Genomic DNA, 115,343 nt, shown 5'->3' with positions numbered 1-115,343 from the left:
TCGCCATAGTTATGAAAACTTTTCACTATTAAACGATGGTCTTGTTATCGATGTTAGTGAAATGAATAAAGTTACAGTTTCTCAAGATCGCTTAACAGCAACCATTGAGGCTGGTGCAAACCTTGGCACTGTTTATCAAGAACTTTGGAAATATGGTGTAACCCTTCCAGCTGGAACAAGTGCTAGTGTAGGAGTTGTTGGGTTGACACTTGGTGGTGGTATCGGTATGTTATCACGCTTATTCGGATTAACTTGCGATCAACTACTAGAGATAGAGATGATACAAGCTACCAGCAAAAGAGGTGCAAGATTAATCCGTGCCAGCGAGAATGAAAACCGAGACTTATTTTGGGCATGCTGCGGCGGGGGTGGTGGGAACTTCGGAATTGTTACATCATTAACATTTCGTGTTCATCCCATTCAAAATGTCTCTATTTTTTCAGTTACTTGGGAGTGGGAAGATTTTATTACTGCATTTCAGGCTTGGCAAAATTGGGCACCTTATGTAGATGAGCGCCTTACTTCATCTATTGAATTATTTTCTAAACAACGAAACGAAGTTGAAGTAAAAGGTGAATTTGTTGGTCATCCTTCTGAACTCCTCGATTTACTAGCTCCCCTACTACAAGCTGGAGCCCCTTCTCTGTTCATAGAGGAAGTTCCTTATATACAAGCGGTGAAATTCTTTAATAGTGGCAATATCCCCGAAAAGTTTAAACGTTCTGGCTCCTATGTGTATAAACCAATTCCACTTGCAGGAATTCAAATTTTGAAGCATTTTCTTAGTCATGCTCCCAATCCTTCAGCTAGCGTTTGGCACCAATCACTTGTAGGAGCTGTAGAAGATATCACTCCAAGCGAAACCGCTTATTTTCACCGAAAAGCAATTATCGCACAAGAATATATTTCGGCCTGGGAATGTGATAACGAGGAAGAAGAGAATATACAGTGGATTAAAAATTTACGAAAAGCTATGTCTCCGTATACATTAGGTGATTATGTAAATTGGCCTGATATTGATATTAAAGATTGGCAGCGCACTTACTACGGGACAAACTTCTCTAAATTACGAGCAGTAAAAACAAAATACGATCCACTCAATGTTTTTAAATTTCCGCAAAGCATCCCACCTTTTAAATGTATAAAATAACCCCTCAATTATCTGGAAATATCCTAATTAAGACTGGGAAGGATTGCATTTTATTCTTCCTTACATAAAGTGAAACTTCCATAAGCTGAGAATCTTACTGCCCGTTAATGCCGGATAAAACAAAAATGATTTTCAATTAGATTATTTCACTATCAAGAATCTAGTAAATACAATTCCTTTCCCCATACAAAGTCTCACTTATTAATAGTAAAAAGTACAAAAATAGTTCTCACGTAGTCTGTACCAGCACAATGTTTTTCGCAAAAAATAAAGGGTTTTGACATTTTATGACTAATAACAAAATTAAGGGGCGACATTTGTAATATACAAAATTGACTGGGGGGCTGGTATGATTCAAGTTCAAAATCTAGTAAAATCATTCGGTTCATTAGACGTTTTAAAGGGCATTAATTTAGAAGTAAAAGAAAAAGAAGTTGTTGTTTTAGTTGGCGCAAGTGGTTCAGGAAAAAGCACTTTACTTCGTTGTCTCAACTTTTTAGAAATGTATGATGAAGGTGAAATTCACTTACAAGGGGAACAAATTGATCCTAAAAGTACAAACTTAAACAAAATCCGCGAAAATGTTGGCATGGTATTTCAGCATTTTAACCTCTTTCCACATATGACCTCATTAGAAAACATCGTAGAAGCACCTATTCATGTAAAGAAAATGGATAAAACAAAAGCAAAAGAAATTGGAAATAACTTATTAAAAAAGGTTGGATTACAAGACAAAGCAAACGTAACACCTCACCTTTTATCTGGGGGGCAAAAGCAACGTGTTGCAATTGCACGCGCACTTGCGATGAATCCGAAAATCATGCTATTTGATGAACCTACATCCGCCCTTGACCCTGAACTTGTTGGGGAAGTACTTCAAGTTATGAAAGAACTTGCTGGCGAAGGAATGACTATGGTAATCGTCACCCATGAAATGAGTTTTGCACGAGATGTAGCAGATCGCGTCATTTTTATGGATGATGGACAAATTGTGGAGGATGCACCACCAGAACAATTTTTCTCAGCACCATCAAATGAAAGAGCAAAACAATTTTTACGAAACATTTTATAAAAATATTTTAATCTCATACGGGCAGCCTATCTCCCAATAGAAAAACTCTCATAGTACTTTGAAGCGTGACATGATTGTCCGTATGTAAAAGATAAATATCTAGGAGGGGTTTTGTGAGAAAGAAAATATTTACTGTTGTTGCAGCTATTACATTATGTGCATCATTCATACTTGGAGCCTGTAGTAAGGAGAGTAGTACGACTTCGGGTGGTGGCGAGAAGGAATTTCGCTATGCAATGAGTGGCTTATATAAGCCATTTAACTTTAAAGAAAATGACGGAAAACTAGTTGGTTTTGATGTCGAAATCGGTGAAGCGTTAGCAAAAAAAATGGGGATGAAACCTGTTCCAGTTACAAATCCTTGGGAAACATTAATTCAAGGCTTGAAAGCTAAAAAATATGACGTCATCTTAGGAAGTATGGCGATTACAGAAGACCGACTAAAGGCTGTTAATTTTTCAAACCCCTATTACCGTTCTGGTGCTCAAATTTTCGTCGATAAGAAGAATAATAGTATTTCTTCAGCAGAAGACTTAAAAGGAAAAAAAGTCGGTGTTGTAAAGGCAAGTACTTTTAAAGCACTAGTTGCAAAACAAACAAATCAAATTACAGAATACGATAGTGATATTACAGCACTTATGGATTTAGAACCGGGCCGAGTAGATGCAGTGATTACAGATCAAATGGTTGGTCTTCGTATGATTAAAGAAGGCAAGTCGAATATAAAAGAAGCTGGCAAACCATTGAACCTTGATGAAATGGGAATTGCAATTCGTAAAGATGATAAAGAAATGGTGAAGAAGGTAAATAAGGCATTGGATGAAATTATTAAAGATGGCACCTATGAAAAAATCAGTAAAAAATGGTTTGGAAAGAACATTCTCGGGGAAGAGGAAAAGACAAAGTAAAGTGAAACTTTAATCAGTGGGGGGTTTCTTCATCCCCCACTGGTTATCAGCCCTTACCAATCGGGCTTTTACGGGTAGCTGATCCCCCACCTACCTTCCTCGTTTCTCTCTAAATCTTGAGGTGGGGGCTTACTGCCCGCAAATAGCGGGGTAAAACGAGCTACTCTTCTAAAGAACAAATCATTTTTAACCTATAAGTAATGCCCCACCTTAGCCGCGTGGGGCATTTGCATCTATGCCTGAAAATAAATTCTATATTGAGGTGACACGAATGATTGAAATTTTTGTATCTACGTATCCTACATTTCTAAAAGCTATTGTCATGACTTTGCAATTAACATTAACTTCATTATTACTTGGTTCATTAATCGGACTTCTATTCGCCTTTTTTCGTATTTCCAATAATAAAATTTTAAATAGTATTGCACATCTATATATTGCTGTTATCCGCGGTACACCATTAATCGTCCAAATCATGATTCTTTATTTTGGCATTACGTCTATTGTCGTTCTATCTCCTTTTTGGGCTGGTGCCATTGCGTTAGCAATTCATAACGGGGCATATATTACAGAAATTTTCCGTGGCTCCATTCAATCTGTTGATCGCGGCCAATTAGAAGCAGCTCGTTCTTTAGGAATGTCCTATCCACTCGCTATGCGCCGTATCATTTTACCGCAAGCGTTACGATTATCAATCCCACCTCTTGGGAACCAATTTGTCATTGGATTAAAAGATTCCTCCCTTGTCGCATATGTGGGAATGTCTGAACTGTGGGGATCTGGTTTATCTATAGCTGCTGGAAACTTTAAACAACTTGAAACATACATTGTTGTTAGTGCTTATTACCTTGCACTTGTACTTTTATTTACCTATCTCGTAAGTCTATTAGAAAAACGGCTTCAGCGTAAACAAAATAATTCTTTACAAGTAAACAAAGAGAAAGAAAAAGCTCTCTCTCTTTAAAAAATAAAAGCAAGCTACCATTTTAGTAGCTTGCTTCTTATCGTTAAAGGGTTCTAAATGATTCAGCAAAAATTACGAATTCACCTTTTTAACCGTTTTCTGCTCTTCTATATGTTCCTCACGATATTCAATATTATCAGGATCTAATCCATTCCCTAAAGAACCATAGAAATGCTCTTTATGAGGATCAACTAATTCGCTACCTTGATAATAAACCCGAGGTGTGTTCCAAAGTGCTGCCATCGCTTTTGTCATTGGCATTTCATGATAACGCTCTGGCCACATTTCTTTAATTTTTTCTTTTACTAATGGGTAATACTTAGAACTCATAGCAGGGAACAAATGATGTTCTGTATGATATGAGAAGTTAAAATGCAAAACATCAACCCAGCGCGGCACTGTTACAGATAAACAGTTTGCCAATGGATCATTTACAGGAACAATTGGATTTAAACGATGATTTGTTGCAATGTATCCCATTACAATAAAGTTTGCAATTAATAATGGAATCACATAAGCAAACACCCACTTCGCCGGTCCCATAATAAATAGCAAGCTGATCCAAACTGTCCAAGGTAAAAGAAGTTGCAGCCATACAGACTTCTGATTCGATGACTTAAATTCTTTTATAAAATGAAAGAACATACGAGTTGAATGTATTGTAAATTGAATTGTTAGTGACAGAAAGCTGAAGAAAGAACGTACATGAAGCGGCATACGATATACCCATCTTAAAAATTTACTTTTCTTCATCTTTTCCAATGTTGGCCACGCATCTGGATCATTTTCTTCATGCTGTGTATGAACATGATGCGTTGCATTATGCCATTTTCTCCACAATTTCGGTCCTGTAGACAGTGGCATAAATGCAATTGCGCCTAAAAAATCACGAAGCCATGCTTTTCTGACAACCGTTCCGTGCAAAATTTCATGTCCTAAAAATCCAAGTGAAGCAAAACATAATCCGAGAACAATTGCGATCCCAAGATTTGCCCACACATTCAAGTCAAATAAACCAATCGTTATTAACCCAGCTACCGCCACAAGTAAATAAGCCAGTCCACCAAATAAACGAGTTGGTACTGGTTTAAATGCTTTTTTTGGCAAATGTGGCGATACACGTGCTGCATACCATCCAAACGTATGAAGCTCTTTCATCCTTTTGCCCCTTTCTTATGCCGCGCTTACGCAACTTGCATAAATCAATTCTTGTTTCCAGATTGATAACACTAGGTACTTACAAAAAAGCATTTATAAATAAGTAAATCATACTCACTCTATCGTCACTCATTTTCGCTTTTATTATCAATGAAAAACATTTCTCTTTTTACTCTTTATCAACCTTTCCACATGATGAATCATATCAATAGACTTTCTGTATTGTCAATAACTTTTATGACCTAGTAATAAAATGTGGTTATATTTTTATAATAATATTTTATTTCACCAAAGGAAAAACATAGGTTTTATAAGACTTCATCCGCTATATATATAAATATTTTCACAAATAATAAAATCACTTTCATTCAATAACAGCTTATATACAAGCAAATTTTTAAAATAGAATGAACTGTAACTAAAAATAATTTTATGACGAAATATGTAGTTTTTTATTATACTGAAATAATTTTATGTTATGTAAATATTTATATCTTCCTTCTGTTCGTTTTACCGCATTTCCTTCCCCAAAATAAAAATAATCTACATGAAATTCATACATATTGGAAAAATAAGTAAAACACATTCAAAAACAGGAGGAACATACAATGACAAACGATTCATTTCCCCAATTTCCAGAACCATACTGGCGTGATTCTACTTCACTCCCTATTTTTCCTAAATTAGCAGAAAATATAAGAACTGAAGTTGCGATTATCGGTGCTGGAATTACAGGCATTACAACCGCTTATTTACTTGCAAAAGAGGGTATGAAAGTTGTTTTAATCGATTCAGGAAATATTTTAAATGGAACGACAGGCCATACGACCGCAAAGATTACTGCACAGCACGACCTCATTTATGATGAATTGATTCAGCATTTTGGAGAGGATCAAGCCCGTCTATACTATGAAGCAAACGAGAAAGCGTTGCAATTTATGAAAGAAACAATCCAAACAAATAACATCGAATGTGACTTTACTGAAGAAGATGCCTACTTATATACAACTTGCAATGACGGGTTACGAAAACTAACAAAAGAATATGAAGCTTATAAAAAGCTAGATATTCCTTGTGACTACGTAAAGTCCCTTCCGCTTCCTATCTCAGTTCAAGCAGCACTTGTTATGAAAAATCAAGCACAATTCCATCCTCTTCAATATTTAAAGCATCTTATTGAACAGTTTATTGAGGCTGGTGGCACAATCTATGAACAGACAACTGCAATTGATATTGAAAAGAATTCCTATCCACAAGTCATTACAAAAGACGGACATCGCATCACATGTGGATATGTTGTTTCATGCTCCCATTTTCCGTTCTATGATGCAAATAGCTTTTTCTTCGCAAGAATGTATGCTGAGCGCTCCTACGTTCTAGCTATAAAGGCAAAAAAAGATTATCCCGGAGGTATGTATTTAAGCATCGATCATCCTACACGTTCCTTACGCTATACAACAATGAACGGAGAAAAACTCATTCTAGTTGGTGGTGAGAGCCACAAAACAGGGCAAGGAATAAATACAATGCTTCATTATGAAGCATTGCACTCTTTCGCAGAAGAAACATTTGGAATAGATGAAATTCCTTACAGGTGGTCAGCACAAGATTTAATTACGCTAGATAAACTACCTTACATCGGCCATATTAATGAAAACAATCCAAATATATTCATTGCAACAGGTTATCGAAAATGGGGAATGACGACAGGAACTGCTGCCGCCCATCTACTAAAAGACTCTATTACAAAAATTGATAACCCTTATAAAGAACTCTTTGCCCCATCACGATTCCATGCAGATCCAGATATAAAAACATTCTTTTCTCAAAACCTTGATGTAGCAAAACATTTAATTGAAGGCAAGTTAGAATTTGCCCTCCGTAAACCAGAAGACCTTGAAAATGGTGAAGGTTCCGTTGTAAGAGTAAACGGAAAACGGGCAGGTGCTTATAAAGATGAGAAAGGAAAATTACATATTGTTGATACAACCTGTACGCACCTCGGCTGTGAAGTAGAATGGAACAGCGGTGATTGTACGTGGGACTGTCCTTGTCATGGCTCACGCTTTTCAATTGAGGGTGATGTAATTGAAGGGCCAGCGGATAAGCCGTTAAAACGGGTTGACGGAGAATAAAGTTGAATAAAACAAATAGAGCACCAGCCTACTGGTGCTCTATTTCAAATAACATATCCCGAAACAAAACATTCAACTTCTCAATTTCAACACCCTGTCCCTTTTCAACCTCTTTCACATATTCTTGATAATAAGCAATTCGCTTCTCCAAAAATTCATTTAATACTATATTTTTTGGCCCAGCATCTAATTCAACGCCAGCTTTTTTCTTTATTAGTAAGCCTTCAATTTCATCTAAAATCTCTTGTTCTAGCGACAATTCAGCAATGAATCGTTCAAATTCTACAGGTGGCACTGTCCCTTTCTCTTCTAACCATTTACAAGCTAAAATCGGACGTAATACATAGAAATACTTTTTCAACTTCACGCTCTCTCCTTGAAGAAATCCACGATAGTTTTTTGAAGCCATATGTAAGTAGTGATAAATCGTTGATTTCGGATCAAAGTCATGTTCACTCATTTTCTGTAGACGTTCTGGAAGATTTGAGTTCTTAGAATAAAAGATTGGAGAACGTATCCATTCTAATAGTGCTGGATTTGATTTCGCAAATAACTGTAGAGCTTTTCTAATATCCCAACCGCTTATATCTAACACATCACTAATTGGATACTCAATCACATCACGTTTTTCATTAATAGATAAATACCAATCTACTGGATGAATGTACACAAACCTAACATCATAATCACTATCTTTCGATGGAAATCCCCATGCACGGCTTCCAGATTCCACTGCAAATAAAATTTTCACATTGTTCTCTTTTTCGATTTTTTCTAATTGTAATTGGATTTTCTCTTTCATATGTATCACCTTCATTTTCTGATCATTTCCCCGGAAATTCGACAAATATAATCTACTTTTTATTGGCGCGCTATCCTACTTTTAACATCAACATCTTAGTAACCCTATAACATGAAACATTGTGAAACTGAAAAGGAAGCTGCTAGGCTTTCCCTGGCAGCTCGATAAAGTGAAACTTTAATCAGCCCGCAAATAGTGGGATAAACATTTCATTTTTGTTGCTCGCTAACAAGCTTTGCAATTCGCTCAAATTCACTCTGAATTTCATTTTTATACATATCTACTTTTTTAAAATCCATCGCAGCAATATAAATCCGTTCTAATTTATCTCGAACTGCTTTTGCCTTCGCTAAAAATGACATTGCTTCACTCATTTTTTCTTTATATTGAATGGAAACATCCCGAATTTCTGTTGCATATTTTTCATCCGTTCCTGGCGTAACAATGAGATCATACATATCAATAATCTCATCACCTTCTCGTTCTGGAAAATATTCATGTGGCGCGGTGCTGTCAAAGATCGCAAAGCCTAATTCTCTTACAATAATCATATCTAGGCTATTTGGATCAAAGCCGCAATGATATACTTCAACTTCAAATCTCTTCTCTTCTGCTGCCCTTGCTAATTTTTTTAACATCGTTGATTTCCCTGAACCCGGGCGTCCTTTTATAAAATAACGATGCGGGATTCCTTCTGTTAAATTCGGAACGAAATCAACTGCCCCTTTTGGTGTTGCGGCCCCTAAGAAACGATGCTTTACAACCGCTTGTTTTCCTTTATTATCTACAAATAACTTTTGTATAAGCTGATTTGTTAATTCATTCGCTTTTTGAAAATCAATATTATCAATATAAATTCGCTCCCAATCATCATGTATAGCTAACGCTTCTTTAAAACAAGCATACGCTGATTGAAATGCACCACTTGCTTCAGAAATATACTGTGTAATTTCACCTTTATGTTTTCGTAATTTCTCTGAATCCCATGCAATCCCTAAATTTACGTATTCTTCTACAACTCCAGGTATTTGGGGTTCAATAACATGTGGTGCTGTTCCATCTACAATCCCTACTTTTAATTTTGGAATAATAACACCATCAATGGATTTATTATCAGAAGAACAATGCAACAGTTCAATATCATAGCCTTTCCCAGCCCACTCACGCCCAATTGCTTTCATCAATGAGGATTTCCCTGTCCCTGGGCCACCTTTCAAAATGAAAAGTCTTTCCAATCCCCTTACATTTTCTTCGTATAAACTATAAAAACCTCTCGCGGTATTTCCACCAGCATAATAATTTAAAATTTTCCCTGTCACTGCCCCCACTCCTTTATAGCAGTCTACTTACATAAGTCACAATATGCGTGACGCTTCAATTGGGTGAATACCTATTTTTCTTCTTGTAATAAAAAAGGAAATGAATTACAATATTCATAATATAAAATTCCGAATTTTAAAACTAAATATACTTCTTATCGAGAGAGGCAGAGGGACTGGCCCTTTGAAGCCCGGCAACCTCAGTTTATATAAACTGAATAGGTGCTAAATCCTGCAAAATGCATTGCATTTTGGAAGATAAAACATGAATTTACATGTAAGTATGTAAAGCCTATCTTTCTTGATTTGAAAGATAGGCTTTTTATATTTTAAAAAATTATTGGAGGTATCCCCGATGAAAGTAATCGATTTATCACAAACATTCGAAAATAATATGTCCCAATTTCCTGGCACACCACCTATTCATCTAGAACCCATTACAAGTGTTGAAGAGACTGGATTTCAAGTCACAGATTTTCATTCAGTTGTTCACGTTGGTACACATTGCGATGCACCTGCCCATTTTATTTCAGGCGCAACAACAATTGATCAATTACCACTTGAACAGTTTGTAGGTGAAGCTATTCTCATTGATGTAACACATGTACAAGAACGAAAATTACCGAAAGAAGTATTACATGATGCTGAAGTAAAAGAAGGAGATATCGTCATTTTCCATTCTAATCTCTCAAACAAATGGAATACAGAGGCATATGAAAAAGAAGCTTTTTATCTTTCAGAAGAACTCGCTGAAGAATTAGTTAGGTTGAAAGTAAAATCTGTTGGTTTAGATTTCATCTCTCCCGATGAAGTAACAACTGAAACATCACCAATTCATCATATTTTATTAGGGAATAATATTTACTTAATTGAAAACTTAACAAACTTAGATGCGATAGAAACAAAGCGCTTTTTCTTTTCAGCAGCACCATTAAAAATTAAAAATAGTGATGGCGCTTTTGCTAGAGCATTTGCGGTTATTTTCTAATTCAACAAAGAAGCAGAGATCATCATTGATCTCTGCTTCTATATTTTCTATTTAAATGAACGAACAATTGTTCAATACGTGGACGAACCCATACTAAATAATCTTTAGCTTTCTTTTTCGTACAAATAATTTCTTCCCCGTCAACCATCCCGACAAGCTCTAGTTCTAACAATTGCCTCGTAAATTCTAACATGTTTATTTCTTCTTTTGGATATTCTTCCTTTAATTTTTCTTCAATTTCTCCTAATAAGAAGCCGTCACGCATCATTGCAAGTGCATCAATACAAAGTGGCGGCATTTCATATTTTTCGCCTGTAATTGTATCTTTTACAATATAATTCTTTTGCTCTTTTCGAAATTGAATCGTGTGTAAACATACAGTCGAATTTAATGTTAATTCCATCATACCACCTCTTTCATAATATCTGCATAGAAAAAAGGATGCGTGTGCACCCCTCTTTTTCATTCACAAAAAAACACAAACCGCTATATGAGCCAGAAGCTACATACCGATATTTTTCTCCATTATAAACTAAGTGTTTTATAAAAAAAAGTATTCTTAAGCCTTTTTATAAAATGTTTATATTTACACAACAAGAGCACTTTTCTGAAAAGTATTCTTACGTTTATATTCTACATAGAAGGCAATGTTACTTCCACTTTTGTACCTTGACAACCATCGCTTTCAAATTTGATTTCCCCTCGATGTTCTCTAATAATTTTTTGTGTGATAATTAAGCCAAGACCAGTTCCATTCTCCTTTGTTGTATAAACAGCTTTTCCAAGTTTCTCTATTTTTTCACTATCCATACCGCATCCTTCATCCTGAATACAAATACAAACCTTTTCTTCAATCGTTTTACATGCATAAACCTTTAAATTCCCACCGCTCATCATAGATTCAATTCCGTTTTTCACAAGGTTTAATAATACTTGCTTTAATTGTTTTTCATCACCATTTATATAAGGTACGTCTTCATCTACCTGTATATAAATTTTGACAGCGTACTGCATTGCATAACTTTCCATTAATTGAACAACATATGATAAAACCTTTTGCATATCACACAATTGATAAGTTGTTGGTCTTGGCTTTCCAAGTAACATTAATTCACTAACAAATCCATTGATTCTTTCAATTTCTTGCAGCATAATATCGTAACTCGCATTATCAGCTGGATTGCGCTCTTTTTGAATTTGCGTGAACCCTTTTAAAGCTGTTAACGGATTTCGAATTTCATGTCCAATCGCTGTAGACATTTTTCCAATCAATACGAGATTTTCTGTTGTCTCCTTATCCTTGAGCACTGTCACAACCGTACGAACGTACGACTGAAACCTCTTTAATAAAGAATTGGAAATGATGAAAAAAAAGATACACAACACTAAAGGAATAACTACTTTTATATCTTTTAGCAATACAGTAAAAAACGTGTACTTACCAATTACACTGAAAGCAACTAAATAAAAATATTTTTTATTAACAAAGACTGGTGCAAAAAGTATTAAGAATATCTCTACCATATTCCCGTTTTCAAACACTCGATCTGTTTTTAAATAAATCATCATATTATTAATAATATCAATTAGCATGTAGCCTATTAAAAACAAATACTTAACAGCATATGTATGCCCAATCTTTTGAAGATACATTGAAGTTGGGAATAACAAGCTCACAAAAATGTACACCCAAAATCCTAATCCACCCTCTGGCCATCCGACTTGTGCCTCGTTTATGTTTATTGCAGGATATATGTAATAATATATAATGTCATATACAAAAAAAATAATATAAAATAGCACTAAAAATACTTTTAAAGCTTCTTTTTCTTCCTGCATTAAGCTTTGAAATTTACTCATCCAAATAACCCCTCTTAGGAAATATAACAGTATGTTGCTCTATAACTATATTTAAATGTTACTTAAAATATGAACCCTTCTTCATCTCATTATCATTTCATATAAAGTTTATAGTACTATTATCCTATCGAAAATAGTACTATAAAGTGAAACTTTAATCAGTGAGGTTTTCTTCATCCCCCACCAATCAAGTCTTTACAAACAAGTGATTCCTCTCTTTATTTCCGCTCAAATTTAAAGTCCTACTTTATATCCATCTTACCCGCTCGTGAAGTAACCCATCGGTAAATGAATTACTACCCATTACAAAGTCCTTCATATATACTTGTAAATATTCACCATACTTACTTTTTGTATGAATTAATAATTCCTCAACATAATACGCACCTGGTGAAAATACATCTAACAGTAAACTAGACAAACCAGCATAAACTCCACATCCAACTTGAAAATAAGTTGCGTTTGTCTTATATTTTCGGAAAATTTCACTACTATTCATTACATTGTACATATATGTTTCATTATCATCATAGACAAGTAACACACCTACTAAATCTGCTCCAGCAATTTCGTCCTCTGCTGGATTAAAAACCTTCCGATTCCAATTCCATAATTTATCCACATCATCTAAATTTTTCCGAATTAAATCTGTTGTATATTCATTGATACGATAAAGAAAACCGACTTCCATATCAAATGTTTTACCAAGAATAAGAACTTCTTCATGTGGCATTAGAGAGCCATAGAACTCCTTTTCTCCTAATCTCACTTTATATTCCGAAGCGTATACATCTTCATAGAAATAGATTGGTCGATGATGACTTACATACATCGGATAGCTGAATATTGCTTCATCAAGAAAACGTTCTACCGCCCACGAAGCATACAGTGTATTCGGCTTTATAAGACTTTGATCTGCAAGGAAAGAATAATCGTGTTCTACGATATAACAAGCACGTGGCTTTTTCTCTGGCTGTTCTTTCATAAGCTGTACGACCATCCATTGCACAACACCTGGATTCATTCCAGACCCTATAATAGCTCTTGTATTTGTAAAATTATTTTTTTCCTTTTCAAATCGCGTATAGCGTTCTGTAAGCTGAAATCCCTTTAAACTATCATCTAAATCCACTTGTGCATTCTCTAAAGCTGAATTGATATAAGAAATGCCTAATTCATTACAACACCTCAATATACTAAGCGTATCCGCTCCAGAAACGTCGATAACTACACCAGCATCTGTTTTTTGTAGATGATATTTAAATTGATCTATATTTTGAAGATCTATTTCATGAAGAACAAGTTTGTCCTTCAAATTTGGAAACAATTCATCATAATATTTTTTTTCCTTTTGCTTTATATCAACGAGGTGAAATTTCAAATCTTTTATCACGGAATAGATAGGATCATTTACATTCACCACAGATTGATTTAAAATTGCCAATACTGCTCTAGCTGCTCCTCCACCGCTACCAAGTAATGTAATTGAAAAAGAATTTTTAAACTGACTCACCTTGAAAACCCCTTTAATATTTAGTTAGATAATACATAATTTATTCAATCTTGAAAGGATAGCTTGGACATAACAAACATGCTCGTACACATTTTTTATTATAAAAATAGGCTCGACCTTTTCTTCTACATACATAAAAGAAAAAGCAAGCCTTCTTAACCCGCTTACGGAAAATGAACCGATTTTACATGTTGAATATTTAAATACACTTTCTCATCACGCGCCTTGATCAATTCAATATGACTATCTTCAATTTTCGTCATCTTCCCAATTTTGTTTGAAAATTCACCTAAATCGAACACCATAATTTTCCCAGCCATTTTGATTAACTGTTCTTCAAATGTTCTAGCTAATGTAATATTTAATGGATTAACTGAAAGTTCATTTTTATTGAGGGCATACGGAGTTTGATTTTCTTGATAGGGGATTAACCATTTTAGATGCTTTAAAGAAATGTATACAGTCTTATATACTGGACTATAGAAGACTATATAATCATTCATAATACTTGTAACATAACCATGAAGAGAATAACTACCCGTCACATAAACTTCTGTAAAAATCCCTTTAGATGTACTTAGCACTTTCCTTAGAGAAATTGACGGTGACTCTCTTTTAATAACAGAGTCTGTTTCTGGTTTTTGTATTTCAGCCTTAAGACTCTCCATAAATTTGTAATATTGAATATGGTATAAGGAGATATAGATATAATCTTTTCCATCATAAATAACGACGATATCATTGCCTACATCAATTAATAATCCTTTAAACCTTTTCTCGCCAATTAATTTAACATAAATATATTCTCCAATATTTTTACTTAGATCATTCATCTGTTTCCTCCTTTCTACAAAGCATGGCTTCCTCTTTTGCTTTGGTCAAAAAATAATAGAGGGCAAAAACACGCATATAGAAAGATGCTATAAGCTCTTTCCATCTGTATAAATAGCAGAGGGGACATTTAAACTATAGTAAAATAATAGAAATTGAACAAAAACATTCTCCACTACCTATTCCACGCTGCCCCCTCTTATTTATTAAACATTACTCTTCTTCATCTTTATTCAGTTTAACGATTTGATTCACGTTTTTAATATGAAAGTTAATAACATAAATTACTTCATCACGATTGACGAGTGTAACATACTCTTTATTTACCTCACTTAATAAACCCTCAACACTTTCTGGTCCACCGCGATTGATTTTAACCCATCTATACTTAAGGCTTCCTAATATCTCTTGAAAATTTGCACCTTCCGCATAGGACTGCTCAATAAAATAAGGATTTAATCCAATCTCTTTTGCCTTTTTTACAACACCCTTCACATGCTTCTGATGATAGTAAATCACTTCTCCCGTACTTCCTTGTAGAACGATATAATCACTACCTACCGCTAACAATACACCTGTACGACTTTCCGGTCCGCCAAGATTTACTTTTACCCCTTGATAAATTAAGCTTTTCATTTGATTGTCAGGCAATATATTTTCCAATTCATTCCCCCCTTTCTCCTTTATTATTATTATTTCCCTCGATTATATCGACTTGATTGTCTTGTTGCTCTTGCTCTTGAATATGGAACATATGCTGTATTTTGATTAGATTGTTGGTTATTTGACTGATTGCCTTGATACCCTTGGTAGCCTTGATAGCCATATATCTCATCTTCTTCTAGTGCCTGCAGACCATAATTCATACTTTTAATATGGAAATGCGGAATCTGTACAACTTCCTCTTTTACAATTAATGTCACATACTCAGAAGAGACATCCTGTAGGATTCCTTCAATCTTTTCTGGGCCACCGCGATTAATTTTTACCCAACGATACTTTAAGTTTTGAAGTAAACCTTGAAAATCTTCTCCTTCTGCAAATGTTGGCAAAGCTCCAAGATCTGCCGCAACGTCTTTCGCATTTTTTGTAATGCTTTTTAGATGTTGAAACTGATAATAGTAGAATGTTCTATTTTCGCTTAATAAAATGAAATGATCTGCGTATACTGCAACCACTGTACCTTTTTGGGACTCTGGTCCACCTCGATTCACTCTAACACTCTCTCCAATCAATCCATACAGTAAATCACTACTAATCGTGCTCATGAGAAAACTCCTTTCAGTGTTTTATAAGTCGTTTGCACTGATATTATATGTATCTGTACAGGTTACGTTCTCTATGATTGTCCCATTATATAAAAATATGTTTTTAACACGGGGGTACATTTGTCCAACATGTATGTCTCTTATGTACAAAAGACTAACAGGGCTCCTATCGATACCTCGCATGATATCAGCCTCCCTTTATGCACATCCTTTTACTATTTCACCATAAAAAAATACCGTTCCAAGATTCTTATCCTACAGATCTTGAAACGGTATTTATAAAAATAATGCTGTATAACTTTTCATAGAGGTGAAACTTTAATCTTCGTCTTTTACATCCATATCCTCTGGAATTGGCTCATTTAATATTTCTTCTACTAACAGCTTATATTTTTCCATTTGCTCTAAATGTGTATTGAACTGCTCTTTATTCAGCAAATATTGCTCGCCGTCATACAAAGCCCGGATTTTCTTTTGCTGAACTAATTCTTCAATATAAGATTCCGGAAGATTTAAATATTCTGCTGCTTCTTTTATCGTTATATACAATGGTTTCATTCCCTTATTCTTTTTTATCTCTACATTATTATAAAGGATTTTTGTAAATGAAATAAAAAGATTTTGTAAATGCAAATCAAAAAGCAGGTGGATGCCTACCATATCTTGTATAATAATATAGTGAGCATAAAAATACAGATGGCATTTATCCATTTACACAAAGGAGAGTTAACACATGGCTACTCGTCACATCATTTCAATGTTAGAGCAATCATTACAAGCAGAAGCAACACATACTGCTTCCCAGCTATCTAAAGACTTACCAAAAAGAATTATTGAACAATCAAAAGCTACAAATGAAGATATGCATTACAGTACAATTGGCGAATGGTATAAAAACCATTTCTTATTCCAACAAGATGATTTTCTTTGGGCTAAATATGCTTACTATAATGCATATTGTGAAGCATTACAAAATCAAGGTCATCTCACAAAACGTGTCCGTCACATACTAGAATCCGTTGCTAGAAAACACGGAAAACAATATATTGCTTCTGTGCAAAACAAACAATTTCCTGATCAGTATGCACAAGGAACGGCCTGATCTTTCTTTCATATAAAAGACCACAAGCACAATAAAGAAAATTTACAAATAAAAGGTTCACGCCTCTTCATTCCCTTCTCCCAAAATAGATGAGAAAGACGTAAACTAAAGAAACCGGTGTAATACAAATGATAAAAAACATAGTAAACCTATAAACACCCAGCCTCCTTCCTTAATAAAAATGGGAAAGTGACTGGGTGTTTATTTGTTATAACGTGAAGCTTTAATCATCCCTCACGAATCGGGCTTTTACGGGATCAAAGGTAATTGGTACGTCTCTCATATATCCCTCAACTGCTATTACAAAAAGATAATAGGATTTATACTTGTCTATTTCATCATTTGCTTAATAAGCTCCCTATTTCGCTGTTTAAATACATCGTTATGTGACGATACCATTCCATATTCACTCGCATCCGGTTGAATAAATTGCTTTGCTTTATTTACAGCATTTCCAGCATCTTGGAAAGCACCGGCAATTAAATGTAATTTCCCTTCATGCTTTAAAATATCCCCGGCAGCGTATAGCCCTTCTATTGACGATTCACTATTTGTACTCCCAGCAATAAAATAATTATCAGCGATTTCCACATTCAAATCACTATTTTCCAATAATGCCATGTCACGTTCATAACCGTGATTAATGATTACTTCATCAATTGGTAAATAGGAAATTTCTCCTGTTTCATGATTAGTCAATTCCACACGCTCAATTGCTTCATGATCTTCCCCTGCAATTAATTTCGTAATCGATGTATGAAAGATGCAGGACACTGAACTGTTCATAAGTTGAGTAACTTGTGCTTCATGACCAGATAAAGCATCTTTTCTATATGTTAAATAAACCTTTTTCGCAATTGGCTCTAATTCATTTGCCCAATCGATCGCAGAGTTCCCTCCACCTGAAACAATGACAGTTTTATCTTTGAAGTGTTTTAAAGATTTTACAGTATAATTTAAATTCGATACTTCAAATCTCTCCGCTCCTTCAATTGCTAGCTTTTGCGGCTTTAATATACCGCTTCCAGTAGCTACAATGACCGTTTTTGAAAAATGCTCTTGTCCAGAAGATGTCTTTAACACAAAGATTCCTTCTTCATTACGAGTAATAGATTCTACCTTTTCATTCAGTACAACTTCTGGATGAAAGGTTAATCCTTGCTCAACAAGCTGATCAATTAACTTTGCTCCAGTAACTGGCGGCAATCCCCCGATATCCCAAATCATTTTTTCTGGATAAACATGTATCTTTCCACCTAATTGTGGTTGAAATTCAATTATCTTCGTTTTCATTTCTCGTAGTCCACTATAAAACGCTGAATAAAGCCCTGCAGGTCCTCCACCAATTACAGTTACATCAAATAATTCTTCTTGATTCATTTGCACTCACTCCTCAGCCTTTAACTTTAATTGATTATCATTCTCAATTAAATATACATTGTTTCTACTATATTTACAATTACTATTGACAATATAAAAAGATAAAATTATATTATTAAGGAATCGAAATTGATAATCATTATCAATTTGTAAAGTATTAACAAATTTAGAGACACATCACCTTATTTTCCTATTATAAATCTCGATATCAAGATTTATAAGAATAATAAATATCTCTTCCGTTAGAAAGCTATACTATTACATATATTTTTTACAAAAAGGAGAAGAACGATGAAAAAATTATTTACTCTACTTACCGTTTTCTTTGTACTTGTTATGGGTGCTTGTAGCAACGGTTCTACAGAGAAGAACAATGATTCAAATGCAAAAGGAAACAAATCAGAAACAATTACTTACCAATCTGAAAATGGTAAAGTTGAAGTTCCAGCAAATCCACAACGTGTTGTTGTCCTATCATCATTCGCTGGTAACGTAATGTCATTAGGTGTAAATCTTGTCGGGGTAGATTCATGGTCTAAACAAAACCCACGATTTGATAGTAAACTAAAAAATGTTGCTGAAGTATCAGATGAAAATGTTGAAAAGATTGCTGAGCTAAATCCAGATTTAATCATCGGTTTATCAAACATTAAAAACGTTGATAAGTTAAAAAAAATCGCTCCTACTGTAACATACACTTACGGAAAAGTTGATTACTTAACACAACATGTTGAAATCGGTAAATTACTAAATAAAGAAAAAGAAGCAAAAGCTTGGGTGGATGATTTCAAGAATCGTGCACAAGCAGCTGGTAAAGAAATTAAAGCAAAAATCGGTGAAGATGCAACAGTTTCTGTTGTTGAAAACTTCAACAAACAGCTTTATGTATACGGCGATAACTGGGGCCGTGGAACAGAAATTCTTTACCAAGAAATGAAATTAAAAATGCCTGAAAAAGTAAAAGAAAAAGCATTAAAAGACGGTTACTATGCATTATCTACTGAGGTATTACCTGAGTTTGCTGGTGATTACTTAATCATAAGTAAAAATAAAGATACTGATAACTCATTCCAAGAGACAGAATCATATAAAAACATTCCAGCAGTAAAAAATAATCGTGTATATGAAGCAAATATGATGGAATTCTATTTCAATGATCCACTTACATTAGACTTCCAACTAGACTTCTTCAAGAAAAGCTTTCTTGGTCAATAATTCAAACATGAGGAATTCTTAATTTAAGAATTCCTCTTCCTTTATTCTATGAAAAGAAAAGATGTGAAATTGATGACAAAAGATCACGACAATCCACGTTCCACAGCTTTTACATACAAACTAATTTTAAGCATAATTGCATTCTTTCTAATTTTTATGGTGGCAATGGTATTAGGTGCTGCAGATACTTCTATAAAAGATGTATGGTTAGCACTCACTTCCTCTGCTAAAGGAGACAAGATATCCATTATTCGCGAAATACGTTTGCCACGTGAAGTTGCTGCTATTTTTGTAGGAGCCGGGCTTGCTGTTTCTGGAGCAATTATGCAAGGATTAACACGAAATCCACTTGCAGACCCTGGATTACTCGGGCTAACTGGTGGTGCGAACGCTGCTCTTGCACTGACACTAGCTATCAATCCTTCTATTAGTTATTTATACTTAACTTTAGCATGCTTTATCGGTGCTGCAATTGGCGCTATTATGGTATTTGGAATTGGTATGATAAAAAAGGGCGGACTATCTCCCCTTCGAATTGTATTAGCCGGTGCTGCTGTTTCCGCATTCCTAATCGCCATTTCAGAAGGTATTGGCATTTACTTTAAAATTTCACAAGATGTATCACTTTGGACGGCTGGAGGCGTAATTGGAACAACTTGGAGCCAATTAAAAATTATTATTCCAGTTATTTCAATAAGTATATTTATCGCTATTTTACTTGCAAAGAAATTAACAGTCCTTAGCTTCAGTGAAGAAGTTGCTATTGGACTCGGTCAAAAAATTATCGTCATTAAAACGATTTTATTTATCATTATTATCTTACTTGCTGGTGCTTCTGTAGCACTTGTTGGAAACATGGCATTCATCGGTTTAATGGTACCTCATATGGTTCGTCCAATCGTTGGGCCAGACTACCGTTTTGTCATACCGATGTCAGCGATCGGTGGTGCTTCTTTTATGCTACTCGCAGATACAATTGGGCGTACAATTAACGCTCCGTATGAAACACCGGTTGCTGCTATTGTCGCCATTGTAGGATTACCATTCTTCCTATTCATTGTTCGTAAAGGAGGAAGAACTTTCTCATGATGCAATCTATTATAAAGAAACAACGTCTAATCATACTTGCATTACTTATACTTACTATCATAACAATTGTAATCGGAATGGGACTCGGCTCTGCCTCTCTCTCCTATGACAGATTGATCCCAACACTTATGGGACAAGGTACATTTAAAGAGGAATTCGTTTTATATTCTTTAAGACTACCTAGAATTGTCATTACATTATTAGCTGGTATGGCACTCGCTTTATCAGGTGCTATCTTGCAAGGTATTACCCGAAACGATTTAGCTGAACCTGGAATTCTCGGAATCAACGCAGGTGCCGGTGTTGCAGTTGCTGTTTTCTTTCTATACTTCCCGATAGATGTTGGTTCGTTTCTTTATTTACTACCAGTCGTTGGATTTATCGGAGCTTTTCTGACAGCTTGTCTTATTTACGTATTCTCATACAGTAAAACAGAAGGGCTTCAACCAATACGATTAACATTAACCGGTATCGGTTTTTCATTTGCACTATCTGGAACGATGATTGTCCTTATTTCATCAGCAGACCGTGTGAAAGTAGACTTTATTTCAAAATGGATTGCCGGAAATATTTGGGGAGATGACTGGATCTTCGTTTTAGCAATGCTCCCATGGTTAATCGTATTGATCCCGTTTATTTTCTATAAAGCAAATCGATTAAACATTCTAGCATTAAACGAACCGGTCGCAATTGGAGTTGGAATTGAAATTGAAAAAGAACGCAGATACTTATTAATTGCAGCCGTTGCGCTTGCAGCTGCAGCTGTTTCTGTAACAGGGGGAATTAGCTTTATCGGACTGATGGCTCCTCACATCGCAAAATCTTTAGTAGGTCCAAGACACCAAATATTCATGCCTATCGCCGTTTTAATTGGCGGATGGCTCTTGCTATTAGCAGATACAATTGGACGAAATATTGTCGAACCTAGCGGCATTCCAGCAGGTATTATCGTTGCTTTAATTGGTGCACCTTACTTTATGTACTTATTGTTGAAGAAAGCATAAAAAACCCCCTTCAAGTGTAAAAAACTTGAAGGGGGTTTCATTTTATTTTACTACTGTCCATATCCTTCAAACTTCTTTGCCAAATTCTCCATCTCATCTTCTGGCAATAGCTTCGGTTCTCCAACGCTTTTCGTTTGATAATAAATTTGAGCACAAAACTCAATCTCTTCCGCAACAGTAAACGCCATTTTTATATTATTTGCACCAGCAATTAAACCGTGATTCGCAAGTAAAACTGCACGGCGGTCAATCATTCCCTCAAAAGCTGCCTCAGCTAATTCCCTTGTTCCAAATGTTTCATACGGCGCACAGCGTACATTCGGGCCTGCAAAAGCAATTAAGTATGACACAGCAGGAAGCTCCCAACCTAACGATGCAATCGTCTTCGCATAAGGAGAATGTGTATGTACAAGCGCATTGATATCTTCACGCTTTCTATAATAAATAAGGTGCATATCTAGTTCACTTGATGGTTTTCTCTCCCCTTCTACCACTTCACCATCTAAGTTTAATATAACTACATCTTCAGGTTTTGTTTCATAATAATCTAAACCACTTGGGCTAATTGCAACAAGACCTTGTTCACGATTGAAAATACTAATATTCCCCCCAGTCCCCTTTGTTAAACCACTGGAGATCATTTTCTTTCCATACGCTACAATTTCTTCTCTTTCTTTTTGTAATAACATATACATCCCCCTAAGTATGAAGCTTATGATGACTGACTATATATTTACTTACTAAAATAGCTTTTTTAAGTTCTCCGTAAACGGCGCTTTTACAATTCCTTTTTCCGTAATAATCGCTGTTACATTTTCATATGGTGTGACATCAAATGCAGGATTATATACTTTACTTTCTTTTGGAGCTGAATATTGCCCGAAACGATTAATCACTTCAGAGGCATCTCTTTCTTCAATTGGAATTTCCTTTCCTGTCGGCGTTTTCAAATCAATTGTTGGAGTCGGTGCCGCAACGTAAAATGGGATATTATAATATTTTGCTAAAATAGATACACCAAGCGTTCCAATTTTATTTGCAACATCACCATTGGCTGCTACGCGGTCACACCCAACGATTACCGCATCAATTTTCCCTTGTGACATGACCATCGCTGCCATGTTATCAGTAATAACAGTTACATCAATACCTGCCCGCTGTAATTCTAAAGCTGTTAACGTCGATCCTTGTAAACGGGGACGTGTTTCATCAGAATAAATCTTTAAGTTCCATCCCTTTTCTTTCGCTAAATACATCGGTGCAGTTGCAGTACCATATTTCGTTGTTGCTAAAGCACCAGCGTTACAGTGCGTAAGTACACCCATGCCATCTTGGAATAGTGTTAATGCATGCTCTCCAATTTGGCGGTTAATTTCTTCATCTTCTTTATGAATCTCTTTCGCTTCCTCTAGCAATCTACTTTTTAAATGAGCAATAGATAAATGAGTATGTTCTTTTGCGACACTTTCCATTCTTCCAAGTGCCCAAAATAAATTCACTGCCGTTGGTCTTGATGTTGCTAAATACTTACATACTCTTTTTACTTCTTCTATAAATGACTCCATGGAATCTTCGGCGGATTCTTTCACTCCCAAATATACACCGTAAGCTGCTGAAACACCGATTGCTGGTGCCCCGCGCACCTTCATTACTTGAATCGCATCCCACACACCTTCAGTAGTCGTAAAAGACTCATAGACAACTTCATTTGGTAATAACGTTTGGTCTAATAAAACTAGCGCATCACCTTTCCACTGAATCGGTATTAATTGCTCTGACATAATCTTTTCCTCCTACTTTGCGCTATGCATAGATTGTTCTTTTAACGTTTGTAAAAAACTAGCCCCGGTTTGATATTCACTTGCATGTAAAATAAATTTCTTCGCTGTTTGTAAACAAATACGTTCTGCTCTCGCCCGAGATTCCTGATTAGGAATCGATGTAATATCTTTCACCTTCGCTAATCCAACAATGCGACGGGTTAACTCAAGTCCCGTCACAGCAGCTGTATCCTCTAATATAGACTGTAAATACCAACGATCAAATCCAGTTTCCTTTGCCATAATTTCTGTTACATGAATGTCCCATGCTTCTAAAAACTTCTTCTTAAATAAGTCGATTACATCTATAATAGTGGACTCCAACCAACTCATATATGTATCTTTCTCTACTCCATCAACCATTACTGCATCAGCGTTCGCCCAAGCAAACATTAAATTCGCCATTACATTTCCAATGTCATACCCCATCGGACCGTAGAAAGCAAACTCTGGATCGATAACCTTAGTAGAATCCTTTCTCACAAACACAGAACCAGTGTGTAAATCACCATGAAGTAATGCCTGTGCATTCGTCATAAATGAAAATTTACGTTTTGCTACTTCTAGACGAAGTTCTTTATCACTATAAATATGCTCTCTAATCCATCCATCATTTAATGAAAATAACTCATTACGCTTATTGTGATTAGTAAATGGCTCAGAATATACAAGGTCTTCTGTAATCTCGCATAACTCAGGGTTTATATAATTCTTCACAAGTTTCTTCTTCTCTTTATGATTCATTACAACATCTGATGTTAATAGAAGTGTATTTACCATAAAAGTCGTCAAATCGTCAGCAAGTCTCGGAAATATTTGATGATTTATAAGTGCTGTACGTAATATTGTGTGATCTGATAAGTCTTCCATCACGCAACAATTCATCACACTATCAAATAAATGCACCTTTGGAACAAGTCCAGAAGCTAACTCTTGCTCTAACTGCAAAACATCTGATTCTATACGAATACGATTCGTCGACAACTTAAACTCATCTGAAATACGTGCCGTATCCCCAGCTTGCTTTACAATGACGGAAATATTCTTCTCTTCATCCCAAACGCGGAATACATAATTTAAATTACCATCACCTATTTCTTTACACTTTAACGCTTTTGCATGTTTGAACTTAGGTAATCTCTCTTGCACATATGCAATCACATCTGTAGCTTCCATTAAAAAATACTTTGTGAACTTAGACATGGTTTCCCCTCCACACTAATTGTAAGCGTTTTCTAAAAGCTATAAAAAAATAATAGATTGAATTTTTTCCTATAATATATGTTCTTCTTTTTGAAATGTATATCTAGGTTTTATTATATCTTGTTAGCACTTTGAGTCAATGTTTCTAACTATCATTGTGATATACTTCCTATGTTATATATTTGAGCTGACAAAAATTGTTCAAAAAGATTCTGATTCATTTTGTTTTATTTATCGCTCAATTCTTTGTAAAATAGAAGTAAGCAGTTCCTTTTCAATTCCACAACTTCTAAGAAATATTTCCTTCCTAAGAATTTATACTTACATCATATTTCTAGCATACACACTACTCTTTCAGACACTCATTAAAAATTTATGACATGAAAATTACCTTTTAATTCCCTAACAGTCTTAATTGAGAATAAATATTAATTAAATTGGTATAAAGTTGGTTTATTCTCTTGACAAAATAACCACTTCTATATGATAATTAATATCGAATTAGAATTATTATAGTTAATTAAAAAATATATTTTATGAGCAAACTATTTTTTGATGCTCAAAACCAACATTTAGGAGGAATTTTAATATGTTATTAATCGGCACAGAAGTACAACCGTTTAAAGCAAATGCTTATCATAATGGAGAGTTTATCCAAGTTACTGACGAAAGTTTCAAAGGAAAATGGAGCGTAGTTTGCTTCTACCCAGCAGACTTCACATTCGTTTGCCCAACTGAACTTGAAGATTTACAAAACCAATACGCTACACTAAAAGAACTAGGCGTTGAAGTATACTCTGTATCTACAGACACTCACTTCACACATAAAGCATGGCATGATAGCTCAGAAACTATCGGCAAAATCGAATACATTATGATTGGTGACCCTACTCGTACAATCACTAGCAACTTCAATGTATTAGTTGAAGAAGAAGGTCTTGCTGCTCGTGGTACATTCATCATTGACCCAGACGGCGTTATCCAGTCTATGGAAATCAATGCTGACGGTATCGGCCGTGATGCAAGTATCCTTGTTAACAAAATTAAAGCAGCACAATACGTTCGCAACAATCCAGGTGAAGTTTGCCCAGCTAAATGGCAAGAAGGTTCTGCAACACTTAAACCAAGCCTTGACCTTGTAGGCAAAATCTAAGGAGTTCGATCAAAATGATACTAGATGCAGATATAAAAACACAACTATCCCAATACCTTCAGTTAATGGAGAACGATATTTTACTTAAAGTTAGCGCAGGAAACGATAACGTATCTAAAGATATGCTATCTCTAGTAGACGAATTAGCTACTATGTCATCTAAGATTACAGTAGAAAAAGTTGAACTAGAGAGAACACCAAGCTTTAGCGTAAATCGCCCTGGTGAAGACACTGGTGTAGTATTCGCTGGTATTCCATTAGGACACGAATTTACTTCATTAGTGTTAGCTTTACTACAAGTTAGTGGACGTGCTCCAAAAGTTGAACAAAAATTAATCGATCAAATAAAAAACATTCAAGGCGAATATCATTTTGAATCTTATATCAGCCTAAGTTGTCATAACTGCCCTGATGTTGTACAAGCTCTTAACGTAATGAGCGTTCTAAACTCTGGTATTACTCATACTATGATTGACGGCGCTGCGTTCAAAGAGGAAGTAGAAAGTAAAGACATCATGGCAGTACCAACTGTTTACCTAAATGGTGAATCTTTCGGAAGCGGTCGTATGACACTTGAAGAAATTTTAGCTAAAATGGGTAACGGTCCAGATGCATCAGAGCTTTCTGATAAAGATCCGTACGATGTTCTTGTTGTTGGTGGCGGCCCAGCTGGTGCAAGTGCAGCAATTTATGCGGCACGTAAAGGCATCCGCACTGGTATCGTTGCTGAACGCTTCGGTGGTCAAGTAATGGATACGATGGGCATTGAGAACTTCATCAGCGTAAAACGCACTGAAGGTCCTAAGCTAGTAGCAAGCCTTGAAGAGCACGTAAAAGAATACGACATCGATGTAATGAACCTACAACGTGCGAAACGTTTAGAGAAAAAAGAACTTATTGAAGTGGAACTTGAAAACGGCGCTATTCTGAAAAGTAAGAGCGTAATCGTTTCAACAGGTGCTCGCTGGCGTAATGTTGGCGTACCAGGTGAAGCTGAGTTCAAAAACAAAGGTGTAGCATACTGCCCACACTGTGACGGTCCATTATTCACTGGAAAAGATGTAGCAGTTATTGGCGGCGGTAACTCTGGTATTGAAGCAGCTATCGACTTAGCAGGTATCGTTAATCACGTAACTGTTCTTGAGTTCATGCCAGAATTAAAAGCTGATGCTGTGCTGCAAGAACGTCTTAACAGCTTACCTAACGTAACTGTTCTGAAAAACGTTCAAACGAAAGAAATTACTGGTACTGACAAAGTAAACGGTATTTCTTACATCGATCGTGAAACTGAAGAAGTTCACCACGTTGAATTACAAGGTGTCTTCGTTCAAATCGGTCTTGTGCCAAACACAGACTGGTTAGGTGACACTGTTGAACGCGTTCGCGGTGAAATCGTAACAGATAAGCACGGTGCTACAAATGTACCAGGAGTGTTTGCTGCAGGTGACTGTACAAATAATCCGTACAAACAAATTATCATCTCTATGGGATCAGGTGCGAATGCAGCTTTAGGTGCATTTGATTACTTAATCCGTAACTAATATAAACGCAAAAAAGCAGGTNNACCTGCTTTTTTGCGTTTATCAAATAGTAAATGAAATTTTATTAGCGATTCGACAAGGAATATCGACTTAACGACAAATATATTCTGTTTCCAATTTCTATTTTACAACCCTAATCTATAAACTAAAAACCTCTCATTCCCATTCTTCTCATAAGCTCCTGGCAACCTAATTTCCTTCTTTAGCTCAAATGCCGTCTGATTCTCTAGGAAGAAAATATAATCTTCAGAAGGATAATATAAAATAAGATCTACATCCCTCTCCGCCGCTTCTACCGAAAGCAAAATGTTATTAACTACGTTCATAAACACTTGCACAGAAAACGGATTAAAAAAATAAAATCGATTATCACGTGGATTCATTTCATAGTCCTGTGCTAAACAACATTGAAACTCTATTTTATCCTTACTATTCTTCGACTTTCTTGCATAACGTTCACGATTTTCCATCGCTTCCTTATAAAACGCTTCATTCATTTCAACACCAACCGCTGAAGCATTACACTTATGATGAACATAAAAGTTTAATCGACCTTTCCCGCACCCAAAATCTACAATTCGATCGCTACTATTGATTTCATATTGATTCAATAGTTCTTCTAGCCCACTATATGGCGTTGGTTCATAGCGATGATAGTGCAGAGATTTATTGAATCCTTTTTGTTCTCCAACTGTTTTTATATTTAATACTGCATCATAATATTGTTCGTTCATATATTTACCCTACCCTCTACAAAAAAGTCTTCATACAATCCAGACCTTTTCGATTTTCCGTTTTTTATTTTCTACGGAAATGTTCTAATTACATGTAATCCAATTTTATCATATGAATCCATTTCATAATTTTCACTTCTACATATACCAAGGATTTTGAGAACACAAAAATGAGCCCCATTACAAATTCTCATATAATATAAATAGCGATACCTACAAAAACACGAAAAAACTCAAAGTCCTTATATGGCCCTGAGTTTTTTGTATGGAACTTATTCAATAAAGCCCCTTTAGTGAATTAATTATTTTCAGAGGAAATATTTAATACATAGTAGTTCAATAACTACGTGGCAATAATCATAGGTAAATAATTTGTACTGTGATTTATTACACTTTATATCTTAAAAAGATTTTTTTCCTGTGAATCTTAATACCGATTCTCTTGAACGTTCAATCTCTTGAATATTTTCATCATAATATTTTGATGCATATGCATAAAAGATAATGTCAATAGTCAGAAATTGTGCAAATAACGAACTAGTTGCGGCACTACGAAATTTTGCCTCTGGTGCACGAACGTGCTGCAAGGACATATCGACTTTATTAGTTAATCTATTATTACCGAATCGCGATAATCCAATCGTTTGAATACCAGATGCTTTCGCAATCTCAACAAGTTGCAATACTTCTTCCGTTTCTCCGCTATTTGATATACTGAAAAACACACAATTTTTTGTGGATGCAGCAAGTGCTGTTGCCATAATATGTGCGTCTTGATTTGCGCTCACAATCTTTCCTAAACGTAACCATTTATGAAGAATATCTTCTGCAACAAGCCATGAAGCTCCTAATCCATAAGCATAAATAACATCAGCATTTCTCATAGCTTCAACAATTTGATCAAGAATACCTTCATCTAAATAAATCGCTGTTTCTTGTATTGCTTGTACAGAATTAGAAACTATTTTTTCTTTAATTTCCGCTATTGTTTCATTTGGTTCAATATCATAAAAACCCTTCTTCTCTGGTTGTGAGATATGTGATGATAGAGATACCTTTAATTCCGAAAAACTAGCAATTTCAATAGAACGACAAAGCCTAGTGACCGCAGAACTACTTGCATTAGCATGCGTAGCTAACTCGTGTATAGTCATTCTAATCACTTCTTGAGGGTTGTCTAAAATATATTGCGCTACTTTCCTCTCAGATTTCGGTAATTGATATAATAAACTTTCAATTTTTAACAATACATTTACAACATGCATATTGAATTGCTCCCTTAACTGTTAATTAACTCATATATTTTAGAGCTAAGTAATATCCTCCTAATGTAGATGATACATCTTCTAAAATGAATTGCACTTCCGATTTTTCTTGTTTAATATTTTCAATAAAGGAAGTTTGTACAGACGATATATTAGTTAATATACCCCCTTTAATAGCAATTGTAACATTGTTATCAAAATTTAGTTGCTTCCAAACAGCAAGCGTAATTTTGGCAAGTTGATGGCCCGCTTGCTTGAGAATGTTCTCTGCAAATTCATCACCTTCGTTTGCTTGTTGAACGATTATTGGAACAAATGACGCAATCTCCGCCTTAGTTGAGGAATAAATAAATGTTTTTAATTCTAGTACACTCTGATAACCAAGTTTTGTTAGTATCAACTTAGTTAGGTTACTATAATTTCCACCCTCATCTTCCTCTTGCGTCATTTTAATAAAAATCTGCATAGCAATCCAATAGCCACTTCCTTCATCTCCAAGAATATGCCCCCAACCACCTGCTAATCTTTCAATACCATTATGAATTCCAATACTAACAGAACCGGTCCCTGAAATTGTCAAAATACCATCTTGCCCTTTTAGTAAAGCAGCGTGTGCAATCACGCCATCATTTACAATCGTAAATGGAATATGAAACGCCTCAGAAAGAGCGTCTTTTATACCTTTTGTATTTTTAACCCCTCCATACCCGGCTAACCCTAGGCATATATACTGACATTCTTCCCTTTTTAAAGGAACTAAGCATTGTTCAATCGCATCAATAATATTATGAATAGCTTGTTTTTCATCTAAAAGTAAATTTCCGTATCCTGTTTTACCTTCACTTATTTTTTCACCATTTAAATTATAAGCTATTGCTTCCGTTTTCGTACCTCCACCGTCTACCCCAATAATATAACTCATATAAGTTCCTCCTTACGTATGTCAAAGTTTAGGTAATCCTCACAGGTTGGAATTTTACAGGCTCCCTACCTCTCTACTGTCTTGGTTGAGGTGGGGGACTTACTGCCCGCAAATAGCGGGATAAATAAAAAGGAAAGGAACGTTCTGTCCCTTCCCTTTCCCTTACTTTGAGGTTTTTCTCAATAAAATCACTTAATCGAAAATTGGAATTTCTCCCAAGGATCTAGATGATCAAGAAGGAAGATTTCCTCTTCAACTATCCGGCCAACCACATTCGTTTTACCCGAATTCTCCATATCTTGGAGCGCAATCTGCAATTCACCTTTGTATTGTCCATAGAGCTCATTTTCAATTAAAATGTCTCCTCTTCTAATATTAGGCGTATAAGTCGGTTTAAACTCTTCTCGTTTATATTTTACACGTGATTGAGTCGAGCGAATAAGATATTCTGAAACATCTCCACGATAAAAATGAAATTCTTCTAGCACAATCTTTTTCTCTAAGTCTGTAATCATGTTATATAGTTCTATATTAAACGTTAGTATTTCACTATTTAATGTACTTAGGGCTTCTAATTCCCCTTCTGATGCATAGGCATTAGCAATAATCACATCATCGATTACTCCAGTTGCAAATAAATGTTTGGCTTGCGTTACAATTGGCAATTCACGATGCATTTCTAATGTACATAAACCTTCTGTTACTGGCCAAGGTCCATAAGTCGCTGCGTGCGAACTAATAAATGCTGCCGTGCGAATATTATGGTGTTTAAATTGCTCACAGCATTTTAGAAAATGAGCATAACTTAACCCTGCATAACGATGAGGGTAGAAATTATGTGAGCCTACTAAATTCTCTTTATTAGGCTTATAAGCAATGAGATTATCTAAATAACACGTTGCATTACTCATATTAATTTCAATTTTTAAATTATAGGGATTATGTGTCATGATAGACTCTTCATTTCCCGTAAAGCCCATATCTAGACGGATTCCGTACGCTCCTAAATCAGCAAAGAATGATAAATCATTATAGGAAATATCTAAATCTCCAAATACACGAGGAGAGATATCAACCATTACTTCCATACCTAATTGGTTTGCAAATGCAATTGTTTCTTTAAATTCCCTCATAATTTTTTCTTTATCACCTTCTACTGACAGCAAGCAAGTAAAGATTTTCTTAAATCCATATTTATGTGCAAGTGCAATATACTCCATATCTTTTTCTACGGTTGAATGTTCTGGATAAATGGAAATACCTAATTTTCTCATCTTCATCTCACCTTTATCTTTCTACATTTCCCATTATTGTTGTGGTGCTAGTTTTTTTATGATACGAATCATATGTTCAATCAATTTTTGTTCGCTTATCGCTGTCATTAAGTGATCTTGAGCATGAATCATTAGCAATGTTTTCTCACTTGGGACTCCGTTCAATTCAGCCTGAATTAACTTTGTTTGTGTCTTATGAGCCAGGCTAAGTTCTTCAGCAGCTTTATTAATAAGATCCGCTGCTCTTTCAAAGTCAAATTCCTCGGCAGCTGTTAATGCTTCATAGGCTAATCCTCTCGCATTTCCACCATGAGAAATAATTTCAAAAATTTCCATTTCGTTATTATTGATTTCCGTTGACATATCATAACACTCCAAATCTTAGTAAAGTATGGGCCAATATTCTCTAACTGAATTTACGTTTCAGAAAATATCATGTTTCAATTTGTCTTTCCTATTACATTTATGATTCTCCTAATCATCTAAAAAAATGAGGTAAATACTCTTTATGGGCTTCTAATAGTTTCTGTAATACAGCTTCAGCCAAATCATCACTTGGAATAAGTGGATTAATCGTTAAAGCTAATAAAGCCTTATCATAAGAACCTGTTACTGCTGCCTCAGCACCTACTCTTTCAAATGATTTGATTTGTTGAATTAATCCTTGAACTTGAACTGGCAATTTCCCCATTGTCATCGGAACCGGTCCATTTTTTGTCACAATACAACTTACTTCAACCGCTGAATCATAATCAATCTCATTAATTGAACCTTTATTTTGGATATTTAATACTTGAATGTCTCTTTTATCATTATAAATAGAAGAAATAACATTACATGCTGCATCACTGTAGTATGCACCACCACGCTTCTCTAATTGTGGAGGCTTAATGTCTAGTTTTTCATCTTTATACAAATCAAACAAATCTTCTTCTAGTTTTTTAACAATTTCAGCACGCGTTTTCCCTGATTTAAATGCTTCTAATTCTTCATCTAAAATATCTTTTGTTTTGTAATAATAACGATGATACGGGCAAGGTACTACACCTAATGATTTCAAAAATCTTTGATTCCAAGGAAGTGGGGCAATATTCTTCATTGTCATTTGTATCTCTGGATTTCCTAGCATTTCAAGCACTTTCTCTGTTACTTCTTCATCATCAATATATACGTGTATTCCGAATACCATATGGTTTAATCCAGCGAAATCAATGTGTACCCTCTCCATTTCAACACCTAACATTTTTGAAATAGACATATGCATATTAAATGGTACATTACATACACCGATTACTTTTTTATGCTTGCTGTAACGAAGAAGGGCCTCTGTTACCATTCCAGCTGGATTTGTAAAATTAATTAACCATGCATTCGGACAAAGTTCTTGCATTTCTTCTGCGATTTCTAGCAGAACGGGAATCGTTCGTAACGCTTTAAATAAGCCTCCTGCACCATTGGTTTCTTGCCCAATTAACCCTAGTTGCAAAGGAATACGTTCATCTTTAATTCGGGCGTCTAGTAAACCCACTCTCATTTGCGTTGTCACAAAATCAGCATCCTGTAAAGCTTGACGACGATCTAGCGTCAAATGAACTTCCATAGGAACCCCTGCTTTTTCTACCATTCTTCTTGCTAAGTCTCCTACAATCTCAAGCTTTTCTCTTCCTGCTTCAATATCCACTAACCAAAGTTCTCTAACTGGCAACTCATCATAACGTTTAATAAAGCCTTCAACTAATTCTGGTGTGTAACTAGATCCACCACCAATTGTGGCAATTTTTATTCCGTTTTGCTTTTCCATTTTACTAACACCTCATTTTAGGTAACTTACTTTTTTCATTTACGCATAGACAATTGGGTAACAAATCAGTGCACTCGCTACTAATAAAGACAAGAACAACATTAACGCCTGTTTCTTGTTTTTAAACTTACCTTCAACAAAAATAAGAACAAGAGTTAACCCTGCGCTAATTGCAAAGATATTATTTAGATACAGTGACAATCGTTTCTCTATTCCAACTGCATTCATTAAAGGATTAAAGATAAGATTAAAAACAAGAATAAAACTAAAAAATAGAAACGCACTTTTGTAACTAAAAAAGTGAATTCTGGATGTTGAATTCATTTTTATCTCCCTTCTCTCTTTTATATGAAAGGAAGTTTGGAGCAATTCGTCCCAAACCTCCTCTCATATATTTTTATCCCGCATTAACGGACAGTAACACTCCCACTTCAAAATTCAGCGAAAGCAAAGAAGTTAGGTGGGAGATGAACCGTCCGTAAAAGCCCGATTGGTTCAACTAATAATCAGTGGGGATGGAGAAAACCCCCACTGATTAAAGTTTCACTTTATAAGGCTACGTTTGTGCCCTCTTTTGTTTCTGTTGGATTTTCTTGTGCTAACAGCTTTTGATCATACATTTTAAAGAATGGTAGATAAACAAGAACTGAAATCGTAATATTAACTAACACAAGAATAATAGCTCTCCAGTCACCACCCGTTGAAAGGTAGGCACCTATTGGAGCTGGTAATGTCCATGGAACCATTACATATGTCGGATTTACTAACCCGATTGATGTCGCGACATACGCAATTGTTGCACCAATTAATGGTGTCACGACAAATGGAATAATTAAAACTGGGTTTAGCACAATTGGCATCCCAAAAATAACAGGTTCATTGATGTTAAATATACTTGGAACAATTGTTGCTCTCGCCATCGTCTTACTATAAGTAGATCTTGCTGTTAATAACATCGCAATTACTAATCCTAATGTTGCACCAGATCCACCAATCCAAATAAACCATTGGAAGAATGTTTCAGGAGCTACGTGAGGAATTGTCTCACCAGCGGCAACTGCCGCTGAGTTATTAGCTAAGTAAACTTCCCAAACTGGACGAGCAACAGCACCTACAACTGATACACCATGAATACCGAATGACCAGAAAAATGTGATTAAAAAGACTGGAATTAATACGCCTGGTAATGTATCCCCTGCTTTAATCAGTGGTGCAACAGCTTTATCAACAAGTGAATGTAGATCAATACCTGCAACTACTGTAATTAACGTCATAATAAAAAGTACAATTGTAACTGGTATTAACGCTTCAAATGAACGAGATACGGATGTTGGAACAGAATCTGGCATTTTTATTGTAAAGTTTTTAGTCTTACATAAACGTATAATTTCAACCGAGAATATAGAAACAATCATTGCTACAAAGAGCCCATGCCCACCAAGATTTGTCATTGGCAATACAAAACCGATATCTTTCACCATTTGTACGCCTATTGTGAATAGGAAGGCAGCTACCGATAGTAATCCTCCTGATAGAGGGTCTAACTTATAGCTTTGACACAGACTATGACCAATTCCGAAAGTAATATATAGGGTCATAATAAACATCGTTAATCGATAAGGTATTAAAATCTCTGCGATGTGTTTTGCCGCCCATTGACCTATTGTAGAATCTGCTGCTACGGGTGGGAAAGCAATGATAAGAAATATACTCCCAAAGATGATGAATGGCAAAGCAGAAACTACACCATCACGTATTGCACGTAAATGTTTCTGCTCAGACAATTTAGCCATAGGTGTCGATAAATTATTTTCTAAAAAAGCTACAAATTTGTTCATTTGTATTTTCCCCTTTAGATTGATTAGTAGTTAAGACTTCTTGCTAGATTATGTTTTTATGATTCACAAACGAATAAAGTGAAACTTCCATCATTTATTTTTTCTCATCCCCAATGATGGTTAGTTCGCACTAATTAGGATTTCACGGGCAGTTAATCTCCCACCTCTCTTCCTCGTTTCTCCCTGATTCTTGAAGTGAGAGTCTTTCTACCCATGAATAGCAGAATAAATGAAAACTTTCATTTGATTATTTTATTTCATTAATTAATTTTAATAGAGACGGTCCACCAAGAGGGCTATACGATTGAGCAGGAATCATTAAGCATGGGACTCCAGCTTCATCTGCAGAAGCTTTGAAACCATCAAATCTATGTTTTACTTGTGGGGCAACCATAGCAACATCCCAGCCGTTTCGAACCTCTGAATCAAATTCTTGCGTACCAACAGCTAATACCTCTAAATTTTGAGCATGTTTTTCTCCCTCTTTTTTCAACGCATTTACAACAATCGCACTCGACATTCCACCTGAACATACAAATAATACTTTCATTTTTACTCCCCCTCATAATATTTTATTTAGAAGCTTTAAATCGATTTTCTTACAAATCCTTCTGCTGCGTTTAAGCGTTCTACAGCTTCTTCATAAGAAATATTTGTTAAAATCATAACAATGGCAACCTTAGGTTGATTATTTGCTTTTACTAAATATTTTTCTGCTACTTCATAGCTGCATTCAGTGGCATCCATAATAATACGTTTTGCACGTTCTACCAACTTTTCATTTGTTAACTGTAAATCGACCATTAAATTCCCATAAACTTTTCCAATCCCAACCATTGAAGCTGTTGAAAGCATGTTACATACTAATTTTTGGGCTGTTCCAGCTTTTAAGCGAGTAGATCCCGTAAGTACTTCAGGTCCATTTACAACCTCAATGGCAATTGCAGCAATTTTTCCAATCTCTGATTCCTTATTGCAACTTATCGCTACTGTGCCTGCCCCAAGTTGATTTGCATAATTTAAACCTGCAATAACATAAGGCGTACGTCCACTAGCCGCAATGCCTACTACAACATCGCTACTCGTTAATTGGATTTTCTCTAGATCTTGACGACCTAACGTAAGACTATCCTCCGCTCCCTCAACTGCCTTAATAAATGCACTTTCTCCACCCGCGATTAAACCTACTACTTTACTAGGATCAGTATTAAACGTTGGTGGACATTCTACAGCATCCAACAATCCAATGCGCCCACTTGTGCCCGCACCCATATAGATTAATCTACCGCCGCTTTTCATCGCCGCAACGATCATCTCTACAGCTTTTGCAATTTGAGGAAGTTCTTTTTGAACACAGTAAGCAACTTTCATATCTTCTTCATTCATCACCTCCAATAAATTAAGCGTCTTCATTTCATCTAAAAATCTAGTCTTTTCATTACGACCTTCCGTTGTTAAATTCTCTAGCATATAAATCATCCTTCTATCATTCGTAATTTAAACGCTTTTGAAATCGCTTTCTTTAACGAAACTATAACATCACTAAAAATAAATTTCAATAACTATAAACATTTTTAAAATAAAATACCGAAAATGTACACAATTAGAAAATTAGCGAGTATAATAGTTGATTGTTAGCGCTTACAAGTTTTTATAAGAATGAACATTGTTCCTTAACAAGAATTACAAAAATCTATGTAAAGTAGGTGTTATGATCATGTACATTGTTGGGTTAATGTCTGGAACATCATTAGATGGTATTGATGCTGCACTTATACGCGTGAATAATAGTAAATTAAACACCGAGTTAGAAATGATTGATTTTATAACTCATCCTTTTCCAAAAGATGTTAAAGAAGAAATTATACAGTCATTATCTGTAGATACATCTAATGTGCAGCTAATTTGTAGTTTAAACTTTAAACTTGGAAAATTATTTGCAGATGCTACAAAGGAAGTTTGCAAAAAAGCTAGATTTCCTTTAGAACAGTTGGATCTTATAGGATCCCATGGACAAACGATTTACCATCAGCCCTTGCAAGAACATAACTTGGTTCCCTCAACTCTGCAAATTGGAGAATCTTCGGTAATTGCTTACGAAACAAATACAACCGTAATATCTAATTTCCGTACTATGGATATAGCGGCCGGTGGACAGGGCGCTCCTTTGGTACCTTATACTGAATATGTTCTTTACCGGAGTGAAACGAAGGGAAGATTGTTACAAAACATCGGAGGTATTGGAAATGTAACTGTTTTACCTAAGCAAGCCTCACTAGATGACATGTACGCTTTTGATACAGGACCTGGAAATATGATTATTGATGAAGTATGTCAACAATTGTTTAACATAGGATACGATGAAGGTGGTAATTTAGCTAAACAGGGGAAAGTAAATGAACACCTCTTATCATACTGTATAAATCACCCCTATATTATGAGCCCTCCGCCAAAAACAACAGGCAGAGAATTGTTTGGAAAGCAATATGTTGAAAAACTATTAAATAAGTTTAATAACCTTCCAAGCCACGATATAGTAGCGACTGTAACAATGTTTACAGCGCAATCTATTGTAGAGAACTATCGCAAATTTATCTTTCCACAAGTTAAAATCGATGAAGTCATTATTGGAGGCGGGGGCAGCTATAATAAAACTTTACTGAAAATGATTCAATCCCTACTTGGGGAGTCAATTCAAGTTTATACTCAAGAAGAGCTAGGATACTCTTCGGAGGCTAAAGAAGCTATAGCGTTTGCTCTCCTTGCAAATGAAACCTACCACGGTAACACAAGTAACGTACCAAATGCTACAGGTGCAAAAGGCCCTATCATTCTTGGGAACATATCCTTTCCCACATCAGACCATTGGATTAAGATAAGAAATTCTTAAGAAGAAAGTATAGGTTTCATCAGCTAGTGGCTAGCTCTCACAAAGTAGACCATCCCTAACTCGTCATTAAGATAGGGATGGTCTACTAAAGTAAAGGAAATATTCAAAGGACTTCCCACTAAAAATAACGAGAACTATTTGAATTAGACTGTATTTCTCTCTATCGGAATTCTGCCCTCTAACAAATAAAAACAATATTATTTTAAAGCATTCAACACAGTTTGCTTCATGATTTCTACTCCATCCATTATACAAGCGTGATCAAATGTCATATAAGGGTGATGTAACCCTGGCTTTAAATTTGCTCCTAAACCTAACATAACAGCTTTTAAGTGAGGCCTTTTAACCGTATAGTAATGAAAATCATCACTGCCTGTTGTATAAAGCGGCGCTGCACAACCTTCCTCCCCATATGTTTCAAGAATTCCTTTACGCATAAGCTGTTCCGCCTCTTCTGATACATTAGCACCAGGTGTAAAATCAACCCATTCATAAGAAATTTTCGTTCCCATTGATTCGGTTGATTGAATCACATGTTCTATCTTTTTCTGTAACTCTTCTAACAGTTCATTACTCTCTGCTCTTACATCTAAAGCAAATTGACCATTACCTGGAATGATATTTAAATTCTCTCCACCAGCGTGGCATTTTGTCATTTTAACAGAGTATGATTTTTGCGGCGGTAGCCATATATTTTTTAATCCGATATTAATCATAGAAATAACATCAACCGCGTTCACACCTTGATGTGGTCGTGCACCGTGCGCATCATCCCCATGTATCGTACCTTCTAAAAATCCCGCTGCTCCGTGCCGAATAGACGGCGCTGCTTTTTTTAAAGGTAATTCTTCAATTGGTCGTAAATGAACACCAAATAAAAAGTCAGCATCATCTACCGCACCCTTCTCTACCATCTTTAAAGCACCATTTCCTTTTTCTTCTGCTGGCTGAAAAATAAATCTAACTGTACCACTTTCCCATCTCATATTCTTCAATTGTAAAATAAGCCCCATCACAATTGTCATATGAGCATCGTGACCACATGAATGATTCGCTTTAAATTCTCCATCTACTTCTTGCCACAATGCATCCATATCAGCACGAATCGCAATAACTGGATTCCCACTTCCAACTTCAGCAATCACGCCTGGGCAATCATCAAATGTTTTATATGAAATTCCTTCTTCTTTTAGAAAATTAGTAATATAAGCCGTTGTTTCGTATTCCTCCCAGCTCACTTCAGGATTTTCATGTAAATGCTGAAAAATTTCTGTTACACGCTCTTGTAGTTCTAATGTTTTCAACGTTTCATTCTCCTTCCCAAATTACAAACCATTAAAGTTAATTATGTTTCTGAAAAAACAGATGTTTTTACGAACATATTGAATTTTAAGAAAAAAGTCAATTGTTTATTTTTAAATGCTAGTAATGCCCTATTTCAACTCATGTTATAAAGATATTCACAAGGTAAAACATTCTCTATTTTCTGTTTTTTGTTGACGCTTACACATATATTTAGTTATTATAACCTAATAAGCGTCTATTTTGCGACAATTCTAAAAATAAAAACAAACATCATGAGGAGGAAATTTATGAAAAAAGAAATACCTTTTTCAGTAGCGATAATCCCTATTATCATTACAGTTGCAGTTATGATGGTTACAATTGTTGTATTAGAACAAAGTCCTCACGTTCCACTTATTATCGGTACAACCGTTGCTTCTATCGTTGCTTGGCGTTACGGTTACAAATGGAACGACATTGAAGAAGCAATGTATAAAGGAATTCGCCTCGCATTACCCGCTATCGTTATCATTATCCTTGTTGGTTTAACAATCGGTGCTTGGATTGGCGGTGGAATTGTCGCAACAATGATTTATTACGGTTTAAATCTTTTAACTCCATCACTATTTTTAGTTTCAATTACAGTTATTTGTTCTATCGTTGCATTAGCGATCGGTAGCTCTTGGTCTACAATGGGAACAATCGGCGTTGCTGGAATGGGAATTGGCCTAAGTATGGGAATCCCAGCTCCAATGGTTGCTGGTGCCATTATTTCTGGTTCTTATTTTGGCGATAAAATGTCACCGCTTTCAGACACAACAAACTTAGCCGCCGGATTAACAAATACAGATTTATTCACGCATATTCGTCATATGTTATTTACTACAATCCCAGGTTTAATTATTACGCTTATCGTTTATGCGTTCTTAGGAAGAAGCTTTGGCGCTAATAATATTGATGCGAAAAGCATCGATCAAACATTACAAGTACTACAACAAAACTTTGTTATTTCGCCTTTCCTATTAATCATACCTGTAATCGTTATGGTATTAGTTGCTAAAAAGGTTCCTGCTATACCAGCTATTCTCGTAGGTATCATTTTAGGATTCTTATCACAAGTTTTTATTCAAGGTGATTCTGTCTCAGCATCTGTCGGTGCACTCCAAAATGGATTTGTCATCGACACTGGAAACAAACTAGTAGACGAACTATTTAACCGCGGTGGCTTAGATTCAATGATGAATACAGTTTCTATGACAATTGTCGCTATGACCTTCGGCGGAGTATTAGAACATACTGGTATTCTTCGTGCAATTGTAAATCAAATTTTAAAATTAGCTACATCATCAAAAGGGCTTATTGCTTCTACTATCGCTTCTTGCTTTGCGACAAACCTTACTTGCTCTGAACAATATATTTCAATTGTTGTTCCTTCAAGAATGTATGCAAATGCGTACACAGAAAAAGGATTGCATTCTAAAAACTTATCCAGAGCATTAGAAGATGGTGGAACATTAACTTCTGTTTTCGTACCTTGGAATACATGTGGTGTATTTATTCTCGCGACGCTTGGAGTAAGCGCATTTGAATATGCTCCTTATGCTATATTAAATTTCATCGTTCCTATTATCTCAATCATTTATGGTATAACTGGCTTTACGATTACGAAGCTGTCAGATATTGAAAAAGCAGAGCTACTGAAAAAACAAGCAGCTCAACTAGAAGCTTAAAATTTTTGAAACGAATACATCGGTAAATTCAGTTCATATATTGCACGAGGACGCCCTTGTTGATAGGGCATTTCCTCGCCGCAAATATTTGCATACCCATAATCAACTAATTTCTTTAACAACCTTTCTGTCGATCGTCTCGTCACTTGTAAGTACTCAGAAAGATCAGCTGCTGTAAATTTCAATGATGGATGCGATTGACTAAATTGAATGATTTTTGACAAGTTTGCTGGACTAAGCTTTGTTTCTTTCGCTATTTTAATTAGTTCAGGATTATCGTTTTTCAAGCTTTGTACTCGCTGTTCTTTCGGGAACGGACCAAATAATTCTTTATCACTTGTTAGTATATAAAAGCAGCGTTCTATCGGATTATTCTTTGCGAATCCTTGAGCGATTTTTGCATTTTGCTCCGCTTCGTTTACTGTTTTTCCATAACCAAATCCAATAGATATTGCTCCTTCTATATTCATAAATAAGCGATTTATCGTATTTGTTTTTATAATTGATTCAATATCACCACGAGTTGTATATAAAATAAATGTCTTTTCATCAACTTGTTTAAATGAACCACGTAATTCTTTTGAAATTACATTTAATTGTTCAAGCAAACTTTCTTGTAACTCTATACAGGATATAATACAAGCACCCACAGTAGCTGAATGGCTTTTTGCTAACTCAGCTTTTATTTTTGCATCTGTTAGCCCTTGTATAATCGATTTCGTCGGGTCAATCATACGCTCTGAAGGAACACCTAATCTTTGAAGTTCATCATAGACAGCGTGAATACTTGTTAAAGCTAAATCAATCGCTCCTGATTGATATTTAGCCAAATGAAAATCAATGATTTTCTTAATTTCGTCATTACTCCACAACATATTTTCATAATCCATCACTTGCGGAGTTTCTTTTATGCCGATATCATGGAACACATTTGTAATAAACGAGCGATCCACTAAATCAATTGAAATTTTATGAGGTTGAATACCTTGATGATATACTATAGAAAGGAGTGAAGATGCGACAGTTGTCTCGTCTTGTTGCAAATATACACTTGGAATTGGTAATTGTTCTCTTATTTCTTTTGCCATATAATAAGGTAGGGCACCCGAGAAAAAGATAACATCACAAGGTTTTAAACGCCTTAATAGTTCAGAAGATTCTGCCGGATGAAGGTAAATATATGGATCAATTTCTATTTCTTCTAATTTATGAGCAATAGGTAATAGATTCTCTATAAACTCCTTTGAGCCGACAACTGCAATTTTTATCATCATCTCTCTAACTCCTTATAATTAATTAACGACTATTTAACGTCAACTATATCAAATGTACAAAAGCATTGTAAACAGGAAGGGGATTATCCAATGAAAATTACAGCTATTCATCTTTACGCAATTCGTTTACCACTTCGAGATCCATTTATTATTAGCTACGGCACTTATTATGATATGCCTTCTATCATTGTCAAAATCGAAACAGATGAAGGTATTGTCGGTTACGGTGAAAGTGTAGCTGATGATCACGTTACAGGTGAATCATGGGAAAGTACTTTCCATACTTTAAAACATACACTAGCTCCTGCTCTAATCGGGGAAAACCCAATGAATATCGAGAAATTACACGATATGATGGATCATACAATTTACGGTGTTCCTACTGCAAAAGCTGCGATTGATATTGCTTGCTTTGATATCATGGGCAAAAAATTAAATCAACCTGTATACCAATTAATTGGCGGCCGTTACCATGAAGAATTTCCAATTACTCACGTTTTAAGTATCAATTCTCCGGAAGATATGGCAGAAGAAGCTGCCTCTATGATTAAGAAAGGTTACCAATCTTTCAAAATGAAAGTTGGTACGAATGTAAAAGAAGATGTAAAAAGAATTGAAGCTGTACGTGAACGAGTGGGAGATGATATCGCAATTCGTGTTGACGTCAATCAAGGTTGGAGAAACAGCGCGAATACATTAACAGCGCTACGCTCGCTTGGACATTTGAACATTGATTGGATCGAACAGCCTGTCATAGCCGATGACATTGATGCGATGGCTTATATTCGCTCTAAAACAGACCTTTCATTAATGATTGACGAAGGATTAAAAGGTTCACGTGAAATGCGCCAAATTATCGGGATGCAGGCCGCTGACAAAGTGAATATTAAATTAATGAAATGTGGTGGCATCCATCCTGCCGTTAAACTAGCGCACCAAGCAGAAATGGCTGGAATTGAATGCCAAGTTGGCTCTATGGTCGAATCATCTGTTGCATCTTCTGCGGGATTTCATGTAGCCTTTTCTAAAAAAATCATTACAAGTGTTGAACTAACAGGGCCATTAAAATTCACGAAAGATGTCGGGAACCTTTCCTATGACGTACCTTTTATTCGCCTAACAGAAAAACCTGGATTAGGCGTTGATATTAATGAAGATATACTAAATGAATTAACCGTTTTTCAAGACACGATTCGCTAAAGGAGGTCACACCATGAACATTCTTTATGAAGGAACATTAAAACAAAACGAGCAAAGCTTTCAAGTCACATTATTATCTTTAGATCACATTGAACAAATTTTATCCTTACAAAATGTTGTTATTGAAGCATTAGAAAATAAAACTAACTTGCAACCTCTTACGTTAGAAGAATATCAATATATATTAAATGGGAACGGCCTAATGATTGGCGCATTTGTAGAACAAGAACTCATTGCATTTCGTGCACTCTTAGCTCCCCCTATCGATGACGAGCATTTAGGGCTTGATATCGGTTTAACACATAAAGAGTTAGACCGTGTTATTTATCAAGAAATCTCAAATGTTCATCCGAAGTGCCGCGGAAACGGAATGCAAAAAATATTAGCAAAAGTCATTATGGAACAATTAACGCAAACAGATAGCAAATACGATTACGTTTGCTGCACTGTTGCACCGTTTAATATTCCGAGTTTAAAGGATAAGTTTGCGCAAGGGATGGAGATTGCGGCGTTGAAGGAGAAGTATGGTGGTAGTCTTCGATATATTTTTGTTAAGGAACTACGCGGGAATGAGAAAAGCGAGCGAAGAGATATTAAGAGTATTGCGATGAGTGATATTGCTGGACAGCAGGCATTGCTTACGGAAGGATATCTTGGGTATGAGATGGGGCAGCATGACGGAGAGTATTGTGTTCGATTTGGAAAGTAAGATAATAGTTACTCCGCTCAATATTTAGTAATTTTTTCGTTATAGATAACAAAAAGGTGAGACACTATTGATAATAAGTGCTCACCTTTCTGATAAAAACAGTACATAATTGGCTTCTTTAAGATAGATGCTGTTTACATAAAAGCACCGTTCGTATTGTAAGGTCAACCAGATACTTCTGGTTGACCTTTTGTATTGGTTCTTATTATACAATACCGCTTATGGATTTAGCGTTGGTGCTTTCGGCCAAGCTTAAGAGCTTTATTCGCACGAATCATCATCCCAGTCGCGTCGGTAAGCCAGTGTCGCGGGGTTCGTATTACCAAAACTCAGATACCACGGCTCACCTAGCGGACCTCCCGCTGAAGTAGGGGGCACGAACACATCGTATGTCTTATGATGATGGACATTGTAGCGCCTCACCGAACCTGTGTCAGGTCCATCGCCAGTAATGGGGACAAACAGTTTTCCGTTCGGTCCGAACAGGAGCGCCTGTGCGAAGGCGCGCGGCTGTCCGATGACATCGAGGTCAATCTTGTCGAGAAACTTGCCCGTATCGCCGTCGAAGATCAAAATCTTGTCCGTGTCACTCTCGTCACTTCTGAAACTGGTGATATAGAGGTTGCCGTCGGGACCGAAGACTAAACCTTCAGGACGGTTGAGGTCATTAACGGTGTTGCTCTCAATGAATACCCGAAGGAACTCCCCGGTCTTCGGGTTGAAGCGTAGCACCGAACCGCCTTCTGGCTGCGGAAGATTGCGTACCGAGACATACAGCAAGTGGTCTGGACCGATAACCACAGCGCGGGGATGGAACTGCCCGCTGAAGCAGGAGTGGTTGAGATTACCAAGAAACACCCCAGTTTTGCCATTATACTCCCGCAGTTCCCCAGGTATGTCTACGTCACCCATATCCGCCACAAACAGATTTTTCGAGAGAACAATGCCGCGTGGTGCGAACGAAGCGCCTAATGCGGCAGATTGGACAAATTCACCCAGAAACGCCCCGGTTTGTCCATTGTACTCCAGCACATTGCCATTTTGAGGTTGGTCGATATTTTGGTTGGTGACAAGGAGATTGTCTCTATGGTTGAAGATAAGCCCTCTAGGACCGCTCAGGCCGTTGCTGCCTGATGCTACAAAACTGCCCAGGAACCTCCCAGTTTCAGCATCAAATGTTTTCACGGTATTGTCACTGCCGTCACCAATGTAGAGAAAATCTTTTCGCCTTTTCAATCTATAAAAAATCCCCCTTCTATAAATTAAGTAAAAAAACTAACTTTCACTTAATTTAATTTATTCTTAGGAGAGATTTTCCGAGTGGGACAAACTTACTGATAAATTAATACAATTTCCAAAATCAAGTGAAATAGATTAAAAGTACTATTGCCACACTAAGTATTTCTTAGCTTTACATGGGAAACAATTATAAACTAAAACTGTCGTGCAATATTAATCGCTCCAAAGATGTCACCACTAAACCGTCATCTTCCAACTCGATAACGCTAACCAGTTCTCCATTTCCTTATAATCAGGCATTATCTTCCCAACAAGACGCCAAAAAGATCGATCGTGATTTAGATGGACCATATGACACATTTCGTGAACAACTACATAGTCAATTACCCTCTGTGGTGCCATTGCTAACTTCCAATTGAATGTTAGCTGTAGATTTGAATCACAAGTTCCCCATGTACGACTGCTATCTGTAATACGAATAGAACGAGGTTTTGTTTTAAAGTTACTTTGATGCACGTTAATACTCTTCTCTACTAACGCTTTACACTGTTTATAGTAAAATCGTTTTAAAGCTTGTTGTATTTTCTCATTCTTAAGCTCTTTCACATAAATATGTAGCTTATCTCCTTCAAACACTGCATTGTCTTGCTCAATGCTTGCATCTTGAGAAATCTGTATCGGATACGTATTCCCTAAATATAGAAAACCCTCTCCTTGATCATAAGCTTTTTCCTGTGGACCACGCACTCTCTCCTGCATTTCTTTACACGTTTTCTGAATCCAATCCCATTTCTCTTCTAACAACTGGATTATATATGCAACAGGTGTACCTTTCGGAGCTTGTACTTCCACATTCCCGTAAGAATCTACATAAAGACGTACTGATTTTTTCTTCTTATAAGTTATATGAAAATTAATTGTCTCACCTAAATATGTATGTACCATTTCATCACCTAGCGTATTATTTTTACAAATAAAAAAGAGTAGGATACGAACGTCCTACTCTATCTATTATATCATTTACTGCTTTAACGAACTTATTATCCTCTATACTTTACACCTAATCCCTTAATGAAATTCCTTGCGTATCTATCGCCACACTCTTTGTAATTTTTATGGCCTTTTTTTCTTAACAGAGCGCCTAACTCTCCTTTTGTTACCGTAACGCCTACGCTATCTAATATATCAAGTACATCTTCACTCGTTAATGAAAGTGCAATTTTCATTTTCTTTAAAAGAAGGTTATTAGCACTCTCATTGCTCTGTACAGGTGCCGGTGCAGGCTGCCCTGGTTTCGGATCTTGCTTTCCTCTTTTTAAAGTAATAAATCCGTTTAAAAATGCCTCTAACATCATCATATCGCATGTTAGTACGTACTCATCTTCGATTACATCGTCATTTTCAGCTTCATGTTGCGGTGCTCTCTTTATTTTTGTAAGCATATCAACTACGTCTTCTTTCGTTACTTCCATTCCGCCAAGTTTAAAGATTTCCACCATATCTATATCTTTTATATCTAAAGCGTATCTTACTCTTTTTAATATATCGTTGTTGCTCATTGCCATTGTTTTTCCTCCTGAAATGCTAAATATGATAATGCTTTTAGCATGTATAAATTAATGTCGTTAAATTAATACTTTAACATTTTATCCCGATTAAAGTTTTACTTTATAATAACATTCTCAAATATTTTTCGAAGTTAACTCCCTCTACTTCAGGAATTTGCTCCAAGGAGGTAGCATGAATGGATGCTGTTAGAAATGCCTCTGCAAGCTGTACGGATTTTTCTAAGTCCTCTCCTCGCATCATGCTTCCCATTATGACCGAAGCAAATAAATCTCCCGTACCTGAATAACTTTTACCATTATAAGGAGTTTTGTCATAAAAATTTTTATTCCCGTCCAAATACATATTCCCGATAAATTGTTTATCTCGATTTGCTGATGGTGGATTCACGCCAGTTATGATCACCTTAGCATCCGTTTCTTGCTGCAATGTCTTTCCAGCTTCTTCTAACGCTTTGATAAAATCAATTTCATTTACATAGCTATATAGTTTTTCATAAGATAACCCAGTTAATAGACAGCACTCCGTTACATTTGGTGTAATCACATCTGCACATTTCACAAGTTCTCTCATTCGAACTAACAATTCTTCTGTAAAAAGTTTATAGGCCTCACCTATATCCCCCATCACAGGATCAACAAGTAAGATGGTTTCTTTTGTATGAAATGTATCTAAAAAACGAAAAATATTATCAATTTGCTCTCGACCAGTTACGAATCCGGTATAAATTCCATCAAAAGTTACATGAAGCTTGCTCCATTCCTCTTCGAAATATTTCATTTTAGATGTAAAGTCTTCACAAAAAAAACTTGGATAACCTGTTTGTGAAGACAATATAGCAGTTGGTAAAGGACATGCCTGCACCCCCATTACCGAAAGAACCGGAATCGCGGCTGTTAATGAACATTTTCCAAAAGATGATAAATCCTGTATTACAGCGACTTTTTTCATAATAACCTCCATAAGATCTATCCCACTTAAGCTTTATTCATATTATCACAAATAAAAAATGGAAAAAACACCCGATAATCCAGAGGAAAACTACATCATTTACCTTTCAACTAAATGAAATGGCTTTCTAACACTAAAAACTTACGCCTTCCATTCTACATTCACAAGTAGAAAGTGTCTCTTATCATATCGCTTGGAAATATTCGAATTCAATATCGTTTCGCTAATCCTTTTCAAAGAACTAAAAAAAGCAGCTCTCCCTTATGAGAGAGCTGCTTTACTTTAAAATAACTACACATAAGTTAACGTAATTCACTTCCCTCAAACCGTTGAGAATTACATCATTTCACTGTCTGTGTTTTTTTCAAATGTATCAAGCAATGCACGCACTTCATCTGTTGATTTCGTGCTCATCAATTGATTTCTTAATTCAGCAGCTCCAGGGAAGCCTTTTACATAAATTTTGAAAAAGCGATGAAGCCCTGTGATTGAACGTGGCAGTACTTCCGCATATTGATCTTGAAGATCGAGCTGTAGTCTTAAAAGATCAAGGTGTTCTTTACTGCTATGCTCTCTTGGCTCTTTTTCAAAAGCAAACGGATTTTTAAAAATACCTCTTCCGATCATAACACCATCAATACCATATTTCTCAGCAAGCTCCATCCCAGTTTGACGGTCAGGGATGTCTCCATTGATTGTTAATAGCGTATTTGGTGCGATACGGTCACGTAATTTTTTGATCTCCGGAATTAGTTCCCAGTGCGCATCTACTTGGCTCATTTCTTCTCTTGTACGTAAATGAATAGAAAGGTTCGCAATATCCTGTTTTAGAATATGCGTTAACCAATTTTCCCACTCACTTAACTCTTTAAAGCCAAGTCGTGTTTTTACGCTGACAGGCAGTCCGCCCGCTTTTGCTGCTTGAATAAGTTCTGCCGCAACGTCTGGACGTAGAATAAGGCCACTCCCTTTTCCTCTTGATGCTACATTTGGTACAGGGCAGCCCATATTAATATCGATGCCTTTAAATCCTAGTTCCGCCATGCCGATACTCATTTGACGGAAATATTCAGGATTATCTCCCCAAATATGTGCCACCATTGGCTGTTCATCTTCTGTAAAAATTAAACGGCCACGTACACTCTTCATACCCTCTGGATGACAATAACTATCCGAGTTTGTAAACTCTGTGAAAAATACATCTGGGCGACCAGCTTCACTTACTACGTGACGAAAAACAACGTCTGTCACATCTTCCATTGGTGCAAGTACGAAAAATGGTCGTGGTAAATCACGCCAAAAATTATCTATCATTTCAAATTCAAATCCTCTCACTATGGTTACAACTTCAAACTCTCGATTAAAAAAATATAATACAAAATGTTACAATAGCTTATTATGAAACACCAGTACATCTGGACATTTATAATTTGTGAAAATCAGCAATATTTATTTTAACTAAAATTGTTCCTGAATGGTATTTTTTATAAAGTGAAACTNNGGCAGTTGATCCCCCACCTAACTTCTTTGCTTTCGCTGAATTTTGAGGTAGGGGTCTTACTGCCCGTTAATGCGGGATAAACCAAAAAGCAGATGGTATAGATTTCTTCTATATCAACTGCTTTTTCTATTATACCAACTCTAGCCAAGCCACACACTCCACATGAGTCGTATGTGGGAACATATCAACAGGCTGTACTTCCTGCGTTTTATATCCGCCTTCTTCTAATACTTTTAAGTCACGTGCAAGCGTCGCTGGGTTACATGATACATATACAACGCGCTTTGGCTTCATTTCGATGATTGTGTTTAGTAACGCTTCATCGCAACCTTTACGCGGCGGATCAACGACGATTGTATCTGCGATGATTCCTTCCTTATACCAGTTCGGAATAACAACTTCTGCTTCCCCTACTGCAAATTCTGCGTTTGTCATGTTGTTGAGTTCCGCATTTCGTTTTGCGTCTTCGATTGCTTCTGGAACGATTTCGACGCCATATACCTTTTTCGCTTTTTGCGCTAGGAATAAAGAGATTGATCCGATTCCGCAGTATGCATCAATCACCGTTTCATTTCCATCTAGTTTTGCGTATTCTAATGCTTTATCATATAGCACTTTCGTTTGTTCTGGGTTTACTTGATAGAAAGAACGTGCCGAAATCGCAAACTTAATGTCACCAATAAAGTCATAAATATATTCTGATCCGTATAAGACTGTTGTCGTATCTCCAAAAATAACATTTGTACGTTTCGTATTTACGTTTTGAACGATTGATTTTACCTCTGGGAATTTCGTCGCGATTTCTTCGATAATTGCTTCTTTATTTGGCAATTCTGCCGTACGTGTAATGAAGACAAGCATAATTTCCCCTGTTACTTGTCCGTACCTAGCCATTACGTGGCGAAGTGTTCCTTTATGACGTTCTTCGTTGTACGCCGCGATGCCGTGCTTTTCACAAATACGTTTTACTTCTTGAATTAACGTGTCGTTTTCTTCTGCTTGGATTAAACATGTTTCCATATTAATGATGTCATGCGTCCCTTGGCGATAAAATCCAGCTACAAGTCCGCCTTCACGTTCTCCAATCGGTACTTGCGCTTTGTTTCGATAAACCCACGGGTTCTCCATACCGAGAACAGGATGAACCGGTACATCTTGAAGTCCACCGATGCGCTGCATTACGTCACGCACTTGTTTTTCTTTCGCTTTTAGTTGTCCTTCATATGTTAAGTGCTGAAGCTGACAACCTCCGCATTGGTTGTATACTGGACATTCTGCCTCTTTACGAAATGGGCTTTCTGTATGAAGCTTCATTAAACGACCAAAAGCGAAATTCTTTTTCACTTTAATAATCTTAATCTGTGCTTCTTCACCTGGTAATCCGTTTTTGACGAAAATAGGATAGCCTTTTACTTTCGCAACACCGGCACCATCATGTGTTAAATCTTCAAATACTACATCTATAAACTCGTTCTTTTCAACTGGTGGCGTCATTTTATTACTCATTTTCCGACCTCTCTTTTTCATAACACTGCGTTACATTTTATCATACTTATATGGTCTATTTCTATCGGAAGAAAAAAAGCTATTGACGATAGTTCTCTAGTAATGTTACGCTACTACTAATTTAATACGGACGATGTTACCTCATATATACTCGATAATATGGATCGAGAGTTTCTACCCGGCAACCGAGAATTGCTGGACTATGGGGAAAACTAATGAATATTAGCTTTTTTGTGTATACGAAGACTCATATTGATTAGCTTTCTCTCATAGACGAAAGTGAATCCATATGGGTCTTTTTTTATTTTTCTAACAGGTCAGACATCTTACGTATGACATAAAACCTCTCTAACTTTATTTATTGATTTCCAAGCATATAATCTGCGGCTATGAAGAATAAAAAGTGACCTACTCTCGTTTTCTCTTTTGGTTTTCACTTGGCACGAGGGCTAAAAAAGGCTCTAACCGCTTCTACGCTCGGCTGGATCCTCTCCCCAATCTAAAGGGATGGCAGGTTTTCAAGCGTATAATCTGTTGCATGAAAACCAAAAAGTGACCTGCTCTCGTTTTCTCTTTTGGTTTTACTTGGCATGGAGCTAAAAAAGGTACTGACCGCTTCTATGCTCGGCTGGATCCTCTCTCCCATCTAAAAGGAAAGGGTTTTCATGCCAGATTTTCAATTTGTATTTATTAGTTATATAACGAGTGTTTTATGTAAAAACTTTATATGAACTTCTGAAAGGGGCAACTACATGCAATATGTAATGAGCGTTATCGGCATTCTTGTCGTTTTAGGTTTATGTTTTGCTTTGTCAAACAACAAAAGTAAAATCAACTTCCGTGCAATTGCTATTATGATTGGTTTCCAAATTTTAATTGGTTGGTTTATGTTTGGCACAAAAATTGGTCAACAGATCATTATTTTTATTAGTAAAGTGTTCAACAAACTGATTAAACTTGGTACAACAGGTGTCGATTTTCTCTTTAACGGTATTCAAAGAGACTTTGTCTTTTTCTTAAATGTATTACTCATTATCGTCTTTTTCTCAGCACTACTTTCTATTTTTAGTTATTTAGGTGTTTTACCATTCATCGTTCGCGTTATCGGCGGTGCACTTTCCAAAATTACTGGTTTACCACGCGTTGAATCTTTCCACGCAGTAAACTCTGTATTCTTTGGTTCAAGTGAAGCACTAATCGTTATTAAAAATGACTTAAAACACTTTAACAAAAACCGTATGTTTATTATTTGTTGTTCAGCAATGAGCTCCGTCTCAGCTTCTGTTACAGCATCATACGTTATGATGTTAGATGCGAAGTATGTACTAGCAGCGCTTCCATTGAACTTGTTCTCTAGCTTAATTGTTTGTTCATTATTAACACCAGTTGATACGCAAAAAGAAGAAGAGGTAATTCAAAAATTTGATAGAAGCCTATTCGGTGACAGCTTTATCGGTGCAATGATTAACGGTGCACTAGATGGTTTAAAAGTAGCTGGTATCGTTGCTGCTTTAATGATTGCTTTTATCGGTGTTATGGAAGTTGTTAACTATGTAATTAGCGCAGCTTCAGGCGCAATGGGATATGCCGTTACACTACAGCAAATCTTCGGTTATATCCTTGCCCCATTCGCATTCCTAATGGGTATCCCAGCTCATGATATTATCCCAGCTGGTGGAATTATGGGAACAAAAATTGTTTTAAATGAATTCGTAGCTATTCTTGATTTAAAAGAAGTTGCAAAAACATTATCTCCACGTACAGTTGGAATCGTTACGGTATTCTTAATTAGCTTCGCAAGTATTAGCCAAATCGGTGCGATTGTCGGTACAATCCGCGCCCTTTCTGAAAAACAAGGAAGCGTCGTATCTAAGTTTGGTTGGAAAATGCTATTTGCATCAACACTTGCTTCTATTTTATCTGCTACAATCGCTGGATTATTTATTTAACCATGAGTCCCCCTCACTTTTCTATTTTGAAAGTGAGGGGGATTTTTTGATTGTGAACTACGAAAAAACTATATAACTACCATTATTTATCTTCACAAAAATTTTACATACGACAAATCCGGTACGAATAAATAGCCTTTCTGTCGAACTCTCTCAAAAGAGCTATTCCCCTCTATATTTTATAGTGATATGATGGACGAGGGTATGATTCAAATAAGAATATTTGAATAAACAGTCTCTTATAATAAAAAAGATAAAGAATCTAGTACATATGAGAGGCAAAAACACAATAGAAGGATGATAGATATTATGAAGAAATATGCATGTATTGCTTTACTTTCTTCTGCTATTCTCGTGAGTTGTAACACTAGCACTACTAGTGAAAAACAAACAAAAGAGGCAACTTACAAGAGCCAAAAGGAGACGAAAGAAGTTCAAGCTAAAGCAGTAGAAATACCTGTAACACAAGGGCTCATTTCATGGGATCCATTTGAATACAACGCAAAAAATACGACACTTTATACAAAAAGTTTAAGGGATTCATTTAAAGAAGTGCGTTACAATATTTGGCGTACAGCTGACGGCCCTGAAAGTAAACAAACCTTTGTATCGCAAGACAAAACTCGTGATTTTGCTCTCCCATTTCATTTACAATCATTTCATTTAAAACGTGGAGAATTTCAAATTGAAACAGTGGGATTAAAAGAAGACAATACAGAAGTTCCTCTCGTAAAATCTACGATTACATTCCAGCAGCATGTCCCTTTCCTTATGTACCATGCGATTGAAAAATATCCTGGACCAAGTGATGGCGATTTAGGTTTATATGTACCACCAGAACAGTTTGAAAAACATATGCAGTATTTAAAAGATAACGGTTATACAATGTTAACATTTGAACGTTGGGGTGACGTAAACCGCGTCAATAAACCTGTCTTTGTGACAATGGATGATGGTCGAAAAAATAATATGAACGCCCTTCATATTTTGCAAAAATTAAAAGATGATAAATTTCACCCAGCAGCAACGGAATTCCTTGTTTCAAGTACTATTGATACACCAAATCGTCTTACGACAGATGATATAAAACAAATGCTTGATTCAGGTATTTTTTCCATTCAATCTCATACTGCTAATCATACAATGATGGCTTATACAACTAACTACGATGAAGAGTTACGTGCATCTAAAGAAAAAATTGAAAATCTTACAGGGAAAAAAGTCATCGCCCTCGCCTATCCAGTAGGTTCTTATAATGATCCAGCTGTAGAAGAAACAAAGAAACATTATGAATTTGCAGTAACTACCGACCATGGAACTCATATTACAAAAGGCACACCGAACGAACAATACTTAATTAAACGCCATTTTGTTGGTCCTAATACAACAATGGCGCAGTTTACATCACTTGTAAAAGAAAAATATTAATCATACTTAGGCTACTTTTATGAAAAAGTAGCCTTTTCTTTACTTCTCCAACTTTAAAATTAGCTTAAATTTTAGCCTTGAACATGTAGCACCACTTTTACCAATGTTATAATTTGTAAAAAACGCATTGGAGGTCCCAATGAAATTACATGCTCTTTTTGATTTCCTACATCTATTATTTTTAAGCATAAAAAGTCATTATGTTTTCGGCATCCCTAGTTATGTATTTTTAATTCCTTTCATTTTTGTTGTTGGCTACATGATTATAACGCTGAACAAGCCTGCAAAAAGAAAAAGGCTTCGAAATAGAGAAACATCTTAACTATCTGTTTCTTTGAACGATCATTACTTTATTATATCGATATAAAGTGAAAATTTAATAAATCCCTCTCTGAATCTTGAGGTGAAGGTCTGACTGCCCATTTACACGGGAAAAAGGTGAATACACAATAGAAGGTGAACGTTATGAAAAAATATGCAGCTATTGCTTTATGTACATCTGCCATTCTAGCAGGTTGTAATTCTAGCAATGCAAGTAATGAACCTAAAAAAGAGAAAACGGTTCAAGAACAGTCGAAAAAAACGATAGAACAAGTACAACCACAAGGCAAAATATATTGGAATCCTATTACACATGAATCAACAAACACCTCCATCCACGTAACAGATTTAAAAGACTCCTTCGCCGAGGTACAATATAAAATTTGGCGAACTGCTGATGGAAAAGGAAATGCTAAATTATTCACATCAAAAGAGAAAGACAAACAATTTATAATTGCTTTTGATATAAAAGAATTTGAAGGAAAACGTGGTGAATATCAAATTGAATCTGCAGGTGTGAAAGAGGATGGAAAAATAATCCCTCTCACAACATCCTCCATCGTATTTGAACAACATGCTCCGATCTTAATGTATCATGCAATTGAAGATTATTACGGTGCAGGAATTAAAGATTTATTTGTCTCACCAGCTAACTTCGAAGCCCAAATGAGATACTTAAAAGAGAATGGTTATACATTACTAACGTTTGAACGCTGGAGCGATATAAATAAAGTAAATAAACCGATTTTCGTTACATTTGATGATGGTATGAAAAATAATATGAATGCATTTCATATTTTACAAAAATTAAAAGACGACAAATTCAAGCCTACAGCAACCGAATATATGATTGTGGATAACATTGATGCAGAAGGCTCTCTGTCCACTGCAGATATAAAAGAAATGATTGATTCAGGTATCTTTTCTGTACAATCACACACAGCAACGCATGCTGATTTACCAAAGATCACAAACTATGAAGACGAATTAAAGGGTTCAAAAGAACGACTTGAAAAGGTAACTGGTAAACCTGTTATTGCAGTCGCTTATCCATTTGGACATGTAAACGATAAAGTAATAGAAGAAACAAAGAAATATTATCAATTTGCAACAACAACAAAATCAGGGCAATTTATTACGAAAGGTGAGCCAAACGAATTATTCAAAATGAAGCGTGTTCGTATACATCATTCCACAACAGTGGAACAATTTTCACTTTCTATTAAATAAAGAAAAATCGAACTCAATGCACATTGAGTTCTATTTATATTTTTTAAATTTTCTAGTATTATGTATATAAGAAATCTTTCGAATAAAGGAGATTATACATATGTCATTTGAACAAACATTAGAAAAGTATGCTGCACTTGCAGTCAATGTCGGTGTTAATATTCAACCTGGACAAACATTATCTATCAGTGCGCCACTTGAAGCTGCACCATTCGTCCGTCTTGTTACAGAAAAAGCTTATAAATCAGGCGCTAAACATGTATATGTAGATTGGAATGATGAAATTTTAACACGTTTAAAATTTGACTTAGCTCCTGAAGAAGCGTTTTCTGAATTTCCTACTTGGAAAGCTCATGCGCGTGAAGAATTAGCAAAAGAAGGCGCTGCATTTATGTCTATCTATGCAGAAAATCCTGACCTGTTAAAAGGTGTAGATGCTAAAAAAATCGCAAGCGCTCATAAAGTTGCTGGAGAAGCAATGAAAGTATATCGTGATTATGTACAAGCAGATAAAGTAAGCTGGTGTGTAATCTCTGTTCCTACAAAAGAGTGGGCTGCAAAAGTATTCCCTGACGTTGCACCAGAAAAACAAGAAGAAAAGCTATGGGATGCAATTTTCCAAGCAACTCGTGCAAACCTAGAAAATCCTGTAGAAGCATGGAAAGAACATGATGAAACATTACATAAAAAAGTAGATTACTTAAATGAAAAGCATTATAAAGCTCTTCATTATACAGGTCCTGGAACAGATTTAACAATTGAACTTCCAGAAAAACACGTATGGGCTGGAGCTGGTAGTCTAAATGAAAAAAATGTACCGTTTATGGCTAACATTCCAACTGAAGAAGTATTTACAATGCCGTTAAAAACAGGGGTAAATGGACAAGTATCAAGTACGAAACCACTTGTTTTTGGAGGTAATATTATTGATAATTTTACGCTTACATTTGAAAATGGGCGTATTGTAGGCTATAAAGCTGACGTTGGCGAAGAATCTTTAAAACATTTAGTAGAGACAGATGAAGGTTCTCATTTCTTAGGAGAAGTTGCATTAGTACCTCACGACTCACCGATTTCTAACACAAATATTTTATTCTATAATACTTTATTTGATGAAAATGCATCTTGCCATTTAGCAATCGGAAATGCTTATGCATTTAACTTAGACGGTGGTAAAACAATGACAAAAGAAGAGCTTGCAGAAAATGGTGCAAACGCTAGTATTACACACGAAGATTTCATGATTGGCTCCGGCGAACTTGATATTGACGGTATTACAGCTGATGGTAAACATGAACCAATCTTCCGTAAAGGGAACTGGGCGTTTTAATAGAAGATCCAAAGTAAAAAACACTCTTTTTTAGAGTGTTTTTTACTTTGGTTGTGGAAAGTCTATCATGCAAAATGGTAAATGAAATTTCATGAGTGGTTTCCCAAATATATCGACCATTTCTCACAATATATCGGCGCAAATTCGAATATATCGGCGATTCGACAAAGGATATCGACTAACCAACAAATAACGACAATAAAAAAGAGGGTGCCACCTTTTTTCCCAATAAACCAAATAAAACAGCTATCTTCTGCAGAAGATAGCTGTTAACAAATAGAAGCCAGTAGCGATTACAACCCTAACGAAATATATTTAATTTCTAAATACTCCTCAATTCCATAATAACCGCCTTCACGACCAATCCCACTTTCTTTAAATCCACCAAATGGAGCTTGTGCAACGGATGGAAGTCCATCGTTCAAGCCAATAATTCCGTATTCTAATGCTTCACTAATTTGAAAGGCTTGGCTAATGTCTTTTGTAAATACATACGCCGCTAAACCATATGGCGTGTTATTCGCACGCTCAATGACTTCTTCTACCGTTTCAAATTTCGCAACTGGCGCAACTGGACCAAATGTTTCTTCATTCATACATAACATTGTGTCATTAGCGCCTCCAATGACCGTTGGCTCAATGAAGTGACCGTTTAATTCTGTAAGTGTTTGGCCTCCATACAGAATTTCGCCACCTTTTTTGATTGCATCTTCAATATGTTCCTGTACTTTTTCTACAGCATTCGCATCGATAAGTGGTCCTACAGTCGTACCTTCTCCAAATCCATCGCCTACTTTAAGCTGTCCGACTGCCTTTTGGAATTTCGCTGCGAACTCTCCATACACCGCTTCTTGCACAAATACACGATTTGTACATATACATGTTTGTCCAGCATTACGGAATTTCGAACCAATTACTGCTTCTACTGCTTTATCTAAATCGGCATCGTTCATTACGATAAATGGAGCATGACCACCTAGCTCAAGCGAAACTTTCTTCATCGTTTTCGCAGCTCCACACATTAATTCTTTGCCAATTTCAGTTGATCCTGTAAATGAAACCTTTCTTACGCGTCCATCTTCCATCCAAGTATCGGCAATTGCCTTCGCACTACCTGTTACAATGTTTAAAACACCTTTTGGGATATCAGCTTCATGTGCAAGTTCAGCTAATTTTAATGCTGTTAACGGTGTTTGACTTGCAGGTTTTACAACTGCTGTACAACCTGCTGCAAGTGCTGGGGCTACTTTTCTTGTAATCATTGCCGCTGGAAAATTCCATGGGGTAATCGCTGCAATAACACCTACAGGTTGCTTCGTTACTAAAATACGTTTATTCGGGTGAGAAGCTGGAATCATATCACCGTACACTCGTTTTCCTTCTTCCGCATACCACTCTACAAAGCTATTTGCATAGTTTACTTCTCCAAGTGCCTCTAGGAACGGCTTTCCTTGTTCCTTTGTCATAATCGCTGCAATTTCTTCTTTGTTTTCATCAATTAACGTAAACCACTTCTTTAATTTTTGCGCACGATCAGCAGCTGTTAATTTTGACCAAGATTTAAAAGCTTCGTGTGCAGCGTCTACAGCTTGCTTTGCCTCTGTTACTCCGCCCTTCGGAACCGTTGCAAATACTTCCTGCGTTGCCGGGTTATTAATCTCAATTTTTTCCTGCAGCGTAATCCATTCTCCATTTATATACATAGCTTTCTGCTCTAAATTTACATACGTCGCTTTCTTATCCAATGTTCTCTTCCTCCTTTATATTCACTTCATTTTTTCCATATTTCTATCATACTTTCAAAAAAGCATTCGAACAAAGAAATAACCTCGGGTAACCTTTTACATTCATACCATTTTAATTTTTCAACATACAAGTCGAGGTTCTGAAAACGAAAGAAGCTCTCCCTTTAGTTTCTCCTGACATAGGGCTAAAAAAGGTACTGACCACTTTTATGCATGATCAAATACTCTTTTCCGCCAAGGAAGAAAAGTGTTATGCCATTTTTTCAATTTGTATTTATATAATTTCTTCGCCTATAAACTTCTTAATTTTCCTAGTTGCTGCAGATTGGCTTATTTTCAAGTATTCTGCGACTTTATAGCTGGATCCGTGTGTTTTATATGCTTTGAGGATAATATTTCGTTCTACTTCCTCTAGCATTTTATAAAGACTTTGACCGGATTGTTCAACAGTTGATTCTTGCATAGATAATGGTAAGTCTTCTATCATAACAATATCATCTGCAGTAATAACAATCCTTTCAATTACGTTCTCTATCTCTCTATTATTTCCTTCCCAAGGATACCCTACAAACATTTGTAAAGTACTAGGAGCCAATTTTACATCACGCCCATACTTTTCATTAAAATGATTTAAATAATGATAGACTAACGGTAAAATATCTTCCGTTCTCTCACGAAGTGGAGGAATTTGAATCGGTATTACATTTAAACGATAGTATAAATCTTTTCGGAAAGTACCTTGTTTCACCATTTCAGCTAAATCTCTATTCGTAGCTGCCACAATCCGAACATCTACTTTTTTTAATTCCCGTCCTCCTACTGGGCGGAATGTTTTTTCCTGCAATACTTGTAATAGTTTCGCTTGAATTTCAAGTGGCATTTCACCAATTTCATCTAAAAAAAGAGTTCCTTTATGAGCTAACTCTAAAATTCCTTTTTTCCCTTCACGGTTTGCACCTGTAAATGAACCACCTGAATAACCAAACAATTCCGATTCGATTAAGTTTGTCGGTAATGCCGCGCAATTAATTTCATAAAACATTTCATTTTTACGATGACTCACTTCATGCAAATGGCGTACTAATCTACTTTTCCCTACTCCAGTCTCACCTAAAATAAGAACCGTACTATCTACCATAGAAACTTTTTTGATTGTTTCGACTATTTTTTGCATAGCTACACTTTTAAAAATGAGCCCTTCATATTCATACGTTTCTCTTAACTCTTTTTTATATGTCTTTAACTGATTATCCATCTCTTCTACCTTTTTTCGTAATTGGTAGAGTTCAGTAAGATCACGAGAATAACTAATTACTCTTCGCAAATTTCCTTGTTCATCAAATACAGGCCTTGTACGGACATGTAAATACTCTCCTGACTTTGTTGACTGAACAAGCTCAATCGGCTTTTTCTTCTCAATTACTTCCAATGTTGCAGATGGATAAAAAATTCCTTCTTTTTGTAACTCTTTTACATGCTTACCTACTAACTCCTCAGCAGATAATTGATAGTGTCTTTCACATGTACTATTTACACGAACGACGGTTCCTTTCTCGTCCGTAACAAATATCTCATCAAATGCATATTCAAATACATCCTTTAAGTCCATAAACGCTCGTTCCTTTTCTGCAACCATTCTAGCCACTCCCCAAATGCAAGGTCCATTGTTTCCCTTTATTATCGCTTATATTTCATTATAAAGTGAAATCTCCTTTTAAGGGAATTTTCTGTTTTTTAAAACGGAATAAAACTAGAATGATTGCATATTTGTTATAAATAACTGTTACTATTTACACACGAGCGATATCAGCTTGCTCATAACAAGCTTGCAAGGAATCTTCAATAATTGTAAGCCCTTCTTCTAGCTGTTCATCTGTAATAACGAGTGGCATTAACACACGAACGACATTCCCGTACGTCCCTGCGGATAGTAAGAGTAATCCACGTTTATTCGCTTCCGCACATAAATTTGCTGTTAGTACTTTATCTGGTTCTTTTGTTGTACGGTCTTTAACAAGTTCAAATGCACACATCGCTCCTAGTCCGCGAACATTACCAATACAATTATATTTTTTCTTCATATCCTCGAATCGATCCATCACAACTTTTCCAACTTGTATAGCTCGATCATTTAATTTTTCTTTCTCAATAATATCTAAAACAGCTAATGCTGCCGCGCAACCTAATGGGCTTCCTGCGTATGTTCCTCCAAGTTCTCCTGGTGCTGATTCATTCATAATTTCTTTACGGCCAATGACACCGCTAATTGGCACCCCTGCACCTAATGATTTAGAAACAGTGATCAAATCTGGTACGACATCATAATGATCAATGGCAAAATATTTTCCTGTACGGCTAAAGCCTGTTTGAATTTCATCCGCTACGAATAAAATGCCATATTCAGAGCAAAGACTACGTACTTCTTGCACAAACTTCTTACTTGGAACGATAAAGCCACCTTCACCTTGAACAGGCTCCATTACAACAGCAGCTATACTTTCTGGTGCAACTTCTGAAATCAAGAAATTCTTAAATTCTTCAATGATAAAGTTATCATATTGTTCGTCTGTTAAACCTTCTGGACGACGGTATTCATATGGGAATGGCGCTTTATATACTTCTGGTGCAAATGGACCAAATCCAAACTTATAAGGCTTCACTTTACTTGTCATCGTCATTGTCATCAATGTACGACCGTGAAATCCTTTTGAAAACGCAATAATACCCGGGCGTTTCGTATATTTACGAGCGATTTTCACCGCATTTTCAACAGCTTCAGCACCGCTATTTAAAAACAATACTTGTTTATCAAAATTACCAGGAGCTATTGCTGTAAGCTTCTCAGCTAATTCAATATATGGTTCATACATCATCACATTGAAACCAGTGTGAATATATTGATCTACTTGTTTATGAAGCGCCTCTTTTACAGCCGGATGACAATGCCCTACGTTAATTGTTCCGATTGCTCCTGCAAAATCAATAAATTGATTTCCATCTACATCTGTTACAAGTGCACCATCAGCTGACTGTACGAATGTTGCAATCCCATTGCTCACACCCCTTGGGACGATATTTTGACGGCGTTCTAATAAAGAAGCTGCTTTTGGTCCTGGAATTTGTTCATTTACTTTAGCGAATTTTTTATTCATCGTTTCTCCCATCCTTTTCTATGCTATGATTTTCTTTTTCTATATTGCAAGATGTATGCCAACATAACGAATGCAATAATCTTCTAGTTTTCTCAGGATTTCGACATAAAAAATAAGTCTATAACGACTNNAGTCGTTATAGACTTATTTTATTTATAAATTAGACTTTTCTCGTTCCCAAATCAGTTCTCCAGAATCAGAAATGAAATGACCGACAGAATCTAATACAATATCTGCAAGTGGTGCTAATGTTTGACGATCCCCCGTCCCTGAAAGAACTCCAATTGCATAACAAGCCCCACTATTTTTCGCTAAATATAAATCTGTTGGTGTATCCCCAACAATCACTACCTCTCCTGGGTCTAACTCGAACTTTTCACAAAACGATTCTACAATTTGTTTATCTGGTTTTTGAGCTGGAAATGTATCTGAAGCTATAATATAGTCAAAAAACGATTCTATTTTGCACTGCTTTAAAAAGAGTTCTGTCGGTGCAAAATCATCAGCAGTCACAACACCTAAAATAAACCCTTTTTCTTTCAATGCTTGTAAAAGTTTTGGTAAGTCTGCCGTCATTCTCATATGTGAACGATGTTGGTACATAAGAGTAAATAGGTTTTCACTTATCCAGTGATGCATATCACTCTCTCCAACAGACGGTATATACTTACAACAAATTTTCGCTATATCAAGGCTTGTTCCTGCTGCTAATACACTACTTGGATGAACGTACACCCCTTCAACACCAATTTCTTCTAAAATCGTTGCCTGTAATGATTGAGGTAATTGATGTAATTCTATAAGTTCAGCTACAAGTTCTTCAGCAACTTTAATCCAAATTGAATGAAAATCCATTAATGTTCCATCTTTATCAAAGAGTATCGCCTTTACCTTCTCCATAACACACCCTACCTTTCAGCCCTTTTCTCATTTAGTGTAGCAAACAAATATGGATGTAAGATGAACGAATTGTAAAAATACCATAAAAATCAAATCAATTCCCAATTTACAATTCAAGTCTAATCATTTGGTGATTTTTTCAATATATCAGCGATTCGATAAAAGATATCGTCCTTGTGGCAAATAGCAAAAAAAAGAACATGTTGTCTCCTGTTCCTCTCACCTGAATATAAAAAGGATGCCTTTATAAGGCATCCTCGTTATGTTCAGGAACAAATAATTCCAGACAATGATATATATTTTCAAATTCCATCGGCGCATCTCCGCCATATTCACCATCTAAGTTAATCATTAATTTATCTGGTGAGTGAACTTTAATACGATTTGCTTGTGTATATAAAACTTTTGGGTTATTAATATGCTCACCGCGCTGCGCTTGTGTTGCTGCTTTAATTAAATCAGCAATAGATCCCTTCTTCAGCACTAATAAATCAAATAAACCATCATTAATAGATGCATATGGGGCAACCTTTTCAAATCCACCAACAGAGCGTGTATTTGTAATTAAAAACATCGTAATTTCTTCTTGTAGTAGCTTTCCATCATACTCGATTTCAACATATGTTGGATGTAGTGATGGTAACATTTCAATCCCTTTTAAATAATACGCTAACTGTCCAAGAACTGTTTTTAATTTACTTGGCACTTCATATGTTAATTCTGTAATACGCCCGCCACCAGCAATATTAATGAAATATGTATCGTTTGCTCTACCAAGATCTAATGGAACCGTCTTACCTTCACAAATAATATCTGCAGCTTCTTCAATAGAACGGGGGACACCAATTGCACGTGCAAAGTCATTTGTCGTTCCAACTGGAATAATGCCGAACTTTGGACGATGTTCATGCCCAACTAAACCATTTACAACTTCATTTAACGTCCCGTCACCGCCTGCTGCAATTACAACATCAAACTTACGATCTGCAGCTTGCCTCGCCGCCACAGTCGCATCTCCAGGACCAGTTGTTGCATGACAAGATGTTTCATATCCAGCTTGTTCTAATTTTTGTAGTACTTCTGGTAAACTTTTTTTAAACAACTCTCTCCCAGAAGTAGGGTTATAAATTATTCTCGCTCGCTTCATCATTTATTAGCATAGGAAATTTCTTATTCATCACTCATGGAAAAAGAATATATTAAACCTTTATCCAGTGTTCCCATGCCTACCTCCTCTCATCTCCATATCCTTCTTTCATCCCAATTGAAAAGGACAGGTAAGAACCAGGGTTCATACCACGTTACACTAGAAAATAATTAACGAATGTAAGTTTTGGCCTATTTAACCAAACTATATATATGATTTCATTCTTCATTACACTTGCTATTGTTTATAAAAATGGGGATTACAATTCTATTATTTCACGAGATGAAAAACTCTCTATGTCTAGATTTATCATTATTCCCACCTTTTTGCAACTATCATACCATAGTTGCTATACAAACATTTTCTCACATTTGACAGTTAATCAAACGTTTATTTAAATAATTTCTAATTTAAACAAACGTTTGATTAACTCAGAAAAAACACCCAAATATGGGTGCTTTCTCTGGCTAACCTTTCAAATCTAATCAATTTTATTTAGCGTTTATTGATTTCTTCTAACAAGATTTTATTAACAAGTGGTGGGTTCGCTTGTCCTTTTGTTGCCTTCATAATTTGACCAACTAAGAAGCCAATTGCACGGTCTTTACCGTTTTTGAAATCTTCAATAGATTGTTCATTATTATCAAGAATTTCAGTTACAACTTTACGAAGTGTACCTTCATCAGAAATTTGAACAAGACCTTTCGCTTTAACGATTTCTTCTGGGTCTCCACCTTTTTCAATTAATTCGTTAAATACTTTCTTCGCGATTTTAGAAGAAATTGTACCTTTTTCAATTAATTGAACCATTTTAGATAGACCAGCAGGCGTTAACGCTACGTCTTTTAATTCTTTTTGTTGTTTGTTTAAGTATGCAAGTACTTCACCCATTAACCAGTTTGATGTTAACTTCGCGTCTGCACCATCTGCGATTGTTGCTTCAAAGAAATCAGACATCTCTTTTGTTAATGTTAATACGTGTGCATCATAAGCTGGTAAACCAAGTTCTGCAACGTAACGTACTTTACGAGCATCTGGAAGTTCTGGAATAGAAGCACGAACGCGTTCTTTCCACTCATCATCAATGTAAAGTTCCACTAAATCTGGCTCTGGGAAGTAACGGTAATCGTCAGATCCTTCTTTGACACGCATTAAAATTGTTTTCTTCGTTGCTTCATCATAACGACGTGTTTCTTGTTGGATGATGCCACCAGATAATAATTCTTTTTCTTGGCGCACTTGCTCATGCTCAAGTCCTTTTTGTACATAAGTGAAAGAGTTTAAGTTTTTCAGTTCTGCTTTTGTACCAAACTTCTCTTGTCCAACTGGACGAAGGGAAATATTCGCATCACAACGTAGAGAACCTTCCTCCATCTTACAATCAGATACGCCAGTGTATTGAATGATTGATTTTAACTTCTCTAAGTATGCGTATGCTTCTTCTGGTGTACGCATATCTGGCTCAGACACGATTTCGATTAAAGGCATACCTTGACGGTTATAGTCTACTAATGAACCGTCAGTTGTATGTGTTGATTTACCAGCATCTTCTTCTAAATGAAGACGTGTAATACCGATACGTTTCTTTTTACCGTCTACTTCGATTTCAATCCAACCATTTTCTCCAATTGGCTTATCAAATTGAGAGATTTGGTAAGCTTTCGGATTATCTGGATAGAAATAGTTTTTACGGTCGAACTTTGTTTCCGTTGCGATTTCACAATTTAATGCCATTGCAGCTTTCATTGCAAAATTAACTGCTTCTTTATTTAAAGTAGGAAGTACCCCCGGGTATCCTAAGTCAATTACACTTGTTTGTGTATTTGGCTCCGCTCCGAATTCTGTTGGACTCGCAGAGAAAATTTTCGAATTTGTTTTTAACTCAACGTGAACCTCTAAACCAATAATTGTTTCTAAATTCATCTATGCTCGCCTCCTTACAGACTTGCTTTTTTTGTATGATAGTCTGTTGCTTGCTCAAACGCATGTGCAACGCGGTAAATTGTCGCTTCATCGAAGTGTTTACCAATGATTTGTAAACCAAGTGGCATGTTGTTAGCACCGAATCCACATGGAACAGAAATTGCTGGAACACCCGCTAAGTTTACTGGGATTGTTAAAATGTCGTTTGCATACATTGTCATTGGATCATCAACTTTTTCGCCTACTTTAAATGCCGGAGTTGGCGTTGTTGGTCCAATAATAACATCATAGTTAGCAAATACATTTTCAAAATCGTTCTTAATTAATGTACGTACTTGTTGAGCTTTTTTGTAATATGCATCATAGTAACCAGAGCTAAGAGCAAATGTACCAAGCATAATACGACGTTTTACTTCATCACCGAAACCTTCGCTACGTGTGTTTTTGTAAAGATCTAATAAATTATTTACATTATCAGAACGAACACCGTAACGTACGCCATCGAAGCGTGAAAGGTTAGCAGATGCTTCAGAAGAAGATAATAAGTAATACGTTGCTAGAGCGTATTTAGAGTGTGGAAGAGATACTTCTTCCCAAGTTGCGCCCATACCTTCTAATACTTTTAAAGCAGCTAGTACTGACTCACGTGCTTCTTCGCCAACACCTTCGCCTAAGTATTCTTTCGGTACAGCAATGCGTAACCCTTTAACATCGCCTGTTAAACCAGCTAAATAGTTCCCAACTTCAACATTTGCAGAAGTTGCATCCATACGGTCAATACCTGAAATCGCTTGTAATAAGTATGCATTGTCTTCTACTGTACGTGTAATTGGCCCGATTTGGTCAAGTGAAGATGCGAATGCAACTAAACCATAACGAGATACGCGTCCGTAAGTTGGTTTTAAACCTACAACACCGCAATATGCAGCTGGCTGACGGATAGAACCACCCGTATCAGAGCCTAGAGAGAATAATACTTCTCCTGCTGCTACTGCCGCTGCAGAACCACCACTAGATCCACCTGGAACGTAATCTAAGTTCCATGGATTTTTCGTAGCATAGAAACCTGAGTTTTCATTTGAAGAACCCATTGCGAACTCGTCCATATTTAATTTACCGATTGTAACTGTGTCAGCAGCTTTTAGCTTTTGCACAACTGTCGCATCATAAATTGGATCAAAGTTTGCTAATATTTTGCTCGCACAAGTTGTACGAAGTCCGTTAGTTACAATGTTATCTTTTACACCGATAGGCATACCGAATAATAAACCATTATCTTCAGCACCAATCTTTGCATCTAATTCTTTCGCTTTCGCACGTGCATTCTCTTCATCTAATGTAAGAAAAGCTTTTACGTTATCTTCAACATCCGCAATACGTTTGTAAGATTCTTCTACTAAATCCGTAACGGAAATTTCTTTGTTGTTTAACTTCTTATGTAACTCTGATACAGAATGATCAAATAATGACATCGAAATTCCCCTCCTCTATTCTAATACTGCTGGAACACGGATTTGGTTATCTTTGTGATCCGGTGCATTTTTTAATACTTCTTCTACTGGTAAACCTTTTTCTGGTACATCTTCACGCATAACATTTTTCATAGTTAATACGTGAGTTGTTGGTTTTACATCTGTTGTATCTAATTCATTTAACTGTTCTGCAAATGTAACAATTGCATCGAGTTGTTTTTGAAATTTTTCTGCTTCTTGATCTGTAATTGCAAGGCGTGCTAAATGCGCTACATGCTTTACATTTTCAACGGAAATTCTTGACACGGCTAGGCCACCTCCATAATATATCGTTCAATCTACAATACTATTGATGATACCAAATTTTCAGTACTTCAAGCAAGTCAACACACGACACTTACAGCATTTTTACATAAAAAAAGAAAGGCTTTTGCCTTTCACCATACATCACTCTTTATCTAACGGTTTATTTTTCGGAAATCGTTCGTTATCTTCCTCATTATCACGAATTGTTTTTTGCAGTACAAAACATGACATCGTTAAAAATAATGTACCTATTAAATAGTAGCCTTTTACGCTAAGCGTTTCATCTAATGTGTAGATACCTATTAACATGCCAGAAAGCGCACAAACAAATGAAGTCCATGCTAAAAATGTGAACGCCTGGGTATTTCTCCTTCTCATTGTTCTCCCCCTTGCTAGCGATCTATCCATTATAGATAAGTATATTACTTATTATGAATTTTTATGTAAATTCAAATTTAAAAACGAACATCAAATCATTCTGTTCAAATGGGAGAGAGCATCCGGCCATGCATAGAAGCAGTTAGTTCCCTTTTTCGCCCCAGGCCGTGTGAAAACAAAAGAGGGAATAAGTGGATATTTTCTTGTTAGCTTTATGTCTATAATAGATAAGTATATTACTAATATGAGATTTCTTTTTCATTTAGTCTGAAAAAACAGGCAATAATCATTTGACTTTTATTTACAACGCGCATAAAATAAAAATAATATTACGAATCTCGAAATATACGGGAGTGGAAATAATTGTTGCAATACGAACATTTTTTAGACTTACTGCTAGATAACGCCAAGAAGCTTTTCTATCCTGAAGAATGGGTCAGCCTTGATTTATCGCTTTCTAAAACGGAAATATTTTGCCTGTTATGGATGGAGCGAAATACGGATATTACAATGACAAAGATCACCGAACTTCTTGATATTCCCATGAGTACGACGACAGGTGTCGTGAATCGACTTGTGAAAAAAGGATATATTGAGCGCTACCGGAATGAAAATGATCGACGCATTGTACTGATTCGTTTAACCGAAACTGGCATACAACTCGTTCAAGAAGTGAAACAAAATGCAGCTCATTACTTTAACCTTGTGACAGAAGCATTATCAGAAGAAGAGAAAGCATTCTTACTACAAATCTTCCAAAAGATTATGAACCACATTGCTACGTCACAACAAAAACAAGTCGAAAAGCTTCCTACACCTAAGATGAAAAACATCCCGATCGAATAAAGCCCTTTATGGGTTTTTGTTCAAATAAATATTTCGACAATCGTAATATTCGACTATCGAAACAAAGGGGAAATAAATATGAGAATTATTTTGTATACAGGTAAAGGCGGCGTAGGAAAAACTAGCATTTCAGCAGCAACAGCACTTCAAAGTGCAAAACAAGGGTTAAAAACATTAGTAATGAGTACCGATCCAGCTCATAGCTTAGGAGATTCATTCGGCATAAAATTATCTTCTGAACCAAAAGAACTTCGTGAGAATTTATGGGCGCAAGAGATCAATACCATTTATGAAATGGAAAAAGGCTGGGGAAAATTACAAAAGTATATTACTTTGCTGTTCACATCAAAAGCGGCTGACGATATTACAACTGAAGAATTAACAATGTTTCCTGGTATGGAAGACTTAATTAGTTTGCTGCGTGTACTTGATTACTATAAACAAAACACATATGATGTCATCATTATTGACTGCGCACCGACTGGAGAAACTTTAGCTATGCTCAGCTTTCCTGATATGCTCGGTTGGTGGATGGAAAAACTCTTTCCTATTAAAAGAAAGGTTTTAAAAGTTGTCCGTCCTGTTGCACAACCGCTCCTCGGCGTCCCACTCCCTACTGATGATATTATGGATGAATTAACGAATACACTTGAACAACTAGGAGAAATGCGAGATATTTTATCGAATCGAGAAGTAACGAGTATTCGCGTTGTTGTCAATCCAGAAAAAATGGTTATTAAAGAAGCGCAGCGTAGTTTCACCTATTTGAATTTATATGATTATAACGTCGATGCGATCATGATTAACCGTGTCATCCCTAATACTGTTACTGACTCCTACTTTCAAGCATGGAAGGATGCGCAAAAGAAATATAAAGCACTTATCCAAGATAGCTTTCAACCACTTCCTATTTATGAAGCTCCCATGTTTGAACAAGAAGTAGTTGGCTTACCTATGCTAGAGCGTGTGGGAGATACTTTATTCAAAGATGATGTAGAACCGACTGCTGTAAAGTTCAATGGGCGTACACAATATGTAAAGAAAGATGGGGATGAATATATTTTTGTTCTCTCTATTCCATTCTCAGATAAAAATGACCTCTCATTGAATCAAAAAGGTGATGAACTCATCATCCGTGCAGGCTCTGTTAAACGAAACATTACGTTGCCGAAAACGTTAACACACTTATCCGTTCAAGGTGCTAAGTTTGAAGGGGATGTATTAAATATTCGCTTTGGAGGTGTGGTTCATGCGTGAGGAATTATTAAGAGAAATGATTCAAACAAAACTAAAAGTTGGCATGTATATCATAAATGAATTACCTACTCCAATTCAGCAGTCTGCAAGAAAAGTGCTAAATATTTTACAAGAAGAGCTTTCTTCTTGTATGCAAGAAACAACCCATTCTACAACTAGTAACTTAAAGAACATTACGATTGAATAAAGTAAAACTTTATTCAGTGGGGCTTGCTTCATCCCCCCACTGAATATCAGCCTGCACCAATCGGGCTTTTATAGGCAGTTTATCCCCCGCCTACCTTCCTCGTTTCTCTCTGAATCTTGAGGTAGGGGTCTTACTGCCCGTTAATGCGGGATAAATAAAAAGGCCAGGAAAACTCCTGGCCTTTTTTACCTAACAGACATTAAATTTATATGTTATACAGAATTGGAAGGTACAAAATTAGGGTATCGTCTGTTAGATATAGTATATGTTGAACGAGTTAACAGCGGAGGGGTTCCTACTGTTACTTCGTTAAACGCGATATTACTTTGCGATTTTTTCAAGTTTCAATATGCTGCGACAGTTTGAAACAGAACCTTGAGAGCAAATAAAAAATGCCCTCCTCCTTATCCATAATAAAAATAAGAAGAAGAGCACTTATATACTCATTCATATCTTCTCATCTTCCAAGCCTCTAAAGAGCTTGCTGGAATTAGCACGGTATTTTAAAACCCGTTGCTGAGGTATCATAGGGCCAGCCCCTCCACCTCTCTGGATAAGAGTGTATCGAATCAATTGTCATTTAATTAATTCCTATTATATAACTCCGAAAAGTCGGAGTCAATGAAAAAGTTAGAAAATAATATTTTTTATTGTTTATAAGAGATATAAAAAGGAAAATATCCCCCCCTAACTGAATAACATTACATGAATACAACATAAAAATGGAGGTCAATAGATTATATGAAAACAGCTCTTTTACTCGTTGACATTCAAAATGATTATTTTCCAAATGGAAATATGGAATTACGCAACGCATTAGAAGCAAGTGCATATGCTAGTCAGCTACTACAACATTTTAGAATGAAAAAAGAACCTATTTTTCATATCCAACATGTAGCTATAAAAGATGATGCTACTTTTTTCCTACCCAATACAGAGGGTGTCCATATTCACGAAAATGTCCGTCCGCTTAGAGATGAAGCTGTTATACTCAAACACTATCCAAATAGTTTCCGAGAAACTGACCTTCTAGAACAGTTACAACATTCAGAAATCGAGCACGTCATAATATGCGGGATGATGACTCATATGTGTATTGATGCGACAGTACGGGCTGCCTTTGATTTTGGCTTCCATTGTACTGTTATACATGATGCTTGTGCTACAAGAGATCTTTCATTTAAAAATGCTACTATACCTGCTGTTTATATTCACAATACAATTTTAGCAAGTTTGAATGACGTATATGCAGGTGTCATGAGCACAGAAGAGTTTTTAAGAAACTCCATTTGAAATAAAAAATCATGTCTTCATCTGCTGAAGACATGATTTTTATACCGTTATCTCTATGCTACTGTAACTTGAAATCTCCCGAACTTGTTTTCACTTTCACTTTATTTTCGCCCGTCCCTTTTACTCCAATTAATTTTCTCTTTGTTTTTTCTTCATATAATAAGCCATTAATATTTAAATCCGCTTTACCAGAACTTCCTTCAAAATCTACTCTCAACGACTTAGGAGGTGTATTAAATTTCATACGTACATCACCACTTGATGTATTACATTCCACCTCGCCTTGCAAACTCTCATCATTATATTCAATATCACCTGATGATGTTGTAAATACTACTCCTTTAGCACGCAAACTATCTACACTAATTTTCCCGCTACTGGTTTCCAATTTCGCTATTTCAACTTCACTTTTATCTGTCTCAATTGCTCCGCTAGACGTTTCAACCGTTAATTTCCCATTTATCTTCGCATGTAATAATGATACATCCCCAGAAGAAGTTTTTAATTCGGCTGTCTTTGTTTCAATTCCTTTTGCCACAAAATCTCCTGATGATGTGGTTACTTTTACATTTTCATATGATTTTTGGGGGACTTTCACCTGTAACTTGACTTCTGCAGTAGTCCCAATTCCCAAACCAATAGAATCCCGATTTTTACTGAATTTAACATTCAATCTATTACTTTCTTCCTTTACTTCAAATTTATATTTATCTACTAGCTCTTTGCTTATATCTCCATCCAGTAACACTTCGATATCTTTTGAATCAACTGCAACAATTTCAACATCTGCTGCAGAAGTCTTTATTTCAATTTCATCGATTTTTTCAACAGCCACCGTTTCTTTTTTATGAATTTCAGTTTTATTAAAAGCTACACCGAAAACAGTCATTGCTCCAACACCAATGCTCCCAATAACTAACAACGATAATGCGATAAGAGCAAGCTTTTTCATAAAATAACACTTCCTTCGTCGTATTTCTTTCTATAAAATCGTTAAAAGTTAAATTCCATACATCCCTGTTCATATAACTTTTATTATTCAGTACTATATATTATACAGTACCGTTCGATTGCTAATTATTTTCCTCCCAATCTTTCATGTTTCATTTTATCATTTCCCATAATTTTCTACAATATTTTTTCTGAAAAATACAAAAACACTACTTTCAGCGAGCAAACCGAAAGTAGTGTCCTCTTGTCTAACCATAGATTTTCTTTCAAATTGTATTATACAGGAAATTCAAAAAAATAATACAGAATAATATGACGAATGGATTATTTTTTCTGTTGGTTTTGTTTCTTTTCATCTTTAAAGCAATTTTCCCATCAATATCTTTCTTATATAAAAAAGACCTTCCCGTGACAGGAAGGTCTTCTCATCTACCTCTTATAAAGTTTCAGAAGTAGTTTTTCCTTGCATGTGAAGTGCGATATAGTCAGGTCCACCAGCTTTAGAGTCTGTACCAGACATGTTAAAGCCACCGAATGGTTGGTAACCTACGATTGCACCCGTACATCCACGGTTGAAGTATAAGTTACCAACGTGGAAGTCTTCACGTGCTTTTTCGATATGTTCACGGTTATTAGAAACAACAGCTCCTGTTAAACCGTATTCTGTATTGTTTGCAATTGCAAGCGCATGATCAAAGTCTTTCGCTTTACAGAATGCTACTACTGGTCCGAAGATTTCTTCTTTCATTAAGCGAGCATCTTCTGCAACGTCAGCAACGATTGTTGGTTGGATGAACCAGCCTTTAGAGTCGTCTCCTTCGCCACCTGCTACGATTTTACCTTCTTCTTTACCAATTGCAACGTAACTCATTACTTTATCGAATGCAGCTTGGTCATTAACAGGACCCATGTTTGTACCTAATTCAGCTGGGTTAGCAACTGTTAATTCTTTTGTTAATTCAACAGCACGATTTAATACGTGATCGTATACATCTTCGTGGATTACTGCGCGAGAACATGCAGAACATTTTTGTCCTGAGAATCCGAATGCTGATGCAACGATAGATTTCGCTGCTAATTCAAGATCTGCTTCTTTATCAACAACGATTGTATCTTTACCGCCCATTTCAGCGATAACACGTTTTAACCAAATTTGGCCTGGATTTACTTTTGCTGCACGCTCATAAATACGAATACCTACATCGCGTGATCCAGTGAAGCTAATGAAACGTGTACGAGGATGATCTACTAGGTAGTCACCAACTTCAGAACCGCTACCTGGAACGAAGTTTACTACGCCAGCTGGTAAACCAGCTTCTTCTAACACTTCCATAAATTTCGCTGCTACTACAGGAGTTGTACTAGCTGGTTTTAGTAATACTGTGTTACCAGAAACTACTGCAGCTGTTGTCATACCTGCCATAATTGCGAATGGGAAGTTCCAAGGAGAAATGATAACACCTACTCCTAATGGAATGTAAGAGAAACGATTATATTCAATTGGACGGCTTTCTACTGGGATACCGTCTTTTAATTTCAACATTTGACGACCATAATACTCCATAAAGTCGATTGCTTCTGCTGTATCAGCATCTGCCTCATTCCATGGTTTACCTGCTTCTTTTACAAGAATAGCAGAGAACTCATGTTTTCTACGACGAACGATTGCTGCAGCGCGGAATAAAATGTCTGCACGCATTTCTGGTTTTGACTTTCTCCAAGTTTGGAATGTTTCATCCGCTACTTGCATTGCTTTTTCAGCTAATTCACGGCTTGCTTTTGAAACGCGACCAACAAGTTCCTCTTTATTTGCAGGGTTTACAGAAACAATTTTCTCTTCTGTAGTGATTTTTTCTCCCCCGATAATTAATGGATAGTCTTGTCCAAGATAAGATTCTACTTTCTTTAAACCTTCTTCAAACGCTAATTTGTTAGCCTCTACTGAAAAATCTGTAAATGGCTCATGTTTGTATGCTACTACCATTTTTTAGCCTCCCCTTAGAAAAACGTTTACATTTTACAACATTATTCTACACGATAATTTAGATTTATTCAAATATTCCTAGACTTATATTTTAAAAATTAATTAATTTTTAAAATATAATAAATAAAAAAAGCTTCATACGTACGTATGAAGCTAAAAAATATGAACATATTCCATAACATTTTTCCCAATCAATAAAACTGTTACCAATAAAAATAAAGTACGAACATATCCAACACCTTTTTGCACAGCAAACTTAGACCCTAAATATGCTCCAATAATCATCGATAATCCCATAATAATACCGTATTCAAAATGAATAATGTCTAAAAATAAAAATGTAATTAAAGATACAATATTACTAACGAAATTCAAAACTTTTCCAGCAGCAGCCGCTCTAATAAAATCCAAACCAATTAATAAAAATGCAAAAATCAAAAAAGATCCTGTCCCCGGTCCGAAAAATCCATCATAAAATCCTATAATTAAAATAACAAAGTAAAATATTAATGTTTTTCCTTTTGTCATCTTTTTATAAGTAGAGACACTTCCCCAATCTTTTTTTACAATAATATAAATTGCAATAAATACCAACATAACCAGTACGAGTGGACGTAAAATATCTGGTGGAATAAATTTTACAACTAATGCTCCCAAAACGGCCCCAATAATAGTTAACGGGATTAACTTTCCAACAATACGAAAATCAACCTTTTTTGAACGAATAAAATAAATCGTACTCGTTAATGACCCCATCGTTGAAGCTAACTTATTTGTTGCAATTGCCGAAGCAGGTGGCAATCCTACAAACATAAGTGCTGGAAGTGAGATAAGCCCTCCTCCCCCAACAACTGAATCAATAAATGCCGCCAAAAAACCAAAAGCAACAAGTAGTACGATAATCTGTAAGCTTAACTCATCCATGTCTTTTCTCCTTACCCCTTTTAGTTCATAACATTAGAAATTATAACAAAATTACAGCAAAAAAAAAGCCGTTCCAAAAAGGAACAGCTTGTTCTTAATCAAAAATTTTCACAAATGGCTCATCTTGCTTCGCTTCACGAATAATAATCGCTTCTGGTCGCTCAACCGATTTAATTGTTACCTGTACTTTCACATAATTCGGGAAGTATTGCATAACTTGTCCCGCAACAAATTGTGTAAACCCGATTACTTCTGCTTTACCGTTAAATTGAACAGGAATGTCAATCTTCATTTCTTTCAATTGATCATCTTTATAGAATCCTGTACCAATAACAGCTGTGTAATCACCTTTGAAATACTCGCCCAATTTCACTTTAAAATTTTCTACGTTTGTATAATCTTCACGCACATCTGTTTTAGCTGCTTCAGAAGGGAACAAGTAATATTTTTCGTTAATTGCTTTCCAATCCCCAATCTTTTCACTACCTTTATCTACTTGCGCATACGATACAAAATTCCCTGGTACAAGTGTCGATTTTGGTCCTTGGCGGTAAATCGCGAATGTAATTGGAACATTTTTCGTATCTGCATTTTTGTGTAACACTTTTAAAATTTCTTCTGCCATTGGCTTTGCTTGTTCTAACATCTCTTGTTCACTAATCTCTGTTTCACGTGGATATCCATGTTCTTCTTCATAATAATGAACTGAGTTCATCGCAAGACCAATCACAATGCCTCCAAGCTCAACTTCATTAGTATTTTTTTTCAAATAATAATCATGCTCTAAAATATTCGAAAGATAGATTGGCGTCTTTTTGTTCCGAACCTCTGCTGATTCTGAACCTTCTTGTAATGCTGGATTCAATCCAATGTTAGGAAACTTCACTGCTTCTTTTTTCAGCTTTTCTTCTAACTCTTTTTGCTCCGCGTCTGTACGCTTTCTCTTTACAAGCATTTGGGATGTTTCTTTATCTAAATATTTACCACCTTGGAATACATAATCCTTCGTACTAAATGACTCTTTTGCAATACGCATTAACCCTGTTTCAAATTCATCGATGTCTAAACGACTATTCAGCCCTTTTACAACTAGACCACGTGCAGAACCTGGATCAAACGGAACTGTCGTTTTATAATACTCATCAGAAATCGAATATTTCGGAACAATCGCTTGTTCCTTTCCGTTACCTGTTTTCTCAACAACTTTTTCTTCTTTTTTCTTATCTGTGCTACATCCGCTTACAAGTAGCCCAAGACTTAATACCGCTAATGCTATTTTTCTCATGGTAAGTTTGCACCTCTTACTTATTCAGCTCTTGTAAGAACCTCTCTTCATTCCAAACCTCAATATTATGTTTCTCTGCTTGTGCTAATTTCGACCCTGCCGCTTCACCAGCAACGACTAAATCTGTACTCTTACTTACACTACCTGTTACTTTTCCACCTAGTTCTTCAATCTTTTTCTTCGCTTCACTTCGCCCCATCACTTCTAGTTTTCCTGTTAGGACAATTGTTTTTCCAGCGAAATAAGATTCAACATTTTGTAAATCTGCTCGTTTTATCCCTTTATAGGTCATGTTAACGCCGTACTCTTTAAATTGCTGTAATAATTCTAACACGTCCTCATTATCGAAGTACGTTACGATTGATTGGGCCATTTTCTCGCCAATTTCATTAATCTCTTTTAATTCTTCTTCTGTTGCTTTCACAAGCAGATCCATTGTTTCAAAATGCTCAGCTAACGTGCGGGCAGCTTTAGCACCAACATGACGAATACCTAATCCAAATAGTAGACGCTCTAGTGAATTTTCTTTAGAAGCTTCAATTGCTTGTACTAATTTAGAAGCTGATTTCTCACCAAAGCGCTCTAGTTGTAACAATTGTTCCTGCGTTAATGGATATAAATCTGCAAATGTCCGAATATAATCTGCTTCGAAAAGCTGTGTAATCACGCGTTCTCCAAGTCCATCAATGTTCATTGCATTTCTTGAGACGAAATGAATGAGCCCTTCACGAATTTGCGCGGGACATGCAGGATTAATACAACGAAGAGCTACCTCTTCTTCTAAACGAACAAGTTCGCTGTCACAAGTTGGACAATGCGTCGGCATATGATACTCTTCTTCTTCGCCAGTACGTTTATCAAAAAGAACGTTGACTACTTCTGGAATAATGTCTCCCGCTTTTTTTACAACAACGTAATCACCAATTCGAATATCTTTTTCACGAATTAAATCCTCGTTATGTAAAGATGCACGGCGGACAATTGTTCCAGCCACTCGAACTGGTTCTAGTTCTGCAGTTGGTGTCACAACACCTGTGCGGCCCACACTCAGTTCAATCCCTGTTAATCTCGTTACAACTTCTTCTGCCGGAAACTTATAGGCAATTGCCCAGCGTGGGCTCTTTGCTGTTGTTCCTAAGCTTTCTTGCAAAGCTACATCATCTACTTTAATTACAATTCCATCAATTTCATAATCAAGATCCGGACGCTTTTCCTGCCATTCTTCTACATACGTAATTACGTCTTCAATTGTTTCACATGTGCGGCGATTTGGATTTGTTTTAAATCCAAGTTCACCTAAAAAGTTCAATGAATCACTATGTGATACAATCGTCTTTTCTTCCACATCAGCAAGACCGTACACAAACATAGACAGATTGCGCTTCGCAGCAATTTTCGGATCTAGTTGACGAATTGATCCTGCTGCTGCGTTACGTGGATTTGCAAAAACCGCTTCACCATTTTGTTCTTTCTCTTCATTCAATTTCACAAATGAACGCTTTGGCATATATGCCTCGCCACGCGCTTCTAATGTTACTTCTTCTTTCAAGCGAAGAGGAATTGCCTTGATTGTTTTTAAATTTTGCGTAATATCCTCACCAGTTACGCCATCACCACGTGTTGCCCCTTGAACGAAGCGTCCTTTTTCATAATGAAGGGAAACAGCAAGACCGTCAATTTTTAGTTCACATATATATCTTACATTTGCACTATCAATTCCTTGACGTACTCTGCGATCAAAATCACGTAAATCTCCTTCATTAAAGGCATTTCCTAAACTTAACATCGGTGACTTATGCGTTACTTTTTCAAATATATCAAGCACTGCTCCGCCAACTCGAACAGTGGGAGAGTCTTCTGTTAAAAATTCTGGGTTCTCTGCTTCTAATTTTATAAGCTCCTGCATATCGCGGTCATACTCCGCATCAGAAACAGAAGGATTGTCTAATACGTGATATTGATAGTTACATGCATTTAGCATATCACGAAGTTCTTCTATACGCTGCTTTGCCTTTTCTTTTGACATATCCTTACTCCTCTCTATTGTTTCGTTACAGGTGCAAACTTTGCTAATAAACGTTTAATACCAATCGGGCTTGGGAATGCAATATCTAATTCTTTTGCATCACCTTCACCTTTCACACTTACAACTGTACCTACACCCCATTTTTGATGGGACGCTTTATCACCTACAGCCCAGCCAATTTGCTCTCCTCCTGTTGTTTTTGCTGCCGGTCGCACAAATGCAGAACGAGAGCGTGTTGTTGTAGCTGTTGTTCTTGCTTTTGCCCCAAATGTTTCTTTTTTTGGTGCTGTTTCATTTAATGACTCTAGTAACTCTGTCGGAATTTCTGAAATAAATCGAGATGCCGCGTTCATATTTGTTCTACCAAATAAAGTACGCATTTGGGCATTCGATAAGTATAACTCTTCTTCTGCACGAGTGATCCCTACATAAGCTAAGCGGCGTTCTTCTTGCATTTCATCTTCTTCCATAAGAGAACGAGTATGAGGGAAGACACCTTCCTCTAAACCAATAATAAAGACAACCGGGAACTCTAATCCTTTTGCCGAGTGCATCGTCATTAAAATAACTTCTTCGCCAGCAGTTGGATCTTCATCCACACGATCAATATCCGCAACAAGCGCTAAATCTGTTAAGAAAGCAACAAGACTCTTATCTTCACTTTGTGACTCAAATGTTTGCGTAACAGATAAGAACTCATCTAAGTTTTCAAGTCGTCCTTCTGCTTCTAAAGAACGTTCATTTTTTAACATATCACGGTAACCTGTTTTCTCGATTACTTCTTCTACTAGTTCCGTAACAGACAAATATTCTTGCATATTTACCCAATTGTGTAATAGACTCGCGAATTCTTTTACTGCTTTTGTAATTTTTGCACTTACCCCAACATGTTCAATTTCATCTAGTACAGTTGTTAATGAAATTCCATTTTGTACGCCGTAATTAATAATTTTATCAATAGAAGTGGCACCGATTCCGCGTTTTGGCATGTTAATAATACGCGCGAAACTAATTTCATCATCCGGGTTTGCAATTAAACGTAAGTAAGCCAAAATATCTTTAATCTCTTTACGGTCGTAGAACTTAATACCGCCGACAATTTTATATGGAATGTTGGACTTTAAGAAAATTTCCTCCACCATACGAGACTGTGCATTCGTACGATACAGAACCGCAAAGTCTGTATATTTTCGATTTCCCATTTGAATTTCATCACGAATTTTTTTCGCAACAAAATATGCTTCATCCTTTTCCGTCGCAGCACGGTAATACGAAATCTTACTTCCAATTTGATTATCCGTCCATAATTTTTTCGGTTTACGATTTGAATTATTTTCAATGACAGCGTTGGCCGCATTTAAAATACTTTGTGATGAACGGTAATTTTGTTCTAACAAGATAACCTGTGCATTTTCATAGTCCTTTTCAAATGACAAAATGTTAGAAATATCAGCCCCACGCCAACGATAAATCGACTGGTCAGAATCACCAACAACGCAAAGATTTTTAAAGCGAGCTGCTAATTTATTTACAAGAATGTATTGTGCTCTGTTCGTATCTTGATACTCATCGACATGAATATACTGGAATTTACGTTGATAAAATTCCAACACTTCTGGAATACGATCAAATAATTGAATCGTAGTCATAATTAAATCATCAAAGTCTAATGAATTATTTTTCAGAAGACGCTTTTGATACTCTGTATATACATCACTTGTTAATTTCTCAAATGGATCAGCAATTGAAATTTGTTTTGCATATTTGTCAGCTGACAACAATTCATTTTTCGCATTACTAATGCCACCTAAAATAGAACGCGGATCAAATTTCTTCGGATCGATATTGCGCTCTTTCATAATTTTCTTCACTACAGTGAGCTGATCACTCGCATCTAAAATCGTAAAGTTTCGGTTAATCCCAATACGATCAATATCACGTCGTAAAATACGTACGCACATCGAGTGGAATGTAGAAATCCAAATATCCTCTGCTTCTGGACCAACAAGTGTATCAATACGCTCACGCATTTCACGAGCTGCTTTATTTGTAAAAGTAATCGCTAATACATTCCACGGTGCTACGCCTTTTTCACCAAGTAAATATGCGATGCGGTGTGTTAGCACACGCGTCTTACCACTACCTGCACCCGCCATTAATAAAAGTGGCCCATTTGTCGTTTGTACCGCCTTTTGTTGCTCTGGATTTAAACCATTTAATAATTTATCAGTTATACTCATATGTGCCTTCACCTACTCTCCTTTTACAGCTTTTACTGTTTGTAACGCTGCTTTTATATCATCATAAATTACATTACCTACAACGACTGTATCAGCGTACTGCGCCATTTCTTTTGCCTCTTTCGCACTTGAAATCCCGCCGCCATAATACAACTTTGCTTGTTGCAATTCTGCCTTTACATTTTTAACAAGTTCAATATCTCCGTAAGTACCGCTATATTCCAAATAGAAAATTGGCAAGTTCAGAAGCTTGTCTGCCATACGTGCATACGCAATCACATCTTCTTCTGTTAAATCACATTTTGCTTCTGTAATTTGCGCTACCTTCGCTTCAGGATTTAAAACACAATATCCTTCCATGAAAATCTCATCCCAGTTCATAATATCCCCAAATTCTTTCAATGCCTCATGGTGAATCCCCGTTATCCATTCTACTTTGCGGCTATTTAAAACACTTGGGATGTAATAAAAATCAAACCCTGGTGTAAGTGCTTCAATATCAGAAACCTCTAACACACAAGGAACTGCATATCTACGAATGCTCACTAGCATATGTAATACATTATCTATCGTTACTCCATCACTTCCGCCTACAATTACTGCATCAGTTCCAGATTCACAAATCATTTCTAAATGTTCATCGCTTAATTCTTTATTTGGATCAAGCTTAAATACATGTTTCCACTGTGAAATATCGTACATGAAAACACCCTTTCTTTTATCTAATCATCTTTATATGTTTTTTCAAAAAAGCAGTTATCTTGACCGGACTTTTTAAACTTCCTTTTATGCATTCTTACATTATAACAAAAAAACACACCTATACACACGCCCAATCCGACATCTTTTTCAACGTCAAATGTTGGATTACATATCGCGAAACTTACATGGAATAATAACAAATGAAATAGTATCTTCTATTTCTAAGCTGATGAAGAAGGAGTGTTTTCTTTGATAAAACAAAACATCGGCATAATGAATGCTTTAATCCGAATTACACTCGGTTTGGTCGTTCTAAGTTGTAGCACAGCTAAACTTACACGTAAACCATGGTGCACTTGGTCAAAGGTTTTGCTGTGGCTTAGTGCAATGAAAATTGCAGAGGGGATTATTCGTTTCTGCCCGATTACTGAAGCATGTAAATTCGGAAAATATATGAACATGGGTGACTTTAAAATACCTAGCATGGATTTTAATAAAAAAGGACATGCTAAAGAAGAAGTAAGTCATACTTCCAGTGCTGACACCAAAAAGTCACAAGGAAGTTATGACGCTTCTGACAAAGAGATTGAGTCAGCGATTGAAGAAGCAATCCTGGCAAAACCGCTTTGAATCATTTGTCACGATGCAAGATGCTCTCAAAGGGACTTAGCTGCTGCAGTGGGCGGCTAAGTCTTCTTTATTTTACCACAAAACAGAACTAACGTTCTGTTTTGTTTTATTTTTCTAAACGATTCGCATAAAGTGAAACTTTAAGCAGTGGGGTTTTTCTACATCCCTCACTGCTTATCAGTCCTCACCTATCTTCTTTAGCCGCTAGAGCTGGAAATCGTTTTCTTGAGGTGGGGGGGCTTACTGCCCGCAAATAGCGGGGTAAAAAAGCACACCTAAAAACCACTTCCCCCTCACTCTTCTAATAACCACTTTTTATTTTTCAGAAAATTATACTTTCTCCCCTTGCATTTTATGATATAAAAGTGATATCATTTTTATATCAAGAGGAGGCGATTCGTATGAGAGAAAAACAAGTATTTTACGTAAATGGTTTTCTAGGTATCTTAGGCCTTTTAGCCTTAGCAGGTATCGGTGTATTTTTCCTTGTACAAGAGATATTTGTGGTAGCAATCTTATGTCTTGTTTTAGCGGGAGTTCTCGGAACAGGCATTGGTATTGTCCAACCAAACCAAGCAAAAGTTATTACATTTTTCGGTAACTATTTAGGAACAATCCGTCAAAATGGTTTATATTTAACAGTTCCTTTATCATTTCGTCAAACGGTTTCCCTTCGCGTAGAAAACTTTAATAGTAAAAAGTTAAAGGTGAACGATGTCGATGGGAATCCAATTGAAATTGCAGCTGTAGTCGTTTATAAAGTTGTTGATTCAGCAAAGGCCATTTTCGGTGTGGAACATTACGATGAATTCGTAGAAATTCAAAGTGAAACAGCAATTCGCCACGTTGCAACGAAATATCCGTATGATAATTTTCAAGATGAAAGTTGTATCACACTACGTGGGAATTCTGAGGAAATCTCCGAAGAATTAAAACGGGAATTAGAAGCGCGTTTAGAAATTGCTGGTGTAGAAGTATTAGAAACTCGCCTAACACATTTAGCTTATGCAACAGAAATTGCTCATGCGATGCTTCAGCGTCAACAAGCAAAAGCTGTATTAGCAGCAAGAAAAGAAATTGTTGAAGGCGCTGTTCAAATGGCTAAAGACTCTATTCAAAAGTTAGATGAAGAAGGTATACTTGATTTAGATGACGAACGTAAAGCAAATATGGTGAATAACTTATTGGTTGCTATCGTCTCAGATAAAGGTGCACAGCCAGTGATTAATACAGGAAGTCTATATTAAAGGTTGTAGGTAATATGGCTAAAAAGAAAAGTTTCCCATTACGTATCGACCCTGAATTACACGCAGTCATTGAAAAATGGGCGAATGATGAATTCCGCAGCGTTAACGCGCACATCGAGTATTTACTTCGAGAAATGGCAAAACAAAAGGGGAAGCTCAAAAAAGAGAAATAGACTTAAAAATTCCTTATTGAGTTCTTTCCCTTTAACAGATAAAGCGAAAACTATTTTATAAATAGGTTTTAAAATCCTTCAAAAAGTATATACTCATAGTAAGATTAGAAAAGAGAGTATCTGCCAATACTCTCTTCTTTATAATTATTTTGTTATTAGTTAAAAATGTTTACCCAACACCAGCAACAGCAAGAACAGCACCATCCACCTGGAGATAATGCACTCGCATTGAAATCTTTTTGATCTTCAATTTTTTTGATGATTTTCATATTTTCACCTCCCTTCATGTATCATCTTTTCTCACTTATGAATTTGGGTATTATTAGTTGTACCTTTTTGACATATAAGAATAGATGCAATCAAATTTATGGGAACGGTAAAATTTCCTTATTAAGCTCACTTCCATCTTGAAGGTACTCCTGGTATTTCTCATGCCCCAGCACTGGAACTCCTGCAATAAATGCTGGTGTGAACTCTTTCATATACACTTTTGAAATATAAATATTTTTAAATTGTTCTGAAATCCCAAGCCTTGATATAAAGGGCTCTAGATTAAATTCCTTTACATATTCTCTTATATTTTGATTAGTCTGTATTTTTCGGATTTCTGATAATAACCGCGGTTTATTACCTTTTACATACCAATCTAACTTATGTTGGTTACTCTTAAGCCCATAGTAAGATACCGCTTGATAGAATGTCTTGAAATTTCTCGGATCGTCATCTTCATCTACATCTAAAACACCATTCGAAAACTTTGAAGTAAGCCAATTAGGTGCGTAAACAATCTTTCTTGTATTATTAACTGCTTGTGTATATTCTTCCATAGAAGCTAAGATCGCTTTTTCAATATCAGGCGAAATGCCACCACCTGTATTAAATGAATATTTCGTCATATCATCATCAAACGACATCGCTGTGATTACATGAAAATTTTGTTGATCTACATTATGTCTGAAGAATCTAATGTTCTTTTCCTTTATGTAATCTTTATACTTAGCCAGTTGTTTATGCTTAATTTCATCGATAATAACCTCTTCGGGTTTGATTTTACAATACCAAGAAAGATTAATTTCATGACGCTCAATAATTTCCATCAAACCATGTTCGATCCCATGATTTTCTAAATAATGAGATGTCAATCCACCAGATGTAGCATAGCCAATTCGTTTTTCCTGATCACTTTTTGGCTTATAATACATAAGAATCAAGCAAGCTGGAATATAAATGTCTTCTCCACTATGCAAATCCTCCATAATCATCCAGCTTGTGTAAGTTTCCTCATCGAATTCTTCAAAGAGAAAATTCTCATCAAAAAACTGCTCCTCAGAAAAGCTTTTAATCTCTGAGGGATGAATAGCTTTAAACCCCTTTTCCTGAATATCTTTGTAGGTACCTAAAAAAACATTGTCTTTTTGAATAAAATATTCCAAACAAGCCATTAATCTCTCAAACGCTTCACCAAGAGACGAGCAAATCGCTTTATACAACGTAAACCCTTTTCCACCTGCGAAAATAGATTCATTTAATTTGACAGACATACTCGTTCTTCTTAGTAAGTAATTAAAAAAATAGTTAATATTCATAAATTCACAGTTACCAATGTAAAGTGGGAGTTCTGAAGATGGAGCCATGACTACATCAAGCTTCTTAATTAAATTAAAGTAACCTAGATAACTAGACATTTCTCGATAATTAGCAAAATCTTCATATTCGAACGAAGCAGGTTCAGAAATTTTTCTTTTATTTAAAATAGTAATGCTCACTTTACTACCTTTTTTTACGAATCCCATCTCATTTTCACACTCCTTAGTATAAGGTATAGGATTAGTCCTAAGCCTATTAAATAAAGGAGGCTAGATAACGAATCCTTCACTGAAAGCTCACCAATCCACAACATTTGAACAACTTCTATACTATGTGACATCGGAAAAATTTTCGCTCCCTGTTGAACATACTTTGGAAGAGATTCAAGTGGTAATACCACTCCTGAAGTGAAAAGTAATGCCATAAAAAAACCAGAAGAGACTAAGTTTGCTGTACGTGCTGATTTAATAAACAAAGCAAATAGAAAACCGATTGTATAAAAGATAAAGATTATTAATATATAGATAAATATAAACAAGATGGTTTCAAGAAAATTCATATAATAGGAAGCCTTATAAACAAAGATGGACATACTTACAAATAAAATGGTAGACAGAACACTAACTAAAGTAAATGTCATCAAAAGAGCAGCAAAATAGGATTTTAACTTTAATGGATATGTACTATACCTCTTTAGCACGCCCTGTTCTTTTAATTCTAAAATAGTAATTGGAATCCCCATTAAACCAGCATTTGCAAGTAAGAATACAATGTTAACGGGAACTACTGTATCAATTCCCCTTACATTCTCTCCATACTTCGTCGGTTCATCTCCAAAAGCACCCCCAAATACAATTGTTAAAATGATAGGAAGAACAACCATGAAAAATATCGAAACCGGTTCTCTTAATAAAGCTTTCAATTCAACTTTAAAGAATGCTATTCGTTTCTCCATATATTAATCCTCCACATCTTTTACCAAGTCACCTGTATGATAAAAATATATATCTTCTAAATTGACAGGGTGTAAACTAAATTTATTAGTCAATGCCACTTTTTCAAAATTACTATAGTCTTCTTTTTTCATAAAAAAATTATGAACAGAACCAGAAATTTTCCGTTCTAATAATGAACTCTTTTCCCCTAATAATTCTTTTAACTCTTTTAAGTGATGCTCCCGTGCCTTAATGACAAATCCATATTTAAAATCACGAATCAGCTCATTCGTTTTTCCACTCAAAATAATTTTCCCTTTATTTAACAGGAAGAGATAATCACTATATTGAGCAGCTTGGTTTAAATAATGATCCGATACGACAACAATATTTTCCCCAGCATACTCCCTAATCATGTTCCAAATTTCATCACGACTAAATGTATCCAATCCAGACACTGGTTCATCTAAAACTGCAATTTTATATTTAGGCATAAGCAGCATAGCAATTAGAACTCTTCTTTTCGTTCCACCAGATAATTTCTTTGTTTTTTGATAGTAATATTCCTGTAACTTATACTTTTTCAAATACTCATACGTATCAATGTTCAGTTGAAAAAGCTCTTTGACTAAATTTAATTCCTCCGCTACCGTACAATTTTTTCTTAAGGTATTTTGTTGTGTTAAAAAACCAACCTCTTGCTTTATACTGATATTATCGACTCTTTTATGATTAATTTTTATTTGTCCTTTTGTATAATCCCGCAAGCCTACAAGAATTTCTAATAGCGTTGTTTTTCCGCTACCATTCGGCCCAGCAATTAAATATACTCCTGGTTTATCAATAGACAAATTAATTTCGTCCAAAACAACATGATCTTCATAGTTTTTGACTAAAGTATTAACTTCAATTCCCAAAGCTACTAACCTCCAATTCTGTCGTTTTATTTTTCAAGGTAAAATAGTTATAGATAATATGAAAAAGAATTGAAAATAAAATACTATTTGTTAATAGAAAAATAACACCGCAAACAAATCCTAAGAAAGTTTTTGAGAAGATATCATACTTTGAAAATACAATATGGATAACTCCAAAGCTGACACTTCCTATTAGTAATAAAAAGATAGAAGGATAACTACTTTCTTGAAACAAATAATAGCGAAATAAAAACTCTTCTTGAATTGCAATAAGGAGAGAAATTAGAAAAGCTATAATTTGAACTTTACCTTTAAAAAAATAAGGGAAATCTAAAATCAGAACCTTGTTTGTTATCATATTAAGAACGATAAAGTCTGTAATAAAGAACAAAATAGCTAAGATGCTTACAACAACGATTATAAAGAGCGTTTTAAAAGAAAGTGTAAGCTGTGCATCAACTATGCCAAAATAAAAGGAATTTATGATAATACAAACAAACAATGCCCCCGCATAAATATATGGTGCTTTTTTTTTTGAATGTATAAAAACAATACAATGCCAATAAGAAAAAATAGCTGTACGAATACGATAACTTATTCCTCCTCCGGTTTATATCCAAAACACATTGAAAGGATAGGATATTCATTACTCGATAACCCTATTAACTTTTCTAGTTTATGTTCTAAATATCCAGCTACAGCACAAGATCCAATCCCATGATACTCCGCGAGTATTTGTAAATATGCAGACAAGATTCCTGTATCAACATGCGAAAAGCGATAAGCCCTCTTATAATATTTTGGTACGACTCTTTGCATATCAGCAACAATAAAGCAAACAAAATTACTATAAACAGTAAATTCGTTTTGAAAGTTTATTTCATTAATAAGAGGTCTCATATTGCCCCTATCTAATAAACAAATCTCATCATTTATAAAATCATAATAGTATAGTCCCTTTTCAATATTCTCCACATTATTAACGATGATGTATAAATCAAGATAGTTTAATCCCCCTTGTGTATTTGTATACTTAAAAGGATATTTCTTCTGATTGTATGCCCCTAAACCATAGTATTTAACACCAAAACTATAATGAATGATATTACTAAAAGTTTCAAAGTCGATTGTTTTATTTTCAAAATCCCTTAAAGAATGTCTGCCAGAAATAATTTGGAGAATATCCCCTTCGCAAAGTTTATTCTTATCTACCGAAAGCTTATATTTCACTTTACTTTTCTCAATCAAATCTTTTTTGTTATGCTCAATATAGTATTCATCATGCATGTACTTCATATAATTTTGAGTTTTATATGGTGTATCATCGATAATCTCATGCATGACCTTCACCTGGTCAATATCCGAAACATCTATAAGTTGTTCTTTTATACTTTGTAATTTCTCTGAGAGTTCATTAATTCTTGTTCCTTCCATTTTCTTCTCCTTTATGTCGCTTATTTTGTAATAAAAATAGATAGAATACTTCTTTCAACACCATCAAGTCTGAAAATTTCATTTATTTTTGTCGTTTCCAACAAGTCTATTTGTTCATATTTTTGATCGGTACTAGAGAAATATTGATTTATTTTATTTAAAATAGTTCCATATTGAATCAAGCCACTCTTATAGCCATATTCGCCTAGAAATAACATTTTTCGAATAGGAATGAATATAGGAATAAGAAGAATTGGATTTTTCTCATCCATAAGCTCTTGATTTACATCTTGAAAAGAGAAGTATTTATGTTGTTGAATTTTTTCTAAAATATGATTCGAATGATTTTTCCATTTAAACAAAAAGTCTTTTTGCGGTAAATACTGATACATTTCGCCATCCTTATAGATTAGTAAATCAACGATAAAAAACTCCCATTTTTCAAATCCGTTCAAATATTGAATGAAATTTTTAATTTTTATTGGAAAATCTTCTAAATCAACATATTTTTCCTTTTTAAGAACATACTCAGAATCTTGAGGATGAACCGTAGAACTGTGCCATTCAATCATCTTATTGTATAAATCAATGTTTTTCTGCATTTCATCTGTTTTCGTCAAATTTGAGTTTACATGGAAGTATTCTGCTGGTGAGAAATAATGTTCGCTCGTATGACGCGAAGCATAATAGGCTAAGTTCCCTTCAAGAAATTCAAAGTTATTTTCTGAGTAAGCAACATTTTCTTCAATATAGCGTTTAAAGGTAGCAATCTCTTCACCTGAAAATGTATCGTCTTTCTCCTCATCAAATATAATTTCAAGCATTTGTTTATCCATTTTCCCTCTTCCTTTCCATCATATGAACGCATGAACAAGATTTTTGTCACTTTGACAACTAGGACATTTTGGAAATTTAAGCAGTCTAGATTTCGTATTAATCATTCGTTCAAAATCAAGGGAGTAAGCATAGTAATTAATATTTGTATACGAAGAATAGTGATTGAGTAATAACACGGTTTGATTCACTAAAATATTGAAATGTAAATTATTTGAAGGTTTATGCGGATAATCTTGCTGAAGAAGTTGCTCTTTCATAATTTGATAGTCTAATAAATTATAGAAAGAAGATTCTCTTAAAATTTCAAAGTCGTTGTAGCAACCTATTTGACTAAAGTTAACTAACGGAATAATAATCCCTTCATTTCCATCTAGATAAGAGATGATCAATTTTTTATTTAATTCTAAACATAATTTATTGACTTTATAGAACGTACTAGGGGAAAAATGCTCTTTAAATACAAGGACATATTCAAAATCTTTTAGCTGCTCAAGTGCATTTTTTTCATTCTGAAGCTCTAAAAATTTTATATTATTAGATTCGCTTGAAGGATTTTCAAAAACAAAAGGTTGAATTTCGTAAGATTGTTCACAAAAGGCATTCATTATTACATCAACTTTCTCACTGTCTGTTATCACACAAATTTTCATATTTTTTTCCGTTACAGCTGATAGTTCACACAATATTTCAACTTCTAACAATTGATCCAATAAGCTTTTAATATAATTCGAATCAATATCTTCAATTCTCATTAAAAGCTGTGCTTCTAGATCATCACGACTTATTGGAAATGTAATCTCCTCAAATATAATTTCTAAAATACCAGATTGCTCTTCATCTTTTAAGTTAAATGAATAATTTGAGATACTCCCTTTCTTTACAAGATACTCATAGCGAGAACAGCGAATAAATTGCATCGTTTGACTAATTTTCAACATATCGATAACCTCCTTCAAATTTTCTCCATATATAAATCAAAACCGATAACCGTGCCGTTCATATCTACTTTTGCTATTTCAATAATATGATTTTTTTTAAAATCTAACTCATTTACAGTTAGTGCATCAGCGTATTCTACGAATTTTCCAACGGCCCTTCTAAAATCTTCCATATTGTTTGAAATAGAAATACAAATACTATCTTTTAATATGTACTTATAAACAAAAGTATATTGATCGTATACATCAAGAAACGCCTTAATATTAGTGGCATCCTCTATAAGGACCATGATTTGTAATGTGATAGTTTTCTTTTCTTCATTTCGCTCTATCACTTTTGTAATAACTTTATGGCAATGTTTATGACCATACTTTCCCAGTCGTTTAATAAGCTTGTCCATTTCTTTTTTCATTAGTAATGGATTGGCTATTTCTTTTTTAAACACAACTAAATTTTGAAATACTTGAGTCTCAATCTCTAATACTTTCATTTCACTCAAAATAGACATAACATTCCCCCTTCAGTGATGAAACAAATTAAAAAAAGAAGTTAGCTGTTTGTTGAGCCGCTTTTAAAGCCTCCTATAACTTGTTCTACATGAACATTAAAAACTAAAAAACACCTCTAATTTACAAATAATAACTTTGAAAAACATAATCGAACATGCAGAATTAATTATATAGGAGAATCTTCTCTCCAGATTTTCCTCTAAAACACTTCACTCTATGATGGACTATGTTATGATCAACAGGATAAAAGCGCCCTACATTTACAAATAATAACATAAAAGGGTCTATATTACTTTAATTATTTTTGAAATTTTTAAAATAATTAGAATTAGCAATATAGAATAATCTCTCCCCCCGTCGTGACACTCATTAAAAACATAGGATTCATTTTAAAATCAACATTTCAATCGTCTTACATGCTACAAGAGAAGTCTAATAAACGCGTTAAATGTAGCAGTTTTCACACTATCTTTCCAATAAATAAAGTATGTTGAGATAAATCTATTTTCATTTCATAACTGTGTTCCATAATCTGCTTCTAACCTTTTTATTTTTGCTGTTATGTTTGATTGGACAAAATTAAGCCTAGTTGCTGCTTTGGAAATACTTTTTTCTTGCGCTACCACATAAAAAGCTACAAAATCTTGTAAGTTCATTTTTCTCGTCCTTTCATTCGTATCATTTTTTTTGATATTACATATTAAAAAACAGTATTTTACGTACTATGTATATTCCCCTATCATATGTATTAAAAGCTGTTTCAAGAAGGGAGATTACATGAAAGAAACAAAGACATGGAAAATGATTCTATCCGGTATCTTTGCCTTAGTAGCTGTAATGGGCATCAGTCGTTTCGCTTACACACCCATTATTTCTTTTATGGAAAAGCAAGCTCATGTAGAGGAAGACCTCGCTGGATATTTAGCCTCCAGTAACTATCTCGGCTATCTGCTTGGTGCCTTCTTTATTGGATTTATTACGTTGAAAAATCGTGAAAAGGTATTACATCATTGTTTATTTTCCAACGTCCTTTCGACCCTTTGTATGGGCTTTACCTCTCAAATTTCCTTTTGGTTTCCTCTTCGGTTTATTGGAGGTTTTACGAGTGCTATCGTATTCGTTCTCGCCTCTAGTATTGTTCTAGATTATTTATTTCATCGGAATAAGATTGTACTAAGCGGGATGATTTATAGTGGTGTTGGAATTGGAATTATTTTCGCTGGATTATTCGCCCCTCTGTTCAACTCGCTTTGGTATTGGAAAGGGGCTTGGATTGGACTCGGTCTTATTAGCTTTAGTTTAGCCATTTTTGTATGGAAATGGTTAAAAGAAGATACTAGACATACTGTGCAAAAATCAAAAGTTACTGCAATAAATACGACTCATAGAAAAAACTATTTATTTTGGCTCATTTTAGCTTATGGATTTGAAGGATCCGGCTACATCATTACTGGAACCTTTCTCGTCACCATTGTAGAGAGGATTACCTTTTCATCCTTTTATGCATCTTGTAGCTGGATTATTGTGGGCATCGCCGTTATTCCATCCAGCTATATTTGGTCAAACATTGCTCAAAAATACGGAACAACACGCGCGCTTATCTCTGCCTACTTACTACAAATTATAAGCGTTCTTTCTCCCATTCTACTCCCCAATGTGTTTGGTGCATTTTTAAGCGCCTTTCTGCTTGGCGCTACTTTTGTAGGCATCACAATTTTAACAACTACAGAAGCGAAAAGAATTAAGCCAAATGAAAGTAATAAAATTATTGGCTATACAACGGGTATTTACGGTATTGGTCAAATTATTGGTCCAATTTTCACAGGGATTATCGCAAAACAGACACAGAGCTTCTATTTTCCACTTATCGGTGCTGCGCTTACTTTGATTATTTCAATTTTACTATTATTATTAGGTGAACTAAAATGCAAACAGATTCGTGCTAAACGAACTTCTATAGATACAAATACTCCTTGAAACATTCAGCATACAAAGTCCTTTATCCTATTCATCTCCCTATACAAAAATACACCCGCTAACTGCGGGTGTATTTTCATAAATCATCTCGGCTAAAATCACACTCTTTTAACGGGACAACCTTCGTCTTTTTCATAAACTTATAACCTAACCAAAGAATAAGAAACACTGGCACACTAATATATGATACAAGCATTCCATACCAATTAATCTCTCCTCCAGAAACCACTTCACTACCTTGTCCAATAATCACAACGATACATAATAGTAACGTAAACAACGGACCAAACGGATACCATTTTGCCTTAAATTTTAGTTCATTTAAGTCTCTTCCTTGCGCCATGTATGCTTTACGAAATCTATAATGACAGATTGCGATTCCAATCCATGTTAAAAATCCCGTTAATCCCGTCATATTAAGTAGCCATATATAAACAGCGCCATCGCCAATGAATGATGATAAAAAAACGAGTAATCCAAAAATAATATTTGCATACAAAGCATAAGTAGGAACTCCTCTTCTATTTACCTTTCGCAAAATTTTAGGCGCTTTTCCTTCTTGCGCAAGAGCCCAAAGCATGCGAGTAGAAGCATACATAGAAGAATTACAAGCTGAAAGCACAGAAGTTAAAATAACAGCATTCATTAATGATGCCGCAAATGCAAGTCCAGCTTTTTGAAAAACTAAAGTAAACGGACTAATAGAAATATGATCCACATCCGATTTAAGAAGACTCGGGTCTGTATACGGAATAATAATCCCTATTACAGCTATGGCTAACACATAAAAAATGAGCACCCTCCAAAAAACACTGCGAATCGCCCGAGGAACGTTTCTCTCTGGATCTTCACTTTCACCAGAAGCAATACCGACCATTTCTGTACCTTGAAAGGAGAAACCAGCAATCATAAAAACACCGACTATAGCCAAAAATCCTCCTTTGAAGGGAGCCTCCCCCATCGTAAGATTATGAAATCCTACTGCCGGAGTAAAGAATATACCAAGTATCATTAAAATACCAATTACTAAAAATAGAATAATTGTAACAACTTTAATACCAGCAAACCAAAACTCTGATTCACCATACCCTCTAACAGACAGTACATTTAATAAAAATATAAGCGTCAAAAAAAGTATCCCCCATAAAATATCCGAGGATTCTGGCAACCAATATTTCATAACTAAGGCACCTGCTGCTAGTTCAGCCGGAATCGTTGTAGCCCAGCTTAACCAATAATTCCAACCAAGTGTAAATCCAAACGCTGGATCAACAAAGCGTGTCCCATACGTTTCAAATGAACCTGACGTTGGTAGGTAGGTTGCCATTTCACCAAGACTCGTCATCAAAAAGTAAACCATACATCCAATAGCAAGATATGCTACAAACGCTCCTCCCGGCCCTGCTTGACTAATCGTAGCACCACTTGCAACAAATAATCCCGTACCAATTGCACCACCAATTGCAATCATAGATATATGTCTTGGTCGTAAACCTCGATTGAGCTTTCCTCCGATAATAGGTGATGTGTTAACATTTGATTTTGTCTCTAAATTATCCATTGCCTTCCCTCTTTCTTTACGATATTTTGGAAAATGGATGAACTAAAAATATAAAGTGAAACTTTAATCAGTGGGGGTTTCTCCATCCCCCACTGATTATTAGTTGAACCAATCGGGCTTTTACGGACAGTTCATCTCCCACCTAACTTCTTTAGAAAAGCGGAAACGGCTGGAGATTTTAGCCGCTAGAGCTGGACATCGCTTCCGCTGAATTTTGAGGTGGGAGTGTTACTGTCCGTTAATGCAGGATAAAATTACTATCGATTAATTTTCGGAATTTTTAGTTTATTTAAAGCGTAATCATTGTTATATCTCTTCAACATGAGAGAAAAGGCAATCAAGAAAGCTCTTGATTGCCCTCTACCCTAAATCAACTCCGGTAACTGTACCTTTTTCTGATAAGCTCTCCATGTAATACACCATTTTTTCGGATCATCTAGAAAATCCTGTTCATCTAATTTATGAATCGTACTATTTTGCGGAGCATTTTGAATGATTTCAGGATTTTCATATGCCTCTTGCGAAATTTGTTCAAGTGCCGCAATATACTCATCTAAATCGGCCTTAGAATAACTCTCAGTCGGTTCTAACGTAAACGGCTCAGGAACAATATATGGATGGTGACTCGTCCAGTAATGTAAACCGAAATCCGTCATTCTTCTTTGAACATCTTCTGTCGTAATACCCGTTGCATTTTTCATCTCTTCCCAACTATAACGAACTTGCTCAAGCCGCTGCCCTTTTACATACGGAGCACTTGCACCACGAATTTTTTGTACTTTATGATACATATAATTGTTGTTTAACACAGCCGTTGTTGCCACTTCTTTTAATCCTTCTGGCCCTAGAGCACGAATCCATGCATAAGCCCTTAAAATCGTTTGTGCTACTCCATGGAAAGCACGTACTTTTCCAATAGAATGTTTCAATTCATGATTTAAATAATATTTCCCTTCATCGCACTCAACAATTGGTCCTGGTAAGTACTCTTTTAACTCTTTACTCACTCCCAGTGCACCCGTTGCTGGTCCACCACACATATGAGGAGCTGCAAATGTTTTATGAAGATTAAAGAAACACATATCAAATCCTGCTTCTTTCGCCCGAGTAACCCCAAGAAGGCCGTTTGCATTTGCTTGGTCGTAGTAACAAATCCCACCAGCTTCATGAACAACTCTCGTAAACTCTTTAATCTTCGAATTAAAAATCCCTGTATCTTCAGGATTCGCCACAACAAACCCTGCTGTTCTTTCTGAAACAACAGCTTTTAACTTTTCAAGATCTGGAAATCCGTCTTTATCGGGATGAAGCGTAATGATTTTAAAACCTTTAACAGCCGCTGTAGCTGCTTGTGAAGGATGAGAAAAAATGGTTGTAATAATTTCATTCCGTTTTTCTCCTTCTCCCCGGGATTCATGATATTTTCTTACAATGGATGCCATAGCAAATAAAGCTTGCGTACCACCACTCGGTTGAAATGAAAAATGATCCATACCAGAAATTTCTCTCATACAAAGATCCAATTTATATATAATCTCCAGCATTCCCTGAACCGTACTTTCATCTTGAAGAGGATGTAGTTCCATTATTTTAGGATTTCGTACTAATAATTCATTAATTTTAGGAATATATTTCATCGTACAAGTTCCTTGCCCAATTTCAACATTAAAATCTGATCCTAATGTCTCTTGCGAAAGTCTCACATAATGCCTTAACACACGTGCTTGACTGATTTCCGGAAGTCTCGCTCTTTCTTTTCTATACATAGAATGAGGAATCTTTGAAACTCCATCACCAACTTCTTGCACAATCGTTTCATCTGCTACTGGAACTTCTACGCCCCTTTCTCCTTGCTGGTGAAGTTCAAAAATAATTGGTTCATTCCATTTCGCTTGATGAAAGTCACGGACTTTACTATTCTTTTTAATTTTCTTCATCAGTCGATTCTCCTTTCCGTTCATCTTTTTTAATTTGTCACAATTTCTTCTAGGGCAGCAGCTAACCGATCAATGTCTTCCTTCGTATGAATTTCTGTAACACAATACAAAGCACATTGACCAAATTTAGGAAACTCTTTCGAAATATCCTTTCCTCCAAATATTTGTTTTTCTAACAATCTCTTATTTATCGTTTCTACTGATAAGCCGGTCTCATTAAAATCAACAAGAAACTCTTTAAAAAATGGAGAGCTTAATCTTGAACCTCTCACTCCAGGGATTTGGTTCAATTGTTTTACTGCATATTGACTATTTTGCATAATCGTTTGACCTAATTCATACATACCATTTGGTCCAAGTAATGATAAATAAACCCCTGCTGTAATTCCCCATAACGCCGTTTGTGTACCAACTGATTCCTTTCCTTTTTCACGAAGGGCAAAAGATGTCCGGTCATACGCTACATCTCCAAATCCGTACTCTCCTTCTTCTACTGTTGGTACAATCCCAAATAAACGTGAAGGGTATTCACTCACAAACTTTTCCTCATCTCTTGTAGCAATAAATCCAGCTTGCCCTCCGCTATAGTTCATATGCATACCAAGAGGTTGTAAGTCACCACAAACAATATCTGCGTGATAGTGACTTGGTGGTGCTAGCACTCCAAGCGATATCGGATCAACACCAACTACTACTAGCGCATCATGTCGCTTTGCAATTTCCGCGATCTCCACCCCTTGCGATTCAATAAATCCTAAATAGGAAGGATTTTCAAAATAAATTGCAGCTGCATTAGCAACTATCTTATTCTCTAAATCTTCTAAATCTAGAAGACCATTCTCATCATCATAACCAACAGAAATAAATTCGAGATCTGGAGACCCATAATTTTGGATAATTTTCATTCTCTCAGGTGACACGGTTTGTGCTACTAATACTTTGTTTCTTTTCGTTATACGAGCAGCCATCCGAATTGCTGTAGCTGCTGCTTGCCCCCAATCAAATGTAGGCACATTTACAACATCCATATCAACAAGTTCCGCTACTAAGCTTTGGTATTCAAATAGTGCTTGAAACCTTCCATGATCCTCATACGGTTCCCCAGCATACGCAGTTAAAAATTCTGATCGCTGATTTACTTCATCGCAAACAGCTGGTACAAAGTGCTGCCAACAACCCGCTCCTAAAAAATTCATATATTCATTTGTACTCGTATTTTTACACAGTATCCCTTCAACATGGCGACGCAGTTCATATTCTGTAAGTGCCTTCGGGATATTCATTTCCTCTTTTAACTTTAGTTCCTCTGGTATGCAGGCATATAATTCCATCACGTTTTCAACGCCTATTTCTTTTAACATCTCTTCTTTTACTTCAGGTACCATATTTGGAATGTAAGGATGTACCTTTTTCGTCATCTTAATACCCCCTTATTAAATTTCATTCAATTACGCTAAGCCTCCGCCATCGACAACAAGTTCCGTTCCTGTCACCCAAGATGACAAATCACTAGCTAAAAATAAAACACCCTTTGCAATATCACGCGGCGTACCAATTCTTGATAGAGGTCGATCTACTGCTGAATCTTTCAAAAACGCCCCCTCTTCTACATTCAACTGCTTCGCCTCGTCGCGTAGTAACTGCGTATCTGTATCACCTGGGCAGATGCAGTTTACTCGAATATTTTGCGGACCATGATCAATTGCCATCGCCTTCGTTAAATTCACAACACCCGCCTTCGCAGCACAATATGCGGCTGCTTTATCGCCTCCTTTTAGCCCCCAGCCAGAACCGGTGTTAATAATACTTCCACTTTGTTTTCCAGCCATGATTGGAATGATATATTTAGATAAAAGATATACACCTTTTAATGACACATTAATAACTGCATCCCATTCTCTTTCCTCTAACTCAACAACTGTTTTTCTTCTAATAATCCCGGCATTGTTAAACAACACATCTACACTTCCATATGCCTTTCTAATATGTTCACTGACATTCTTACAATCTAATTCGCTTGTTACATCGCACTTCAAAAACTCTGCTTGCTGCCCCTCATCTCTTAAGCTTTGTGCAGCCTGCGTGCCTTTTTCCTCATCAATATCTAACAAAATGACTGTAGCTCCTACTTCAGCAAAAATTGTTGCAGTCGCATACCCAATTCCTGATGCCGCTCCAGTTACAACCGCCACTTTATCTTTTAATTGAAAATAATCTCTTTCCATAAAAAATCCTCCTTTATTTGCATCTGCTTTTTATTAAGCAAAAAGTATGCCAATTTTATTACATAGAAAATCCTTATCCTAGCAAGCAACCTTAGTACGATTGTTTGTCATCTATGACAATTAATTGACACTTTTGTATTTTTCTGAATTATCATACAATGATTATATAATAGAAAGGAGGTTCAAAATTGTCTACAATCACAGCAATTACAAAAATTATTCATACCTTTTCTGAACTCTTACAAATAGAAATCGCCTACTTCAATCATGAGGGGCTATTAGTTTCTTCGACAGAAGAATATAAAAAGAAAAAAGGAGAGCGCGTCTACCTCCCCTTTTTCAAAAAACTATATGAGCATCCTATTACTTTTGTGCATAAGCCAGGCCATATGAATATGTGTCATGGCTGCCACTTTCAAAAGAGCTGTCCATCAACTGCAGAAATTATACAAAATATGATTCAAAATGAACGCCACTATGGCTATCTTTCATTCGTTAGCTTTTCCAAAGATAAACAACAGAAATTACTCGATCAGCAAAAAGACTTTATGTATTGGATGGAAAAATTAAAAGAGATTATTACCGATATTATTCATGAAACGAATTATTCCACTTCCAAAATAGGGACAAAATTAAAACAAACTGAATATATCCTTGGAAACAGTTATACATTACAAAACATAAAAGAAATTTTAAAAAACATGAAAAGTAGTACTTCCTCTATCGTGATTACAGGAGAAACAGGGACAGGGAAAAGCTTGATGGCAAAGCTTATTCATGAACAAAGTATGTTCCAACGAGGCGATTTCATTGAAATTAATTGTGCTAGTATTCCTGAATCTTTATTCGAAAGTGAACTCTTTGGCTATGAGGAAGGTGCATTTACAGGGGCAAGAAAAAAAGGAAAACCCGGCTACTTTGAAATGGCTGATCGAGGAACACTATTTTTAGATGAAGTTGCCGACCTCCCTTTTCATTTACAACCAAAACTATTAAAAGTACTACAAGATGGTGTTGTACAAAGAATCGGTGGAACACTTCCCAAAAAAGTGAACGTCCGGATTATTGCTGCATCTAATCAACCATTAGAAAAAATGATAGACTCTAAGCAATTCCGTCCAGATCTTTACTACAGACTCAATGTGATTCCAATCCATTTACCACCACTCCGCGAGCGGAAAGAAGACTTACAGAGACTTGTTCCCCTCTTAATTGAAAAATTACAAACAAGAACAGGAAAATTCATTCAAACTTTTACAGGTGAATTCCTAGCAAGATTAAAACAATATCACTGGCCTGGGAATATTCGTGAACTAGAGAATGTTTTAGAATATAGCATGAATATGGAGAAAAGCGGCCAATTAACTGAATCATCACTACCAGTATTTCTTCAAAATCATTCGGAAATGCTGCGCTCATCTCCAAAGCAACACGGTGCACTACAAGAGGCTGAAAAAGAGAGTATTATTCAAAAGCTTGATTATTATGGTTATGATTATGAAGGAAAAAAGCAAGCCGCTGCAGCTTTAGGAGTAAGTGTGCGAACGCTATACAGGAAAATGGACAAATTCGAGATATTAGGTCCGACTAAATAATACCTTCAAACTACTAAATTTAAAAAGAAGCTAACATAAAACATGTTAGCTTCTAGCAATCTATCTTTGCAATTGCACGGTATCCGATATCACTTCGATAAAATAATCCGTCACTCTCAATTTTCTTGATTTCTTTATAAACGTTATCCTTCGCTGTTTGTAAATCTTTTGCTTTACAAGCTACAAATAAAACACGGCCACCGTTCGTTACAAAATCTCCATGTTTCATAGCTGTGCCTGCATGAAAGACAATTACATCTTCTAATGTATTTAATCCAGAAATAACGGCACCTTTTTCATATGCTTCTGGGTATCCTTTTGAAGCAAGTACGACACCAATAACTGCTTCCTCTGACCATTTAAGTGTTAACTCTTTTCCATCTAATACGTCATTACATACGTCGACTAAATCACTTTCTAAACGAGGTAATACAACCTCCGTTTCTGGATCACCAAAACGAGCGTTGAATTCAATTACTTTCGGTCCCTCATTTGTTAAAATAAGCCCCGCATATAAAATTCCTGTGAATGAACGTCCTTCTTGAATCATTGCCTCCGCAGTTGGATGTAAAATTGTCTCAATTGCTTCGCTCACTGCTGATTCTGGGATTTGCGGTACTGGAGAATATGCTCCCATTCCTCCTGTATTCGGCCCTTTATCACCATCAAAAGCACGTTTATGATCTTGTGCAATGACCATTGGATACACAGTTGTTCCATTTACGAATGCCATTAAAGAAAATTCCTGTCCATCTAAAAACTCTTCAATAACAACCTTTTTACTCGCTTCACCAAATTTTACATCTTGCAGCATTTCTTTTACAGCTTCAAGTGCTTCTTCTAACGTCATTGCTACTGTTACACCTTTTCCAGCTGCTAAACCATCCGCTTTAATAACAATAGGTGCACCAACTTTTTGAATGTATGCCACTGCTTCCTCATAGTCTGTGAACGTTTCATATGCTGCCGTTGGAATATCGTATTTTTTCATAAGCTCTTTTGTAAAAGCTTTACTTCCTTCAATTACAGCAGCTGCCTTACTTGGACCAAAAACGCGAAGGCCTTCTGCTTCAAAACGATCAACAATTCCATTCATAAGAGGAATTTCTGGACCAACGAATGTTAAGCCAATATTGTTTTCTTTCGCAAACAGAACAAGTGCGTCAAAATCATTTTCATCAATATCAACTGGCATTGCCACATTTCTCATGCCTTCATTACCCGGTGCTACGTACACCTTCTCCACTTGCTCAGACTGTGCAAACTTCCAAGCCAAAGCATGCTCACGCCCACCGCGTCCAATTACTAAAACATTCATATTTCATCCTCCATTATTCAAATAAGTACAAAATAGGAGCACTGCTCCTATTTTGTACAGAATACCAAGAAACTAAAGGCAACAGATTCTTGTTTTTGTGTCGTTATTTGCCGAATGGCCGATATCCTTTGTCGAATCGCCGATATATTTGAATTTGCGCCGATATATGGCGAGAAACGGTCGATATATCGGGAAAATCGCTGATATAATTTCATGTACTTGTAATGCGACAGTTATCTTGACCGGACTTTTTAAACTTCCCCTATTAATCCAGGTTTAAAAAGGAGGATCAAGAGAACCGAGCAGTTCTAGGCGCTGCAGCCAGGAGGACACGGAGTGTAGCTTATACTACATGAGTACCGCACTGGCAAAGCAACGACGAAATGCGAAGGTTATCTTGACCGGACTTTTTAAACTTCCTTTACAAATAGTCGTTCAAAAAGGAGGATTAAGAGAGCCGAGCAGTTCTAGGCACGGTAGCCAGGAGGACACGGAATGTAGCTGACACTCCATGAGTACCGGACTGGCGACGTAACGAAGAAATGCGACAGCTATCTTAACCGGACTTTTTGAACTTCCTTTAATTAATGTTTGAAATGACGTACGCCAGTGAACACCATAGTAATTCCATATTCATCTGCTTTTTTAATAGAATCTTCATCGCGAATCGATCCGCCTGGTTGAATGATTGCTGTAACACCTGCTTTCGCAGCCTCTTCTACTGTGTCTGGCATTGGGAAGAACGCATCAGATGCTAGTGCACTACCTTGTGCTTTGTCACCAGCTTGCGTGATCGCAATTTTTGCTGAACCGACGCGGTTCATTTGTCCAGCGCCAACACCGATTGTCATGTTATCTTTTGCTAATACAATTGCATTTGATTTTACATGTTTTACAACTTTCCAAGCTAGCTTTAAATCAGCCCATTCTTGCTCCGTCGGTTCACGTTTTGTTGGAACTGTAATTGCATCTTCATCTAGTGCTAGTGTATCTTCTTCCTGAACTAAAAGGCCACCTTGTACAGAAGTTAATTTTTTACTTGCACTTGCCGCTTTTTCGATATTTACCGTTAATAGACGTAAATTTTTCTTACTTTGCAACACTTCTAAAGCTTCTTTTGAGAAAGAAGGTGCAATAATAATTTCTAAGAAAACTTCATGTAATTTTTCTGCTGTCTGTTTATCAATTTCACGGTTAGCTGCAATAATACCACCAAAGATTGATACTGGATCCGCTTCGTAAGCACGTGTATATGCTTCGTGAATATCCGTACCAACACCAACTCCGCATGGGTTCATATGTTTTACCGCTACCACCGCTGGCTCTGTAAATTCTTTCACGATGCTAAGAGCTGCATCTGCATCATTGATGTTGTTATAAGATAATTCTTTTCCATGTAATTGTTCTGCATATGCAACAGAAGAAGTGGCTGCAAATGGCGCTTTATAGAATGTTGCTTTTTGATGCGGATTTTCGCCGTAACGTAAATCTTGTTTTTTCTCGAATGTTACTGTTAATGTTTCTGGGCTTTCTTCTCCCATTTGTTCTGTTAAATAATTGGAGATTAATGCATCATATGCCGCTGTATGACGGAATACTTTTGCTGCTAATTTACGTTTTGTTTCGTCTGTCACTTCACCGTTTTCTTTTAGCTCAGCTAGTACAACGTCATAATCTGTTGGATCAACGATTACTGATACGAATTTATGATTTTTCGCCGCTGAACGAATCATTGTTGGACCACCGATATCGATATTTTCAATCGCATCAGCAAATATCACATCTGGTTTAGCAATTGTTTCTTTAAATGGGTATAAGTTTACAACAACAAAGTCGATTGGCTGAATGCCTAATTCATTCATCTGTGCTACATGCGTGTCATTATCACGTACTGCAAGTAAACCACCATGAATGTTTGGGTGTAATGTTTTCACACGTCCATCCATAATTTCTGGGAAGCCTGTTACTTCAGAAATCCCAATTACTTGTAAGCCGTTCTCTTCTAATAATTTTTTCGTTCCACCTGTTGAAATAACTTCAATCCCTTGGTCAAGTAACCCTTTAACAAATTCTACAACACCTGTTTTATTTGAAACACTTACTAATGCACGCTTTTTCACTTATCCTTCACCCCTAGTTGAATGTTATTTAACAGCCTTCTCTTTCATAGTTTGAACGATTTCGTTCACCGTATCTACGTACAATCTATGTTCAACTTGCTGAATTTTCTGTTGTAAACTCTCTCTCGTATCCATGTCAGAAACAGTTACTGCTTCTTGTGCAATAATAGGTCCTGTATCCATGCCCGCGTCCACATAGTGAATCGTCACTCCTGTTACTTTCACTCCTGCCTCTAATGCTTGGCCGACAGCATCTTTACCTGGAAAACTTGGTAATAATGATGGATGGATATTAATAATTCTCCCGCCGTATTCTTCCAGTAATGTAGGCCCAATTAAACGCATATATCCTGCTAAAATAACATAATCAATCTCGTATTCTCGTAACTTTTTTAATATCGCTTTTTCAAACGCTTCTTTTGATTCATATGCTTTCGCTGAAAAAGCAAAGCATGGAACATGATGATAATGCGCCCGCCCGATAACACGCGCCTCAGGTTGATCACATACTAGTAAACTAATATCAGCTTGTAATCTTTTTTCTTCCACTGCATTCATTAATGCTTGGAAGTTAGATCCGCTTCCAGAGGCAAAGACTGCTAATTTACTCATCATTCTGTGCCTCCATGAAAAGTAACACCGGATCCTTTTACAGTACGCCCAATAATGTGTGCTTTTTCTCCTTGCTCTGCAAGAAGCTTAACAACATCTTTTGCATCTTCTTCTTTTACTGCCACTACCATGCCAATACCCATGTTAAAAATATTGAACATCTCTTTTTCTTCTAGTTTTCCAACCTCTTGAAGTAAGCTGAAAATCGGTTGAATTTGCCAAGAACCTAATTCAATTTCTGCACCGATTCCTTCTGGCAACATACGTGGAATATTTTCAATAAAACCGCCACCTGTAATATGAGCCATGCCATACACTTCATATTTCTTCAATAGTTCTAAAATAGGTTTGACATAAATTTTCGTTGGCTTTAATAGTTCTTCACCAAGAGGTAGTTCTAAGCGACCATGTATACGATCTAAAGATAGCTGTCCGTCTTCTAATAACACTTTACGTACTAAAGAATAACCATTACTATGAATACCGCTAGATGCTAAGCCAATTAACACATGACCTTCTTTAATAGACTGACCTGTTACAATTTTCTTTTTATCAACAATACCAACTGTAAAACCTGCTAAATCGTACTCTTCAGTGGAATACATACCTGGCATTTCAGCTGTTTCTCCACCAATTAGCGCGCAGCCAGCTTGGCGACAACCTTCTGATATACCTTTGACGATGTTTTCAATTTTACTAGGTTCTGCTTTACCACAAGCAATGTAATCAAGGAAGAAAAGCGGTTCTGCCCCTTGGACAACAATATCATTTACACACATTGCTACTGCATCAATACCAATTGTGTCATGTTTATCCATCATGAAAGCGAGCATCAACTTTGTACCCACGCCGTCTGTTCCAGATACTAATACAGGTTCTTCTAATGCAAATTTTGATAGATCAAACATACCGCCAAAACCGCCAAGACCGCCTAGTACTTCTTTTCTCATTGTTGTTTGTACGTGTTTTTTCATGCGAGATACCGCTTCATATCCAGCTTCAATATCTACTCCTGCTTGCTTATATGCATTCGCCATCGTTTTTTACACCTCGTCTTTTAATTTCTCCCACCAAAGCGGGCGCTTTAGAAAAGAGCTAGCTTCTACTTCAAATAAAATAGAAGCTCCTCACTTTTTTTATTTCATACTTTCTAAAAGCTCTTGCTCGTAATCATAAAGAGCTGTTGGATAATCCCCGTTAAAGTACGCCATACATAAGCCGCCATATTTCCCTTCATATGGGCGTCCGATTGCATCTACTAAACCATCTTCACTTAAAAATGTTAAAGAATCTGCGCCAATGATTTGACGTATTTCTTCGATAGAGTGGTTTGCTGCGATTAATTCTTTTCTTGTTTGAATATCAATGCCATAGAAACAAGGATACTTAAGTGGTGGAGAAGCGATTCTCACATGCACTTCTGTCGCTCCTGCCTCGCGAAGCATTCGCACAATTCGTTTACTTGTTGTTCCTCGTACAATCGAATCATCGATCATTACGACGCGTTTCCCTTCAACTACTCCTCGTACTGCTGAAAGCTTCATTTTTACCCCTTGCTCACGCAATTCTTGAGAAGGTTGGATAAAGGTACGTCCAACATAACGATTTTTAATTAATCCTAATTCATATGGAATGCCAGTTGCTTCTGCATAACCAATTGCTGCCGAAATACTAGAATCTGGTACACCTGTTACAACATCTGCTTCAATCGGAGCTTCCTTCGCTAAAGCTTTCCCCATGTTTTTACGCGCTGCATGAACATTGATGCCAGCAATATTAGAATCTGGACGTGCAAAGTAAATGTATTCCATACTACAAATTGCGTGTTCCACATCATTTGTAAAACGATCTACGTGAATGCCCTCATCATTAATGATAAGTAGTTCCCCAGGTTCAACATCACGAATGTATGTTGCACCAACTACATCAAAAGCACATGTTTCAGATGCTACAACGTACGCATCTCCCATTTTCCCGATTGAAAGTGGGCGGAATCCATTCGGATCTAACGCAACAATCATTTCGTTTCCTGTTAGTAAAAGATATGCAAATGCACCTTTTACTTTATTCAACGCATCTTTCACACTTTCAATGAGTGAACCCTTTGTATTACGTTTAATTAAATGAAGTAGTACTTCTGTATCTGAACTCGTTTGAAAAATACTTCCTTCTGCCTCTAATTCACGGCGAAGCATTTTTGCATTAATTAAATTCCCGTTGTGAGCCAATGCCATACTATGATCAGAAAAGCGGAATAATAATGGTTGAACGTTAGCAACTTCACTTCCACCAGCCGTCGCATATCGTACGTGTCCGATTGCAGATTTTCCGCCTAACCCTTCTAGCTCACCTCTTGAAAACACTTCTGATATTAAACCTAACCCCTTGTGACCGACGATTTTCTCACCATTATTTACGACGATGCCTGCGCCTTCTTGCCCACGGTGCTGCAAACTGTGCAATCCGTAGTACGCAACTTGTGCTGCATTTTCATGCCCCCAAATTCCGAAAACGCCACATTCTTCGTTTAACCCCTTTATTTCAGCAAGCATGGGATTGCCCCTTTCCAAGCCTTTCTCATTTCATCAACATTTGCTGTAAGTAATACTTCATTTTCTTCATTATGAATTGTTACTTCATTTGTATTTGTAACTTCCCCAACTTGAATTGCTTCTACTGATTTCTCAAACGCTTCTTGCTGCTCACGTTTTACTGTTACGACAAAGCGTGATTGCGATTCCGCGAATAATGCCGCTGTTGCTTCCCCATCAAATTTCACAGTAGCGCCTAAGCCTTTCGCACCGATTGCACTTTCAGCAATCGCAACTGCTAATCCGCCTTCTGCAACGTCATGCGCAGATTGAACAAGTCCCGCTTGAATTGCTTCTAGTAATTGTTTTTGGCGTTTTAATTCTACTTCTAAGTCGATGCTTGGTGATTGACCGAAGATTTTGCCGTATACCATCTTCTGTAATTCGCTTCCACCAAATTCAGCTTTCGTTTCACCAATTACATAAATTAGATCTCCAGCTTCCTTAAACTCTTGTGTTGTTACATGTTTTAAGTCATGAACAAGACCTACCATACCAACAGTCGGTGTTGGATATACTGCTTCACCGCTACGTTCGTTGTACATTGATACGTTTCCGCCAATAACTGGGGTTTGTAATGTACGACAAGCTTCACTCATACCGTCTACTGATTTCTCAATTTGCCAGAAAATCTCTGGTTTCTCTGGATTACCAAAGTTTAAGCAATCTGTAATTGCAAGTGGCTCTCCGCCTGAACATACGATATTACGTGCTGCTTCTGCTACTGCAATTTTACCGCCCATTTCAGGATCTAAGTAAATGTAGCGAGAGTTACAATCTGTTGTCATCGCTAATGCTTTCTCTGTACCACGGACACGTACAACTGCTGCGTCTGATCCTGGTGTAACAACTGTGCTTGTGCGAACTTGATAATCGTACTGATCATATACCCACTCTTTACTTGCAATGGTTGGTTGTTGTAATAGAGCTAGTAATGTCTCTTTATAGTTATCTACTTTTGGTGTTTCCATTTTCATCTCTTGGAACTCTTTAAAGTACGCTGCTTCTTTTGAAGGTTTATGATAAATTGGTGCTTCTTCTGCTAATGCATCCGCTGGTACTTCCGCTACCATTTCACCTTTATGGAATAAGCGAAGCATTTTATCTTCCGTTACTTTCCCCATCGTAACTGCCGCTAAGCCATACTTTTCAAATAGATCTACAATCTCTTGCTCTCTACCTTTTTTTACAACAATCAACATACGTTCCTGCGATTCAGATAGCATCATTTCATATGGTGTCATACCTGTTTCACGTTGTGGTACATCGTCTAAATACATTTCAATACCCATTCCTGCTTTACTTGCCATTTCCGCAGAAGATGATGTTAAACCTGCCGCTCCCATATCTTGAATTCCAACAAGAGCATCAGATTGGATTAGCTCTAGGCATGCTTCGATAAGAAGTTTCTCCATAAATGGATCGCCTACTTGTACTGCTGGACGCTTTGCTTCTGAACTCTCAGATAATTCTTCTGATGCGAAAGTTGCACCGTGAATACCGTCGCGTCCTGTTGAAGCACCTACGTACATAACTGTATTACCAGCTCCGTGCGCTTGACCTTTTTTAATATCTTCATGATTAATTAACCCAACGCACATTGCATTTACAAGTGGGTTTCCTTCATAACATGGATCAAACTGCACTTCTCCACCCACAGTTGGAATACCAATGCAGTTACCGTATCCCGCAATCCCAGCAACTACTTCTTCAAATAAATATTTCACGCGTGGTGATTGTAGTTCACCGAAGCGAAGTGAGTTTAATAATGCTACTGGACGAGCTCCCATTGAGAATACGTCGCGAATAATACCACCAACACCTGTTGCTGCACCTTGATATGGCTCAATTGCTGAAGGGTGGTTATGACTTTCCATTTTAAATACAACCGCTTGATTATCACCAATATCTACAATTCCTGCACCTTCACCAGGTCCTTGTAATACACGCTCTCCTGTTGTTGGGAATTTACGAAGAACTGGTTTTGAGTTTTTATAACTACAATGCTCTGACCACATAACAGCGAATAGTCCTGTTTCTGTGTAGTTCGGCAGACGCCCTAAAATCTTTTCAACCATGGCAAACTCTTCGTCAGTTAGCCCCATTTCCGCATATATACGTTCTTCTTTAATTTGTGTTGGATTTGGTTCAAGCATTAACGACATATGTTTCCCTCCAATGTTTCAAAATAGATTGAAAGACTTTTAAACCTTCAGCGCCGCCAAGAATTTCATTCACAGCACGCTCTGGATGTGGCATCATACCAAGTACATTTCCTTTTTCATTTACAATACCTGCGATATCAGAAACGCTTCCGTTTGGATTATCTAAGTAACGGAATACAATTTGATTCTTTTCTTCTAGTTCTTTCAGAGTTGCTTCATCACAATAGTAATTTCCTTCACCATGTGCAATTGGGATGTTAATTACTTCACCTTTGTTATATTGCGATGTAAACATTGTTTCATTATTTTCAACATGTAGCTGAACAGTTCGGCACATGAATTTCAAATTTTTGTTTCGCATTAATGCACCAGGTAGTAATCCTGATTCAACTAAAATCTGGAATCCATTACATACGCCTAAAATAGGCTTTCCTTGCTCAGCTGCTTTTTGCACAGCTTTCATTGCATTTGCAAATCGAGAAATGGCACCACAGCGAAGGTAATCACCGTAAGAGAATCCTCCTGGTAAAAGGATTGCATCATATTCGTCTAAATTCTCCGTATCATGCCAAACATAGTCTACTTCTTCGCCAAGCTCATCTTTAATTGCATGGAACATATCAACATCACAGTTCGAACCTGGAAAAACGATTACGGCAAATTTCACTGTGCGACAACCTCCTCAACTTCATAACGGAAATCTTCCATTACAACGTTTGCTAATAGTTTTTCACACATTTCTTTTACCTTGCTATCTAGATCAGTTACTGATTTATCAATTGTTAATTCCATATATTTACCGATACGAACATCTTGTACTTCTGTGAAAGAAAGACTGTGTAAAGCACCTTTCACCGCTGTTCCTTGTGGATCTAATACGCTCTCTCTTAATGTTACATATACCTTAACTTTATACATGTGAAACTCCCCCTAAACGTTTTAAAATTTCTTCATATGCCTCTGTTAAATTCCCAAGATCACGGCGGAATACATCTTTATCAAATTTCTCATTACTCTCTTCATCCCATAAGCGGCAAGTATCTGGTGAAATCTCATCTGCTAATACAATTTCGCCTTCTTCTGTTAATCCAAACTCTAATTTAAAATCTACTAATCTTACACGACAGCTTGCGAAGTGCTCAATCAATACTTGATTGATTTGTAGAGCTTGTTCTCGTAATATGCTTACTTGCTCTGGCGTGGCAACGTTTAACACACGAATATGATCTTCTGTTACAAGCGGATCCCCTAAATCATCATCTTTGTAGTAAAGTTCTACGATTGGTGCTGCAAGTGCAGTCCCTTCTTCCATTCCTAATCGTTTTGAAAGACTTCCTGCAATTACGTTTCTTGTGACAACTTCTAATGGAATAATGCTTACCTTTTTCACAAGTTGTTCTGTATCTGACAGCTTCTCAACAAAATGTGTGTTGATTCCTACTTCTTGTAACTTTCTGAATAAAAGAGTTGTAATCTCATTGTTCAGACGACCTTTTCCTGTAATCGTCGCTTTTTTCTCCCCATTGAAAGCAGTAGCACTATCTTTGTACTCTACCCAAACCATATCTGCTGCTTCTGTACGATAAATTCTTTTTGCCTTACCTTCATACAGCAATTCTAGCTTTTGCATTTCGCAAGCCCCCTGTAGTTTGAAAAATGTGAATAATATATTTATAAAGAATGGCACAGAATACCTCTACTCTGTGCCATATAAAATTGTCAGCCTAGTTCAGCCCAAGACGTTCAAAGATTGTATCAACATGTTGCATATGATGTTCATAATTGAAGCATTCGTTGATTTCTTCTTGTGTTAATTTGCTTGTAATACGCTCATCTGCTTCTACAAGCTCTTTAAATTGTACTTGTGTCTCCCAAGCTTCCATCGCTTTAGGCTGTACGATATCATAAGCTTCTTCACGTACCATACCTTTGTCGATTAGCGTAAGCATTACGCGTTGAGAGTAAATTAAGCCGTATGTTCTTTGCATGTTGCGCTTCATGTTCTCTGGGAATACCGTTAAGTTTTTCACGAGATTACCAAAACGATTTAACATGTAGTTTAATGCGATTGTTGCATCTGGTAAAATCACGCGTTCTGCAGAAGAGTGAGAAATATCACGCTCGTGCCATAATGGAACATTTTCATAAGCAGTTAACATGTAACCACGAATTAAGCGGGCCATACCAGTCATATTTTCAGATCCGATTGGATTGCGTTTATGCGGCATTGCAGAAGATCCTTTTTGCCCTTTAGCGAAAGCCTCTTCTACTTCACGTGTTTCACTCTTTTGCAAGCCACGAATTTCAACCGCAATCTTTTCAATAGATGTCGCGATTAATGCAAGTGTTGACATGTAATGTGCATGGCGATCACGTTGCAATGTTTGTGTTGAAATTGACGCTGCTTCTAAACCTAAGTTTTCACAAACATACTTCTCTACGAATGGATCAATGTTCGCGTATGTACCAACTGCACCCGATAATTTACCAACGCGAACTGTGTCAGCTGCTTGCTTGAAACGCTCTAAGTTACGTTTCATTTCTTCATACCAAAGACCAAGCTTTAAACCAAATGTTGTTGGCTCTGCATGCACACCGTGTGTTCTTCCCATCATCACTGTGTATTTATGCTCTTTTGCTTTGTTCGCTAAAATCTCAATGAAGTTTTCTAAGTCTTTTAATAAAATTTCATTTGCTTGTTTTAAGATGTAAGATAACGCTGTATCAACTACGTCTGTAGATGTTAAGCCGTAGTGAACCCATTTACGTTCTTCACCTAATGCTGGTGTTTCTGATACTGCACGAGTGAAAGCAACTACATCATGACGTGTTTCTTTCTCAATCTCATAAATGCGATCAATATCAAATGCTGCATTCTCACGAATTTTTTTCACATCTTCTTTTGGAATATCACCAAGTTCAGCCCATGCCTCACAAGCTAAAATCTCAACTTCTAACCATGCTTTAAATTTGTTTTCTTCCGTCCAAATCGCACCCATCTCAGGGCGTGTATAACGACTAATCATCTTTTTCCCTCCAAAAGTTGTTCTTGATGGTCCCAAATATGCAAACTATGCGCCTTTTCTAAAGCGACTTCAATATTTTCATTTAAAATATTTACATGCCCCATTTTACGCTGCGCTTTTGCTTCTTCTTTTCCATACAAATGTAAATAGCACCCGGTAAATCTATTCACTTGGCTTAGGACCCCTTCTATATGTTCGCCTAAAATGTTTACCATGACAACTGGTTTTAACAAATTTGTTTCTCCTAGAGGTAAATTACAGATTGCTCGAATATGTTGCCCAAATTGACTCGTTTCACACGCATCGATTGTATAATGTCCTGAATTATGAGGTCTTGGTGCTAATTCATTAATATAAATCTCACCATCTGCCGTAGCGAACATCTCTACCGCAAGTGTTCCCACAAGCTGAAGCTCATCCGCAAGTACCTGTGCATATTCAATTGCTTTTTGTGAAAGTGCTTCTGTAATACGAGCTGGTACAATGGATTCATGTAAAATGTTATTCACGTGAATATTTTCAGCGACTGGAAATACCTTCGTTTCCCCACTAACACTGCGAGTTACAATCACTGATATTTCTTTTTCAAATGGCACCCATTTTTCTAAAATACATTCAGTTTGACTAACAAGCTCCCTTGCTCTTTCAACATCCGCTTCACTTCGTAAAACAACTTGCCCTTTTCCGTCATACCCTCCTGTTGTTGTTTTTAACACACAAGGGAAGGAAAGTTCCGTAATTGCTTCTAAAAGTTCTTCTTGCTTCTGTACAAGTCTATATGGCGCTACTGGTAAGCCAACACTTACGATTGCATTCTTTTCTGTAAAACGATTTTGCGTTTTATTTAGCAACTGACTGCCTTGTGGTAAATACGCATGTTTTTCAAGCCATTGTAAACATCTATAATCAATATTTTCAAATTCATATGTGATAACATCGCTTATTTCAGCTAAATGCTGAATCGCTTTCAAATCGTCATATGCTGCAACAATTTCAATATCAGCAACTTGTGCACATGGTGAATGCTTTGCCGGATCTAGTACAGCAATTTTATAACCCATTTCCTTCGCTGCTAGCGCCATCATTCTTCCAAGCTGGCCGCCGCCAATAATTCCAATTGTTTTTCCAGGTAAAATGATTCTTGTCATATCAACTCACTACCTTCGCGCACATTTTTCTCAATTGCTTCTCGTCTCAGTTCTAATGCATCATGTATATCATCATGAAATGATCCAAGTATTTGCGCTGCAAGTAGTCCTGCATTTGTCGAACCTGCCTTACCAATCGCAACAGTTGCAACTGGAACTCCTCCTGGCATTTGAACGATAGACAGTAACGAATCTAAACCATTTAACGCCTTTGATTGAACAGGAACACCGATTACAGGAAGATTTGTCTTCGCTGCAACCATTCCTGGTAAATGAGCGGCTCCCCCAGCTCCAGCAATAATAACTTTTAATCCACGTTCACGAGCTGTTTCTGCATATTCAAACATATAATCTGGAGTCCGATGAGCGGATACAACTTTCTTCTCATACGGAATGTGTAATTCATCTAAAATGTCACAAGCATATTTCATTGTTTCCCAGTCTGACGTACTTCCCATTATGACTCCAACTAGTGATTTCATATTAGAATCCCCCCGATTCAAATAAAAAAAGCCTGAAATAGAACATTTTCTCTTTTACTATGAGAGAAAGCGCTCTACTCAGGCATACGTATCCCTTGTGAATAGAAAAATACCGAGTGACTTTCCCTCATAGTCTAACGAATAACGGTCGTTAGGTAGAGACTTGCAGGCCATATCCCCGCGATTATATGAGGTGCGATATAATATTGTTTCTATGGCTATATTAACAATATTCCATGAACAATGTCAACAAATAATCGAATGTTTTTTACTCTATAAAACAAAACGTTCGTGTTTACACTAGAAAACCTTATAAATACTCTTGATAAAACGCGATATATTGTTTGATACAATTTTTTGTTTACAGACAACAGATATGTGCTAAATAACCACTTATTATTCATTCTTAATCCTCTTGACATGCATACAAAATATAATGATAATGTAGGAGAAAGGCAGGTTTTACATTATGGAAAAACAAGCTGTTGTACTTACATTTCAAGAAGATGTACAATCATACAAAACATTCTCTGTTATAAAAAAACTTCACCTTGAACAGCAACTCAAAGTAGAGCAAATTGCCATTATTAAACGAAAAATAGATGGTGAATTATCAATTGAAGACTTCGTAGATATAACCGGGGCTGATAAAACAAACAAAGGTGGTTTAGTTGGAATGTTTGTTGGGATACTAGGCGGACCTTTCGGTGTATTATTAGGTGGACTAATCGGATCAACAATCGGTATATTTCAAGATAAAAAAGAAATTACACATGCACATTCTGTTTTTGAAAACACATTAAAATCGATTAAGCCTGGAAAAACAGGAGTTATCGCAATTGTTGAAGAGCAGACGGAAGATACATTAAATAGCATGGTACAAGCTGGAAACGGAAAAATAGATCGTTATCCTGAAGCACAATTACGCTCTGAAATTGAGGCAGAACGTAAAAAGTTAAAAAATAAATAGTTAGTGAACTGCCCCCGAATAGTGGAACTAAAAAATCCCATGATTCGGGGGCTTTTATAATATATAAGTACAAATTGAAAAACTAACATAAACCCTTCCTTAATATAGGAAGAAAAAGAGCATCCATCGATGGATAGAAACTGAGTGAAAATCTTCTTTTGTTTCCACAACCGCGACTTAAGTGCTTGAAGACCAAGTTAGAATATATAGAAAGAAATTATCTTTTTAAATACAAAAAAACCTAAGTCGAAACGACTTAGGTTTTTGCTTGGC

At 36.2% G+C, this 115,343-nt stretch carries 102 protein-coding genes, 1 pseudogene and 4 riboswitches (1 of these 107 running past the window's edge); of the genes and pseudogenes, 30 read left to right on the top strand and 73 right to left on the bottom strand.

The annotated features are described in order from the left end of the window. The 4 genes from CN373_RS20880 to CN373_RS20865 form a co-directional block, all read left to right on the top strand. Window positions 1-1,150: the 3' portion of an FAD-dependent oxidoreductase gene (locus CN373_RS20880; protein WP_098360085.1), read on the top strand. The gene continues 191 nt to the left of window position 1, outside the view; 1,150 of the gene's 1,341 nt are visible here — the last part of the coding sequence; its start codon lies beyond the left edge, outside the window; the stop codon is at window positions 1,148-1,150. A gap of 349 nt (window positions 1,151-1,499) precedes the next feature. Further along, the gene (locus CN373_RS20875; RefSeq protein ID WP_000616906.1) at window positions 1,500-2,222 is read left to right on the top strand and encodes an amino acid ABC transporter ATP-binding protein; all 723 of its coding nucleotides are present in this window, start codon (window positions 1,500-1,502) and stop codon (window positions 2,220-2,222) included. A gap of 113 nt (window positions 2,223-2,335) precedes the next feature. Further along, the gene (locus CN373_RS20870; protein WP_001227556.1) at window positions 2,336-3,130 is read left to right on the top strand and encodes an ABC transporter substrate-binding protein; all 795 of its coding nucleotides are present in this window, start codon (window positions 2,336-2,338) and stop codon (window positions 3,128-3,130) included. A 271-nt stretch (window positions 3,131-3,401) separates the two neighbouring features. Beyond that, window positions 3,402-4,094: an amino acid ABC transporter permease gene (locus tag CN373_RS20865; RefSeq protein WP_002055625.1), complete on the top strand. Its 693-nt coding sequence runs from the start codon at window positions 3,402-3,404 to the stop codon at window positions 4,092-4,094. A 72-nt stretch (window positions 4,095-4,166) separates the two neighbouring features. Here CN373_RS20865 and CN373_RS20860 read toward each other — a convergent pair whose 3' ends face one another. Further along, window positions 4,167-5,252, bottom strand: coding sequence for a fatty acid desaturase family protein (locus tag CN373_RS20860; protein ID WP_000661230.1), 1,086 nt, complete (start codon window positions 5,250-5,252; stop codon window positions 4,167-4,169). 608 nt (window positions 5,253-5,860) lie between these two features. Between CN373_RS20860 and CN373_RS20855 the strand changes: the two genes are divergently transcribed. Beyond that, window positions 5,861-7,387 (top strand): FAD-dependent oxidoreductase, encoded by a 1,527-nt coding sequence (locus tag CN373_RS20855; RefSeq protein ID WP_098360084.1) that lies wholly within the window; start codon window positions 5,861-5,863, stop codon window positions 7,385-7,387. Between the two features lie 28 nt (window positions 7,388-7,415). Here CN373_RS20855 and CN373_RS20850 read toward each other — a convergent pair whose 3' ends face one another. Together CN373_RS20850 and CN373_RS20845 are read right to left on the bottom strand one after the other, a co-directional pair. Beyond that, complete coding sequence (locus CN373_RS20850; protein ID WP_000659974.1) at window positions 7,416-8,189, bottom strand: nucleotidyltransferase domain-containing protein; 774 nt, start codon at window positions 8,187-8,189, stop codon at window positions 7,416-7,418. Window positions 8,190-8,398: 209 nt separating this feature from the next. Beyond that, on the bottom strand, window positions 8,399-9,508 hold the full coding sequence (locus CN373_RS20845; RefSeq protein WP_098360083.1) for a PRK06851 family protein: 1,110 nt from the start codon (window positions 9,506-9,508) through the stop codon (window positions 8,399-8,401). A 152-nt stretch (window positions 9,509-9,660) separates the two neighbouring features. Further along, window positions 9,661-9,773: riboswitch (SAM riboswitch) on the top strand. Window positions 9,774-9,863: 90 nt separating this feature from the next. Here CN373_RS20845 and CN373_RS20840 point away from each other — a divergent pair. Further along, complete coding sequence (locus tag CN373_RS20840) at window positions 9,864-10,496, top strand: cyclase family protein (RefSeq protein WP_000862988.1); 633 nt, start codon at window positions 9,864-9,866, stop codon at window positions 10,494-10,496. A 22-nt stretch (window positions 10,497-10,518) separates the two neighbouring features. Here the strand turns inward: CN373_RS20840 and CN373_RS20835 are convergent, their stop codons facing one another. The 7 genes from CN373_RS20835 to CN373_RS20805 all read right to left on the bottom strand — a co-directional run bounded on the left by CN373_RS20835 (window position 10,519) and on the right by CN373_RS20805 (window position 16,526). Further along, complete coding sequence (locus tag CN373_RS20835; protein ID WP_000424103.1) at window positions 10,519-10,899, bottom strand: hypothetical protein; 381 nt, start codon at window positions 10,897-10,899, stop codon at window positions 10,519-10,521. A gap of 230 nt (window positions 10,900-11,129) precedes the next feature. Beyond that, window positions 11,130-12,356, bottom strand: coding sequence for an ATP-binding protein (locus CN373_RS20830; protein WP_098360082.1), 1,227 nt, complete (start codon window positions 12,354-12,356; stop codon window positions 11,130-11,132). Window positions 12,357-12,603: 247 nt separating this feature from the next. Further along, window positions 12,604-13,869, bottom strand: a complete 1,266-nt coding sequence (locus tag CN373_RS20825; protein ID WP_098360081.1) for an S-adenosylmethionine decarboxylase related protein — start codon at window positions 13,867-13,869, stop codon at window positions 12,604-12,606. A gap of 164 nt (window positions 13,870-14,033) precedes the next feature. Beyond that, window positions 14,034-14,702 carry a hypothetical protein gene (locus tag CN373_RS20820; RefSeq protein WP_000999088.1) on the bottom strand — a complete coding sequence of 223 codons (669 nt, stop codon included), beginning with the start codon at window positions 14,700-14,702 and terminating at the stop codon, window positions 14,034-14,036. Between the two features lie 211 nt (window positions 14,703-14,913). Then, window positions 14,914-15,336 carry a hypothetical protein gene (locus CN373_RS20815; protein WP_002055614.1) on the bottom strand — a complete coding sequence of 141 codons (423 nt, stop codon included), beginning with the start codon at window positions 15,334-15,336 and terminating at the stop codon, window positions 14,914-14,916. Between the two features lie 56 nt (window positions 15,337-15,392). Further along, the gene (locus CN373_RS20810) at window positions 15,393-15,968 is read right to left on the bottom strand and encodes a hypothetical protein (RefSeq protein WP_000104380.1); all 576 of its coding nucleotides are present in this window, start codon (window positions 15,966-15,968) and stop codon (window positions 15,393-15,395) included. Between the two features lie 318 nt (window positions 15,969-16,286). After that, on the bottom strand, window positions 16,287-16,526 hold the full coding sequence (locus CN373_RS20805; protein ID WP_079999654.1) for a helix-turn-helix domain-containing protein: 240 nt from the start codon (window positions 16,524-16,526) through the stop codon (window positions 16,287-16,289). Window positions 16,527-16,701: 175 nt separating this feature from the next. Here CN373_RS20805 and CN373_RS20800 point away from each other — a divergent pair, with 175 nt between their 5' ends. Beyond that, complete coding sequence (locus tag CN373_RS20800) at window positions 16,702-17,070, top strand: hypothetical protein (protein WP_000235466.1); 369 nt, start codon at window positions 16,702-16,704, stop codon at window positions 17,068-17,070. A gap of 330 nt (window positions 17,071-17,400) precedes the next feature. On the opposite strand, the gene CN373_RS20795 is transcribed toward CN373_RS20800, so the two are convergent. Beyond that, window positions 17,401-18,450 (bottom strand): NAD(P)/FAD-dependent oxidoreductase, encoded by a 1,050-nt coding sequence (locus CN373_RS20795; protein ID WP_098360080.1) that lies wholly within the window; start codon window positions 18,448-18,450, stop codon window positions 17,401-17,403. Window positions 18,451-18,741: 291 nt separating this feature from the next. Here CN373_RS20795 and CN373_RS20790 point away from each other — a divergent pair, with 291 nt between their 5' ends. Genes CN373_RS20790 through CN373_RS20780 form a run of 3 tightly spaced genes read left to right on the top strand, consistent with a single transcriptional unit; the run spans window position 18,742 to window position 21,758 of the window. Further along, window positions 18,742-19,665 (top strand): iron-hydroxamate ABC transporter substrate-binding protein, encoded by a 924-nt coding sequence (locus CN373_RS20790; protein ID WP_000732890.1) that lies wholly within the window; start codon window positions 18,742-18,744, stop codon window positions 19,663-19,665. Between the two features lie 48 nt (window positions 19,666-19,713). Continuing rightward, entirely contained in the window at window positions 19,714-20,754 is a 1,041-nt protein-coding gene (locus CN373_RS20785; RefSeq protein ID WP_002055609.1) for a FecCD family ABC transporter permease, read from the top strand. Then, the gene (locus tag CN373_RS20780; RefSeq protein ID WP_000983734.1) at window positions 20,751-21,758 is read left to right on the top strand and encodes a FecCD family ABC transporter permease; all 1,008 of its coding nucleotides are present in this window, start codon (window positions 20,751-20,753) and stop codon (window positions 21,756-21,758) included. Before CN373_RS20785 ends, CN373_RS20780 begins: the two co-directional genes overlap by 4 nt. A gap of 50 nt (window positions 21,759-21,808) precedes the next feature. On the opposite strand, the gene CN373_RS20775 is transcribed toward CN373_RS20780, so the two are convergent. From CN373_RS20775 to mtnK, 3 genes are read right to left on the bottom strand one after another with little or no spacing between them, the layout of a single operon-like run. After that, window positions 21,809-22,447 carry an L-fuculose-phosphate aldolase gene (locus tag CN373_RS20775; RefSeq protein ID WP_000926549.1) on the bottom strand — a complete coding sequence of 213 codons (639 nt, stop codon included), beginning with the start codon at window positions 22,445-22,447 and terminating at the stop codon, window positions 21,809-21,811. A 51-nt stretch (window positions 22,448-22,498) separates the two neighbouring features. After that, window positions 22,499-23,539: an S-methyl-5-thioribose-1-phosphate isomerase gene (gene mtnA / locus CN373_RS20770; RefSeq protein WP_111901935.1), complete on the bottom strand. Its 1,041-nt coding sequence runs from the start codon at window positions 23,537-23,539 to the stop codon at window positions 22,499-22,501. 12 nt (window positions 23,540-23,551) lie between these two features. Next, window positions 23,552-24,781, bottom strand: a complete 1,230-nt coding sequence (mtnK, locus tag CN373_RS20765) for an S-methyl-5-thioribose kinase (protein WP_000033265.1) — start codon at window positions 24,779-24,781, stop codon at window positions 23,552-23,554. Between the two features lie 589 nt (window positions 24,782-25,370). Between mtnK and ahpC the strand changes: the two genes are divergently transcribed. Both ahpC and ahpF read left to right on the top strand, forming a co-directional pair. Next, window positions 25,371-25,934 (top strand): alkyl hydroperoxide reductase subunit C, encoded by a 564-nt coding sequence (ahpC, locus tag CN373_RS20760; protein ID WP_098360078.1) that lies wholly within the window; start codon window positions 25,371-25,373, stop codon window positions 25,932-25,934. Between the two features lie 14 nt (window positions 25,935-25,948). Next, window positions 25,949-27,475: an alkyl hydroperoxide reductase subunit F gene (gene ahpF, locus CN373_RS20755; protein WP_098360077.1), complete on the top strand. Its 1,527-nt coding sequence runs from the start codon at window positions 25,949-25,951 to the stop codon at window positions 27,473-27,475. Window positions 27,476-27,600: 125 nt separating this feature from the next. Here ahpF and CN373_RS20750 read toward each other — a convergent pair whose 3' ends face one another. From CN373_RS20750 to murQ, 10 genes are all read right to left on the bottom strand, one after another. Then, the gene (locus tag CN373_RS20750) at window positions 27,601-28,209 is read right to left on the bottom strand and encodes an SAM-dependent methyltransferase (RefSeq protein ID WP_001005644.1); all 609 of its coding nucleotides are present in this window, start codon (window positions 28,207-28,209) and stop codon (window positions 27,601-27,603) included. Between the two features lie 401 nt (window positions 28,210-28,610). Further along, on the bottom strand, window positions 28,611-29,474 hold the full coding sequence (locus tag CN373_RS20745) for a MurR/RpiR family transcriptional regulator (protein WP_000558563.1): 864 nt from the start codon (window positions 29,472-29,474) through the stop codon (window positions 28,611-28,613). A gap of 25 nt (window positions 29,475-29,499) precedes the next feature. Next, window positions 29,500-30,396, bottom strand: coding sequence for an N-acetylglucosamine kinase (locus CN373_RS20740; protein ID WP_000120362.1), 897 nt, complete (start codon window positions 30,394-30,396; stop codon window positions 29,500-29,502). 188 nt (window positions 30,397-30,584) lie between these two features. Then, on the bottom strand, window positions 30,585-31,670 hold the full coding sequence (locus CN373_RS20735) for a DUF871 domain-containing protein (protein WP_098360076.1): 1,086 nt from the start codon (window positions 31,668-31,670) through the stop codon (window positions 30,585-30,587). A gap of 33 nt (window positions 31,671-31,703) precedes the next feature. Further along, complete coding sequence (locus CN373_RS20730) at window positions 31,704-32,033, bottom strand: PTS lactose/cellobiose transporter subunit IIA (RefSeq protein ID WP_000102496.1); 330 nt, start codon at window positions 32,031-32,033, stop codon at window positions 31,704-31,706. Window positions 32,034-32,148: 115 nt separating this feature from the next. Further along, window positions 32,149-33,471, bottom strand: coding sequence for a 6-phospho-beta-glucosidase (locus tag CN373_RS20725; RefSeq protein WP_098360075.1), 1,323 nt, complete (start codon window positions 33,469-33,471; stop codon window positions 32,149-32,151). A 39-nt stretch (window positions 33,472-33,510) separates the two neighbouring features. Beyond that, window positions 33,511-33,795 (bottom strand): hypothetical protein, encoded by a 285-nt coding sequence (locus tag CN373_RS20720; protein ID WP_033664919.1) that lies wholly within the window; start codon window positions 33,793-33,795, stop codon window positions 33,511-33,513. Window positions 33,796-34,019: 224 nt separating this feature from the next. After that, window positions 34,020-35,309, bottom strand: a complete 1,290-nt coding sequence (locus CN373_RS20710) for a PTS sugar transporter subunit IIC (protein WP_001032259.1) — start codon at window positions 35,307-35,309, stop codon at window positions 34,020-34,022. 247 nt (window positions 35,310-35,556) lie between these two features. After that, window positions 35,557-35,859 carry a PTS sugar transporter subunit IIB gene (locus tag CN373_RS20705; RefSeq protein WP_000865912.1) on the bottom strand — a complete coding sequence of 101 codons (303 nt, stop codon included), beginning with the start codon at window positions 35,857-35,859 and terminating at the stop codon, window positions 35,557-35,559. A 35-nt stretch (window positions 35,860-35,894) separates the two neighbouring features. Beyond that, a complete protein-coding gene (gene murQ, locus CN373_RS20700) occupies window positions 35,895-36,788 on the bottom strand; it encodes an N-acetylmuramic acid 6-phosphate etherase (protein ID WP_002055605.1) in 894 nt (297 codons plus the stop codon). A gap of 238 nt (window positions 36,789-37,026) precedes the next feature. Between murQ and anmK the strand changes: the two genes are divergently transcribed. Further along, window positions 37,027-38,199: an anhydro-N-acetylmuramic acid kinase AnmK gene (gene anmK / locus CN373_RS20695; protein ID WP_098360074.1), complete on the top strand. Its 1,173-nt coding sequence runs from the start codon at window positions 37,027-37,029 to the stop codon at window positions 38,197-38,199. Window positions 38,200-38,396: 197 nt separating this feature from the next. On the opposite strand, the gene CN373_RS20690 is transcribed toward anmK, so the two are convergent. After that, window positions 38,397-39,503 carry a M20 peptidase aminoacylase family protein gene (locus CN373_RS20690; protein WP_000853548.1) on the bottom strand — a complete coding sequence of 369 codons (1,107 nt, stop codon included), beginning with the start codon at window positions 39,501-39,503 and terminating at the stop codon, window positions 38,397-38,399. Between the two features lie 288 nt (window positions 39,504-39,791). On the opposite strand from CN373_RS20690, the gene nhaC reads away from it, so the two are divergent. After that, entirely contained in the window at window positions 39,792-41,213 is a 1,422-nt protein-coding gene (nhaC, locus tag CN373_RS20685) for a Na+/H+ antiporter NhaC (protein WP_000711551.1), read from the top strand. Here the strand turns inward: nhaC and CN373_RS20680 are convergent. Beyond that, window positions 41,210-42,487, bottom strand: a complete 1,278-nt coding sequence (locus CN373_RS20680) for a hypothetical protein (protein WP_000972793.1) — start codon at window positions 42,485-42,487, stop codon at window positions 41,210-41,212. The genes nhaC and CN373_RS20680 overlap by 4 nt on opposite strands. Before the next feature lie 90 nt (window positions 42,488-42,577). Here CN373_RS20680 and CN373_RS20675 point away from each other — a divergent pair, with 90 nt between their 5' ends. Together CN373_RS20675 and CN373_RS20670 are read left to right on the top strand one after the other, a co-directional pair. Continuing rightward, window positions 42,578-43,687, top strand: coding sequence for a mandelate racemase/muconate lactonizing enzyme family protein (locus tag CN373_RS20675; RefSeq protein ID WP_000704439.1), 1,110 nt, complete (start codon window positions 42,578-42,580; stop codon window positions 43,685-43,687). 13 nt (window positions 43,688-43,700) lie between these two features. Next, on the top strand, window positions 43,701-44,396 hold the full coding sequence (locus tag CN373_RS20670; RefSeq protein ID WP_098360073.1) for an N-acetyltransferase: 696 nt from the start codon (window positions 43,701-43,703) through the stop codon (window positions 44,394-44,396). Window positions 44,397-44,657: 261 nt separating this feature from the next. Here CN373_RS20670 and CN373_RS20665 read toward each other — a convergent pair whose 3' ends face one another. From CN373_RS20665 to rlmD, 6 genes are all read right to left on the bottom strand, one after another. Then, a complete protein-coding gene (locus CN373_RS20665; protein ID WP_000829080.1) occupies window positions 44,658-45,632 on the bottom strand; it encodes a hypothetical protein in 975 nt (324 codons plus the stop codon). Between the two features lie 240 nt (window positions 45,633-45,872). Next, complete coding sequence (locus CN373_RS20660; RefSeq protein ID WP_098360072.1) at window positions 45,873-46,580, bottom strand: M48 family metallopeptidase; 708 nt, start codon at window positions 46,578-46,580, stop codon at window positions 45,873-45,875. Window positions 46,581-46,675: 95 nt separating this feature from the next. Further along, complete coding sequence (locus tag CN373_RS20655) at window positions 46,676-47,200, bottom strand: DUF1456 family protein (RefSeq protein WP_001251699.1); 525 nt, start codon at window positions 47,198-47,200, stop codon at window positions 46,676-46,678. Between the two features lie 103 nt (window positions 47,201-47,303). Then, window positions 47,304-48,152 carry a pyridoxamine kinase gene (locus tag CN373_RS20650; RefSeq protein WP_098360071.1) on the bottom strand — a complete coding sequence of 283 codons (849 nt, stop codon included), beginning with the start codon at window positions 48,150-48,152 and terminating at the stop codon, window positions 47,304-47,306. Window positions 48,153-48,488: 336 nt separating this feature from the next. After that, on the bottom strand, window positions 48,489-49,466 hold the full coding sequence (locus tag CN373_RS20645) for a tRNA dihydrouridine synthase (RefSeq protein ID WP_000566695.1): 978 nt from the start codon (window positions 49,464-49,466) through the stop codon (window positions 48,489-48,491). A 316-nt stretch (window positions 49,467-49,782) separates the two neighbouring features. After that, window positions 49,783-51,159 carry a 23S rRNA (uracil(1939)-C(5))-methyltransferase RlmD gene (gene rlmD, locus CN373_RS20640; protein ID WP_098360070.1) on the bottom strand — a complete coding sequence of 459 codons (1,377 nt, stop codon included), beginning with the start codon at window positions 51,157-51,159 and terminating at the stop codon, window positions 49,783-49,785. Window positions 51,160-51,280: 121 nt separating this feature from the next. Next, a riboswitch (purine riboswitch) is annotated at window positions 51,281-51,382 on the top strand. Window positions 51,383-51,911: 529 nt separating this feature from the next. Here rlmD and CN373_RS20635 point away from each other — a divergent pair. The 4 genes from CN373_RS20635 to CN373_RS20615 all read left to right on the top strand — a co-directional run bounded on the left by CN373_RS20635 (window position 51,912) and on the right by CN373_RS20615 (window position 57,417). Then, window positions 51,912-53,108 (top strand): NupC/NupG family nucleoside CNT transporter, encoded by a 1,197-nt coding sequence (locus CN373_RS20635; protein ID WP_001200513.1) that lies wholly within the window; start codon window positions 51,912-51,914, stop codon window positions 53,106-53,108. Between the two features lie 309 nt (window positions 53,109-53,417). Then, window positions 53,418-54,536 (top strand): polysaccharide deacetylase family protein, encoded by a 1,119-nt coding sequence (locus CN373_RS20630; RefSeq protein ID WP_000759542.1) that lies wholly within the window; start codon window positions 53,418-53,420, stop codon window positions 54,534-54,536. A gap of 465 nt (window positions 54,537-55,001) precedes the next feature. Beyond that, the gene (locus CN373_RS20620; protein ID WP_000759539.1) at window positions 55,002-56,087 is read left to right on the top strand and encodes a polysaccharide deacetylase family protein; all 1,086 of its coding nucleotides are present in this window, start codon (window positions 55,002-55,004) and stop codon (window positions 56,085-56,087) included. A gap of 100 nt (window positions 56,088-56,187) precedes the next feature. Next, window positions 56,188-57,417, top strand: coding sequence for an aminopeptidase (locus CN373_RS20615; protein ID WP_000007341.1), 1,230 nt, complete (start codon window positions 56,188-56,190; stop codon window positions 57,415-57,417). A 293-nt stretch (window positions 57,418-57,710) separates the two neighbouring features. On the opposite strand, the gene CN373_RS20610 is transcribed toward CN373_RS20615, so the two are convergent. The 9 genes from CN373_RS20610 to CN373_RS20570 form a co-directional block, all read right to left on the bottom strand. After that, window positions 57,711-59,162, bottom strand: coding sequence for an NAD-dependent succinate-semialdehyde dehydrogenase (locus tag CN373_RS20610; protein WP_000358142.1), 1,452 nt, complete (start codon window positions 59,160-59,162; stop codon window positions 57,711-57,713). 274 nt (window positions 59,163-59,436) lie between these two features. After that, window positions 59,437-60,798: a sigma-54 interaction domain-containing protein gene (locus CN373_RS20605; protein WP_098360069.1), complete on the bottom strand. Its 1,362-nt coding sequence runs from the start codon at window positions 60,796-60,798 to the stop codon at window positions 59,437-59,439. 154 nt (window positions 60,799-60,952) lie between these two features. Beyond that, window positions 60,953-62,314, bottom strand: coding sequence for a 4-aminobutyrate--2-oxoglutarate transaminase (gene gabT / locus CN373_RS20600; RefSeq protein WP_001034441.1), 1,362 nt, complete (start codon window positions 62,312-62,314; stop codon window positions 60,953-60,955). Between the two features lie 153 nt (window positions 62,315-62,467). After that, window positions 62,468-63,214 (bottom strand): HAD family hydrolase, encoded by a 747-nt coding sequence (locus CN373_RS20595; protein ID WP_000416675.1) that lies wholly within the window; start codon window positions 63,212-63,214, stop codon window positions 62,468-62,470. Between the two features lie 244 nt (window positions 63,215-63,458). Further along, window positions 63,459-64,364 carry a diacylglycerol kinase gene (locus CN373_RS20590; protein ID WP_002055591.1) on the bottom strand — a complete coding sequence of 302 codons (906 nt, stop codon included), beginning with the start codon at window positions 64,362-64,364 and terminating at the stop codon, window positions 63,459-63,461. A 492-nt stretch (window positions 64,365-64,856) separates the two neighbouring features. Next, window positions 64,857-66,284, bottom strand: coding sequence for an Asp-tRNA(Asn)/Glu-tRNA(Gln) amidotransferase subunit GatB (gatB, locus tag CN373_RS20585; protein WP_001047691.1), 1,428 nt, complete (start codon window positions 66,282-66,284; stop codon window positions 64,857-64,859). A gap of 14 nt (window positions 66,285-66,298) precedes the next feature. Next, the gene (gatA, locus tag CN373_RS20580; protein WP_000051437.1) at window positions 66,299-67,756 is read right to left on the bottom strand and encodes an Asp-tRNA(Asn)/Glu-tRNA(Gln) amidotransferase subunit GatA; all 1,458 of its coding nucleotides are present in this window, start codon (window positions 67,754-67,756) and stop codon (window positions 66,299-66,301) included. Between the two features lie 15 nt (window positions 67,757-67,771). Then, window positions 67,772-68,062 carry an Asp-tRNA(Asn)/Glu-tRNA(Gln) amidotransferase subunit GatC gene (gene gatC, locus CN373_RS20575; protein WP_000086999.1) on the bottom strand — a complete coding sequence of 97 codons (291 nt, stop codon included), beginning with the start codon at window positions 68,060-68,062 and terminating at the stop codon, window positions 67,772-67,774. A gap of 141 nt (window positions 68,063-68,203) precedes the next feature. Continuing rightward, window positions 68,204-68,440: a YiaA/YiaB family inner membrane protein gene (locus CN373_RS20570; protein WP_001254393.1), complete on the bottom strand. Its 237-nt coding sequence runs from the start codon at window positions 68,438-68,440 to the stop codon at window positions 68,204-68,206. Window positions 68,441-68,803: 363 nt separating this feature from the next. Here CN373_RS20570 and CN373_RS20565 point away from each other — a divergent pair, with 363 nt between their 5' ends. The 4 genes from CN373_RS20565 (at window position 68,804) to CN373_RS20550 (ending at window position 72,023) form a co-directional block, all read left to right on the top strand. Further along, window positions 68,804-69,286 carry a MarR family winged helix-turn-helix transcriptional regulator gene (locus CN373_RS20565; protein WP_000942459.1) on the top strand — a complete coding sequence of 161 codons (483 nt, stop codon included), beginning with the start codon at window positions 68,804-68,806 and terminating at the stop codon, window positions 69,284-69,286. 78 nt (window positions 69,287-69,364) lie between these two features. Further along, window positions 69,365-70,543 carry an ArsA family ATPase gene (locus tag CN373_RS20560; RefSeq protein WP_001220272.1) on the top strand — a complete coding sequence of 393 codons (1,179 nt, stop codon included), beginning with the start codon at window positions 69,365-69,367 and terminating at the stop codon, window positions 70,541-70,543. Further along, window positions 70,536-70,730 (top strand): DUF3926 domain-containing protein, encoded by a 195-nt coding sequence (locus CN373_RS20555; RefSeq protein ID WP_001206438.1) that lies wholly within the window; start codon window positions 70,536-70,538, stop codon window positions 70,728-70,730. Before CN373_RS20560 ends, CN373_RS20555 begins: the two co-directional genes overlap by 8 nt. Before the next feature lie 454 nt (window positions 70,731-71,184). Continuing rightward, window positions 71,185-71,290, bottom strand: a riboswitch (SAM riboswitch). Between the two features lie 181 nt (window positions 71,291-71,471). Beyond that, window positions 71,472-72,023: a cysteine hydrolase family protein gene (locus CN373_RS20550; protein ID WP_098360068.1), complete on the top strand. Its 552-nt coding sequence runs from the start codon at window positions 71,472-71,474 to the stop codon at window positions 72,021-72,023. 58 nt (window positions 72,024-72,081) lie between these two features. On the opposite strand, the gene CN373_RS20545 is transcribed toward CN373_RS20550, so the two are convergent. The 7 genes from CN373_RS20545 to CN373_RS20515 all read right to left on the bottom strand — a co-directional run bounded on the left by CN373_RS20545 (window position 72,082) and on the right by CN373_RS20515 (window position 82,135). Further along, window positions 72,082-72,975: a DUF4097 family beta strand repeat-containing protein gene (locus CN373_RS20545; RefSeq protein WP_000731825.1), complete on the bottom strand. Its 894-nt coding sequence runs from the start codon at window positions 72,973-72,975 to the stop codon at window positions 72,082-72,084. 435 nt (window positions 72,976-73,410) lie between these two features. Next, on the bottom strand, window positions 73,411-74,958 hold the full coding sequence (pruA, locus tag CN373_RS20540; RefSeq protein WP_000259561.1) for an L-glutamate gamma-semialdehyde dehydrogenase: 1,548 nt from the start codon (window positions 74,956-74,958) through the stop codon (window positions 73,411-73,413). A 153-nt stretch (window positions 74,959-75,111) separates the two neighbouring features. Next, a complete protein-coding gene (locus CN373_RS20535; protein ID WP_000343980.1) occupies window positions 75,112-75,882 on the bottom strand; it encodes a TSUP family transporter in 771 nt (256 codons plus the stop codon). Between the two features lie 94 nt (window positions 75,883-75,976). Beyond that, window positions 75,977-77,167 (bottom strand): CamS family sex pheromone protein, encoded by a 1,191-nt coding sequence (locus CN373_RS20530; protein WP_001225668.1) that lies wholly within the window; start codon window positions 77,165-77,167, stop codon window positions 75,977-75,979. Between the two features lie 16 nt (window positions 77,168-77,183). Further along, window positions 77,184-79,193, bottom strand: a complete 2,010-nt coding sequence (gene ligA / locus CN373_RS20525; RefSeq protein ID WP_000031616.1) for an NAD-dependent DNA ligase LigA — start codon at window positions 79,191-79,193, stop codon at window positions 77,184-77,186. Between the two features lie 14 nt (window positions 79,194-79,207). Next, entirely contained in the window at window positions 79,208-81,445 is a 2,238-nt protein-coding gene (gene pcrA / locus CN373_RS20520) for a DNA helicase PcrA (RefSeq protein WP_000643637.1), read from the bottom strand. Continuing rightward, window positions 81,446-82,135, bottom strand: coding sequence for a heptaprenylglyceryl phosphate synthase (locus CN373_RS20515; RefSeq protein ID WP_000272114.1), 690 nt, complete (start codon window positions 82,133-82,135; stop codon window positions 81,446-81,448). It abuts the gene before it with no gap. 252 nt (window positions 82,136-82,387) lie between these two features. On the opposite strand from CN373_RS20515, the gene CN373_RS20505 reads away from it, so the two are divergent. The 3 genes from CN373_RS20505 (at window position 82,388) to CN373_RS20495 (ending at window position 84,185) form a co-directional block, all read left to right on the top strand. Beyond that, the gene (locus CN373_RS20505) at window positions 82,388-82,765 is read left to right on the top strand and encodes a YgaP family membrane protein (RefSeq protein ID WP_033664602.1); all 378 of its coding nucleotides are present in this window, start codon (window positions 82,388-82,390) and stop codon (window positions 82,763-82,765) included. A gap of 401 nt (window positions 82,766-83,166) precedes the next feature. Next, the gene (locus CN373_RS20500) at window positions 83,167-84,012 is read left to right on the top strand and encodes an SPFH domain-containing protein (RefSeq protein WP_001208439.1); all 846 of its coding nucleotides are present in this window, start codon (window positions 83,167-83,169) and stop codon (window positions 84,010-84,012) included. A gap of 14 nt (window positions 84,013-84,026) precedes the next feature. Beyond that, complete coding sequence (locus tag CN373_RS20495; RefSeq protein ID WP_001085175.1) at window positions 84,027-84,185, top strand: toxin-antitoxin system HicB family antitoxin; 159 nt, start codon at window positions 84,027-84,029, stop codon at window positions 84,183-84,185. Between the two features lie 365 nt (window positions 84,186-84,550). Here the strand turns inward: CN373_RS20495 and CN373_RS20490 are convergent, their stop codons facing one another. The 9 genes and pseudogenes from CN373_RS20490 to CN373_RS20450 form a co-directional block, all read right to left on the bottom strand. Continuing rightward, window positions 84,551-85,978, bottom strand: coding sequence for a YcaO-like family protein (locus tag CN373_RS20490; protein ID WP_000508138.1), 1,428 nt, complete (start codon window positions 85,976-85,978; stop codon window positions 84,551-84,553). Continuing rightward, the gene (locus CN373_RS20485) at window positions 85,966-86,727 is read right to left on the bottom strand and encodes an ABC transporter permease (RefSeq protein WP_000415336.1); all 762 of its coding nucleotides are present in this window, start codon (window positions 86,725-86,727) and stop codon (window positions 85,966-85,968) included. Before CN373_RS20485 ends, CN373_RS20490 begins: the two co-directional genes overlap by 13 nt. A gap of 3 nt (window positions 86,728-86,730) precedes the next feature. Then, entirely contained in the window at window positions 86,731-87,624 is an 894-nt protein-coding gene (locus CN373_RS20480) for an ABC transporter ATP-binding protein (protein WP_000510779.1), read from the bottom strand. Further along, entirely contained in the window at window positions 87,614-87,982 is a 369-nt protein-coding gene (locus CN373_RS26225; RefSeq protein WP_430794193.1) for a CPBP family intramembrane glutamic endopeptidase, read from the bottom strand. Before CN373_RS26225 ends, CN373_RS20480 begins: the two co-directional genes overlap by 11 nt. A 236-nt stretch (window positions 87,983-88,218) precedes the next feature. Beyond that, complete coding sequence (locus tag CN373_RS20470; RefSeq protein WP_000399270.1) at window positions 88,219-89,058, bottom strand: SagB family peptide dehydrogenase; 840 nt, start codon at window positions 89,056-89,058, stop codon at window positions 88,219-88,221. A 20-nt stretch (window positions 89,059-89,078) separates the two neighbouring features. Further along, on the bottom strand, window positions 89,079-89,894 hold the full coding sequence (locus CN373_RS20465) for a hypothetical protein (RefSeq protein WP_000360811.1): 816 nt from the start codon (window positions 89,892-89,894) through the stop codon (window positions 89,079-89,081). An 18-nt stretch (window positions 89,895-89,912) separates the two neighbouring features. Continuing rightward, complete coding sequence (locus CN373_RS20460) at window positions 89,913-90,833, bottom strand: hypothetical protein (RefSeq protein ID WP_000913092.1); 921 nt, start codon at window positions 90,831-90,833, stop codon at window positions 89,913-89,915. 14 nt (window positions 90,834-90,847) lie between these two features. After that, window positions 90,848-91,342 (bottom strand): hypothetical protein, encoded by a 495-nt coding sequence (locus CN373_RS20455; RefSeq protein WP_000025788.1) that lies wholly within the window; start codon window positions 91,340-91,342, stop codon window positions 90,848-90,850. A 516-nt stretch (window positions 91,343-91,858) separates the two neighbouring features. Then, window positions 91,859-91,999: pseudogene (locus CN373_RS20450) on the bottom strand (LysR family transcriptional regulator); the annotation flags it as partial. 121 nt (window positions 92,000-92,120) lie between these two features. Here CN373_RS20450 and CN373_RS20445 point away from each other — a divergent pair. Continuing rightward, on the top strand, window positions 92,121-93,320 hold the full coding sequence (locus tag CN373_RS20445) for a YbfB/YjiJ family MFS transporter (RefSeq protein WP_098360066.1): 1,200 nt from the start codon (window positions 92,121-92,123) through the stop codon (window positions 93,318-93,320). A 76-nt stretch (window positions 93,321-93,396) separates the two neighbouring features. Here CN373_RS20445 and CN373_RS20440 read toward each other — a convergent pair whose 3' ends face one another. From CN373_RS20440 to CN373_RS20420, 4 genes are all read right to left on the bottom strand, one after another. Continuing rightward, on the bottom strand, window positions 93,397-94,881 hold the full coding sequence (locus CN373_RS20440; RefSeq protein WP_000369234.1) for an amino acid permease: 1,485 nt from the start codon (window positions 94,879-94,881) through the stop codon (window positions 93,397-93,399). A 365-nt stretch (window positions 94,882-95,246) separates the two neighbouring features. Then, window positions 95,247-96,818 (bottom strand): aminomethyl-transferring glycine dehydrogenase subunit GcvPB, encoded by a 1,572-nt coding sequence (gene gcvPB, locus CN373_RS20430; RefSeq protein WP_000721398.1) that lies wholly within the window; start codon window positions 96,816-96,818, stop codon window positions 95,247-95,249. A gap of 29 nt (window positions 96,819-96,847) precedes the next feature. Beyond that, complete coding sequence (gene gcvPA, locus CN373_RS20425; protein ID WP_000163333.1) at window positions 96,848-98,236, bottom strand: aminomethyl-transferring glycine dehydrogenase subunit GcvPA; 1,389 nt, start codon at window positions 98,234-98,236, stop codon at window positions 96,848-96,850. A 30-nt stretch (window positions 98,237-98,266) separates the two neighbouring features. Next, on the bottom strand, window positions 98,267-99,043 hold the full coding sequence (locus CN373_RS20420) for an SDR family NAD(P)-dependent oxidoreductase (RefSeq protein ID WP_000439035.1): 777 nt from the start codon (window positions 99,041-99,043) through the stop codon (window positions 98,267-98,269). Window positions 99,044-99,231: 188 nt separating this feature from the next. Here CN373_RS20420 and CN373_RS20415 point away from each other — a divergent pair, with 188 nt between their 5' ends. Continuing rightward, complete coding sequence (locus tag CN373_RS20415) at window positions 99,232-100,638, top strand: sigma-54 interaction domain-containing protein (RefSeq protein WP_000104408.1); 1,407 nt, start codon at window positions 99,232-99,234, stop codon at window positions 100,636-100,638. 52 nt (window positions 100,639-100,690) lie between these two features. Here CN373_RS20415 and purD read toward each other — a convergent pair whose 3' ends face one another. The 12 genes from purD to purE all read right to left on the bottom strand — a co-directional run bounded on the left by purD (window position 100,691) and on the right by purE (window position 114,100). After that, window positions 100,691-101,956, bottom strand: a complete 1,266-nt coding sequence (gene purD, locus CN373_RS20410; protein ID WP_001101987.1) for a phosphoribosylamine--glycine ligase — start codon at window positions 101,954-101,956, stop codon at window positions 100,691-100,693. A gap of 584 nt (window positions 101,957-102,540) precedes the next feature. Then, window positions 102,541-104,076 (bottom strand): bifunctional phosphoribosylaminoimidazolecarboxamide formyltransferase/IMP cyclohydrolase, encoded by a 1,536-nt coding sequence (gene purH, locus CN373_RS20405; RefSeq protein ID WP_098360065.1) that lies wholly within the window; start codon window positions 104,074-104,076, stop codon window positions 102,541-102,543. 24 nt (window positions 104,077-104,100) lie between these two features. Beyond that, a complete protein-coding gene (gene purN / locus CN373_RS20400; RefSeq protein WP_098360103.1) occupies window positions 104,101-104,688 on the bottom strand; it encodes a phosphoribosylglycinamide formyltransferase in 588 nt (195 codons plus the stop codon). Next, a complete protein-coding gene (gene purM / locus CN373_RS20395) occupies window positions 104,688-105,725 on the bottom strand; it encodes a phosphoribosylformylglycinamidine cyclo-ligase (protein ID WP_098360064.1) in 1,038 nt (345 codons plus the stop codon). The genes purN and purM overlap by 1 nt, the downstream gene beginning before the upstream one ends. A gap of 99 nt (window positions 105,726-105,824) precedes the next feature. Then, on the bottom strand, window positions 105,825-107,240 hold the full coding sequence (purF, locus tag CN373_RS20390) for an amidophosphoribosyltransferase (protein ID WP_000879014.1): 1,416 nt from the start codon (window positions 107,238-107,240) through the stop codon (window positions 105,825-105,827). Next, window positions 107,225-109,444 carry a phosphoribosylformylglycinamidine synthase II gene (gene purL, locus CN373_RS20385; RefSeq protein WP_098360063.1) on the bottom strand — a complete coding sequence of 740 codons (2,220 nt, stop codon included), beginning with the start codon at window positions 109,442-109,444 and terminating at the stop codon, window positions 107,225-107,227. The genes purF and purL overlap by 16 nt, the downstream gene beginning before the upstream one ends. Continuing rightward, entirely contained in the window at window positions 109,428-110,111 is a 684-nt protein-coding gene (gene purQ / locus CN373_RS20380) for a phosphoribosylformylglycinamidine synthase subunit PurQ (RefSeq protein ID WP_000666791.1), read from the bottom strand. Before purQ ends, purL begins: the two co-directional genes overlap by 17 nt. Beyond that, window positions 110,108-110,362 (bottom strand): phosphoribosylformylglycinamidine synthase subunit PurS, encoded by a 255-nt coding sequence (gene purS / locus CN373_RS20375; RefSeq protein WP_000278826.1) that lies wholly within the window; start codon window positions 110,360-110,362, stop codon window positions 110,108-110,110. Before purS ends, purQ begins: the two co-directional genes overlap by 4 nt. Then, window positions 110,355-111,074 carry a phosphoribosylaminoimidazolesuccinocarboxamide synthase gene (purC, locus tag CN373_RS20370; protein WP_098360062.1) on the bottom strand — a complete coding sequence of 240 codons (720 nt, stop codon included), beginning with the start codon at window positions 111,072-111,074 and terminating at the stop codon, window positions 110,355-110,357. The genes purS and purC overlap by 8 nt, the downstream gene beginning before the upstream one ends. A 94-nt stretch (window positions 111,075-111,168) precedes the next feature. Next, window positions 111,169-112,470: an adenylosuccinate lyase gene (gene purB, locus CN373_RS20365; RefSeq protein ID WP_098360061.1), complete on the bottom strand. Its 1,302-nt coding sequence runs from the start codon at window positions 112,468-112,470 to the stop codon at window positions 111,169-111,171. Next, window positions 112,467-113,618 carry a 5-(carboxyamino)imidazole ribonucleotide synthase gene (gene purK, locus CN373_RS20360; RefSeq protein WP_000196762.1) on the bottom strand — a complete coding sequence of 384 codons (1,152 nt, stop codon included), beginning with the start codon at window positions 113,616-113,618 and terminating at the stop codon, window positions 112,467-112,469. The genes purB and purK overlap by 4 nt, the downstream gene beginning before the upstream one ends. Beyond that, complete coding sequence (gene purE, locus CN373_RS20355) at window positions 113,615-114,100, bottom strand: 5-(carboxyamino)imidazole ribonucleotide mutase (RefSeq protein ID WP_000839362.1); 486 nt, start codon at window positions 114,098-114,100, stop codon at window positions 113,615-113,617. Before purE ends, purK begins: the two co-directional genes overlap by 4 nt. A 110-nt stretch (window positions 114,101-114,210) precedes the next feature. Next, window positions 114,211-114,312: riboswitch (purine riboswitch) on the bottom strand. 257 nt (window positions 114,313-114,569) lie between these two features. Here purE and CN373_RS20350 point away from each other — a divergent pair. Continuing rightward, complete coding sequence (locus CN373_RS20350; RefSeq protein WP_000414759.1) at window positions 114,570-115,070, top strand: DUF1269 domain-containing protein; 501 nt, start codon at window positions 114,570-114,572, stop codon at window positions 115,068-115,070. Window positions 115,071-115,343 lie beyond the last annotated feature (273 nt).

Source organism: Bacillus cereus (assembly GCF_002561295.1).
Classification (GTDB): domain Bacteria; phylum Bacillota; class Bacilli; order Bacillales; family Bacillaceae_G; genus Bacillus_A; species Bacillus_A cereus_S.
This window is presented reverse-complemented; position numbering and strand designations above follow the sequence as displayed.

Bases quoted from the DNA above. Each gene is read 5' to 3' on its own strand.
- CN373_RS20875 (WP_000616906.1), top strand. From the start codon at position 1,500: ATGATTCAAGTTCAAAATCTAGTAAAATCATTCGGTTCATTAGACGTT.
- CN373_RS20865 (WP_002055625.1), top strand. From the start codon at position 3,402: ATGATTGAAATTTTTGTATCTACGTATCCTACATTTCTAAAAGCTATT.
- CN373_RS20860 (WP_000661230.1), bottom strand. From the start codon at position 5,252: ATGAAAGAGCTTCATACGTTTGGATGGTATGCAGCACGTGTATCGCCA.
- CN373_RS20855 (WP_098360084.1), top strand. From the start codon at position 5,861: ATGACAAACGATTCATTTCCCCAATTTCCAGAACCATACTGGCGTGAT.
- CN373_RS20850 (WP_000659974.1), bottom strand. From the start codon at position 8,189: ATGAAAGAGAAAATCCAATTACAATTAGAAAAAATCGAAAAAGAGAAC.
- CN373_RS20840 (WP_000862988.1), top strand. From the start codon at position 9,864: ATGAAAGTAATCGATTTATCACAAACATTCGAAAATAATATGTCCCAA.
- CN373_RS20835 (WP_000424103.1), bottom strand. From the start codon at position 10,899: ATGGAATTAACATTAAATTCGACTGTATGTTTACACACGATTCAATTT.
- CN373_RS20830 (WP_098360082.1), bottom strand. From the start codon at position 12,356: ATGAGTAAATTTCAAAGCTTAATGCAGGAAGAAAAAGAAGCTTTAAAA.
- CN373_RS20820 (WP_000999088.1), bottom strand. From the start codon at position 14,702: ATGAATGATCTAAGTAAAAATATTGGAGAATATATTTATGTTAAATTA.
- CN373_RS20815 (WP_002055614.1), bottom strand. From the start codon at position 15,336: ATGAAAAGCTTAATTTATCAAGGGGTAAAAGTAAATCTTGGCGGACCG.
- CN373_RS20810 (WP_000104380.1), bottom strand. From the start codon at position 15,968: ATGAGCACGATTAGTAGTGATTTACTGTATGGATTGATTGGAGAGAGT.
- CN373_RS20805 (WP_079999654.1), bottom strand. From the start codon at position 16,526: ATGAAACCATTGTATATAACGATAAAAGAAGCAGCAGAATATTTAAAT.
- CN373_RS20800 (WP_000235466.1), top strand. From the start codon at position 16,702: ATGGCTACTCGTCACATCATTTCAATGTTAGAGCAATCATTACAAGCA.
- CN373_RS20795 (WP_098360080.1), bottom strand. From the start codon at position 18,450: ATGAATCAAGAAGAATTATTTGATGTAACTGTAATTGGTGGAGGACCT.
- CN373_RS20790 (WP_000732890.1), top strand. From the start codon at position 18,742: ATGAAAAAATTATTTACTCTACTTACCGTTTTCTTTGTACTTGTTATG.
- CN373_RS20785 (WP_002055609.1), top strand. From the start codon at position 19,714: ATGAAAAGAAAAGATGTGAAATTGATGACAAAAGATCACGACAATCCA.
- CN373_RS20780 (WP_000983734.1), top strand. From the start codon at position 20,751: ATGATGCAATCTATTATAAAGAAACAACGTCTAATCATACTTGCATTA.
- CN373_RS20775 (WP_000926549.1), bottom strand. From the start codon at position 22,447: ATGTTATTACAAAAAGAAAGAGAAGAAATTGTAGCGTATGGAAAGAAA.
- mtnA (WP_111901935.1), bottom strand. From the start codon at position 23,539: ATGTCAGAGCAATTAATACCGATTCAGTGGAAAGGTGATGCGCTAGTT.
- mtnK (WP_000033265.1), bottom strand. From the start codon at position 24,781: ATGTCTAAGTTCACAAAGTATTTTTTAATGGAAGCTACAGATGTGATT.
- ahpC (WP_098360078.1), top strand. From the start codon at position 25,371: ATGTTATTAATCGGCACAGAAGTACAACCGTTTAAAGCAAATGCTTAT.
- ahpF (WP_098360077.1), top strand. From the start codon at position 25,949: ATGATACTAGATGCAGATATAAAAACACAACTATCCCAATACCTTCAG.
- CN373_RS20750 (WP_001005644.1), bottom strand. From the start codon at position 28,209: ATGAACGAACAATATTATGATGCAGTATTAAATATAAAAACAGTTGGA.
- CN373_RS20745 (WP_000558563.1), bottom strand. From the start codon at position 29,474: ATGCATGTTGTAAATGTATTGTTAAAAATTGAAAGTTTATTATATCAA.
- CN373_RS20740 (WP_000120362.1), bottom strand. From the start codon at position 30,396: ATGAGTTATATTATTGGGGTAGACGGTGGAGGTACGAAAACGGAAGCA.
- CN373_RS20735 (WP_098360076.1), bottom strand. From the start codon at position 31,670: ATGAGAAAATTAGGTATTTCCATTTATCCAGAACATTCAACCGTAGAA.
- CN373_RS20730 (WP_000102496.1), bottom strand. From the start codon at position 32,033: ATGTCAACGGAAATCAATAATAACGAAATGGAAATTTTTGAAATTATT.
- CN373_RS20725 (WP_098360075.1), bottom strand. From the start codon at position 33,471: ATGGAAAAGCAAAACGGAATAAAAATTGCCACAATTGGTGGTGGATCT.
- CN373_RS20720 (WP_033664919.1), bottom strand. From the start codon at position 33,795: ATGAATTCAACATCCAGAATTCACTTTTTTAGTTACAAAAGTGCGTTT.
- CN373_RS20710 (WP_001032259.1), bottom strand. From the start codon at position 35,309: ATGAACAAATTTGTAGCTTTTTTAGAAAATAATTTATCGACACCTATG.
- CN373_RS20705 (WP_000865912.1), bottom strand. From the start codon at position 35,859: ATGAAAGTATTATTTGTATGTTCAGGTGGAATGTCGAGTGCGATTGTT.
- murQ (WP_002055605.1), bottom strand. From the start codon at position 36,788: ATGATTTATATGCTAGAGAATTTAACAACGGAAGGTCGTAATGAAAAG.
- anmK (WP_098360074.1), top strand. From the start codon at position 37,027: ATGTACATTGTTGGGTTAATGTCTGGAACATCATTAGATGGTATTGAT.
- nhaC (WP_000711551.1), top strand. From the start codon at position 39,792: ATGAAAAAAGAAATACCTTTTTCAGTAGCGATAATCCCTATTATCATT.
- CN373_RS20680 (WP_000972793.1), bottom strand. From the start codon at position 42,487: ATGATGATAAAAATTGCAGTTGTCGGCTCAAAGGAGTTTATAGAGAAT.
- CN373_RS20675 (WP_000704439.1), top strand. From the start codon at position 42,578: ATGAAAATTACAGCTATTCATCTTTACGCAATTCGTTTACCACTTCGA.
- CN373_RS20670 (WP_098360073.1), top strand. From the start codon at position 43,701: ATGAACATTCTTTATGAAGGAACATTAAAACAAAACGAGCAAAGCTTT.
- CN373_RS20660 (WP_098360072.1), bottom strand. From the start codon at position 46,580: ATGGTACATACATATTTAGGTGAGACAATTAATTTTCATATAACTTAT.
- CN373_RS20655 (WP_001251699.1), bottom strand. From the start codon at position 47,200: ATGGCAATGAGCAACAACGATATATTAAAAAGAGTAAGATACGCTTTA.
- CN373_RS20650 (WP_098360071.1), bottom strand. From the start codon at position 48,152: ATGAAAAAAGTCGCTGTAATACAGGATTTATCATCTTTTGGAAAATGT.
- CN373_RS20645 (WP_000566695.1), bottom strand. From the start codon at position 49,466: ATGATAGATAATTTTTGGCGTGATTTACCACGACCATTTTTCGTACTT.
- rlmD (WP_098360070.1), bottom strand. From the start codon at position 51,159: ATGAGTAATAAAATGACGCCACCAGTTGAAAAGAACGAGTTTATAGAT.
- CN373_RS20635 (WP_001200513.1), top strand. From the start codon at position 51,912: ATGCAATATGTAATGAGCGTTATCGGCATTCTTGTCGTTTTAGGTTTA.
- CN373_RS20630 (WP_000759542.1), top strand. From the start codon at position 53,418: ATGAAGAAATATGCATGTATTGCTTTACTTTCTTCTGCTATTCTCGTG.
- CN373_RS20620 (WP_000759539.1), top strand. From the start codon at position 55,002: ATGAAAAAATATGCAGCTATTGCTTTATGTACATCTGCCATTCTAGCA.
- CN373_RS20615 (WP_000007341.1), top strand. From the start codon at position 56,188: ATGTCATTTGAACAAACATTAGAAAAGTATGCTGCACTTGCAGTCAAT.
- CN373_RS20605 (WP_098360069.1), bottom strand. From the start codon at position 60,798: ATGGTTGCAGAAAAGGAACGAGCGTTTATGGACTTAAAGGATGTATTT.
- gabT (WP_001034441.1), bottom strand. From the start codon at position 62,314: ATGAATAAAAAATTCGCTAAAGTAAATGAACAAATTCCAGGACCAAAA.
- CN373_RS20595 (WP_000416675.1), bottom strand. From the start codon at position 63,214: ATGGAGAAGGTAAAGGCGATACTCTTTGATAAAGATGGAACATTAATG.
- CN373_RS20590 (WP_002055591.1), bottom strand. From the start codon at position 64,364: ATGATGAAGCGAGCGAGAATAATTTATAACCCTACTTCTGGGAGAGAG.
- gatB (WP_001047691.1), bottom strand. From the start codon at position 66,284: ATGAATTTAGAAACAATTATTGGTTTAGAGGTTCACGTTGAGTTAAAA.
- gatA (WP_000051437.1), bottom strand. From the start codon at position 67,756: ATGTCATTATTTGATCATTCTGTATCAGAGTTACATAAGAAGTTAAAC.
- CN373_RS20570 (WP_001254393.1), bottom strand. From the start codon at position 68,440: ATGAGAAGGAGAAATACCCAGGCGTTCACATTTTTAGCATGGACTTCA.
- CN373_RS20560 (WP_001220272.1), top strand. From the start codon at position 69,365: ATGAGAATTATTTTGTATACAGGTAAAGGCGGCGTAGGAAAAACTAGC.
- CN373_RS20555 (WP_001206438.1), top strand. From the start codon at position 70,536: ATGCGTGAGGAATTATTAAGAGAAATGATTCAAACAAAACTAAAAGTT.
- CN373_RS20550 (WP_098360068.1), top strand. From the start codon at position 71,472: ATGAAAACAGCTCTTTTACTCGTTGACATTCAAAATGATTATTTTCCA.
- CN373_RS20545 (WP_000731825.1), bottom strand. From the start codon at position 72,975: ATGAAAAAGCTTGCTCTTATCGCATTATCGTTGTTAGTTATTGGGAGC.
- pruA (WP_000259561.1), bottom strand. From the start codon at position 74,958: ATGGTAGTAGCATACAAACATGAGCCATTTACAGATTTTTCAGTAGAG.
- CN373_RS20535 (WP_000343980.1), bottom strand. From the start codon at position 75,882: ATGGATGAGTTAAGCTTACAGATTATCGTACTACTTGTTGCTTTTGGT.
- CN373_RS20530 (WP_001225668.1), bottom strand. From the start codon at position 77,167: ATGAGAAAAATAGCATTAGCGGTATTAAGTCTTGGGCTACTTGTAAGC.
- ligA (WP_000031616.1), bottom strand. From the start codon at position 79,193: ATGTCAAAAGAAAAGGCAAAGCAGCGTATAGAAGAACTTCGTGATATG.
- CN373_RS20515 (WP_000272114.1), bottom strand. From the start codon at position 82,135: ATGTACGATATTTCACAGTGGAAACATGTATTTAAGCTTGATCCAAAT.
- CN373_RS20500 (WP_001208439.1), top strand. From the start codon at position 83,167: ATGAGAGAAAAACAAGTATTTTACGTAAATGGTTTTCTAGGTATCTTA.
- CN373_RS20495 (WP_001085175.1), top strand. From the start codon at position 84,027: ATGGCTAAAAAGAAAAGTTTCCCATTACGTATCGACCCTGAATTACAC.
- CN373_RS20490 (WP_000508138.1), bottom strand. From the start codon at position 85,978: ATGGGATTCGTAAAAAAAGGTAGTAAAGTGAGCATTACTATTTTAAAT.
- CN373_RS20485 (WP_000415336.1), bottom strand. From the start codon at position 86,727: ATGGAGAAACGAATAGCATTCTTTAAAGTTGAATTGAAAGCTTTATTA.
- CN373_RS26225 (WP_430794193.1), bottom strand. From the start codon at position 87,982: ATGATAACAAACAAGGTTCTGATTTTAGATTTCCCTTATTTTTTTAAA.
- CN373_RS20470 (WP_000399270.1), bottom strand. From the start codon at position 89,058: ATGGAAGGAACAAGAATTAATGAACTCTCAGAGAAATTACAAAGTATA.
- CN373_RS20465 (WP_000360811.1), bottom strand. From the start codon at position 89,894: ATGGATAAACAAATGCTTGAAATTATATTTGATGAGGAGAAAGACGAT.
- CN373_RS20460 (WP_000913092.1), bottom strand. From the start codon at position 90,833: ATGTTGAAAATTAGTCAAACGATGCAATTTATTCGCTGTTCTCGCTAT.
- CN373_RS20455 (WP_000025788.1), bottom strand. From the start codon at position 91,342: ATGTCTATTTTGAGTGAAATGAAAGTATTAGAGATTGAGACTCAAGTA.
- CN373_RS20445 (WP_098360066.1), top strand. From the start codon at position 92,121: ATGAAAGAAACAAAGACATGGAAAATGATTCTATCCGGTATCTTTGCC.
- CN373_RS20440 (WP_000369234.1), bottom strand. From the start codon at position 94,881: ATGGATAATTTAGAGACAAAATCAAATGTTAACACATCACCTATTATC.
- gcvPB (WP_000721398.1), bottom strand. From the start codon at position 96,818: ATGAAGAAAATTAAAAAGAATAGTAAAGTCCGTGACTTTCATCAAGCG.
- gcvPA (WP_000163333.1), bottom strand. From the start codon at position 98,236: ATGACGAAAAAGGTACATCCTTACATTCCAAATATGGTACCTGAAGTA.
- CN373_RS20420 (WP_000439035.1), bottom strand. From the start codon at position 99,043: ATGGAAAGAGATTATTTTCAATTAAAAGATAAAGTGGCGGTTGTAACT.
- purD (WP_001101987.1), bottom strand. From the start codon at position 101,956: ATGAATGTTTTAGTAATTGGACGCGGTGGGCGTGAGCATGCTTTGGCT.
- purN (WP_098360103.1), bottom strand. From the start codon at position 104,688: ATGAGTAAATTAGCAGTCTTTGCCTCTGGAAGCGGATCTAACTTCCAA.
- purM (WP_098360064.1), bottom strand. From the start codon at position 105,725: ATGGCGAATGCATATAAGCAAGCAGGAGTAGATATTGAAGCTGGATAT.
- purF (WP_000879014.1), bottom strand. From the start codon at position 107,240: ATGCTTGCTGAAATAAAGGGGTTAAACGAAGAATGTGGCGTTTTCGGA.
- purL (WP_098360063.1), bottom strand. From the start codon at position 109,444: ATGTCGTTAATGCTTGAACCAAATCCAACACAAATTAAAGAAGAACGT.
- purS (WP_000278826.1), bottom strand. From the start codon at position 110,362: ATGTATAAAGTTAAGGTATATGTAACATTAAGAGAGAGCGTATTAGAT.
- purC (WP_098360062.1), bottom strand. From the start codon at position 111,074: ATGCAAAAGCTAGAATTGCTGTATGAAGGTAAGGCAAAAAGAATTTAT.
- purB (WP_098360061.1), bottom strand. From the start codon at position 112,470: ATGATTAGTCGTTATACACGCCCTGAGATGGGTGCGATTTGGACGGAA.
- purK (WP_000196762.1), bottom strand. From the start codon at position 113,618: ATGACAAGAATCATTTTACCTGGAAAAACAATTGGAATTATTGGCGGC.
- purE (WP_000839362.1), bottom strand. From the start codon at position 114,100: ATGAAATCACTAGTTGGAGTCATAATGGGAAGTACGTCAGACTGGGAA.
- CN373_RS20350 (WP_000414759.1), top strand. From the start codon at position 114,570: ATGGAAAAACAAGCTGTTGTACTTACATTTCAAGAAGATGTACAATCA.